Here is a 115,343-nt window from a genome sequence, read left to right on the forward strand (position 1 = left end):
GTAGTCGAAGGCATCCTGCTCGCCGGAGGCGACGTAGTGCGCGGTTCCCGACTTCGACTCATGGGTGTGGGCGCCGCCCAGCTCCTCCATGGTGACGTCCTCGCCGGTGACGGTCTTGATGACGTCAGGGCCGGTGATGAACATCTGGCTGGTCTGATCGACCATGACGATGAAGTCGGTCAGCGCGGGGGAGTAGACGTGGCCACCGGCCGCGGCGCCCATGATCAGCGAGATCTGGGGGATGACGCCCGAGGCGAGGATGTTGTTGCGGAAGATCTGGCTGTAGAGGCCCAGCGAGACCACACCCTCCTGGATGCGGGCGCCTGCGCCGTCGTTGATGCCGATCAGGGGACGGCCGGTCTTGATGGCCAGCTCCTGCACCTTGACGATCTTCTCGCCGTAGACCTCGCCGAGGCTGCCGCCGAACACCGAGGCGTCCTGGCTGAAGATGCAGACGTCGCGGCCGTCGATGGTGCCGTAGCCGGTCACCACGCCGTCGCCCAGCGGACGGTTGGCTTCGAGCCCGAAGTTCTTGCTGCGGTGGCGGGCGAGCGCGTCGAGTTCGACGAACGAACCCTCGTCGAGCAGCGCGTAGATCCGCTCGCGGGCGGTCAGCTTGCCTTTCGCGTGGACCTTCTCCACGGCGGCCTCGCCGACGGGATGCAGCGTCTCCTCGGCCCGCCTCTTGAGATCGGCCAGTTTGCCTGCAGTGGTGTGGATGTCCACCTGATGCTCGGCGGACGGCTCGGTAACGCTCGTCATGGGTGACGATGGTATCCGCATACATAAGACAGGTCTAAGAGAGGTGCGTGTCACCGGCGTGGTGACTTCACCGAAACCTGCGGTACCGGTACGGCGTATCCGACTAGTCTCAGCCGGTGGGCGCGGGTCTGATACGCATCTCGGAGCTCGCGTTCGACGCCGACTCGGTGCTGCGGATCGCCGCGGTGTTCGACGAACTGGTCGAATCACGCGCCAGCTCAGAGCGGGTCATCGAGGTGGCCGCCGCCGTCGCCGGATGCGGCGTCGGCGCGCGGTGGGCGTCCGGTTCGGTAGTTCGCTGCGGCCCGGCGGGCGGGTCGGTGCGAGGCTGCGAGGCCGCGGCAGTGGCGGTATTCGACGAACCCGAGGTCTGGCTGGATCGCCGGGGTGATGCGACGCCGCTGGACCGGGTACTGCTCGATCGGCTTCGGCATGCCCTGCGCGCCGGGACGATGCTCTCCGACGCGGCGTTTTCGTTGCGGATCGACGATCCCGCGTTGCTCGAGGTGGCGCTGTCGCCCACGGCTCAGCGGGAAGAGCGGGCTCGCGCCATCCGGCTGCTCGGCCTCGACGAGAACCGACCGGTACGGGTGCTCGCGGTGTCGGCGACGTCGCCGCCCGAGGCATTGCAGATCATCGCCACGCAACTTCCCGGCCAATCGATCCGTACCGCGCGCATCGGCAACACCACCGCCGTGGTGTGCCAGGGCGGGTGCGACACCCGCGAACTCGCCGACGGGCTGGAAGCCGAGATCGTCGCCGCGTTCCCGGCGCCGATGGCCGCGCAGGCCGACCGGGGTCCCTGGGTCGGCATCGGGTCGGGCTGCAATGTGTTCGCCGCTCCGGCGTCGTGGCAGCAGGCGTTGCGGGCCCTGCGGTTCGCATCCTCGACCGGCTACGGCAGACGCGCCGTGGCATACGAGCGGCTGAGCGCGCTGGAACTGCTGGCCGAGCTACCGCTCGACGGAGTGCGGGGTAACCGGGATGTCGCCCGGATCAACGAGATCGCTGCCACTCCGGCCGGGGCGCTCGAAGTGCAGACGGCAGAGGCGTTCTTCGTGTTCGGCTCACTGCGGCGCACTGCCGCCGAACTCCACGTGCACCACAGCACAGTCGCGGCCCGCCTCGCGCACCTGTCGGATCAAATGGACTGGGACCTCGACGATCCAATGGACCGCTTCCTGGCCACCTTGGTTCTCATGGTTCGGCGCATCGCGCTGTCGTCGGCCGAGCTCACCGAATGACCCGACAGGCGTCGGCTCGATCGGCGCCATCGCGCGACGCGCGGCGGGTGATCCGGCGACGGCATTCGGTGACGATTGCCGTGCAGCCCGAACCAATGCACAGACAGGGAGGCCGCCATGGCCGTCATCGATCCCACCCGCACGTGGCAACCGCTCGAAAAGCGGCTGGCCGCAACGACAAACGAGCGGCACCGGGTGGTCCTGAGCACCGTCATCGAACACATGAAGGCCGAGGCCGTGCCCGACCTGGGTCGGTTGATGGCCACCCTGGCACCCGCGCCCGAATAACACTTCTGGAGTTCAGGCACCGAGGACATCGGGCCCAAGACCAAGCCGGGTGTACGTCGTTATTACGAGGCTTTCGTCGCGGGCCGCACCAACATTCTGGAGTTCGAGATAACCCGGCTCGTCGTCGACGATCACTGCCTGGTCACCGAAGGCTTTCTCAAGCAGATATATCCCGGTGCCGCGGCGGCCGCGATCGGGGTTCCAGTCGACGACGAGACCGGTGATTATCTTGTGGTGTTTCGTCAATTGCTGTTGTGGCCGATCGACGCGGATGGTTTGGTGCTGGGTGAAGACTCGTACTGTCCTGGGGTGGTGAGTGTGACCAAGTTGTCTCGCGAGCAACTGCCGCAGGCCTATATCGACCTCGTGCACGCCACCGCCCGATGACCGATTCAATCGCCGAGATGCTGCTCGACCGGGTCGGTGACGAGCGGCTGGGTCTGCGCACGCGCGGGCAGGACTGGACGTGGGACGCGGTGGTGCACGAGTCGGCGGCCCGTGGCGCGTTGGCCCGATCGCTGCGCCGCGACGGCCCCTTCCACATCGGCGTGCTGTTGGAGAACGTCCCGGACTTCGTGTTCTGGCTGGGCGGTGCCGCACTCGTCGGCGCGACCGTGGTCGGTATCAACCCGACCCGGGGCGCGGGCGAGCTGACAGCCGAAATCCGCCATGCCGATTGCCAATTGATCGTCACCGACACCGCGGGCGCTGCCCGGCTGCGCGACCTCGACCTCGGGCTCGCCGCGGACCGGTTCCTGGTGGTCGACTCGCCCGAGTATGTGTCGCTGCTCGACGCGCACCGGGGTGCGCCGATGCTCGCGTCCGGGATCGGCGCGGACACCCTGATGCTGCTCCTGTTCACGTCCGGGACGACGGGTACGTCGAAGGCGGTCAAGTGCAGTCAGGGCCGGCTGGCCCGGATCGCGCACGCCGCCACCGAGAAGTTCGGTCATCGCCGACAGGACGTCGAGTACTGCTGCATGCCGCTGTTCCACGGCAACGCGATCATGGCGCTGTGGGCACCGGCCCTGTCGGTCGGCGCGACGGTGTGTCTGACCCCGTCGTTCTCGGCTTCGGGATTCCTGGACGACGTGCGGTACTTCGGCGCGACGTTCTTCACCTACGTGGGCAAGGCGCTCGCTTACCTGATGGCCACCCCGGAGCGGCCAGACGATGCGGACAATCCGCTCGAGCGTGGATTCGGCACCGAGGCCTCCCCAGAGGATCAGGCCGAGTTCCGCCGCCGGTTCGGCGCCGAACTGTACGAGGGGTACGGGTCGAGCGAGGGCGGTGGCGCGGTGGCGCTGGCGCCGGACGCACCGGCCGGAGCATTGGGGCGGCCGGCCCACGCCGGTGTCGCGATCGTGGATCCGGATACGTTGCGTGACTGTGCGCCAGCGGTTTTCGACGAGCATGGCCGGGTGCTCAACCCCGACGATGCGGTCGGGGAGATCGTCGACAAGTTCGGAACCCGCACCTTCGAGGGCTACTACAACAACGACGAGGCCAACGCCGAACGGATCCGCCATGGCTGGTACTGGACCGGTGATCTGGGCTACCTCGACGCCGACGGATTCATCTACTTCGCCGGCCGGCGCGGTGACTGGATCCGGGTGGACGGCGAGAACACCTCGGCGTTGACGATCGAGCGCGTGCTGCGCCGCCACCCCGCCGTGATCGCGGCCGGTGTGTATGCCGTTCCCGATCCCCGGTCGGGGGACCAGGTGATGGCGGCGATCGAGGTCGCCGACCCGGACGGCTTCGACGCCGGTGTGTTCGCCGCGTACCTGGCCGCCCAAGACGATCTCGGCGCCAAGGGAGTGCCGCGGTTCCTGCGGGTATCACGCAACTTGCCGGTCACCGGGTCCAACAAGGTGCTCAAACGCGAACTGCAGCAACAGCGTTGGCATACCGACGACCTCGTGTACCGGTGGGTGGGACGTGGGGCCCCGGTGTATCGGGCGATGGATGACGATGAGAAGCGTTCGTTGGACGAGGAGTTCGCCCACCATGGGAGGCAGCGCTACGTGATGACGTGGGCCAAATGAACTGGGATGAAGTATGTGACGTGCTGGTCGCCGGCTCGGGCGGTGGTGGCGTCACCGGCGCCTACACCGCGGCACGCGAAGGGCTGAACGTCGTCCTTGTCGAGGCGACCGACAAATTCGGCGGCACCACAGCGTATTCCGGCGGCGGCGGGATGTGGTTCCCCTGCAACCCCGTTCTGCTGCGGGCCGGTGCCGACGACACCATCGACGACGCGCTCGAGTACTACCACGCCGTGGTGGGCGACCGGACGCCACGCGAGTTGCAGGACACCTACGTGCGCGGCGGCGCCCCGCTCATCGAATACCTGGAGGCCGACGCCAACCTCAAATTCTCCGCGCTACCGTGGCCGGACTATTTCGGCAAGGCGCCCAAGGCCCGTGCCGACGGGCAGCGCCATATCGCCGCGCGGCCGCTGGCGGTGGCCAAGGCTCCACATCTGCGGGAGCTCGTGCGCGGCCCGCTGGACGCCGACCGGCTCGGCGCCGAACAACCCGGCGACTACTTCGTCGGTGGGCGGGCCTTGATCGCCCGGTTCCTCAAAGCCATCGAGCAGTACCCCGACGCCTCGCTGCAACTCGACACCGCCGTGGTCGAACTCGTGCGTGACGGCGCCCGGGTCACCGGTGCCGTCGTCGAGTCGAAGGGGCGCCGCAGGACCATCCAGGCGCGCCGTGGCGTGCTGCTGGCGACCGGTGGGTTCGAAGGCAATGCGGCGATGCGGCAACGCTATGGCGTGCCCGGCGATGTCGCAGACACGATGGGGCCGTGGGGCAACCTGGGGAAGGCGCACGAGGCCGCGATCGCCATTGGCGCCGACGTCGACCTCATGGACCAAGCCTGGTGGTCGCCGGGCCTCACCCACCCGGACGGGCGGTCGGCGTTCGCCCTGTGGTTCACCGGCGGCATCTTCGTCGACCAGAACGGGCAACGCTTCGTCAACGAGTCGGCCGCCTACGACCGGATCGGCCGCGCGATCCTGCCGCGGCTCGCCGACGGCTCGATGACGCTGCCGTACTGGATGATCTACGACGATCGTGACGGCCTGGTCCCGCCCGTCAAGGCCACCAACGTCTCGATGGTGGAGCCGCAGCGCTATGTCGATGCCGGCGTGTGGCACAGCGCCGACACCCTCGCCGAGCTCGCGGCCAAGATCGGCGTTCCCGCCGACAATCTGCACGAGACCGTGTCCAGGTTCAACGAATTCGCCGCCACCGGCGTCGACGCGGAGTTCGGCCGCGGTGACGAGGCCTACGATCGGGCGTTCTCGGGCGGCGCCTCACCGCTCGTCGCCATCGAGAAGGCGCCGTTCCATGCCGCCGCGTTCGGGATCTCCGATCTCGGCACCAAAGGCGGATTGCGCACCGACACGGCCGCCCGGGTGCTCGACACGTCGGGCACGGTGATCGACGGGCTGTACGCGGCGGGCAACACCATGGCCGCGCCGAGCGGAACCGCTTATCCGGGTGGCGGAAACCCGATCGGCACCAGCATGTTGTTCAGCCACCTCGCGGTGAAGGACATGCTGGCGCGATGAGGGGTGCGGTCAACATGGCCGCGAGCATCCCCACGATCTCCTCGGGATCCTCGGGAGTTCGGTCGGCATCCTGGGACTGGCGCTCGCGTTCGGCGATGAGCGCGAACATCGCGGTCGCGACCGCACTGACCCGGCGATGCTGAAGCCGGCGGTCGGACGTCGGCACGGCGTGCGACAGCGCGTCGAGCACCCGCGGCCACGCCGACTCGCCGGCACGCTGCGGTTCAGCGGGCAATCGGGGGCGCACGACGTCGAGAAACCGTGCGTAATGCGTTGCCTCGACGTTCACCAGCGGTAGCACCAGGACTCGTAGCAATGCGTGGACATCGGCGCTATCGCGGTCGCCGAGCTCGCTCAACATCTGTTCCCGCTCGATCTCCATCGGTAGCAGCCGGCGGGCCACGACCGCGTCGACGAGCTCTTGCCGATTGCGGAAGTGGTAGTTGACCGCGGAGTTGTTGCGTTGCCCTGCGGCAAGGGCGATCTCACGCAGCGGCACGTCGTATCCGTGCTCGGCGATGAGCCGCTCGGCCGCGTCGAGCAGCTCGGCCTTCGCGCGGGATCCACGGGTCACGGACAGCAATGATACGAGCCGGGTCTTCACATTTTTAAGCATCTGCGCTTAAATGGTGGGGTGCCGCCGGGGCGCGCTCGAGGAAAGGAATGCCGATGAGCGATATCCGGGAGATCGACGCGGGCACGGCGATGACCCGATTCGCCCGCGGCTGGCATTGCCTCGGTCTGGCCGATGACTTCCGTGACGGGCAGCCCCACGGCATTGAAGCGTTCGGGACCAAGCTCGTGGTGTACGCGGATTCGGCCGGGGCGCTGCACATACTCGATGCGTACTGCAGACACATGGGTGGCGACCTGTCTCGCGGATCCATCAAGGACGACAACCTGGCCTGCCCGTTCCACGACTGGCGCTGGGGCAGCGACGGGAAATGCAAACTCGTACCCTATGCCAAGCGCACCCCGCGCCTGGCCCGCACCCGGAAATGGCCGACGCACGAGGTCAACGGTCAGCTGCTGGTGTGGCACGACCCGGAGGGTTCCACGCCGCCACCGGAGCTCATCCCGCCGACCATCGAGGGTTACGCCGAAGACATATGGTCACCGTGGCAATGGAATTCGATTCTCATCGAGGGTTCGCACTGCCGTGAGATCGTCGACAACAACGTCGACATGGCCCACTTCTTCTACATCCACCACGCTTACCCGACGTACTTCAAGAACGTGATCGAGGGTCACACCGCCAGCCAGTACATGGAGTCCAAACCGCGGCCCGACTACACGGCCAATCCGGACAGGCTGTGGGACGGCACGTATCTTCGTTCCGAGGCAACGTATTTCGGCCCCGCCTACATGATCAACTGGCTACACAACGACCTCGGTCCCGGCTTCACCGTCGAGGTCGCGCTGATCAACTGCCACTACCCGGTCACGCACGACTCGTTCGTACTGCAGTGGGGCGTTGCCGTGCAGCAGATGCCGGGTCTGCCCGCCGAGAAGGCCGCCAAACTCGCTGCGGCGATGGGCCGTTCGTTCGGTGACGGCTTCCTCGAAGACGTCGAGATCTGGAAACACAAGACCCGCATCGACAATCCGCTGCTGACCGAGGAAGACGGCGCGGTGTATCAGCATCGCAGGTGGTATGAGCAGTTCTACGTCGACCTCGCCGACGTCACGCCCGACATGACCGACCGGTTCGAACTGGAGGTCGACACCACACACGCCTTCGAGCTCTGGCAACAGGAAGTGGAAGACAACCTTGCGCGGCGCGCGTCCGTCACCTAGTCCTGGCCGCGGTCCGGACCAACTCGTCGTCGAGGACGTCGATGGTCGGCCACGGCCTTGCGGGATCGTGCGCAACCGAATTCTGTGACGGCGCTTGCGGTGCCGGCCGAGTGGTGGGTTGCCGCCGGCTGGCGCGGCCGACGACCACCAGGCCGATGAGCGCCATCAGCCAGCACGACACCGCCAGCGCGGACGCCACGGCGACGAGCGTGCCGACGGCCAAAGCCGCCACCGCGGCCGCGCCCAGCTGCAGGGACACGTGCAGAGCCCGCAGCTGGAACAGCTTGCGTCCCATGCCTTGTGCCTGCAGCCACGAGTAGAGGCCGACGATCCAGCAGTTGGCGGCGCACTCCAGGCCGATGAACGGCACGGCGGTGATGGCCGATTCCCACGTCTGGCCGAGTATCCACCCACCGGGAGTGGGCACGGCCATCACGAGTGCCGTGGCTGCGATGGCCAGTGTCGAGGTGATCGACGAGGTCTTCACCAGAAGCCGCCACTGCGCGCGCGGCGAGGCCGAGGTTCGGCGTACGTGCGGGACGAACACCATGGGCACTGCCATGATGAGCATCATGATGGGGCCGAACAGACTGCTGGCCCCACGCAATCCACCCGCGACGTCGGCACCGGCGATCACGGTCACCAACCCCGCCGTGGCAGCGGTTGACAGCGCGACCGTCGCGTAGGTGGCGCCGAACCGAATTCGGGCCGGTGAGTACATCTTCCACCACGAGCCGATCCGATCGAGGTGTGGCCTGATCGGCGTGCCGGCCACTAGCACAGTGGCCGAGAGCAGACCGAGCGCGCCCCAGAGCAGAATCGCGGTCTCGACGGATACGCCTGCGCCCGCGATGTTGGCGGCGAACAACCCCGCCATCCCGAGTGCCCATGCGGCATCGGCCACGACGGCGACGAGTGGACGTCCAGATGCGATCGCCGGGTATCGAGCGACGTCCTGCGCCAGCACGACCGGGATGACGACCCCGAGAGCAACCGCCATCGCGACATCGCCCGCGGCCCATCCGACGGCGAGGATCGCCATGACCGCAGCGGTGCCCGAGAGGATCGAGAACGCGGTCGCGTAGCCGCCTTCGGCCAGTATTTCCCGCTTCGACAGATTGCTGACCAGTAGAACCGGGGTTCCCACCGCGCCTCGGTTGAATCCGATCCAGGCCATCACGATGGCAATCTGCAAAGACACCACGCCGAATTCGGACACGGTCGCCACCTGCGCCAGAACGAACAACAGCAGTGCGTTGCTGGTGCTCGACAGCAGCTGGTCGATGGTCGTCCACAGCGCCGCTGATCCGTCGGCGGGGCGGGTCATCACACGTCCAGACCCTGGTATATCGACTCCAGTCGGGCGGCGACGCTGTCACTGCTCAACTCGGCCTTGACAGCCGCGGCGCCGCGCTGACCCATCTCCTCGGCTTCGGTCGGATTCGCGAGCAGGTAGCTGACCGCCTCGTGGATCGACTCGGCCGTGCCGCTCACGCAGAGCCCGCAATTGTGGCGCCGAACGAAATTCGCGAGGCCGCCGTCGTCTCGAATCACGACGGGTGTCCCCACCGAGAGCGCCTCGGCGACGGTGAGGCCGAACGGTTCCCGTTCGGCGGGGAGAACGTAGACCGACGCGCGGCTGAGGCGTTCGTTGACGTCTTCCGGCGGTAACCCCGGTTCGCGGACCAACAGGTTCTCGCCGAAACCTTCTTCGCGCGCGACGTCGATGACGCGGTCGACGGCTGTTTCGGCGCCCTGGTTGATGCCGACGATGGCGAATCGGGCCTTCATGCCGCTGCGCAACATGTCCAGGGCCGCTTCGGCGAAGACCTCGGGATGCTTGCGCTTGTGCAGGCGCGACAGGAACAGCACCTCCGGGATGTCATCGCTTCGGCCGTTGCGGGCAGCGGCGTAGTCGGATGCCGGTGGGACACCGTTGGGCAGGAGTTCATAGTTGCAGTCCGGGCCGACGATCTCGATGAGGTCGGCGTGCTCGCGTTCGTCCAGACAGAGAATCTCAGCGGCGTCCCTGAGCAGTTTGTTCGTCCACACCCGATCTATGACGGGGGCCAGGCGATGGCTTCGCGCACGGATCATGCCGTGCGTCTGACAAACGTAGGGAATCCGCAGGCGCCGCAGTTGAAGCGCGGCGGGCAGTGTCACGAGGTCTCGGCCGAGATGGACGTGGGCGATGTCGAACTGGGAGGCGTTGGCGTTGATCCACGATCGCATCCTCGGCGCCCACGTCGAGGCGAAACCCAGACCCGGGACCGAGCCCATCGACGCGAACAGTTCCGCGGGCACCGAGCCGAGCTGCGTCGGCCGGTGCGGAAAGCCCGACGCTGCCGCGGCCACCTTGACGGTGTGGCCGCGTTGATGGAGGGCCGCAGTCTGGTTCATGGCGACCCGTACCGGGCCGCCGTACGCTCCGTCGGGAGTTACCAGAGCGACAATATGCAGGATCCTCACCAACGGGAACGCTTACCCGGATGAGCCCACTGGACCTCGCGGCGCGCAGTGAGCGAATCTTCCTGCCGCACGGCATCGTTGCCCGAAATCACGCGGTGGCTACCGGCAGGCGCCGGAACCGCGGCCTGACCGAGTCGGCCGGTACCCCGTGCGGCCACGGCGTGGCCCGCGTCCCGGTGCTCGGGTAGATCGGTCAATATCGTTGCACTCCAACGGTTGTTGATGAGCGTCCCCGGCGGCACCGACGAGCCGGACGGCGTCGGGCCGGGTGCGCGACGAACCCACCCGGTGCCTTCGCCCTGCCGATGCGCGCGCATGGCTACTTTGCCGTAGAGCCGACACATGGCGATACCGCAAATGCTGAGCGCTCATGCGCACAGACATATTTCGGCTGGATTCGATACGCTGTCGTCGCCAAAATAGCTTTGCTCCCCCTGAGCGCCCCGTACCTATGAATACGCCTCGACCTTGGCACATTCCCACCCTGTCCGCCAGTCAAACAGACTGCGGCGCGGTGTGTTCGCCAGGGGCAGCGGGTTTTCGGCGACCCATCGCCTGGAAGTTGCTACGATACGAAGCCGGATTGCTTCGCAGCAATCGAGGGGGCGGGGGACTGCAGTGAAGATCCGGCACGGTCGAGTTCGAGTTGGGCCGCTTGACATGGAATTCGCCGGTGCGCGGGTATGGGTACTGATCGGCCCCACGCCGGCCGATGCCGGTTCCTATCACGCGGTACTGTCGCGGATCGCCGAGGGCGGCCCGGCAAACCGCGTCGGTTTACAGCCGCAACGTGACCGGCGGGATTGGCGGTTCGAACCCCGATTGCCGCGGTCGGTCGTCGCCGGCGACATCGACCTCGATCCGACCGACGTCGACGCCACGATGACACAGTTGGCGAGCCGGACCGTCGACCAGCCGATCGTTGCCGGCAACATAGCCGGTCACCTGGCCCTGTGTATCGACCACGGGATCGGGGACGCTCACGCGATCGCCGAGATCGCTGCCGCTCTCACCCGGCCAGGTGCTCCGTTGCCGTCAGGATATCTTCCGCCGCAACAAGATCTGAACGTCACAAGACCGCTTGCCCGGGTGGCTTACCGAATGCTCGCGGCCGGCCCGGTAGGCATCGCCCGTGACGTCACCCACGAGTTGAACGCGGCGAAAACCCGCCGTGCTGCGAGCGAAACAGCTGGCCGGAGTGGGGGAGTGCCGTCCGTGTCACCGTCGTCGGGATACTCGACGATCTTTATCCGGAGCCAGCCCGGCTTCCTGCCCGCGGTGCGGGAACTACGCGACCGTCGGTATCGCGGTACCTCCGTCGCCACGTTGGTGTTCTACGCGCTCCGCAGAAGTCTCGCGCAATGCCTTGAGGATTGCGGTGCGCACCTGGCCCCGACGACCGGCCTGCTGACCGACCTGCGCCGGTATCTGCGTCCCGGGGAGGCCACGCTGGCGAACCTCTCGATGGTCGCCCAAGCGGTGACGCCGCGCGGCCAGACACTTGCCGACTTCGGCTCGAGCGTCACACGCGCGACCGGCGCACACTCCAGTTATCCAGCCACGAGAACGCTTGCGGTGTGTGCGATGAGGGCACTGCGCCCACCGGCGCGTGCACTCGGCCCTGGTGTTGCCGACGGGCGTGACGGCAACATCGAGGTCACATTCTCGGACGTGTCCCGGCTGCCTTCCCTGCGAAAGTTCCAGTACCGCAGTGACAGTCGTGACCGCATCACGGCGGTGGCATTGCCGCCAGGGGCCCGCAACCAATTGACCATCGCGCTCGTCACCGTGGGCGACGAACTGCAGCTGACCGCGACGTACTTTCCCGACGTCATCCCCGCCGAGCCCCTGCGGGCGGCATTGAATCAAGGACTGACGTTCGACGTGCTGGCGACCGTTTGAACACGGCGCGAGCTACGGCCCGAACTCGCAATCCTTGAGTGTGGTGGTGTCGTTGGCGCGAAAGATCGACATGGTCTGCGTTGCGCTCGGCAGTGCGACACAGTCCTCGATGAAAGCCCGCACCGAGGGATCGATACCGGAGTCTTTGAGGCCGCGGTCGAAGTTGTCGACGAGCTGGCAGCCCTTGATGTGCACGTCGACCGAACCCGCGTAGTCGATTCCACCGCTGGCAGTGCCGGATTGGCCGCTGTTCGCAACGCGCGCGCCGTCGATGCGATGGTCCCTGCCACGGACATTCACCCCGGCGTAACCGGCTTTCGCGAACTCACCGCCTTCGATCACGACATTGGCCGACGTGCTCTTGAGTGAGACGGCGTGCAAACCGTTGCCCTCGGCGCGACAGTTGTTCAACACGACATGTTGGGCACGCATCTGGTAGCCGCAGACTTTCGGGCCGCCACCGAGGGCGGTGCAATTGTTGAAGTGGATGTGTCTGCCGAACTCATGGGTGTCGAATACCGAGTAACTGTCGGACCCGCCCGTGCCGGTCGAGTCGTTCACCTCGACGTGCATCGGGCCGCCCCAGTACTCCTTGCCGGGGCGTTCATCGGCCAACGTCGTGAAGATGTGCCGAGTGCCTTGGCCGCTCAGGTGATTGGCCACCAGATGTGTGGTCGACCCCGCCGCGGCGAGCCCGTACCCGTACGAGTTCTCGACGCTCGGCAGGCCGTCGGCCAGCAAGCCGTCGACGCCCGCGTGGTACGCGTCGAGCAAGATCACCCCGCCGGTCATGTTGTGGAGTTCGATATCCCGTAGCTGCACGCCCAGCGATTTCTCGAGCTTGATCGCGTAGGTGTGGCTGACGCCCGGTCTGACACCCGGGCCGGATTCGAACCGCAGGCCTGTCAACACGATGTCGGTGACGGGCGTGACCCGGAAGAAGCGCGCGTTGTCCTCTGGCAGGTAGGTGTATTCGAGCGGGGTGTCCACGTGGACGACGTCCCCCTCGACGGTGCTGACCTGCCGGATCTCGCGGCAGAAACCGATGCCCAGACCGGGATCGCGGTAGCCGACGATCTCGACGGCTTGACGTGTCGATTCGAGGCCGATCAGGTCGCCGGTCTTGAACGCGTCGCGAAATTCGGGTGGCAACGTGATGAACTGGCTGCCCTCCGGTTGCGGGACGGTCAGAGCGCGCTTGGAGCCTTCGGTTCCGCTCGCATAGAAGACCGCGGTGCCGCGCTGCGCGTCGACGGCGTTGACTTCGAACACCGCTCCGGGATCGCATTCGATTCGGGTGCCGGAGGGCAGCACGATGCGGTTCGATCCGGACTGGCCGCTCTCGCCGATCCGGTAGCGGCCCTTGGGAAAGCGTATGGGGTGTTGCCCGCCGAACTCCTTCACCACGGCCTGGATCGCCGCGCGGACGTCGTCTGCTCCGGTGTTGGACACTCCATGTTCCACAACGTTGACTGTCGATCCGGCCTCTGCCGAACTCTCGGCGCTTGCGCCCGGAATCCCAAGGGCGTTCATCGCGTATGCACCGACAGCGCCGGTGACACCCAGGCGCAGCACACTGCGCCGGTCCAGATTCGGCATGACCCCATCATGGCACTCGTGCTGCGTGGACGCGGGTTCGGCGACATGCCGCCCCGGCCGTCGGCGCTACATGCCCGCGGCCCCAGCGCTTTCCGAAAACTGACGGTAGAGTCTGCGGAAGCGGCGGGGGCATACGTTATGCCGCATGGATAACGCTGCTTTCCAAAGATCAGTCATGAGCGGCAAACAGGGGGAGCTATGACGGCAGATGCCGTTGATCGGAGCTCGTCGGTCGGGCACGGCCTGGACAACGGTTGGCGCGTCGGATGATTCGTGCGGCCGTGATCACCGCGGGTTTTCCAGACTACCGACGCAACTTTCTCAGCGAACTGCGCGACGCCTTCGCCGAGAACGGCGACGAGCTAGTTCTGGTGGGCGGTGACGTGTACAGCGATCCGACAGTTCGCAGCGCGGAATTTGCCGGTGTTGTGAAACTGCGCAACCGTCACTGGCTTGGCCGTCGAATCCTTTGGCAGCCAGGCGCACTCAGATATCTCGACGGGCTGGACGTGGTCGTCGTCGACCTGAACCCCCGCTCCCTCACGGCGTGTCTCGTCCTGTTGATCAGCAAGGTCAAGCGCACCCGGACGCTGGTGTGGGGCCACATCCTTCCGAGGGCGGGCGCCTCGGCCAGAACGGTGCCGATTCGCCGCGCGATGCGCCGCTTTGCCGATGGCGTGATCAGTTACACGTGGACCGACGCTGAGCTGGTACGCACCGAGGATCCCGGCACCGATGTCTGGGTGGCCTCGAACGGTCTCTACCGGGCGTCCGATCTGGGGTGGGACCCGACGACCCCGCGCACGGACACCATCTACGTCGGCCGCCTCGAGCCCGCGAAGAAGCCGGAACTGTTGGTGCGTGCCTTCGCGCATGCGCGCGACCGCCTGCCCGCGGACGCGCGGTTGCGCATCGTCGGCGACGGCTCGCTTCGCGGCCGGCTCGAGGAGCTCTCGGGCGAACTCGGTATCGGTGCCGACGTGATCTTCCCGGGACACGTCTCGGATCTGGAGCGTCTGCGCGAGTTCTATTCGACCGCAGTGGTTTCCGCGTCGCCGGGCTATGTCGGGCTGAGTCTGACGCAAAGCCTGGGTTTCGGAGTGCCCATGGTCGTGGCCGATGACGAGCCGCACGCTCCCGAGGTCGAACTGCTGAACGACGTCACGGGTTTGTACTTCACGGCCGGCAGTGTCGAATCGCTGGCGGACAAGCTGGTCGAGGTCTACACCAAACCGGAGGCCTGGGACCACGAAGCGATCGTCCGCCAGGTGCAGAACACGTACTCATCGAGCGCGATGGCGGACGGGTTCCAGCGGGCACTGCGGGGAATCTCGCAAGATTCCCAGGTGTGACGAAGTGTGCCGCGCGCTTGCCGGCATGGTCAACGACGGCATGTTTGCCAAACTTGGCGCATCACGCGGATGTGTTGGAAATGGTTGTGCGGCTGGCGGTTAACGCATCTCTCCGACATGTGGAGAAGGGCCGGAGCCGGTAGTGTGTGACACGTCGTCGGCTCGGCTTCGACAGGGCGTTCGTGCGGTGAGGCCGGGACGCCACAGGGGATTCGTGGGGGGCAGGGGCATATGAGAATTGCGGTACTTGGCACGGGCTATCTGGGTGCGACCCACGCGGCCTGCATGGCCAGCCTGGGGCACGACGTGCTCGGTGTCGATGTGGACGAGGCGAAGCTGGCCAAGCTGCGCTCGGGGGAGATGCCGTTCTATGAACCCGGTCTGGACGAACTGACACAGGACATGCTGGCATCGGGCCGGTTGCAGTTCACCTCGTCGAACGCCGAAGCTGCCGCATTCGCCGACGCGTTCTTCATCGCAGTCGGTACGCCGCAGAAGCGCGGCGAGTTCAGCGCAGACGTATCGGCGATCGACAGCGTGGTGCGAACGCTCGCACCGATGATCGACCGGCCTGCGGTCATCTTCGGGAAGTCCACGGTCCCGGTCGGAACAGCCGAGCGGTTCCGGCGGCTCGCGCAGGAACTGTCGCCGGCCGGCGAAGACCTTGAATTGGCGTGGAACCCGGAATTCCTGCGCGAGGGTTATGCGATCAAGGACACCTTGGAGCCCGATCGCCTCGTTCTTGGCACCTACGCCGACGGCGACGGCCGTGCCGAGACGGTTGCGCGGGAGATCTACGCTCAACTGCTCGAGAACGGCGTGCCGTTCATCACGACGGACCTGGCCACCGCCGAGCTCGTCAAGACCTCGGCGAATGCCTTTCTGGCCACCAAGATCTCGTTCATCAACGCAGTCGCTGAGGTGTGTGAGGCGGCTGGGGCCGATGTGGTGGAGCTTGCCGACGCGATCGGTTACGACCATCGCATCGGCCGTGCGTTCCTGAACGCCGGGCTGGGATTCGGTGGCGGCTGCCTGCCCAAGGACATTCGTGCCTTCATGGCGCGGGCGGGGGAGCTCGGCGCCGATCAGGCGCTGACCTTTTTGCGCGAGGTCGACAACGTCAACATGCGCAGGCGGACGCAGATCGTCGAGATGACCCGCAACGTATGTGGTTCGCTGCTGGGTGCCCGGGTAGCCGTGCTCGGTGCGGCGTTCAAGCCGAATTCCGATGACGTGCGTGACTCGCCCGCGCTCAATGTGGCAGGGCAGCTGCAATTGCAGGGCGCCTCGGTGCTCGTGTACGACCCGAAGGCTATGGACAACTCCCGCAAGCTGTTTCCCACGCTGGACTATGCGACGTCGGCCAAGGATGCGTGTGACCGTGCCGATGTCGTGCTGGTGCTCACCGAGTGGTCCGAGTTCCGTGAGCTGGATCCCACGCGGCTGGCGTCGGTCGTACGTCATCCCCGGGTGATCGACGGCAGGAATTGCCTCGACCCCCAGGCGTGGGTGAACGCGGGTTGGCAGTACCGCGGATTCGGGCGCCGGAAGTGTGCCTGAGTCGCAGACACCGTTGAACCGGCGTTCGGCCCAGCGCCGGCCAGTACGTCTCGCGCTGCTGGGGGTCGCCGCCGCAGTGTTGCTTCCGGTCGGCGCGTGTAGCGCGGACGCTGTCACTCCCACTGCTCGCTGCACTGCTGGTGACTATTCGTCCGGGCCGCTCGCCGGCGCTCAGCAGAATCCTGTTGCCCCGGATGTCAAGGGGGTGGCGGTGATTGGAGACTCGTACACGAGCGGTGCCGGCGCCAAACCGTGGCCCGGCCTGGTGTGGCAGCGCCTGGCTGCCGAGGGCATCAAGGTCGACGCGCACGTGGGCGGCGAGGGCGGATCGGGCTATGTCACGCCAGGCAAGAAAGGCACAACCTTCGTCCAACGCGTCGCGGGCACCGTGACCGGAGACGACCAACTGGTGGTCTTCTGGGGTACCCGCAATGACCGTGGCACCGATCCCGATGTACTCGCAACGGCTGTACACGAGGCGCTGCAGCAGTCGATACAACGGGCACCGCACGCACGGCTCCTGGTGATCGGCCCGGTGTGGCCGAGCGCCCCCGCGCCGCAGGAAATCGTGCAGGTACGTGATGTGGTGTGCGAACAGGCGCGTCGGGCCGGCGCTACCTTCGTCGATCCGCTCGAACAGGGTTGGCTGGTAAGCCGCCCGGACCTCATCCAGGCCGACGGCGTCCATCCGAACGACGCCGGCCAGCAGGTCCTTGCCGACAAGATTGTGTCGTTGATCAAGGACCAGCTGGCCGGGCCGGTGTCGAACTAAATCCTCAGTGCGCGTTCACCTTGATGGGTGCGCGGCCGCTGCTGACGGTCTGGGATTCCCCGAAGACGAAACCGAGCAGCTTCGCCCGGACCGCTGTCAACCGCTTGCGGCATTCGGCGAGATCGGCGGTGGACGAAATGCTCGGACGAACCACGACGACGACGCCGTCGGCCAGGCCGACGATGGCGTCGGTGCCGGCATTTGCCAGCAATGCGGGGGAGTCGACGATCACGTAGTCGAACTGCTCTGCCAGCTCACGGATCAGTGCGCTGAAGGCCGTTGACACGAACAGGTCGTCGGGGTGGTCGACATCTTTCTGACCCGCCCCGAGCACGGCCAGTGTCTGCAGACCGGTGACGCCACGCTGAACCGCCTCACCGAGCGGAACCCGGCCGTGCAGCACATCGGTCAGGCCGGGATGTTCGGTGGCGCCGACCCGTTGGTCGACCTGGGGGTCGTCGATGTTCGTATCGACGACGACAACCGAGCTGTCGCCCTTGGCCAGCGTCGCCCCGACGTTGACCGCAACGGTCGTCTTGCCCTCGCCGGCTCGTGCACTCGTCACCGCCACAATGGGATTCGGCTTGTCGTGCAGTGCCAGCATCAGCTGTGAGCGCAAGCCGCGGAAGGCCGTGACGGCGGCGGTGGGCTCGCCGTCCAGGTCGACGAGACGCCCGTCCTGGAGCTCGTCGTCACCCGGCACGATCGCCAGTGGTTGCGATCCAAGCGCGATCTCCGCATCGGTGACGTTGCGGATCTTCTTGTTTCTGGCTTCTCGTGCCAGGACCAGAAGCGCACCGACAACAAGGCCGATCATCGCCGCTACGATCACGTTGACCTGGGTGGTGGGTACCACCGGTGTGCTCGCGACCGTCGCAGGCGTCACCACCGTGAGCTTGCCGGTCGGCTCGTAGCCGCTGCCGGGCACCTCGAGGGTGGACACCGCCTTGATCATGGAGTCGGCGATCGCGGCCGTGAACCGTTGGGCCACTTCGGGATTGTTGTCGCGGCCGTAGATGGTCATCAACACCACCTGCGGGTTGATGTCAACGCCGACCGCCTGGCGTGCTTGTTCGAGCGACCAGTCCAAGCCTGCCGATTCCACTGCGGGCGCGAGGATCGCATCCGAGTAGAGAAGCTGTGCGTAGCTTCCGACGCGTTCCTGGGATGCCTTGACGGTGTCGTAGGCGGTCGGGCTGACGGTACCGCCCGACGTGATGAACAGCGTTGTACTCGCTTCGTAGACGGGCTTCTGCAGCATCGAGATTCCGAGCCCGCCGAGTCCGAAAACAATGGCAGTGCCCAGTATTAGGACCCACCCTTTTGCGAGAACCGTAAGAATGTTGCGCGGAGTCGGGCCCGCAACGTTATTGAGCATTTCTTGTCGTCTCCCCCGGGATTTCCCACTTCAGACACTGTGATTGTCCGTGAATGCACTTTCCCGGCAATGACGATACAGCCTCCTGTGCTGTCGTGCTGGCCGAGGAGTGGCCTCCAAAACGGTGCCATCAACTGCGGCGTTGCCGTCGAACGGGGCCTTCGTGGGCGCGAAACCCGTTCTGCTGGGCCGGGAACCAGGCGGCGTGGAAATGTGGCCGACAAACTGTCATTCGTAGCCAGTGCGCCGTACGGAGAAGCAATATGCCGGTGAGCGCGATATCGGGGTGTTTGCATGCGGTTGCTGGTATTGCACGGCCTGATTCACACCCGACAAGGGCCCAGATCAGGTTGTATCTTTAGGCCACGCATCGATTTTCGAGCGGTACTTTGGGGGACGCTTCAAATGACTTCTGGTTCTCTGCGCGGCCGCTGGCTCGCGGGCTTGCTCATCGTCATCGGGGTGGTGGCGCTCGCCGGCGGGGTGGCGTGGGCGAGTGCCGGCAATCGGGTCGAAACATCGCCGCCGGCGCGTGTTCAACTCGAGCCACCGCCGCCGCCGGAACGCCCGGCGCTTGCGGTGCTGGGCGATTCGTTCTCGTCGGGTGCCGGTGCCGACTGGCAGACCGGCTGGGTTCAGCTCGTCGCGGATTCGATGTGCTGGACGGTGTTGCCGGCGTCGCGGCCGCGCGGGATCGGCGCGCAGGGCGGCACGGGCTACACCACCGCGGCCGCAGATATCGGAAAGCTCCGGTATGGCGATCGTGTCGACGCCGTCATGGCGGGCAACCCTCAGATCATCCTGGTGCAGGGCGGAATCAATGACCGCGCTGCGAGATCGGAGGCGATCACCGAGGCGGCGGCCGAGACGTTCCGCGCCGTGAAGGCGAAGGCGGGCGATGCGGAGTTCATCGTCATCGGCCCCGTGGCGCCGCCGGATCCGACCATCCCGCCCGAGGAATCCGCCCGAGTATCCGGTGCCATCGCTGCTGCTGCGCACAACGTGGGTGTGCCCTACATCGATCCGGTCGCCGAACGTTGGCTGACGAATCCGGCGATGTGGAGCCCCGACCATACGAACCCGAACCGTGAAGGTTACCGGGAATACGCCCAGCGGCTCGTCGACAAGTTCGTACAGGCCGGCGTGAAGCCGAGCTGCGGATAGGGCGGCGAGATGACGACGACACTCGAGCCGGCGGAGGCGCCGGCACCGCAGGAGGCGAAGCAACCGGTACCGCTCTCGCCGCTGTTGGTCCGTCTCGCCATCGCGCCGCTGCTTCTTGCGGCGTTCACGTCCACCATGGCGATCTTGAATCTCGCCGGGCCGGTTTCGTTCGGCGACTTCTTCGTCGGACTCTCACTGCTCACCCTGCTGCCACTGGTGATCATCGGCAGACGGGGTTTCACCATTCCGGCATGGATGTTCATCCCCGCCGTGGTGATTCCGATATGCGTGCTGGTACGTCAGATCGACCCGCCACCGTACTTCTGGCGAGTGTTGCGGCTGCAGGTTCAGCAGTACCACCCGGAGAGCTTCGGCAAGGCGATGCTGTGGCTGGCGGCGATCTACATCGTCCCCATCGCGGTCATCGCAGCGTCGAGGATCGAACCGAGAGTCGTGGAATGGGTGATGGGTGCCTACGCTGCCGGCGTCACGGTGTCCTGCGTCGTGGCCTTCACCGACCTCATCGGGCTCACGCACGTGAGAACCGAACTCGATTATGCGGCAATCACTTACAGCTGGTCCGACCGACGGTTCTCCGGGCTGTCCGATCACCCGAACAACCTCGGCTACACCATTCTGATCTCGCTGCCGTTCCTCATCTACTTCCTGAGCAAGATGCGACAGAAGTGGATACCGGGCCTGGCGCTCGTGATCATGGTCTGCGGGCTGCTCGCCACCGGATCCCGCAGCGCCCAGGGACTCGCGCCGTTGTGCGTCCTGGCGGCAGCCATGTGCCTGCCGAACAGGCGTGCGGCACTTCGGGTGGTCGCAACGGCGTTCGTGGGCATGGTGGGGGTCGGGGCGGTTCTGCTCTTCACCGTGCTGGCCGACAAGCAGGCCGACATCCTGAGATTCACCGGTGAGGGTGCCGGCGGCGCCGAACGCGCGAACGAAGCCCGGTTGACCCTCTTCCAGCAGGCGCTCAACGACTGGATGACATATCCGATCTTCGGTGCCGGGATCCGACACGTCACCGAGGCGCACAACATCACGCTGCAGCTGCTGGCTGCCGGAGGAATCGTGTTGGCGGCCGGGATGATCGCCTACTTCGCGTTCGTCTTCCGGGACTGCTGGCGGCTCATCAAGGGCGGCAACTATTACGCTCGGTTCCTGTTCATCTCGATCGCGACCTGGTTGATCGCGGGTCAAGCCGGGACATACCTGACGGGCCCGGAGATGTACTACACCGTCGGCTGTGTGGCCGCGCTCACCGTCGCGACCGTGCTGCGACCGGTGGATGACAACGCGGAACTGACGGCGGTACGCACATGACACAGGCGGAGAAGGGTGAAACGCCCGGCGTAACCGAAGAAGTCACCGAGGGCGCACCACGGAAATCTGCGCTCTGGGGTTGGGCGGTGCTTGCACTGATCGTGCTCGCGCTGCCGGTGCAGGCCGCGTGGTACACGTTCACGTCGTCCGAGCCGTACCCCGCGTTGACGCAACCACCGTTCAAAACCGTGCCCGGCGCCGACGGCACGCTGTCCGGACGCACCGAGACGCTCGCCGCGGTACTCGCGGATGGATCGTCGGTTCCACTCGACGCCGACGAGTTGTTCTCCGACAGCTGGAATCAAGGCTCGTTCGTGATCGACGCGATCGCGTCGCAATCCGAGATCGACAGCCGGTCGCGTGCGATGCTGCGCGACGAGATCGGCAGGCATGTGCCTGCGGGTGCCGACGTCGCATACCTGCGGGTGGTCACCCAGGAGCGGGAATACCGGCTGAGCGAGAACCGTGCGTACCCGATCTCGGACGCCAAGACGACGGATATTCCGCTGGGGGCGTCGAATGGTGCTCGGTAGACGGCAATTCGACGCATGGTTGATGGATTCGCCGGTCTCCGGACGGGATTTGTCCCTGTTCCGGATCGTCTACGCGTTCTTCGTCCTGTTGACGGTGTACCGGGCCGACTACGCGGCGTTCCTTCCGCCTGCGGCGTTCGATCCACCGGTTGGCCCTTTCGCGGTACTCGGCGGGGCGCCGCCGGCCGCGGTGATCTGGCTGGTTCAAGCGGCGCTGTGCATGTCACTGGCCACGCTCGCAATCGGTTGGCGCACAAGGTTCTCGGCATTGGCCGTGGGCGTCCTGCAGATCGTGCTGTACGGCATCGGCTACAGCTTCGGCAAGATCGACCACACGATCTTCTTGCCCTTCGTCGCACTGTTGCTGGCGTTCTCGGCGTGGGGGTCGAGTTATTCGGTTGATTCCCGGCGCGATGGCGCCGACCTGTCCGGAAGCTCCTGGGTTCCGCGTTGCCTCGCCGTCGCGCTCGGCGTCGGAATGCTCACGGCAGGACTGTCGAAGGTACACGGCGGTTGGCTCGACTGGAGTTCGCAGGCGACCTACGGCTACGCGATCATCCGGGAGGACGTGCTCAACACGCCGTTGGACGGTTCGGCCATGTGGTGGCCGATCAACCATCCCGTCCTGTGGGAGCTGATGGACTACGCGACGATCGTGATGGAGTGCGGTGTCATTCTCGCGGCCTTGAGCTGGCGCCTGTTCTATGTGGCGCTCGCCGGTCTGTCGGTCTTCCATGTGATCGCGCGGGTCGTACTGGGAATTCTGTTCCCGTACAACCTCATGGTGTACGCCGCGTTCGTACCGTGGTCGCGGTGGAGTGCCGTCCCGGTGGACCGACTCGACAAGCTCGCCGCTCGGCTTGCGTCCAGTCTGTGGCTGCGTGCGGCGGTATCCACAGTGATCGCGTCGGTGGGTCTGCTACTTGTTGCGCTGCGGCCGGAATGGTTCGTTCCCACTGTCTATCTCATCGCGATTCTGATCGCCGGCGCCATCGGCCTCGGCTATCTGGTGTCACTGATCGTCAGAGCACGGCCGCGTCTCGTTCGACAATGATCGCCGACTTGGAGAGGGGGAGGGGATACCGCATCCCCGACCATTGATGGACGGTATGGAACTGAAACGGAGATTCTTTCCGGAAGCGAACATCGGAGGCTTCAGCCATATCGACGGCCCGGTGGCGATGTTCAATCAAGTGGCCGCCGTGCTGCGGCCGACCGACCGGGTGCTGGACTTCGGGGCCGGCCGCGGTGAGCCCCTGCTGGACGACCCCGTGGATTATCGCCGCTCGATCAGCAATCTGCAGGGCAGATGCGCACATGTCGAGGGATGCGACATCGATGAATCAGTCTTGCAGAACCCGTTTCTCGACCACGCCGAGGTCATTCGTACCGACGCGCCGTTGCCGTACGACGACGACACCTTCGACGTCATCGTTGCCCGATATGTGTTCGAGCACGTGGCCGACCCGCAGTGGCTGGGGCGCGAACTCCTGCGGGTGCTCAAACCGGGCGGACTGATCGCGGCCATCACGCCCAACAAGTTCGGCTATATCGCGCTGGCCGCCCGCGCCGTGCCGAACCGATTGCACGTGCGTGCGCTGAATTCGATCCAGCCGGGCCGGAAAGCACAGGACGTGTTCCCGACGTGTTACGGCCTGAACACGCCGAGTGCACTGCGCCGCGCGTTCGGTCCGGGCGCCGAAGTGTTCGTCGCCCGCAGGTCGTCGGAGCCGGCCTATCACTTCGGCCACCCGTTCGTGTATCGAGTGACCAAGTGGTTCAACAAACATCTTCCCGAAGCCCTGCAGCCGCTGCTGTTGGTCTATGTGCGTAAGCGTGGCATGAGCTAGCAGAAAGGACGCGCCGGCATGGCGGGGCAGACAAAACGCATCAATTGGCAGGTCGTCTCGGGCCTGGGTCTGGCGGTGCTCGCGTTGCTGTGCGGGCTGTGGTGGCTGTCCGGCCGAGACCAGATCAAACCGCCTCCGGCCGAGGCCATTTCGCTCGACCGTACGTTCGCCGTACTCGGTGACTCTTACACCGAGGGGGCCGGTGCGGGCAGCTGGGACAACGGCTGGGTGACCCGCGTCAGCGACGACATGTGTTGGACCCTGGTCAAAGTGTCCGCACAAGGCGGCACCGGTTACGTCTCCGCATCCCGGCAGAGCCCCGGTTCTGCCGACTTTCCGCGTCGCGTCCAGAATGTCACCGCCGGCCGGCCCGAGATCGTGCTGGTCCAGGGCGGGCTGAACGATCTGGCCGCGTCGTCGGAAAGGATAACGAGTGCAGCCGTCGCGACCTTCAATGACATCAAGGCCGGAATCGGCGGCGGACAGATCATCGCGGTAGGGCCGGTGGTGACGCCGCGCACGGACCCGAACGAGGTCGCCCGGGTGTCGGCGGCGCTGGAGGACGCCGCCCGCGCGACCGGTGTGCGCTACATCGATGCCGCCAAGGCGCAATGGGTCCACGACCCGAAGTTCTTCGTCGACGACGGGTACCACCTCAACCCGTCGGGATACGAAGAGTACGCCCGGCGACTCATCGAGGAGCTCAGACTGGCTGGGCTGCAACCCAGTTGCCGCTAGCGCGCCGGAAGAGCCTCGCGGGTGGGTGATCCCAACAGATTCTGAAGTTCTTGCAGCGCCGGTTCGAGCGCCTCTGCGGCAGCGGCGAACTGTGCGCGCATGCGTTCCACCTCGGTTTCGGACACATCGATGGGTTGCTCGTCGGCAGAGCTGTGCAGCCACACCGATTGCGGCTTGAGCAGATCGTCGAGGGTCGCGTGCAACTTGCTCTCGTTGATCTCGTCGGCGATGATCGGGACGGCGCCGTAGCGCCCGCCGATCACCAGCGCGTGCAACCGGTTGCTGACAACCGCGATGCACCGTGAGTAGACGTCGATGACGGCCGATTCCTGGTCGAGATGGCTACGGGTGTGCGGCCAATCGACGTGGTCGATGCCGCACGCGTCGGCGAGTTTCTGGTTGATCGCGCGATCCTGCCGCACCTGGGTTACCATGACCACTTCGAATCCCTGTGCGCGAACGCGTTCGACGAACTTGACGACGAGTTCGGTGACCGGCGGACGGTCGTACCGCAGCGACAGCGCGACCAGAGTACGAGGACTGTTCGACGTCACGTCCGGTCGTGGCCGAGCCGCGATGTCGGCAAAACCCAAGTCGGGCTTGAACTGTGCGTTCGATCCCATCAGTTCGGCAGTCTGCGGATCACGCGCCAGATAGAGGGAACTGATCCGCGCCGTCATCCGCTCGGCCATCACGGCCAGACGTCCCGAGCCGCGCAGTGCCCGGCCCATCACCACCACCCGGTTGCCGCACAGGCGCGTGAGTGCGAGCAGGCAGGCGACACCGACCTGCTTGGCCAGATAGAAACCCTTGCGATCCAGGCGCGCCGGTGCGGGCGCCATGATGACCAGTGCTTCCCGCCGCAGGCAGGCCCGTAACAGCAGGGGCAGGAATCGGCGTGGGGAACCGGTGACGACCCAGGTGTCGGGTAGTTCGAAGGCCCCCACGTAGCTTTCGCCCATCGATCCCGTGTACACCACGGCGTGGTGATCGTTGGCCGCGATGTGCCGGGTGATCGCGCGTCGGATGAACACGTCACCCAGATTCATTTCGGCTGCAGCGACGCTGATGAAGGCTGTTCTGCCCATTGTCTCCCCTGTTTACGCAATATCGACCCGATGGTCACGGCCTGGATGGCCAGTTGAACGACATATCCGCCGGCGAGCGCGAAGCCCGCACCCAGCGCGCCCCAGTGCGCGGCGGCGATCGCGATGGCGATCAGGCTCAGCAGCGTCGATGCCGTCGAGATGATCGTCACCGCACGCAGGTATCCCCAGCCCTGCATGAGCGAGTTGAACTGTGAGGTGATCGCCGCGAAGATCAGTCCGACGCAGACGACCTGGATGACGGGAGCCGCGGGGTCGAAGCTCGGACCCAAGACCAGCGGGACGAGTATGGGCAGTGCGACGGCCAAACCGATGTACATGACAGTCGTGATGGCGATCAGCCCGCCAACGGCTTTCAGTAACGGCCGGGCGCCGCTTAGTTGTGCTTTGGCGGCCGCCGGGAAAAGCAATGTGGCGAACGAGGTCGGCACGATCCGCAACGGGGTGGTCAGGCGGCTTGCTGCGGCGTAGTAGCCGGCGGACTGCGCGCTCGCCATGGCTGCCACGACGGTCACGTCGAAGTTCATGGCCTGTACGGCAAGCGAATTGAACCAGTAGTGGCGGCCGCCGACCAGCAGGCTCTTTGCCCGTACGGTCCGGTCGGTGCGAACGTCGTCGGTGACGATCCGTACGTGCCACCACGCCAGTAGCGAGAACAGCGTCAACCCGACGAGGTAACTGGGAACCGGGTCGAGACCGGCCGCGTGCGCGACAAGCAACACGACCAACGCGCCCAGCCGCCGGAACACCAATGACGTTGCGTTGTGCCAGAGTTTGCCGTCGGCCAGCGACACTCCGAGCCAGGCTTCCACCTGCTTCTCCGAGGACATCCACAACGGCATGAGGCACAGGGCCATCACGGCTGGGATCTGAGTGCCCACTGCGACGAGCGCGACAGTTCCGACGACGGTGCTGACGATGCTGATGTTGCGCCCGAGGCGCAGCGCGGCACCGATGCCGCCATCTGACCGGTCCGACACCCGCAACTGGACGATGTACTTCGTCAGTCCGAGATCGGCAACGGTCTGAGTTACCAACGCGATTCCGTACGCCGCCGCGAAGAACCCGAACTCGGCAGGCCCGCTCCACCGGGCGACGAGCGTCAGACTGGCGGCTTGAACCGCGGCTCCGGTCAGCCGGCCCGCCAGAATCCACGAATATTGTTGCTTCAGGCCGATCGAAGTGTCTCCTCACGGTGTGATCCGACATCGGCAGGCGTGTTTCGCCGATGAAACCGGAGGAATGTTTCCCCATGCCCCCCTTTGATATTGCACCATGCTTCTGGGCCGCCTGCAGCCGTTGCCCGACGCTGCGAATTCAGCAACGTATCGTTGACCTCGACCGGCCGACTTTTGCTGTGTGAGCACCTATTCTGCTGTCCGGCAGCGAATCTGCGCGGCGTGACCGCGGAGACCGCTGGAGGCGGCTGCTCCGTGTAGGCGCGATGAGTGAAACATGTGCCCCTACACTGGCTCTGTGCGTGTTGCGGCAAATCCGGCGAGAAGCCGCCGGCGTCGCGCAGTGCGCGCCGGCATTGTGATCGTGGTGCTGCTGGTCGTCGTGACGACGTTGTACGCCAGTTGCTTTCGGCCGGCCGGGCGTGCGGCGATGGCGGAGGGGAACACGATCCTGTCGGCGGATCTGGGTGGTAGGGGTCCGGGCAGCCTTGTCGGCGCGGAGTCGATGCCGAATCTGGTCAGCTCGATCGACGACACCGGTGCACAGTCGGCACGAATCTCCTACCGATCCAGCGACGGTGACACGGGAACGGAGACGGTGGTGTCGGGGACCGTTTTCGTGCCTGGCGGAAAGCCTCCCGCGGGCGGTTGGCCCACCGTGGCCTACGGCCACGGTGCCACCGGCATCGACCCCTCCTGCGGCCCGTCCTCGTACAACGATCTGCTGGGCCAGTCAGCGCCGGTCGTCGAATTGCTCGAGCGTGGCTATGCCGTTGCGTTCCCGGATTACCAGGGGCTGGGTGCCGAAGGGATTCACCCGTTCACCGATGCGCGGACAGCGGGCCTGAACATGATCGATGCCGTTCGTGCGCTGCGCGCCACATTCCCTGGAGTTTCGAAGCGGTGGGCGGCCTATGGTGGCTCACTCGGTGGTGGTGCGGCGTGGGCCGCCAACGAGCAGGCTGCCGCTTATGCACCAGAACTGGAATTCGTTGGCAGTGTGGCGGTTTCACCGGCGGCCGATGTCACCGGCGTGGTTGCGAAAGCGGCGGACGGCGAGCTGACGCTGGAGCAGGCCGGCGTGCTGCAGTGGCTACTGGTGTCGTTGAACCGATTGCATGCGGAGGTGAACCTCGACGATTTCCGGCGGGGCACCGCATCGGCATCCTGGCAGTCGCTTTCGGCGTGTGCGTTCTCGGCGGACCGTTCCGATGCGTTGGACGCATTGAACCCCGACGATCTCGGGCCACACACCCCGGCGGCCGCCGCCCAACTACGTGAACTGTTGCAGCGGTGGGCATTGCCGCAGCGGCCGCTGAGCGGTCCGCTGTCGGTTGTGTACGGCGACAACGACGCATACCTCGACCACGAATGGACGACGCAAGCCGTCCAGCGCGCCTGCGCATCGGGCGGTATGGTGAATTCGCGCTTGGAAAGCGGTAAGGGACATCTCGACGTGGATGCATCCGACCAGGCGCAATGGCTGGAAGACCGTTTCGCGGGGAAGGCGGTCTCGCGTGATTGCTGAGCATTCGGCCACAGCGCAGCGGTGGGGGATATGGCAGTTCGACTACATGTTGACGATGGCGGATCGCTGATGCGACGCAAGGTGTTTGTCTTCGGCGGCGCGGTACTGGCGGTGATCCTGGTGCTGTCCGGTGTCAGCGGAGCTTTCCTGTACAGCAATGCGCGCGAGGACCAGCTCCGCAAGGCCGACGCGGTGATCGTGCTCGGCGGTGAACACGATGGGCGAGAGGACTATGGCCTGAGCCTGGTTCGTGATGGCGCCGCTCCCGTACTCGTGCTGTCGGATCCCTATCCGCCCACTGACCGGATCATGCGGCGCGTGTGTCAGGAGGCTGTCGCCAACGTCGAGATCCTCTGCCGGAAGCCGGAACTCTTGACGACACGTGGCGAGGCGATTCTGACCCGCCAGCTCGCCCAGGAGCGCGGCTGGAAGTCGGTGATCGTCGTCAGCTGGCGTTACCACCTTCCACGCGCGCGACGAATCTTCGAGCAGTGCTTCTCCCCGGATCCGGGCGCGCTCGTCATGCGCGCCGTTCCGAGGGACTACGACTTCTCCGTTGCGGAGTGGCAGTTCACGTACCTGTACCAGAACATCAGCACGGTCAAGAACGCGCTTCAGCCTGAATGCGCCGGGGAGCAGTGATGGCCGGCTTTCGGCGTGGCTCAAACGATGTCACCGCGCTCATCGTGGGTGGCGGAGTGGGTGCGGCAGTGCGATTTCAGGTGCACGAGTTGTGGCCGACGCCGCTCGCTCTGGTGACCGCGACCGTTGGCTGCATTCTGGCGGGCTGCGGAGTGCTGGGTTATGCGCTGGCCTCAACCGTCGGCGGCGTCGTGCGCGCATTTCTGGCCGGAGTGGCAGGCGGATTGGCGAGTATCAGTGGCTACATCGCGATCGGCGTCAGCGAAGCGCCGTGGCCCGTGGTGGCGCTGATCGTCGTCGCACCCGCTGCGGTGATCGCCGGATTGTGGGCCGGTGCGTCACTTGGCGTCGCGCTTCGTGCCCGGCGCCGTGAGCCGGTGGGGGAACGGTGAATGTCGCCTTCGCCGCATTGGGCGGCGCGATCGGTGCGGGCATCGCGCTGGTGTGGTTTGCGCGCGGGCAGTCGCTGTTCTTCGTGGTCGCCAGCACGAGTCTGGTCTGTGCGTTGATCGGTGGATTCACTGCGGCAGTGCCCCGGGCGACCGGCGGGTTCGCTGTCCTGGTCGGCTACGGGCTCCTGGTCACGTTGGCAACACCGCTGGCGGTTCTCGTCCCGTTGCCGACACTGCAGGACAGTGCCGAAGTACGGATGTTGATTCGCCGGACAACCGTGTCACTCACGGCGATAACGGTGTTCGGTGCCACGTTCGCGCTCGCAGGCAACCTGATGGTTCAGGCGGTGCTGCACGTGTTCATCAGAGCTGTATACGGATGAACGAGGATTACGGGGAGGAATCGAGACATGGGTCTGATCGCGCGCGGGACGCCCGGCGATGACTGAACTTCGAGAGCGTGGCACCCGGTTCGCTCTCGGTGAGTTCACCGGTGCCGGTTACGAGATCGGGCGGCCCGTTGCCGTCCAGGTGCTGTGGCTGCTGGTGTCGCGAAGTTTTCTGATGGCATGGTGGTGCCCGATCCGGGTCCGGTCGGCCATCCTTCGCATGTTCGGCGCGAAGATCGGTCCAGGAACCCGTATCCGGCATGACGTCAAGATCCACTGGCCGTGGAAACTCGAGATCGGTTCCGATACCTGGGTCGGGGAGGGGGCGTGGATCCTCAACCTCGAACACGTGACGATCGGATCGAATACCTGCGTGTCGCAGGACGCCTTGCTGTGCACGGGCAGCCACGACCGGCGCAGCCCGAGCTTCGAATTCGACAACGGTCCCATCGTGATCGGCGACGGTGTGTGGATCGCGGCGCGCGCGACGGTGTTGCGCGGCGTCACCATCGCCGATGGTGCGACGATCGGGGCGACCGCCCTCGTCACAAGTGATGTCCCGGCCGGGGCGACGATACTGGCGCCTCGCGCGCGGAACGGTGAACGACCGTGAGAATAACCATAATCGGCATCAACTACGCTCCCGAGGTCACGGGTATCGCCCCGTACACAACCGGTCTCGCCGAGGGCCTCGCCGCTCGCGGGCACGACATCACCGTCATCACCGGGCTTCCGCACTACCCGGAATGGCGTATCGCCGACGCGTACGCGAATGCGCCACATTCCTCGGTGGAGATGGTCAACGGCGTGACGATTCGCCGAGTGCGTCACGCCATGCCCGAGACGCCGAGTACGAAGGGCAGGGTGCGCATGGAGGCCAGCTTTGCGCTGGCCGCGGCGCGCAGCGCATGGAACCGTCCGGACGTCGTTCTCACGGTGAGCCCGCCGTTGCTGGCCTCGTGCGCCGTCGTGGGCCGCGCTCGGGCGCAGCGCATCCCGGTCGGCGTCGTCGTGCAGGATCTCTACGGCAAGGGTGTACTCGAAACCAGCGCCATGGGCGGCCGGGGCGCGGCCGCGACCACGAAACTCGAGGTCGGCATGCTGAGCCGCGCCACCGGTGTGTCGGTGATCCACGATCGATTCGCCGATGTGCTCAGCGAGCTGGGGGTCGACCGTGGGCGGATCACCGTCGTGCGGAACTGGACTCACATCGAGATCCCCACCGAGGATCCCGACTCGACGCAGAACGTGCGGGCCAAGTACGGCTGGGATCCCGACGAGGTCGTTGTGGTGCACGCCGGCAACATGGGCGCCAAGCAGGGGCTCGAGAACGTCGTGGCCGCAGCCAAACTCGTCGATCGATCCGAGTCCCCGGTCCGGTTCGTGTTACTCGGTGACGGCAATCAGCGCAGGAAGTTGGAAGAAGCCGCCGTCGGCGCCAAGAGCTTGCAGTTCATCAGACCGGTGCCCGCCGACGAGTTCACCAAAGTGCTCAAGGCAGCCGATGTGCTGTTGGTGAACGAGAAACCGGATGTCGCGGACATGGCCGTGCCGAGCAAGCTCACGTCGTACTTCGTCTCGGGGCGGCCGGTGGTGGCCGCGACATCGGACGGCAGTGCGACGGCCTACGAGGTGCGTTCGTCGGGTGCCGGTGTCATCGTTCCCGCCGACGATCCCGAGACACTGGTCTCTGCCGCACACCGGATCGGGGCTGACAAGGAGGCCGGACTGCAGATGGGGCAGTCCGGCCAGCGTTACGCCAAGAACGTTCTCGACGAGTCAGCGGCGATCGACCGCTACGAGCGGTGGTGCTCGGACCTCGTCGCGCGCAGCCGGTAAGCCGTCAACGGCTGCGCGTGGCTTCGGTTTCGAGGAACCACGCGTACATCTTCTTCAAACCCGCTTCGATGCTGTGCGTCGGGCGCCACCCGAGCGCGGTCAGCTTCGTGTTGTCCATGATCTTGCGCGGAGTTCCGTCGGGCCGGGCGGAGTCGAACTCGACGTCGCCGTCGAACGACACGATCGACTTCATGAGCAGTGCCAGGTCGCGGATCGAGATCTCTTCTCCCGAACCGACATTGATCATGTCGCCGGAGAAGTCGGAGCGCAGCAGGAAGACGCAGGCGTCGGCGAGGTCGTCGGCGTCGATCAACTCGCGCAGTGGTGATCCCGTGCCCCACACGACGACCTTGTCCGCTCCGGCAAGCTTGGCGGCGTGGAAACGGGCCATCATGCCTGCGACGACGTGAGAGTGTTCGGGGTGGAAGTTGTCGCCGACGCCGTACACGTTCGACGGCATCACCGTGAACGCGTCAAATCCGTACTGGGCGCGGTATGCGTCGCACATCGTCTTGCCCGCGATCTTGGCGACGGCGTAGGGCAGGTTGGTCTGCTCCAGCGGACCGGTCAGCAGCGCTTCCTCCACGATGGGCTGCTCGGCGTGTTTGGGGTAGATGCAGCTGGAACCCAGGAACAGCAACTTGCGGGCACCGTACCGGTAGGCCGCGTCGATCACATTCGTCTGGATCTTCAGGTTCTCCCGGATGAAATCGGCGCCCTGCGTGGAGTTCGCGACGATCCCGCCGACCTTCGCGGCGGCCAGCACGACGAAATCCGGTCGCTCGGCGGCGAAGAACCGTTCCACCGCGGCCGGGTCATCGAGCGGCAGGTCGTGATGGGTGCGGGTGACGACGTTCGAGTAGCCCTCGTCGAGCAGCCGGCGATGGATGGCCGAACCGACCATCCCCCGATGTCCGGCGACATAGATCCGTGAATCGATATCCATCTCCGACCTCACATCAATTCGTTGCCGGCAACGTCGTTTCGGTGCGCGACGTACCACTGGGTGGTCAACTCGAGTCCACGGCTGAGCGGGGTCTGTGGTTCGTAGCCCAACGACCGCATCTTGCCGATGTCGGGGCACCTGCGGGGCGTGCCGCCCTCGGCTGCCTCGCCCACCCGGATGTCCAGTTCGAGTCCGAGCAGCTTGCCGATCCGCTCGGCGACGTCACGTATCGTGACCTCTTCGTCGTTGCCGATGTGATAGATCTGGCGGTGCCCGCCGTTTTCGTACATCGTGAGCACGCCGCTGACGATGTCGTCGACGTAGCAGAACGCCCGCGTCTCGGTGCCGTCCCCCTGAATCTCGAACGGCACTGCACCGTCGGGGTTTTGGTCGCCGTTCCGGAGTGCCCGGAGAATGAACTGTGGCACGACGTGCTTGAAACCCATGTCCGGCCCATACACGTTGTGCGGACGGAACACCTGAACCTGACGGTAGTGCTCCTGCGCGTAGTTGAACGCGATCAGCTCGCTGACGATCTTGGACCCGCCGTACGAGTAGCGCGGGTTGAGGCTGTCGGGCAACGTCAATGCGACATCCTCGGGGGTCGGCACCGTCGCAGGAGTCTGATAGACCTCGGCGCTCGACGCGACGACGAGGTCGGGCACACCCGCCGTGCGGCCGGCGTTGACCACCGCGAGCGCGCCGCGCAGACCGACGTCGAGCACCAATTCCGGGCGCTTGTAGAAGTTCTCGGTGCCGTTGATCGCGGCCAGGTGCATGATCACGTCGGCGCCGGCGAATGCCGCCGAAAGTGCTTGCTCGTCGCGGACGTCGACGCTGAACAGCTCGACATCGTCGGCGACTTCGGCGAATCGGCTGGCATCGCCGCGCACCATGGTGTCGACCACCGCGACGTCCCAGCCGTCACGGACCAGTCTCTTCACCAGGTAGGCGCCGATGAAACCACCGCCGCCGGTAACCACTACGCGCTTAGGCATCGACCGGCACCAATCCACTCTTTCCCACTGCGAAATAGGAATCACCCAGCTCGGCCGACGGTAGATGGCTGAAGTGGTTCCAGTAGTCGAAGACGAACCCGTTGGGGGTGATGAACTCGCTGATCGTACGCGGTGAGATCGTCCCCAGCGCAGGATGGTTGTTGGCGATCACCACCACCGACGCGCCGCTCACCGCATCGCCGATCCGGCCGCACGTGTTGACATCCGGGAATGCGTTCGCGAGGTCGGACGGTTCGATGACCGGATCGTAGACGCTGATCTCGGCGTCGGGATGGCCCTTCTTCAGCGCATCGAGCACCTTGACCGACATCGATCCGCGCAGATCGTCGGTGGCCGGCACGCCCTTGAACGCCATGCCGAGGACCGAGATCTTGAGCGGCGAAGGGAGATTGCGGCGTTCGACCTCGCTGCTGATGAAGGCAACGGTCTCATAGGGCTGGCGCTCATTGACCAGCCGGCTCGCCGACGTGATCTCCAGGTCGATGCCCCGCCCCTTGGCGCTCTGCATCAGGATGTGTGGGTCCTTCTCCAGGCATGGCCCGCCGACCAGACCGGGCAGCGGGACGTTGGTGCGTGAGTAGCCGAGCTTGCCCGACGAGATCACCTCGTGTGCATTGACATTGAACGCGTCACAGACGCGTGCCACCTCGTTGGCGAAGGCGAAGTGAACGTCGCGATAGGTGTTGTCCACGAGTTTGACGATCTCGGCGCTCTCCGGGCTGGAGACCTGGACGATCGAACTCGTGAGCCGGCGGAACACCGCGGCCGCGCGATCGGCGACCGCCGGGTCGTCGGCACCGATGATCTGTGGCAGCTCCCGGAGTTCTTGGAGCGCCCGGCCTTCCAGCGTCCGCTCCGGGCACATCGCGATGTCGAACCGCTTGCCGGACTGGGCCAGGATCGGCGAGACGACGTCGCGGGTGGTGCCGACCTTCACCGTCGACCGCAGGATCACCAGCGCGCCGTCGGGCATGTTCTCGGCCACCTCGCGCGAAGCCGCCTCGATCATGTCGAGGCGTGCGACGCCGTCCGTCGACAGCGGTGTGCCGACGGTGATGATGTAGGTGTCACACGACGTGTTGTGGTCGAACTGCTGCATGGCCACCAGCCGACCGGACCGCGTGACCCGCGAAAGTGCCTCTGGCAGGCCTGATTCCGAGAAGTGCGGCACGCCATTGTTGGTCAGGTCGACGACCTCGGCCCGCCGTTCGACACCCACCACCTTGGTGCCCGCCTCGGCCAGGACGGTGCCGAGTGTCAGCCCGACATAGCCAAGGCCGACGATGCCGATGTCGAAAGTTGCACCGGTTGTTCCGTCTCCTGTGTTGATGCGCTCGACCACCCCGGGTCCCCTCCCTGAGTCCAGAATGCGGCAGTGAAGATCTCATCCACGTCATTGGGGCCGCTGTTCTAGCGGACATCTTGTCGGAAATTCAGCCGCTCTTCCACCGCTGGACGGCCCCCGACGCGCCGTATCGGCGCAGCTGAGCTTGTGCCGGTCGGCGGCGAATTTGTCGCTATACGACCGTAATCCGGAAGTTGTGCAGGTTAGCGACCCGGCCGCCCGTTCGAATGTCATTGCTGGAATGCCCATTCTGCTACGAGTTGCGAGTCGCGCCACGTCGAAAAAAATTCGTGATGATCCGTTCGTCGCTGGTGCATGGCACTATTGCGACAAAGTGGGGGACGATCTGGAGGGTGTCCGCCGCCCGGGGAATTAAGCCAATGATTACCCACTCGGCGAGCGAAACCGGCAATATCTTGACAGGATATGAGCCTGTCCGGTCCTGGGGGACTAAGAGGGGGACAAATTGAGTATTGCGAATGTGGAATCCGGCGCTGCAGCAAAAGCCGCGGAGCCGCGACTCCGGCCCGGCTTATGGCGCCATACTTACGCGCGCCGATTGGTAGCCGTCGACTTGTTCGGTGTGGTGGCCGCCGTGGGTATCGCGCAGTGGTTGCGCTTCGGCGGTTTGCCGGGAACGGCTGCCACCTACCGGGACTTCGACTACACCACGGTGTCGCTTGCGATCGCAGGCGTGTGGCTGTTGCTGCTGTCGATCTATCGGACGCGGTCGCCGCGGATCATCGGCGCGGGCGCCGAGGAGTACCGGCGGGTATGGCTGGCCACCATCTCGGTGTTCGGCGGCGTGGCCATCGTGTCGATGTTGTTCAAGCTCGACATCGCACGCGGTTACCTGATGATCGCGCTGCCCGCCGGCGTCGTGTTTCTGCTGCTCGGCCGATTCGCGGCCAGGCGCATCGTCGCCGCGCGCCGCAAGAAGCTCGGCAGCTGCATGACCAAGGTGCTCGTCGTCGGGAACGGACCTGCCGTCAAGGATCTCGTGCAGTCGATCGCGCGGGACCCCGAAGCCGGCTACCAGGTGGTCGGTGCGTGCGTGCCCGGGCTCTATCACCGCAGCAAGATCGATGTGCCCGGGGTCGGATTGGTGCCGGTGCACGGCGACGAGACGGACGTCGTCGACGCGTTGGCCGAGACCGGGTGTGACGCGGTTGCGCTGACGGCAACGGAACGCCTCGACGGGCGCGGCATCCGCGATCTGTCCTGGGAACTGGAGAACCTGGACATCGATCTCATGGTCGCGCCGGGCGTCGTCGACGTCGCGGGTCCGCGCCTGACCATGCGTCCGGTGGCGGGGTTCCCGCTCATCCACGTCGAGAAGCCGCAGTACAACGGGGCCAAGCGGTTCCAGAAGCGGGCGTTCGACGTCGTCTTCGCCAGCCTCGTCCTGTTGCTCGGGCTGCCGCTGCTGCTCGCGGTTGCCGCCGCGGTCAAATTCACCAGCCGGGGGCCGGTGTTCTACCGCTCCGAACGCATCGGCCTGGATGGTGAGCCGTTCGAGATGATCAAGTTCCGCACCATGGTCGACGGCGCCGACCAGATGGTCGATTCGCTCGCCGAGCTCAACGAGAGCGAGGGGGGCGTGCTGTTCAAGATCCGCAAGGATCCGCGCGTCACGACCGTCGGCCGCGTCCTGCGCAAGTACAGCATCGACGAGCTCCCGCAGTTCATCAACGTGCTCAAGCGGGACATGAGCGTCGTCGGTCCGCGACCGCCACTGGCGCGCGAGGTGAACACCTACGACGACTACGTGAAGCGGCGTTTGCTCGTGCTGCCGGGTATCACGGGGCTCTGGCAGGTCAGCGGACGCTCGGACCTGTCGTGGGAGGACTCGGTACGGCTGGATCTGTTCTATGTCGAGAACTGGTCGATGGTCGGTGACCTACTGATCGTCGTAAAGACCGTCAAAGCGATGGTCGCCGGTTCTGGCGCGTACTAATTTCGCAATTTCAGCAAACTTCAATGATGCACGGCTGAATTTGCGATATGCGCGTGTAACCTGCCCTTCATTTTTGGTCAATATCCACCCACGCGATTGCCTGAGTCGGCTATTTCGAGCCGAAATCGCACGTCGGGGAAGTGCTCGAGTGGCGACACGGCTTCGCTCGATCGTCGCGACGTCGCGCGTGCGATCGGATGCTGCAGTGCCTGTGTGAGAACCGGTTTCGGCTCACCGTGCATCCAGCATCCACATTGCTTGAGCGCCACAGGATTTGGCCGGGCAGGAGTGGTGCGCAGTGGAAAGCGTTGTGCTGCGGACGGTTTCGATACCGGGGCGCAGGGACCGGCTCGACGTAGGCCATCCACCCCCGACCGGGCGGCGGCGCGGCGATGTGCAGGTTCTATTGTGGCTGGTGACATGCGAACACCTCTGGATGTGAACCTGCTCCGCAGCCACCTGGGCGAGCCCTGGCGGCAACTGGACGTCGTGGAAGAAACCGGCTCGACCAACGCCGACCTGCTCGCCCGGGCCGCGGGTGGTGAAGACATCACGGGCACGGTGTTGTTCGCCGAATACCAGAACGCGGGCCGCGGCAGACACGGCAGGCAGTGGTCGGCGCCCGCCCGGTCCCAGCTGGCGTTCTCGTTCGGGGTCGACGCCACGGGAGTCCCGGCGGCCACGTGGGGCTGGTTGCCCCTGGCGACCGGCGTCGCGGTCGTCGACGCCGTCGACGAGGTCGCCGGCATCGGTGCCGGCCTCAAGTGGCCCAACGACGTACTCGTCGGCCCGCCCGAATCGGCGGGCAAGCTCGTCGGCATTCTCGCCGAGGTGGCGTCGCCGGCGCCGGTCGTCGTGGTCGGACTCGGGATCAACGTGACGATGACCGCCGATGAGGCGCCGGATCCGCGTGCGGTGTCACTGGCACAGCTCGGTGCCGCCGAGTCGGGCTTGGACCGCAACCGCTTGGCCCAGGCTCTGCTTGGCCACCTTGCGACGCGGATCGACAGCTGGCGCACCGGCGATCCGGCCCTGGCCGCCGACTATCGCGCGCGCAGCGTCACGATCGGTAGCCGTGTGCGGGCACTCCTGCCCGGCGACCGCACGGTGGACGGCGCCGCCGAGTCCGTCGACGAACTGGGCCGCTTGGTGATCGACACCGGCACCGACCGGGTCACGGTGTCGGCCGGTGATATCACGCACCTGCGTCGGCTGGAGTCGTAGAGTTCTGCCGTGGGGTACCCGGAGAACGTGCTGGCCAACGACGAGCAGGTGGTCCTGCATCGGCACCCGCACTGGAAACGCCTGATCGGCGCGGTGTTCGTGCTGGTCCTCGCGAGCGCGGCCGCGGCCTTCGTCGCCGCGGTGGTGAACACCATGGATTGGCAGGCAACCGCCAAGAACGTGCTGTTCATCGTGATCGGGGTGATCTGGCTCGTGGTGGTCGGCTGGCTGACGATCTGGCCGTTCCTGAACTGGTGGACGACGCACTTCGTCATCACCGACCGCCGGGTGATGTTTCGCCAAGGCGTCCTCACGCGCTCGGGCATCGACATCCCGCTGGCACGGATCAACAGCGTGGAGTTCCGGCACGGCCTGTCCGACAGGCTGCTTCGCACCGGAACCCTGATCATCGAATCGGCGTCGCAGGATCCCTTGGAATTCCACGACATACCGCGCGTGGAACAAGTGCATTCACTGCTGTATCACGAAGTTTTCGACACCCTGGGTTCTGAAGAGTCACCCAGCTGACGCGCCCGCGCGCGGCGGCTCGGCCTGCGCAGCGGCGTCACCGTCCCGGCATCACCGTCCGCTCGCTGCTGCTCGGCGTGATCCTCGAACGCCTCGGCGATTCCACCGCCCGTGAGCGTCGACTCCAGTGCCCGGTCGGGATCGCGGCCGAACTCGTCGGGGAAGACCCAACGGCGGAACGCCCAGAACCGGAACGCCATCTGCAGCAGGTTGCCCAGGATGTAGGCCGAGATGAAGTCGGCGATGTTCTCCACCGTGAGCGACACCTCGGGCACGCGCAGCCCCAGCACGTAGCTGGAGAAGTACAGCGGCGCCATCGACAGCAGCACCCCGACGCCACTGAACGCGAAGAACAGCAGGGCCTCGTGATGGCGCTCCCGGCCGCCGCGGTTCTGGAAGCTCCATTCCCGATTGAGGATGTAGGAGGCGATCACCGCGACGATGCCGGCGATGATCTTGGCGGTGACCGGCTTGGGCTCGAGCACGGTGAGCTTGAGTGTGTAGAAGATCACTGAGTCGATGACAAACGTCGTCGCGCCGACGATCGCGAACTTGATCAGTTCGTGATGCTGTTCGGCGTACGGACGGATGAATCGCGGCAGTCGCGCGATCGTCGCATCAGCGAAGGACACAGGTAGGCAGTGTACGTAAGCGCGCGTCGCGATGCCGCATCGCTGCGCAGCCCCACCTTAACCGCAGGTCAATGCGCCGGTCACGGTGAGGACACGATTGGCATGAGCGAGCGGCATGAAACGATGGACGGCGTGCCGACTACTCCCAAGCAACCACCGGTCGTGGCGATGATCGGTGGCGGTCAGCTCGCCAGGATGACTCATCAGGCGGCGATCGCACTCGGCCAGACTCTGCGGGTGCTGGCCACCGGACCGAACGAACCCGCTGCCCAGGTGACCCCCGACGTCGTCATCGGGCAGCACACCGACCTCGACGCGCTGCGCCGGGCGGCGTCGGGCGCCTCCGCGCTGACGTTCGACCACGAGCACGTCCCCACCGAGCACCTGGAGCAATTGGTGGCCGAGGGCGTCACGGTCGCGCCGCCTCCGCAGGCGCTCGTGCATGCCCAGGACAAGTTGCTGATGCGACGCAGGCTGCACGATCTCGGCGCGCCGGTTCCGCGGTTCGCCGACATTCGGTCGGTCGCCGACATCGAGGAGTTCGTGCGGCTCATCGACGGCCCGGTGGTGATCAAGACCGTCCGCGGCGGCTACGACGGCAAGGGCGTCATGATGGCCGACGACCTCGCGCAAGCCCGCGAGATCGTCGAGCGCTACCTCGCCGACGGCGTCGCGCTGCTGGCCGAGGAACGCGTCGCGATGCGTCGCGAACTCGCCGCGCTGGTGGCACGCTCGCCGTTCGGGCAAGGCGCGGCCTGGCCCGTGGTGGAAACCGTGCAGCGCGACGGGATCTGCGTCGAGGTTTATTCGCCCGCACCCGGACTGTCTGACGAATTGGGCTCAGCCGCACAGGAACTCGGGCTGCGCCTGGCCAACGAGTTGGGCGTGGTCGGGGTGCTCGCGGTCGAGTTGTTCGAGACCACGGGCGGCGACCTGCTGGTGAACGAATTGGCCATGCGACCGCACAATTCCGGGCACTGGACCATGGACGGGGCGGTGACGAGCCAGTTCGAGCAGCACCTGCGCGCCGTCCTCGACTACCCGTTGGGCGATACGGCGGCCATCGCGCCTGCCGCGGTGATGGCCAACGTGCTCGGCGCCCCCCAGACTCCCGAGATGTCGATGGACGAACGGCTACACCATCTGTTCGCGCGCATGCCCGAGGCCAAGGTACATCTCTATGGAAAAGGTGAGCGGCCCGGTCGCAAGATCGGACACGTCAACGTGATCGGGACGGACATGGCCGATCTGCGGGAGCGGGCAGTCCGTGCCGCACACTGGCTTTCGCATGCGGAGTGGACCGATGGATGGGATGAACATGGCGAGTAACGCGGCCGCGCGGGTCGGGTTGATCATGGGCAGCGACAGCGACTGGTCGGTGATGTCGGATGCCGCCGAGGCGCTTGCCGAGTTCGAGGTGCCGTTCGAGGTCGGCGTGATCTCGGCGCATCGGACACCCGGCCGGATGCTCGACTACGCGAAGACCGCGGCCGACCGCGGCATCGAGGTGATCATCGCAGGCGCGGGCGGCGCGGCACACTTGCCGGGCATGGTGGCCTCGGCGACACCGCTGCCGGTGATCGGCGTACCGGTGCCGCTGGCCCGGCTGGACGGTATGGACTCGCTGCTGTCGATCGTCCAGATGCCGGCGGGGGTGCCGGTGGCCACAGTTTCCATTGGCGGAGCACGCAATGCGGGCTTGCTGGCCGTGCGCATCCTTGGTTCCGCCGACGCCGGGCTGCGGGCGCGGATGGTGAAGTTCCAGGCCGACCTGGAAGCCATGGTGCTGGCCAAGGACGCGGCCCTGCGCGATCGCCTGTTGGGCGACGGCTAAGCGGCCTGCGGAGTCAATCCCCGATCAGCTCGCGAAGTCGGGGTGTCAGGGACTCGATCGGTTCATCGGTCGACATCACGACAACCGCGGTGCGGCCGCCGCCGCCGCGGTAGATCGGCCATGTCGCGGCCAGTGCCTCGGCCAGGTCCGACCGCGGGTTGGTCGCGTCGCCGCGCAGCCAGCGGCGCAGAACGTGGTTGTGTGCGGCGACGACGGCGTTGGCGAATAGTTCTGCGCGCAGATCCGCGGTCCAATCCTCGGTCTTCGCGGATCGCAGGTGTTTGGTGAACAGCCGGGCATATCGCGACACCACGGCCGTTTCGAAGTCGCGCAGGGCAGGTACGGACCGGGTGAGCCGGTACCGCGTCCTGGCACGTTCGCCCTCTGCGAGGTAGTGCTCGAACACCGAGGCTGCCACCGCGATGACTTCGGCAGGAAGCGCATCGGCGGGCACCGTCGACAGTCTCTCGTCGGCGCGACGCAGCAATGCCTCGTGATCGGGGAAGATCAAGGCTTCTTTCGATCCGAACTGGCGAAATGCGGTGGTGCGCCCCACTTGCGCCCGGGCCGCGATCTCATCGACGCTGGCCGCCTCGTATCCACGTTCTTCGAACAGGTCGAATGCCGCGGCCACCAGGCGCTCCCGGGTGCTTGGAAGGCTGGGCATACGTGCATTCTCCCTTGGGTACTGAGTGCCGATGCTATGGTACTGAGTACCAAAGGTAGCAGGGCATGTACTCGGTGTGCAGCCCGGGCAACGATGAACCAAGAGAGCCACGAGCGCTGAGGAGATGACCATGGCTGGTTGGGCCGGTAATCCGTCTTTCGATTTGTTCCAGTTGCCGGAGGAGCATGAGGAGCTGCGTGCGGCGATCCGGGCCTTGGCCGAGAAGGAGATCGCCCCGTATGCCGCTGAGGTCGACGAGCAGGCGCGGTTCCCTCAGGAGGCGTTGGATGCGCTGAATGCGTCGGGGTTCAACGCGGTGCACGTGCCCGAGGAGTACGGCGGCCAGGGCGCGGACTCGGTGGCGGCCTGCATCGTGATCGAAGAGGTCGCGCGCGTCGATGCGTCGGCGTCGCTGATCCCCGCGGTTAACAAGCTCGGCACGATGGGCCTGATCCTGCGCGGCTCGGACGATCTGAAGAAGAAGGTGCTGCCGTCGCTCGCGTCGGGTGAGGCGATGGCCTCCTACGCGCTGAGCGAGCGCGAGGCGGGCAGTGACGCGGCCGGTATGCGCACGCGCGCCAAGGCCGATGGCGATGCCTGGATTCTCAACGGCACCAAGGCCTGGATCACCAACGGCGGCAAGTCGTCGTGGTACACGGTGATGGCGGTGACCGACCCGGACAAGGGCGCCAACGGCATCTCGGCGTTCATGGTGCACATCGACGACGAGGGCTTCTCGGTCGGCCCGAAGGAGCGCAAGCTCGGTATCAAGGGCAGCCCCACCACCGAGCTGTATTTCGAGAACTGCCGCGTGCCGGGGGACCGGATGATCGGTGAGCCGGGCACCGGCTTCAAGACCGCACTGGCGACGTTGGATCACACGCGTCCGACGATCGGGGCGCAGGCGGTCGGTATCGCACAGGGCGCATTGGATGCGGCGATCGCCTACACCAAGGAGCGCAAGCAGTTCGGCACGGCGATCAGTGATTTCCAGGCCGTGCAGTTCATGCTCGCCGACATGGCGATGAAGCTCGAGGCCGCGCGGTTGATGGTCTATCACGCCGCGGCCCGCGCCGAGCGCGGCGAGGGCAATCTCGGGTTCATCTCGGCGGCGTCGAAGTGTTTTGCCTCCGATATCGCCATGGAGGTCACCACCGATGCCGTGCAGCTGTTCGGCGGGGCCGGCTACACGGCCGACTTCCCGGTCGAACGCATGATGCGCGACGCCAAGATCACCCAGATCTATGAGGGCACCAACCAGATCCAGCGCGTCGTCATGAGCCGCGCGCTGCTCAAGTAACTTCACGAGCAGACGCGCGGGTACCCGCGAAACGCGGTTTTTGGGTACCTGCGCGTCTGCTCGCCGGAGGGGTATCTAGTCGGGTCGCCGGGTCTGCGCGCCGTTGGTCTCGCGTGTCTTCTCGATGGACTCGATGGTGCGCGACGTCGTGTACTGCTGTGCGGTCGTCACGCTGAGTGCGTTGAACCCGCGCACGAACATCACCATCGCGGCGAACGCCCACACGTTGCCGATCACCCATTCCCAATCGGTTCCGGTGGTCGCCTTCGTCAACCAGAACACCGCGATGGCCACGAGCGGGTAGCCGCTGTAGATGTAGAACCGCGCATCGGAACTGACAGACCAGCTCGGGTGGCGGCGCGTTCGCAGGTGCCATCCGAGCAGTCCCAGTAACGTGATGATCGCGGCTAGGGTCGAGCCCATCGGGGTCCTGAGTCACTTGTGGTGATGTTGGCTGTGGTGAACCATCCGGTGCGAAAAACCGCATGGTTCGGTCTCGCGAACATGTCACGAACGTGACCAAAGGTACTGCAAAAACCTGAGAAGCGGGTGTGAACGACCAACTGCGCGGCGTCAGCCGCGGGTGACCTTCTCCATTTGCCGGCGCCGCTCCTGCGCGCCGGATTCGGGATTGGCGACCTGCACGAGGGATGCGCCCACGGCGAAGACCGCGAGCAGGTTGGCCACCAACGCGTCAGGGTCATCCCAGGCTGCCGTCGACAGCACGCGATCGGCGCCGGTGAATTCCTGTGCGGCTGCCGAAGTGTGGGCAGCGGACAGCACATCGGCGACCGACCGGCCGTCGAGGGCGGGCCCCGGCTGACGCTCGGGAACGATCTGATCGCCGTGCACCCGGACCGAGGTCGCGTAGTCGGTGACACCGATGGGCAGGTCGGCGGCCGGTTTACCGAACGGGTCCAGCGACAGCACCGCGACCTCGCCGCCGCTCACCGCGTCGTCGGCCTCGTCGAGTCGGTCACGCGTGCACAGGGCGATGTCGGCGGCACCGGACAGCACCACCTCGGCGCCGATCCACCACACGCCGAACACCACGGCCGCGGTCTGCCAGTGCGCAGGCAGCAGCACGGCCACCCGGGTCCCGGGGCCTGCGCCCATCTCGTCGCGCAACAGGTTGGCGGTCTTGGCCGCCCAGTTGGCCAGCGTCACGGCCGACAGCTCGATGCGTTCGCCGGTGGCGTCGTCGTAGTAGGTGATCCGCGGGCCCGCGGGGTCCGACGCCAACAGCGGGTCGAGCACTGCGGCGGAAACTGTCGTCGTCAGTTCACACACTCCGGGTCGTCGGATCCCGCGGTGAGCACCGGTGAGGGCGGTGGTGGGGCCTCGCCCGTATCGGTCGCACCGCCCGTGTCGGCGGCGGCCGGATCGACCGCTCCGAGCGTCACATCGCTGCCGTCGAGCCCGGAACCGGGACCGGTGTAGTCGTCGGCGAGGACCACCCGCACCGAGCCGGCCGGAATCGACGAATCCTCGTTGACCGGCAGGCCGCCGAGATCCTTCGAAACCGCCTGAGCGCCAAGGTCATCGGTTTTGGCGGCCAGCACCTGGCTGCCGGACAGCGGAGCACCCTCGTGGTTGCCGGTGCTGCCGGGCGTGAAGCCCTTGGTGGTCAGCACATGCGACACCGCGGCGGCCAGGCCGTTGATGTCGGTCGCGTTGACGACCTCAACGGTGGTCTTGTCCGGCGAGTACGAGATCTCGTCGGTCTTGCCCTCGTCCTGATCCTGCAGCAGGCTCGAAACCCATTCGTGGACCTCGGTGGGATCCACCCGCACGACGCTCTGCATGCCGTCGTCACTCCAGCCGTCCTCGCGCAGGATGGGGATGGTCGCGAACGCCACGTTGCCCGCCGCGAGCTTCTGCAGTTGATCGGCGAAATCCATGATGTCCCAACCGTCGGAGATCACCACCGACCGCTGGACCGCGTTCTGCAACCGTCCCAGCGTGGCCGGGCTCGACAGTGTCTTGCTCGAGATCACCTCGTGGGCCAGCGACGCCATCACGGCCTGCTGACGGGTGACGCGGTCGAGGTCGCCGCGGGGAAGGTTGTGGCGCTGCCGGACGAAGCTCAACGCCTGCGGGCCATTGAGTTTCTGCCAGCCCGCGGGGAAGTCGGCACCCGAAAGGGGTTCGTAGACGGCGTCTTTCAGGCAGACGTTGACGCCACCGAGGGCGTCGGTGATCAGCGCAAAGCCCAGGAGCCCGATTTCGGCGTAATGGTCGACGGTGACGCCGGTGAGGTTCGCGACGGTCTGGATGAGTTCCTCGCGGCCTGCCTCGACGGCCTTGGGTTCGGCGGTGGCGGGGTCTTCACCCTCGACCTCGACGAGTTGTTTCATCCGGTCGAGCTTCACGTCGCCGAACACGCCGTTGATCTTCATCTTTCCCCACCCCGGCGCCTCGACGTAGGAGTCACGGGGAATGGAGATGGCCGTGGCCGACTTCCCGTTGTTGGGGATGCGGATCAGGATGATCGTGTCGGTGTTGGTCGACACGTCGTCACCGGCTCGCAGCGTCGCGAGTTCTTCGGCGGACAGCGGGTTGCCGTGCGCATCGGTGCGGCTGTCCATCCCGACCAGCAGGATGTCGATCGCGCCGTCCTCGCCACCCTCGCCGAGGGCCGGCGAACTGATGTGGTTGATGCCTGATTCGAACGAGCGGATCTGGGTCCAGGCCACACCTGTCCCGAGCACCACGGCTGACGCTGCGGCCACAGCAATGGTTCGGAGTAGGTGGATCGGCACCTGCCCAGGCTACTTGCGGGGTGCACGTGAGCCGGGTAACGCGGACCGGCGTGCCAGACTCGGTCGCATGTCGCAACGGATTGTCATCACCGGGGCAGGCGGCTTGGTCGGGCGAGTATTGGCTGATCAGGCCCGTCAGCAGGGTCGCGACGTGCTGGCGCTGACCTCGGCGCAATGTGACATCACCGACGCGGGCGCGGTACGGCATTTCGTTGCTGCCGGCGACGTGGTGATCAACTGCGCGGCCTACACGCAGGTCGACGCCGCCGAGGCCGACGAGGCCAGGGCACACGCGGTCAACGCCGTCGGCCCCGGGAATGTGGCCGAGGCCTGTGCGGCGGTCGGAGCCGGGTTGGTGCACATCTCGACCGACTACGTATTCGGTGGCGACCGTCACACGCCCTACGAGGTCGACGACCCGACCGGACCGGTCAGTGTCTACGGCCGCACCAAGCTCGCGGGGGAGCGGGCCGTGCTGGCCGCCAAGCCCGATGCGCACATCGTGCGCACCGCGTGGGTGTACGAGGGGGCCGATGGTGGCGACTTCGTGGCAATCATGCGCCGGCTCGCGGCCGAGGACCGGCAGGTCGACGTCGTCGCCGACCAGATCGGGTCGCCCACGTACGTCGGTGACCTGGTCACGGCCTTGCTGCAGGTCGCCGACGGCGAGGTGGACGCGACCGTCGTGCATGCCGCCAACGCGGGTGCGGCGAGTCGCTTCGATCAAGCCCGGGCAACGTTCGAGGCGGTCGGCGCGGACCCGGACCGGGTCCGGCCGGTGGGTACCGACCGGCACCCGCGGCCGGCACCGCGGCCGTCGTACTCGGCACTGTCGACCCAGCGATCGGTGTCGGCCGGGCTCACCCCGCTACGGCCCTGGCGCGAGGCGTTGGTCGCGGCGGTCACGGCGGCGTCCGCTGACGGCCCGCTACCCTCTACGCCGTGACTGAGGAAGGCCTCCGCCCGCTCGTGGTGGTGACGGTGACGTACTCGCCTGGGCCGCACCTGGACCGGTTCCTGGCGTCGTTGTCGTTGGCGACGGAACGACCGGTGACGGTCATCATGGCCGACAACGGCTCCACCGACGGCGCGCCCGAAGAGGCCGAGCAGCGCTACCCGAACGTGCGTCTGCTGCGCACCGGCGCCAATCTCGGTTACGGCAGCGCGGTCAACCGCGCGGCGGCCGAGATCTCGCCCGACACCGACTGCGCAGAGTTCTTCGTGGTGGCCAACCCCGATGTGCAGTGGGGGCCCCATTCGATCGACCTGCTTTTGGAAGCCGCCGACCGCTGGCCGCAGGCGGGCGCATTCGGTCCGCTGATCCGCGACCCCGACGGTTCGGTCTACCCGTCCGCGCGGCATCAGCCGAGCCTCGTCCGGGGTGGCATGCACGCGGTGGTCGGCCCGTTCTGGAAATCCAATCCGTGGACCGCGGCCTACCGTCAGGAGCGCGAAGAGCCCAGCGAACGTCCGGTGGGCTGGCTGTCCGGCTCGTGTCTTTTGCTGCGCCGGGCGGCGTTCGATGCGATCGACGGATTCGACGAGCGCTACTTCATGTACATGGAAGACGTCGACCTCGGCGACCGGCTCGGCCGGGCGGGCTGGGCCAACATCTATGTGCCGTCCGCGGAGGTGCTGCACTACAAGGGCCACTCCACCGGTCGCGACCCGGCGCGAAACCTGGCCGCCCATCACCGCAGCACATACACTTTCCTGGCAGATCGGTACCCCGCGGTATGGCAAGCGCCGCTGCGGTGGACGATCCGGGGGGCGTTGGCCGTACGCGCGGGGCTGGTGGTCGGGAAGTCTCGGCGTATGCAGTCGAAGAGGGGGGCGTTGCAGTGACAAATCCGGGGATCAATCCTGGCGAAGTGGATGCCGTCGTACTGGTCGGCGGTCAAGGCACCCGGCTTCGGCCGCTGACACTCTCGGCACCGAAGCCGATGCTGCCCACCGCCGGGCTGCCGTTCCTGACGCATCTGCTGTCGCGGATCGCGGCGGCGGGCATCAAGCACGTGGTGATGGGCACGTCGTACAAGGCCGAGGTCTTCGAGGACGCGTTCGGTGACGGCTCCGAACTCGGGCTGGAGATCGAATACGTCACCGAGACCGAGCCGCTCGGCACGGGCGGGGCCATCGCCAACGTCGCCGACAAGCTGCGCTACGACACCGCGATGGTGTTCAACGGCGACGTGTTGTCGGGCGCCGACCTCGGCGCGCTGCTGGAAGCGCACGACGAGCATCGTGCCGATGTCACGCTGCACCTCGTCCGGGTCGGCGATCCGCGCGCGTTCGGCTGCGTGCCGACCGATCCCGACGGTCTCGTCACGGCGTTCCTGGAGAAGACGCAGGATCCGCCGACCGATCAGATCAACGCGGGCTGCTACGTGTTCAAGCGGGCGGTGATCGAGAAACTGCCAAGGGGGCGGGCGCTTTCGGTCGAACGCGAGGTGTTCCCCGGCCTGCTGGCCGACGGCTTGCGGGTCTGCGGATACGTCGACATGTCGTACTGGCGCGACATGGGTACCCCCGAGGACTTCGTGCGCGGTTCGGCCGATCTGGTGCGCGGCATCGCAACCTCGCCTGCACTCAACGGCCACCGCGGTGAGTCGCTCGTCCACGAGGGCGCGGCGGTCGCGCCGGGCGCGCTGCTCATCGGCGGCACCGTGATCGGTCGCGGCGCCGAGATCGGTGCCGGAGCCCGGCTCGACGGTGCGGTGATCTTCGACGGCGTGCGCGTCGAGGCCGGTGCGGTGATCGAACGCTCCATCATCGGCTTCGGCGCCAGGATCGGGCCGCGCGCACTGATCCGCGACGGCGTGATCGGCGACGGCGCCGACATCGGAGCCCGCTGCGAGCTGTTGCGCGGTGCCAGGGTGTGGCCCGGGGTGGCGATTCCCGACGGCGGCATCCGCTACTCGACGGACGTCTAGCGTCCGTCGGCGGCTCGCGCAAGCTGGGCCAGACCGAAGTCCGTGTCGGCGGGCAGCGCGTCAAGAGGCCACCACTGCAGGTCCAAAGACTCGTCACTGCGGGTGATTTCGGCGCCCTCCGGGGCCCGTACCAGGAACTGCAGGTCGAGGTGGCGGGTTGGTACACCCAGTGAGCACTTCACCGGATGCACGTGCAGTGCGGCCAGTTCCGGATCGATGGTCAACCCGCTGATCCCGGACTCCTCGGCGGCTTCGCGCAGTGCGGCGGCGTGCACATCGGCGTCGCCGGCCTCACAGTGCCCGCCGAGTTGCAGCCACCGGCCGAACCGCGGATGCAGCGTGAGCAAGGTCTGTGTTCCGGTGTGGTCGAGGACGAGTGCCGATGCGGTGATATGCCCGGGCGCGCATTCCCGAAAGCAGGCATCTGGCCGGGCGGCCAAAAACGACAACACGGCGTGGCGCAGCGAATCCTGCGCGGGATCGGTTGTCCGCCAATGGGTCAGCACATCGACGGCGGAGGTGTGCAAGCTCATCGGTACAGCAGCAGCCCATCCGTGGGTACCGGGTCGCGTGGCGGCTGTTGCTCATCCGGATAACCGATCGCGATGGCGCCCAACGGCTCCCAGTCGTCGGGCAGGTCCAACTCGGCACGGACCAGATCGCCGGCGAATATCGTCGAGCCGATCCAGCAGCTGCCGACGTCCCGCACCGCCAGGGCGACCAGCAGCGCCTGTACCGCCGCGCCGACCGCGACGGTGAACATCGTGTGTTCGGCCGCGGTGCGCGCCTCGTCGGGATAGCTGTGCACACCGTCCGGAACCAAGAACGGAATCACCAGTTCGGGTGCGTCGTAGAGTATTTGGCCGCGGCTGACTCGGCGCTCGACCGCCTCGGGCGCTCTGCCGTCACCCGCGAGGTCGGCGCGCCAGCGGTCCTTCATCCGGTCCAGCAGCCGGGTGCGCGTCGCGGTGTCGTGCACCCAGACGAAGCGCACCGGGCGGGTGTGATGGGGTGCCGGTGCGGTGAGCGCCTCGCCGACGGCGGCCTCGATGAGTTCGTGGGGCACCGGCTCGGCGCTGAACCTGCGTACCGACCGGCGCAGGAGCTGAGCTTGGCTGCGGCCCAATTGGATTGCCTCGGCCGTGCCGAGCCAGAACAGATCGTCCTCGCCCGCACGCACCAGCGTGTGCGCCGTCGATCCGTCGTCGGGCAGGTGCAGGCCGCGCACGACTGCCACCGGGATCGCGGTCAGCTTGCCCTTCACGAGGTCGGCGGCGGCGGCGATCTCGTCGGCCACCGCGACCTCGGTGACCAGAAGTTCGTTGCCGTGCCGGTCGCGGGCGCCGGCATAGCCGTGCAGAACCGTCAAACCGGCTGCGCCGATTGCGAAGTCGGTCTGGCCGTTACGCCATGCGCGACCCATGGTGTCGGTTATCACTACGCCCACCGTCACGCCGAGTCGGTCACGTAATCCGTCCCGCAGCGCCGCGGCGCTCCCATCGGGATCGACGGGCAGCAGGGCGAGTTCGGTGGAATCCACGTTCGAGCCGTCGACACCGGCGGCCGCCTGGACCAGGCCGATGGCATTCTCGGTGATCAGCGTGCGGCCCTTGCGGGCGAGCACTCGAACAGCCTCGTCGTCGATGAGCTTGCGCCGCAGCGTGTCCCGCTCTTCCGGATCGGAGGGGGCGACCACGATCCGCCCCTCGCACTTCGACACCACCTTGCTTGTGACAACAAGCACATCGCCGTCTTGCAACCACGGGGCCGCGGCGGCGAGGGCGCCGGCCAGATCGTCGCCGGGACGGAACTCCGGCAGGTCGGGAACCGGGAGGATCTCGACGCGGTCGGCCGAGCCGTGCTCGCCAGTCGCCGCGGCCGAGCCGTGCATGTTCACAGTGTCACTCCGGCGATGGCGAGCCCGGCCTGGACCATCTTGGCGGTGGTGGGGGGATCGGTCATCAACAGCGGTACGGCACGAACCTCGACGCCTTCGATCTCGGCATGGTCGCCTTCGTGTACCAGCCAGCCATCCAGTATCCCGGTGCCCGACTTCGCGCCGAACCAGCGGCCGACGCCTTCCGACGTGGACTCGACGCCGATGATCGACAAACACTCATCGGCCATGCCGCGCAACGGTTTTCCCGCGATGATGGGCGAGTAGCCGATGACGGGGGCCGCGGTCGAACGCAGCGCTCCGCGGATTCCGGGTATCTGCAGGATGGGGCCGACGCTGACGACCGGATTGGACGGCGCCAGCAACACGACGTCCGCTTCGGCGATGGCCTCGGTTACGCCGGGGCCCGCGGTTGCCTGCTCGGCCCCGACGAACGCGAAGCTGTGCGACGGCACCTTGGCGCGGTAGCGCACCCACCATTCCTGGAAGTGGATGGCCCTGCGCTCGCCGTCGGCCGGGTCGGTGATCACGACGTGTGTCTCGCTGCGGTCGTCGGTGACCGGCAGCAGTCGGGCCCCCGGTGACCAGCGCTTACACAGCGCCTCGGTCACCTGGGACAGGGGATAGCCGGCCCGCAGCATCTGACTGCGGACAAGGTGGGTGGCCAGGTCACGGTCACCGAGGCCGAACCAGTCCGGTTGGACCCCGTAGGCCGCGAGTTCCTCTTTGGCATGCCAGGTTTCGTTGCGATGCCCCCAGCCTCGTTCCGGATCGATGCCGCCGCCGAGGGTGTACATGCAGGTGTCGAGGTCGGGGCAGATACGGACGCCGTGCATCCAGGCGTCGTCGCCGACGTTCACGATCGCCGTGAGTTCGTGCTCGCCGGGGTTGCCGGGGTCGTCGGAGAAGCTTCCAAGCCGTAGCAGGTTCTGCACGCCCAGCAAAAACCGTGCGCCACCGACGCCGCCGACCAGAACGGTGATCTTCACAACGACCGACATTAGGCGTTGAGGGGCCGCGCACGGAAACGACGTCGTCACGGGCAGGACACGCCGAGGTTGCGACGCGCCGATTTGACATCACGGGATGGTATGAATTCCTGTTCCAGCGCTTGACCCCAGCAGCTAACACGTGTGTAATCACAGCAGTGTCATTTTTCGGTTGGTGACCGATTCCGGTGTCGCGGACCGAGATTCGATCATTTGTTCGAATGAAATGGCCGCACATCACAATAGTGGGCTCCACTGAGGGATCTACGAGACCGAGTGAGGAGGCGGGGGATATGTCTTATGAGAGCGGCGATTTCGATCGTGTGGTCCGGTTTGACGGCCGGCTACTCGGCTCGGTAGACAACGCACCGCACATCAACACCGGGCCGACACCGATGGGGGCAACCGGACGTCCCCAACTGAGTTTGGTTCCCGATGAAATTGATGTTGATCCGGCAACCGAAGATGACCAATGGCAGGAACGCGCCCTGTGCGCGCAGACTGACCCGGAGGCTTTCTTCCCGGAGAAGGGCGGGTCTACCCGCGAGGCCAAGCGCATCTGCCAGGGTTGCGAAGTTCGCGACGCCTGCCTGGAATACGCGCTTGCACACGATGAGCGCTTCGGAATCTGGGGAGGTTTGTCAGAGCGGGAACGCAGACGCCTCAAGCGCGGCATCATCTGAGCCGCAGCGTCACTCGTCGTCGATCGTTGGGTCGATGACCGAGGGTTCGACGCCAAGATAGGTGGCCACCTGGGCCACCAGGATTTCATGCAGTAGATCGGCCAGCTCATCGGATCCTTTGACCCGGCGCTCGATGGGCTTGCGGAACAACACAATTCGCGCCCGGGTCGAATTTCCCCTGACGTCCACGCCGGCGGGTATCAGCCGGGCGAGCGCAATGGGACCGTCGGCCACCACCTCCGGTGGCCACTGCACACTGTCCGGATCTTTCGGGGACATCCGCGGAATCTCGTCAACGGCGACGTCGAGCGCGTTGACCCGGGTGGCCCACCGACGCTCGATCGGCTCGTAGGCCTCCAGCACCGCCATGTCGAACCGCTCGGCCCGGCTGCGCCAGCCGGGGACCGACCGCGGCAGCAGCGGACCGCGGATGTCGCGGCCGCGCCGAGATCGCCAATGGTTCCGCTGGGCCACGGGCACGATCGTAACGGTTCGGGATCGGGCGCCCCGCGGCTGCGCGTGTCCGGCAGCGTGCGGCGATCGACCAAGATAATCTCTGGTGCGTGAATGTTCCCCGTCGCTGCTGCCGGCCCGGGTGCCCGCACTATGCCGTGGCGACGCTGACCTTCGTCTATTCGGACTCGACAGCTGTCGTCGGTCCACTGGCCACGGTCTCCGAACCGCATTCCTGGGACCTGTGCGTCGGGCATGCCAGCCGCATCACGGCACCGCGCGGGTGGGAGCTCGTGCGCCATGCCGGCCCGCTGCCGACGCACCCCGATGAAGACGATCTGGTGGCGCTCGCGGACGCGGTTCGGGAGGGCCAGGCCGGCACCGTACCGCGGGGCGGTGTGGTTGCCGGGTTCTCCGATCCCGCCACCGGAGTCAGCGGTGGCGCAGTCATGGCCCCGACGGCGCGGCCGCCGGAATCGAACGGGCGGCGACGTGGCCACCTGCGGGTGTTGCCCGACCTCAATGAGTAGAAGCCGGTCGGGCCAAGAGTAGTGAGCGTGTTGTTGCCGCAAGACGGTTAGGCTGGCGCCAACGATCCCGTTTCACAAGGAGTTCTATGTCTCGGCCAGCAGCGGCTGTTCACAGTGTCATCAAGGCCTATGACGTCCGCGGCTTGGTCGGCACGGAGCTCGACGACGCCTTCGTCGCTGATGTCGGCGGCGCGTTTGCCCGCTTGGTTCGCGCCGAGGGTGCCGAACAGGTCGTGATCGGACACGACATGCGATCCAGTTCGCCATCGCTGTCCGCGGCGTTTGCCGAAGGCGTCACTTCCCAGGGGCTCGACGTCATCCGGATCGGCCTCGCCTCCACCGATCAGCTCTATTTCGCCTCCGGCAAGTTGAACTGCCCGGGGGCGATGTTCACCGCGAGCCACAACCCGGCCGCCTACAACGGCATCAAGTTGTGCCGGGCCGGGGCCAAGCCCGTGGGCAAGGACACCGGCCTGTCGGTCATCGCCGACGAGGTGATCAACGGAGTGCCGGCCCATCACGGCGCGGCAGGCACCGTCACCGACCGCGACGTGCTGGCCGACTACGGCCAATTCCTCCGCTCGCTGGTCGATCTCAGTGAATTACGACCGCTGCGCATCGCGGTCGACGCGGGCAACGGCATGGCCGGCCACACCACGCCCGCGGTGCTGGGTCCGATCGCCGGCGCCACCGTGCTGCCGCTGTTCTTCGAGCTGGACGGGACGTTCCCCAACCATGAGGCCAACCCGCTGGATCCGGCCAACCTGGTCGACCTGCAGGCCTACGTCCTGGAGACGGGTGCCGACATCGGTCTGGCGTTCGACGGCGACGCCGACCGCTGTTTCGTGGTCGACGAACTCGGCAGGCCGGTGTCGCCCTCGGCGGTCACCGCGCTTGTGGCCGCGCGTGAACTGACCCGCGAGATTGGCGCGACGGTCATCCACAACCTGATCACGTCGCGCGCGGTTCCCGAGTTGGTGGTCGAGCGCGGCGGTACGCCGGTGCGGTCCCGAGTCGGGCATTCCTACATCAAGGGGCTGATGGCCGACACCGGTGCGATCTTCGGCGGGGAGCATTCGGCGCATTACTACTTCCGTGATTTCTGGGGTGCCGATTCCGGCATGCTGGCCGCCCTTCACGTACTGGCCGCGCTCGGCGAACAAGAGCGACCGCTGTCGGAGATCATGGCCGACTATCAGCGATACGAGGCCTCCGGCGAGATCAACTTCACCGTCGCCGATGCGGCGGCGTGTGTGGACGCGGTGCTCAAGTCGTTCGGCTCCGGCATCCACTCGATCGACCATCTCGACGGCGTGACCGTCGATCTGGGCGGCGGCAGCTGGTTCAACCTGCGTACCTCCAACACCGAACCGCTGCTGAGACTCAACGTCGAGGCACGCACCGCCGAGGACGTCGAGGCGATCGTGGACAAGGTCGCCACCCAGATCCGGACGGTGAGTGAGGTGGCGACGTGAACGCCGTCGACGCCGCAGTGGATCTCGACGACGGCGACGGACTTCTCGCCGCCGACCGTAACGGTCTGCTTCGCGCGGCGGCCATGGCCGGTGCGCAGGTTCGGGCGACTGCCGCCGCGTTTTCGGAGGGGACGCTCGAACCACTGCGGTCCGACCATCCACCGCGCACGGTGATCTGGGTGGCCGGCCGCGGAGTCGCCGAGACCGCGGGCGCGATGCTGGCCGCCGCGCTCGGTGGATCGGTCGCGACCCCGATTGTCGTCGCGGCCGAGACCCCGCCGTGGATCGGTGCGCTCGATGTGTTGGTCGTCGCAGGTGACGATCCGGGCGATCCGGCGCTGGTGAATGCCGCGGCCACCGGGGTCCGGCGTGGTGCCCGGGTGCTCGTGGTGGGTCCGTACGAGGGCCCGTTGCGCGATGTCACGGCCGGACGCGCGGTGGCATTGGCTCCGCGACTGTGGGTGCCCGACGATTTCGGTTTGACGCGATACCTGGCCGCCGGCCTGGCCGTCCTGCAGGTACTGGACGCGGGCATCCGTGTCGATCTGGCGGCGCTGGCAGATGAACTGGATGCCGAGGCGCTGCGCAACAGCGCGGGTCGAGAGTTGTTCACGAACCCCGCCAAGACGTTGGCAGACCGGATGTCCGGATATGACGTCGTCCTCGCCGGCGACACCGCGGCGACGCTCGCGCTGGCCCGGCACGGGGCGGCGACGATGTTGCGGGTGGCCGGGGAGGTGGTGGCCGCGGCCGGCCTGGCCGATGTGCTGGCGGCGGAGGGGAGCGGGGCGACCCGATCGGCCGGCTCAGGCGCTGAACGATCGCTGTTCCACGACGAACAGATCGACGGACCGCTGCCGCGCCGAATGCGCACGTTCGTGGTGAGCACCGATGTCGAACGACCCAATGTGGCGGCCCGGATCGGTGGTTTCGACGACATCTCCGTGATCGGCGCCGAAGACGTTCCCGAGCTTGCCGGAACGGCCCTTCCGATGGGGCGTCCCGAACAACAACTGGCGATCATGGCGGTTCGCTTGGAGATGGCCGCCGTCTATCTGAAACTGGTTCGAGGTTAACGAAGTGCATCTGCTACGGGGAGCGGTGCGAACCTATGCGTGGGGTTCGCGGACCGCGATTGCCGAGTTCACTGGAAGGCCAAGTCCCACAGTGCATCCGGAGGCCGAGCTGTGGTTCGGCGCGCATCCGGGGGATCCGGCCTGGCTGCAGAACGAGCACGGCGAACAGTCGCTGCTGGAGGCCGTGCACGACGATCCGGAGGGGCAGCTCGGCACCACCACCGTTGCTCGGTTCGGAGATGCGCTGCCGTTCCTCGTCAAGGTGTTGGCAGCCGACGAACCGTTGTCACTGCAGGCCCATCCGAGCGCACAGCAGGCGCAGGAGGGCTTCGAGCGCGAGGACCGCCTGGAGATACCCGTCTCCGCGCCGACGCGTAACTACCGCGATCGCAGCCACAAGCCTGAATTACTGGTTGCGCTAGGGCAATTCCACGCACTAGCCGGCTTCCGTCCGGTGGAGCGCACGGTCGAGTTGATGCGCGCGCTGGCCGTCTCGGACCTCGACCCCTTCATCAATCTGTTGTCCGGCCAGTCGGACGGTGACGGCCTGCGTGCGTTGTTCACCACGTGGATCACCGCGCCGCAGCCCGATCTGGATGTGCTGGTTCCCGCGGTGCTCGACGGCGCGATCGAATACATCCGCTCAGGCAAGAAGAAATTCGCCGCGGAAGCCAAGACGGTGCTCGAGCTCGGGGAGCGCTACCCCGGCGATGCCGGTGTGCTGGCGTCGTTGTTGCTCAACCGCATCAGCCTGCAGCCGGGCGAAGGCCTGTACCTGCCCGCAGGCAATCTGCACGCCTATCTGCACGGCGTGGGCGTCGAGGTCATGGCCAACTCCGACAACGTGTTGCGCGGCGGACTGACGCCCAAACACGTCGATGTGCCCGAACTCCTGCGGGTGCTCGATTTCACCCCAACCCCGGAAGATCGACTGCGTCCCGAAATCGTCAGGGACGGAACCGAACTCATCTACCAGACCCCGGCTCCGGAATTCGCGGTGTCGGTGCTGTGCGTCGACGGCGACCATCTCGGCCACGAGATCGACGCCCAGTCACGCCATGACGGACCCCAGCTGCTGCTGTGCACCGAGGGCGCGGCCGTCGTGCACAGCAAGGGCGGGCGGCTGACCCTCGAGCGGGGTGCGGCCGCGTGGGTGGCTGCTGACGACGGTCCCATCCGGCTGACCGCCGACGAGCCGACCAAGCTGTTCCGGGTGACCGTCGGAATCTAGCCCGGCAGCGGCTCAGAGCGTGGCGAGGATCTCCTCGTCCTGCTTGCCCGGCCCGCCCCGCTCGGCCAGGAACGCTCGCATGTTGGTCCGGATCGCCCGCCCGATGAGGCGCGGTGACGGTGCCAGGTACAGGCTGTCGAGCAGGCTGGTTCGCCGTAGGAACCATTCGGCCAGAACAGGATCCGTCTCGGCGGCGCCGAGGAACTGATCGAAGAGCCCGTACATCGGCCGGTACCACCGCGGCTTGTCGCCTTCGGCGCCGTGCGCGATGTGGTCGGCGACGGCGTTCATGAGCCACACCGGATACGTCGACCGCGCGGTGCTGTACGCGAGACGCCTGATGAGATTCTGGCGGCCGCTCGCCAGCACACTGCGCAGATTGCCGGCCTGCAGCGCCGTCATCGTCACGCCCTGGCCGTACGTGGGGTTGAGGCTGGCCACCGCGTCGCCGAACGGGAAGATGCCTGCCGGCATCCGGTGCAGTTTGTCGTAGCGCCGCCACTTGGCCACCGGGTAGCGGTGGAATGCCATCTCGCCCACGGGCTCACCGGCCCGCAGTGCCGCACTGATGTGCGGCGGCACGGTCGTGTCGGCCTGCGCGCAGATACCGGCGAAGTCTTGCGGTGGTTCGGCTTTGGCGACGCCGAACGCCGTCACGGTCCAGATGCCGTCTTCGTGGAACAGCATGCCCATGCCGAGGCCCTCGTCGTGCGAGGCGCTCACCAGAACCATCTTCTCCGCGATCATCCCGTCGGGGATCCGCACCCGGTGCGACGCGTACGTCACACCGATCTTCACCGAATCCTCGCGCGGACGCTCGTAGCCCCACTCCTCCAACCACACCGGCAGGCGGCTGCCCCGGCCGGACGCGTCGACCACGAGGTCGGCGGACACGGTTTCGCCGTTGTCGAGGAGCAGGCCCGTCACCCGTTCGGCGGCCGGATCGAACTGCGGTTGCACGACCCCGTTCTGCACGACGGTCACGTTGGGCAACGCGAGGGTGCGTTTGCGCACCTGCCATTCCAGCTGACCGCGACTCGGCACGTACGCGGTGAAATTGGACTCGAGGGTTCGGCCGGTGCCGAGCACGTGACCGGCGGCGGTGAAGTGAATCGACTCGGGGCGGTTCTCGACGACCGGTACGCCGGCCGCAGCCATCTCGTCGAGGAGCCCGGGAAAGATCTTCTCGAGTTCCTGGGCCCCTCGCGCCATCAGGAGGTGGACGTGCTGCCCCTGGGGGATCGCGCTGCGGTTGACGGGTTGATCGGGTAATTCATCGCGTTCGTAGAGCGTCACTTGGTCGAAGTGATCCGACAACACCCGGGCCGCGCACAGGCCGGCGATGCTGCCTCCGATGACGACGGCATGGTCGGAGGCGAGTTCTCGTGTCCTACTCATCGACCGCCACCGTAGTGGGAACATGACGTGAAGCGGGCACGAATGGAAGGCGACGTAAATTATGAACGGTAGATGGCGCACCAAGTCCGTCGAGCAGTCGATAGCTGACACCGATGAACCGTCGACGCGGCTGCGAAAAGATCTGAACTGGTGGGACCTGACCGTTTTCGGCGTATCTGTGGTGATCGGCGCGGGTATTTTCACGATCACCGCCTCGACCGCCGGCAACCTCACCGGACCCGCGATTTCGATCTCGTTCATCATTGCTGCGATTGCCTGCGGTCTCGCCGCGCTGTGTTACGCGGAATTCGCCTCGACCGTGCCGGTCGCCGGCAGCGCGTACACGTTCTCCTACGCGACCTTCGGTGAGTTCGTCGCCTGGATCATCGGCTGGGATCTGATCCTCGAGTTCGCGGTCGCCGCGGCGGTCGTGGCCAAGGGCTGGTCGAGCTATCTCGGCACGGTGTTCGGGTTCGGCGGCGGTACCGCCGAGTTCGGCGGCCTGACACTGGACTGGGGAGCGCTGCTGATCATCGCCTTCGTCACCTACCTGCTGGCGATGGGCACCAAGCTGTCGGCGCACTTCAGCCTGGCTATCACCATCATCAAGGTTTCGGTGGTGCTGCTCGTGGTCGTCGTCGGCGCGTTCTACATCAAGGCGGCCAATTACTCGCCGTTCATACCGCCCGGTGAGGGGGCCGGCGAAGGCGCCGGCGGCGCCGAGCAGTCGCTGTTCTCGCTGATGACGGGCGCCGAGGGCAGCCACTACGGCTGGTACGGCGTGCTGGCCGGGGCTTCCATCGTGTTCTTCGCGTTCATCGGGTTCGACATCGTCGCCACCACGGCTGAGGAGACGCAGAACCCGCAACGGGATGTGCCGCGCGGCATCCTCGGCTCGCTGGCGATCGTCACGGTGCTCTACGTCGCGGTGGCGGTCGTGCTGTCCGGCATGGTGTCCTACCTCGACCTCAAGAGCGGTGACGGTGCCTCGGCCAACCTCGCCACGGCATTCGAACTCAACGGCGTGCACTGGGCCGCCAAGGTCATCTCGATCGGCGCGCTGGCAGGGCTCACGACTGTCGTGATCGTGTTGATGCTGGGTCAGACGCGGGTGCTGTTCGCGATGTCGCGCGACGGACTGCTGCCGCGTCAGATGGCGACCACCGGCCGGCACGGGACGCCGGTACGTATCACGGTGATCGTCGGCGTTCTGGTCGCGGTCGCCGCATCGGTGTTCCCGATGGGCAAGCTCGAGGAGATGGTGAACATCGGCACGTTGTTCGCGTTCGTGCTGGTGTCGGCCGGCGTCATCGTGCTGCGCCGTACCCGCCCTGACCTGCCGCGTGGGTTCCGGGCACCGTGGGTGCCGCTGCTGCCGATCGCCGCGATCATCGCGTGCGTGTGGCTGATGCTCAACCTGACCGGGGTGACGTGGATCCGGTTCCTCATCTGGATGGCGATCGGCGTCGTCGTGTACGCGGTCTACGGTCGCCGGCACTCGGTGTTGGCCAACCGCGACGTCACGACGACGGTCTGACACTCGGGATCGCTCGGTTCTTTTTCGCCCGCCCGTGTGACCGTGCGCACATCGGTCGTTTACAAATACCGCCTTCGTGTCTAGACAGAAGACATATGCCGTCCTATAGTCAAGTCATTGCAGTGATGGCTCTCACATAAGGAGGCTTGACGTGGTGGCGGAACTTTCAGGCAACCCGGGCGCGTCGGAGGTCCGGCAATGGCGTGACAAGAAGCGGCACCTGTGGCTCATGGGCCTGATCGCCCCGACGGCGATGTTCGTGGTGCTGCCGCTCGTGTGGGCGTTCAATCAGCTTGGGTGGCACATCGCTGCGCAGATCCCGCTCTGGATCGGCCCGATCCTGCTCTACGTACTACTGCCGCTGCTGGACCTGCGGTTCGGCCCGGATGGCCAGAACCCGCCGGACGAGGTCATGGAGCAGCTGGAGAACGACAAGTACTACCGGTACTGCACGTACGTCTACATCCCGTTCCAATACGCCAGCGTGGTCCTGGGCGCCTATCTGTTCACGGCATCGGACCTGAGCTGGCTGGGATTCGAGGGCGGCCTGGGCTGGCCGGCCAAGATCGGTGTCGCGTTGTCGGTGGGGGTGCTCGGAGGGGTGGGCATCAACACCGCACACGAGATGGGCCACAAGCGAGATTCGCTCGAACGCTGGCTGTCGAAGATCACGCTCGCGCAGACCTGGTACGGCCACTTCTACATCGAGCACAACCGCGGGCACCACGTGCGGGTGGCCACTCCGGAGGATCCGGCATCGGCCCGGTTCGGTGAGACGTTCTGGGAGTTCTTGCCGCGCAGCGTGTTCGGCAGCCTGAAGTCGTCGTGGGAGTTGGAGGCGCAGCGGTTGCGCAGGCAGAACAAGTCGCCGTGGCATCCGTCGAACGACGTGCTGAACGCGTGGGCGATGTCGGTGGTGTTCTGGGGTGTGCTCATCGCGATCTTCGGCGTCGGCGTGATCCCGTTCATGCTCATCCAGGCCGTCTACGGGTTCAGCCTGCTGGAGTCGGTGAACTATCTGGAGCACTACGGTCTGCTGCGGCAGAAGACGCCGAGCGGTCGCTACGAGCGGTGCGCGCCCGTGCACAGCTGGAACTCCGACCACATCGTGACCAACCTGTTCCTGTATCACCTGCAGCGGCACAGCGATCATCACGCGAACCCGACACGCCGGTACCAGACTTTGCGCAGCATCGATGGCGCGCCCAACCTGCCCAGTGGCTATGCCTCGCTGATCGGGTTGACGTACCTGCCGCCGCTGTGGCGCAAGGTCATGGACCACCGGGTGCTCGAGCACTACGACGGCGACATCACGCGCGTCAACATCCAGCCCCGGCTGCGCGACAAGGTCCTGGCCCGCTACGGAGCGGCTGGAGCCGCGCAATGAGCGCCTATCGCTGCCCCGGCTGCGGTTACGTGTACGACGAAGCCAAAGGCGCACCGCGCGAAGGCTTTCCGGCCGGCACGCCGTGGGATGACGTGCCCGATGACTGGTGCTGCCCGGACTGCGCGGTGCGGGAGAAGGTTGATTTCGAGAGTGTGGAGGTTTCGCGATGAATGACTACAAGTTGTACGTGTGCGTGCAGTGCGGATTCGAGTACGACGAGGAGAAGGGCTGGCCGGAGGACGGCATCGCCCCGGGTACCCGTTGGGACGACATTCCCGACGATTGGAGCTGCCCGGACTGCGGTGCGGCCAAGTCCGATTTCGAGATGGTGGAGGTCGCCCGGCCGTGACAGCGGCCTGCTCTGTGGCGGGAAGCGATATTGTCGCGCGTGTGAGTCGTCCGCGTGACAAGCAACGCATCCCGTACGCAGAGGCGTCGAGGGTGCTGCTGCACGATTCGATTCTCGACGGGATGCGCGATCTGCTGCTGACCCGGGACTGGTCGGCGATCACGCTGTCGCACGTGGCCCAGGCCGCGGGCGTCAGCAGGCAGACGATCTACAACGAGTTCGGGTCACGTCAGGGCCTGGCCGAGGGATATGCCATGCGGCTGGCCGATCGGCTGGTCGACGCCGTCGACGACGCGATCAACCACAACGTCGGTGACGTGCATGCCGCGTTCCTGGAAGGCTTCCGCTCGTTCTTCGTGGACTCGGCCGCCGATCCGTTGGTGATCTCGCTGCTGACCGGAGCCTCGAAGCCCGATCTGCTGCAGATCATCACCACCGGAAGCGGTCCCATCATCAGCCGGTGCTCGGATCGGTTGACCGGCACGTTCCAGAACAGCTGGATGAAGGCCAGTGACGAGGATGCCGGCGTGCTCGCGCGCGCGATCGTGCGGCTGGCGATGAGCTACGTCTCCATGCCCCCCGAGGCGGATCACGATGTGGCCGGTGACCTGGCCCGACTGATGACACCGTTCGCCGAGCGCTACGGTGTGATCGAAGAGAATTAGAGCCGCCCACCCCGCGAAGCTAATGTGTAAATTAGCTAAGTAATTACGATGCGCGCAGAGTAAGGAATCACATGACGACGACTGAGCAGAAGCTCACGGCAGACGTACGCAATGGCATCGATTACAAGGTCGCAGACCTGTCGTTGGCCGACTTCGGCCGCAAGGAGATCCGGCTGGCCGAACACGAGATGCCTGGCCTGATGGCGCTGCGCCGCGAATATGCGGAGGTGGCCCCGCTCAAGGGTGCTCGCGTGTCCGGCTCGCTGCACATGACCGTGCAGACCGCGGTTCTCATCGAGACCTTGGTGGCGCTCGGCGCTGAGGTCCGCTGGGCGTCGTGCAACATCTTCTCCACCCAGGACCACGCTGCCGCCGCCGTCGTCGTCGGCCCGCACGGCACCGTCGACGAGCCCAAGGGTGTGCCGGTGTTCGCGTGGAAGGGCGAGACCCTCGAGGAGTACTGGTGGGCCGCCGAGCAGATGCTCACCTGGGAAGGCGAGCCCGCCAACATGATCCTCGATGACGGTGGCGACGCGACCATGATGGTGCTGCGCGGTGCGCAGTACGAGAAGGCCGGTGTGGTCCCGCCCGCCGAGGACGACGATCCGGCCGAGTGGAAGGTCTTCCTCTCGGTGCTGCGCGAGCGCTTCGAGACCGACAAGAACAAGTGGACCAAGATCGCCGAGTCGGTCAAGGGTGTCACCGAGGAGACCACCACCGGCGTGCTGCGGCTCTACCAGTTCGAGGCCGCGGGCGAACTGCCGTTCCCGGCCATCAACGTCAACGACTCGGTCACCAAGTCCAAGTTCGACAACAAGTACGGCACCCGCCACTCGCTGATCGACGGCATCAACCGCGGCACCGACGTGCTGATCGGCGGCAAGAAGGTGCTCATCTGCGGCTACGGTGACGTCGGCAAGGGCTGCGCGGAGTCGCTGGCCGGGCAGGGCGCCCGCGTGTCTGTCACCGAGATCGATCCGATCAACGCACTGCAGGCCCTGATGGACGGGTTCGACGTCCGCACCGTCGAGGACGCGATCGGCGAAGCCGACATCGTCATCACGGCGACCGGCAACAAGGACATCATCACGATCGAGCACATGAAGGCCATGAAGGACCAGGCCATCCTGGGCAACATCGGCCACTTCGACAACGAGATCGACATGGCGGCGCTTGAGCGTTCGGGCGCCACGCGGATCAACATCAAGCCGCAGGTCGACCAGTGGACGTTCGACAGCGGCAAGTCGATCATCGTGCTGTCCGAAGGTCGTCTGCTCAACCTGGGTAACGCCACCGGGCACCCCTCGTTCGTGATGAGCAACAGCTTCTCGAACCAGGTCATCGCCCAGATCGAGCTGTGGACCAAGAACGACGAGTACGACAACGCGGTCTACCGGCTGGCCAAGCACCTCGACGAGAAGGTCGCCCGCATCCACGTCGAGGCTCTCGGCGGGCAGCTGACCAAGCTCACCAAGGAGCAGGCCGAGTACATCAACGTCGACGTCGAAGGGCCCTACAAGCCCGAGCACTACCGCTACTGAGTTAGCACGCGAAGTCCCCGAAACCTGGAATTCCCCAGTGTTTCGGGGACTTTCGCGTTTGGGCCGACCGGTTCACCGGCTCCGGTCGTCGCCCCGGGCGGGCCTGCCCTCGTCAAGCCGCTTGCGTTGTGGCACAACGACATATTTGGGGTCCCGAGTGGACTCGACACCGGCTTCGAACACGCCGAACCGCTGCAGCGCGCTGCCCGCCAACAGCGCCGCGCCCGACGCTGCGACCGCCCATCGCCTGCGGCCCGACACCACCGCACCGACTGCGCCGCCGACGGTCAGGATCTCCGACCACTGCCGCAACCGGTGAGCTTTGCCGGTCGTGTACGCCTCGGCGACGAGACCCAGCCGATGCTCCATCGTCCGCGACGCCACGACCTCCAGCGCCGCGCCGGTCACCGCCATCCTCCGGGCCGGGCCGCTCTCCGATACGGGCGCGAGCAGCATTCCCAGACCGGCCCCACTTGCCGCGGCAGAGCCGGTGAAGACGAACGGCAGATACGGGTGTGCTTCCCGCCACGCCGGAACCGCCGTCTGCGACAACAACACTGCGGTGTACGACGCCACGCCGGGCGCGACCGCGGCGGCTTCCAGACCCGCCGGACGCGCCGCCCGATTCACCAACCGGCCCAGCCAGGTCCGGCGCAACCGCGCAGGCATCAGTTCCGCGACCGCCGCCAGGCCGGCGCCCGGCCCGTAGCCGCCGAGAAGCCAGGTTCCCATACTCATCGGCGAACTCGGCTTGGCCACGCGCAGCATGTGGTGGAACCGCTCGGGCCTGCCGAGGTCGCCGATGAGGAAATACATGCTGGCCAACAGACTCGCCAGGGCGCCGAGTCGGGACACCTTGCGCAGCCGCGGCCGACCGGTCAGGTCGGCACCGGCGGCCAGCAGCGCAGAACCCGCCGACAGGCCGCCACTGAACAAATAGGCCGCGATCATCCAGTTCCATACCGGCGTCTTGAGAATCTGGCGCCCGTAGTACGACCGGAAATCGGCCGGCGCCACGGCCATGTCGTCGTTGCCGCGGCGGCGGTGCCGCGTCTCTGCATGCATGTCCGATGCGTCGGTGTCGCTGAGCTTCTCCTTCACGAGCGCCCCAGAAACGCCGATACCGCGACACCCACCAGCGCCGAGGCCGCCATGCCCGCATACCGCCACATCGCGCCGGCGTCGCGCGTCGGCACCACCGGGTCGGGCGGCAACCCGTACACCTCTGGTTCATCGAGCAGCAGGAAGAACGCACCGTCACCGCCGACCCCGTCGTTCGGATCCTGCCCGTAGAGCCGTGCCTCGGTCACGCCACGCTCGTGCAATTCGGACAACCGGTGAGCGGCCCGCTCGCGCAACTCGTCGAGCACGCCGAACTGGATGGAGTCCGTCGGGCAGGCCTTGGCGCATGCGGGCTCCAGCCCGTCGTGCAGCCGGTCGTAGCACAGTGTGCACTTCCATGCCCGGCCGTCACCTTCCCGGCGTTCGATGACTCCATAGGGGCATCCCGACACGCAATAGCCGCACCCGTTGCAGATGTCTTGTTGCACAACAACAGTGGAGAACTCGGTACGGAACAGCGCTCCGGTGGGGCAGACATCCAGGCACCCGGCGTGCGTGCAGTGTTTGCACACGTCCGACGCCATCAACCAGCGGAAGTCCTGGCGTGTATCGGCGCCCATCGCATCGCCCGGCCGTTCGAAACCCGGCATGCCGAGCTCGACGGGCTCGCTTCGGTTGTCGCCCAAGCCATGTCGACCGTCCGCGGGCTGCTCGATGAACGCCACGTGCCGCCACGAGTTGGCACCCAGGTTGCCGGTGTTGTCGAACGACATGCCGAGGAGGTCGAACCCGTCCTCGGGCACGCCGTTCCACTCCTTGCACGCGACCTCGCAGGCTTTGCAGCCGATGCACACCGACGTGTCGGTGAAGAATCCCACGCGCTGCGGATGCTCGTCGTAGCCGGCGTCGGCCGCCGGGTCTGCCAGCGGACCGTAGAAGCTGTTGTCTCTCATGGTTTCTCCTCGGTGTGGCCGGGCGAGGGCTTCGTGGTGTCCAGGTGGGTACCCGTCTGCGGGGTGATGTGTGCGCGGTCGCGGTAGGCCGCGACGTACTCGAGCAGCTGTGGCCCACGGGGCCGGCGTCCCGGCTGGATGTCGCAGGTCGCGACCTTGCTCTCCTGGATGAACACGTTCGGGTCGGCGACGACACCGAGCAGGTCGTTGACGACGTCGCCGTCGATGAGGCCGACGTTGCCCCAGTGGTAGGGCATCCAGATCTGGTGCACCACCCGGTTCTCGATCCGCAGCGGTCGCATCCGGCTCGTCACGAACACCCGGGCATCGACCGCTGTTCGGCTCGTGACGACGTGCGCCCAGTCCATATGCGTCAGACCGCGAAGCTCCGCGAGCTCAGGCGACACCTCGACGAACAGGCCCGGTTGCAGTTCGGACAGGTACGGCAACTGCCGACTCATCCCGCCCGCCGTGTGATGTTCGGTCAGCCGGGCCGCGGTGAACACGAACGGGAACACGTCGCCATGTGCGTCGGGCCACGACGGGTTCGACGGATTGTCTTCGCGCCCATACACTTTGCGCGCCGGGTTGCCCTGCTGCCGATACAGCGCGTTGCGTACGGGGGATTCGTGCGGTTCGTAGTGCGTCGGCAGCGGGCCGTCGGCGAGCCCGCTCGGGGCGAAAAGCCATGCCTTGCCGTCGGCCTGCATCACGAACGGGTCGTCGCCGCGCAGCGCCTCGACGCCGACGGCACCGGCGGGCGGCCGGTAGTCGGGTGGTTTGGCCTTCTCGAAGTCGGGGACGTCGTAGCCCGTCCACTCGTGTCTGTCCGGATCCCACCAGACGAGCTTCTTGCGCTCGCTCCACGGCTTTCCGGCCAGATCGGCCGAAGCGCGGTTGTACAGCACACGACGGTTCATCGGCCACGTCCAGCCCCACTCGGCGTCGTATGGCCCCTGTTCGGTGTGCGGTTTGCGACGGGCGGCCTGATTGACGTCGTCGGCGTAGACACCGCTATAGATCCAGCACCCGCAGGCCGTGCTGCCGTCGGCCTTGAGCGACAGATAGTTGTCGACGGCTCGCCCGGTGGTCAGATCAACGCCGTTGATCCGGCGGAGCACATCCTCACCAGAAGGTTCATCACCGTCCAGCGCATAGTCCCACCACAGGTCGAGCAGCGGGCGGTCCCGCTCATCGGTGGAACCGGCCAGCTTTTCGCGCAGGATGCGGCCGAGGTGGTAGAAGAACCACAGCTCCGAGCGGGCATCGCCTGGCGCCTCGACGGCCTTCTCGCGCCACTGCAGCATGCGCTGGGTCTGGGTGAACGTGCCGGCTTTCTCCACATGCGACGCGGCCGGGAAGAGGAACACCTCGGTGCGGCACGTCTCCGCGCTGATCTCACCGGTCTCGGTTTCCGGACCGTCCTTCCAGAACGTCGCGCTCTCGATCTCGACGAGGTCGCGCACCACCAGCCAATCGAGGTTCGCCATGCCGAGTCGCTGCAGCCGTCCGTGGGCGGACCCGACGGCGGGGTTCTGGCCCAGCAGGAAATAGCCGAACACCTTGCCGTCGATCATGTCCATCACGGTGCGGTACGTGCCGTGGTCGCCGTTGATGCGCGGTAGGTAGTCGAAGCAGAAGTCGTTGTCGGCGGTGGCGTGTTCACCCCAGTACTCCTTGAGCAACGACACCATGTAGGCATCGGCGTTGTGCCAGAACCCTTTCTGGTTGCGGCTCTTGATGTCGTCGAGGTAGTCGGCGAGCGTCTCCTGACCGGCGTGTGCCATCGAGAGGTAGCCCGGCAGCAGGTTGAACAACGTCGGAACGTCGGTCGAGCCCTGGATGCTGGCGTGCCCGCGCAAGGCGAACACCCCGCCGCCGGGGCGGCCGATGTTGCCCAGCAGCAGCTGGATGATCGCCCCGGCGCGGATGAACTGTGCGCCCATCGTGTGCTGCGTCCAGCCAACGCTGTACACGAGCGCGGTCGTGCGTTCGCGGTTCGAGTTCTCCGTCCACTTGCGCGCGACTTCGAGGAACTGCTCGGCGGGCACGCCGCAGATCCGCTCGACCATCTCCGGGGTGTAGCGGGCGTAGTGCCGTTTGAGGATCTGGTACACGCACCGCGGGTGGCGCAGGGTCGGGTCGTTGGGGATGTCGCCGGCACCGCCCTCGATCGGCGGACCTCCCGAACCGGACCGCTCGGGCGCGCCGTGCTCTTTGGCCCTCGCGCCGCCCTCGTTGGCGTCGGTGCGCTCGTACTGCCAGGTCGACGGGTCGTAGGACGCCGTGGCGTCGTCGTAACCCGAGAACAGCCCGTCGAGATCCTCGGCATCGCGGAAGCGCTCGTCGACGATGAACGACGCGTTGGTGTACGCGGTGACGTATTCGCGGAAGTCCAGGTCATTGGACAGGATGTAGTTGATCACCCCGCCCAGGAACGCGATGTCACTGCCGGCGCGCAGCGGTACGTGCCGGTCGGCCAGCGCGCTCGTGCGGGTGAACCGCGGATCGATGTGGACCACCTGGGTGCCGCGCGCCTTGGCTTCCATCACCCACTGGAATCCGACCGGATGGGCTTCGGCCATGTTGCTGCCCATGATGACGATGAAGTCGGAGTTGACGAGGTCCTGCTGATAGTCCGTCGCCCCGCCGCGACCGAAGGAGGCCCCCAGACCGGGAACCGTTGCGCTGTGTCAAATACGCGCCTGGTTCTCGATCTGCAACGCCCCCAAAGCCGTGAACAGCTTTTTGATCAGGTAATTCTCTTCGTTGTCCAGCGTGGCTCCGCCGAGGCTCGCGATGCCCATGGTGCGGCGCAGCGTGTTGCGGTCGGCGTCGAACTGCTGCCAGCCCTTGTCGCGGGCGTCGAGAACGCGGTCGGCGACCATGTGCATCGCGGTGTCGAGGTCGAGCTCGCGCCACTGCGTGGCATACGGCGCGCGGTAGCGCACCTTCGTCAGCCGCTGTGGACCGGTGACGAGTTGCTTGCTCGCAGATCCCTTGGGGCACAAGCGTCCCCGCGAGATCGGGCTGTCCGGGTTGCCCTCGATCTGGGTGACCTTGCCGTCTTTGACGTAGACCTTCTGCGCGCATCCGACGGCGCAGAACGGGCAGACGGAATGCGCTATCTCGTCGGCGTCGGCCGTCCGTGGCGTCAGTGTCAGCGAGCGGTCCGACTGGGCGGCCTTGCCGCGGCCCAACTTGTCGGGGCCGGTGAGCTGCCGGTACACCGGCCACGACTCGATCAGCTTCCGGAAGTCCATGGCGTCCTCCTACCCACTTGTCGGCAATCAAACCATCGTCGGCTGGTTGTTGCCTGCAAGTTGGTGCGCGCTGTCAGAGCGTGTGGCGGGTGCCGTCGTCGCCGCGTCGGGTGCAGCCGCGGGCATCGAGCTGTTCGAGTAGTGGGACCGCGACCCGCCGCGTGGTGTTCAGCGCGCGTTTGGCTTCGGCGACGGTGAACGGCTGCGGGAGGGTCTTGAGAACTTCGACGGCGCGGTCGTATGCGTCCGGGCCGAGCACGATGCCGTCGGCGATCCTCGTCAACCGGCCGGCCCGCACCGCCGCCGCCAGTTCCCGGGTACCGAGCTTCAATTCCGCGAGCTCGTCGGCGTCCGGCGCCCGGAAAGGCTCTGCCGCCAGCCACTTCTGCACGGCCCGCACGGCCTCGTCCACCCGTGGTGGCAGCTGCGCGCCCGGCCGCTGTACGAGCCCGTCCCGCACCTGCAGGCCCGTGCCGGCGAGCAGCGCGGGCACCAGTTCCAGCGCGGGCAATCCCACCTGCGAGCGTACGGTTTCCAGCGGCATACCCGCTGCGACATCGTGTTCGGCGAACCATTGCGTCACCACCTCGAGCAGGTGCCCGCGGCGCTGTGCCCACCATCGCTCGTCGACCACCCAGTCGCCGATTCGCTCACCTTCGACCGGAAACCCCATGGCGTGCAGCTCTTTTGCCGTCGCACACACGGGCAGGGCGGCCCGCCCGCCGGCGAGTTCGGCAGCACGGGCCCTGGCGTCACCGCGTCGGCGTAACGGTGCGGGTCGCACGTCGAGCACCCGCACGCCCGCCGCGATCCGGTGCTCGCCGGGATCCCGCAGCAGCCCGACGTCGCCGATTCGTAACGGCAGCGGACGGGCCAGCCGCAGTCGCGCGGCCGCATCGCCGAGCGGGCGCACATGCACCGGTACCGCGGCCGACCCGATGTGCAGCATCAACCGTTGGTGCAGCTTGTCCGCCGACCGCAACCCGACGTCGATCGCTGAGGTGTCGAGCCATGCGCCCGGCGTTCGCACGGTATGCCCGCGGCCGATGAGGTCGCGGTCGACGCCGCGCAGGTTCACCGCAACTCGTGCGACCGCGCCGACCGTCGTCTCGGCCCGGCCCAGCGACTGCACGCCTCGCGCGGTGACCTGCCTGCCGTCATGTTCGAGTTCGTCGCCGACGCGGATCGTTCCCGCAGCGAGTGTTCCGGTCACCACCGTCCCGACACCCCGCACGGTGAACGAGCGATCGACCCACAGCCGCACATCGGCGTCGGGGTCGGGCACAGGCAGCCCGTCGACGAGCGACATCAGTTCGGTGCGCACCTGATCCAGGTCGGTGCCGATCACCACACGCGAATCGGGGAACCGCTCGCGCGCGTGCGCCACGGCAGGGGCCGGATCGGCGAGGTCGGCCTTGCTGATCACGACGAGCGTGTGCTCGACGCCGAGTGCCCGCACCGCGGCGAAATGCTCCTGGGACTGTGGCATCCAGCCCTCGGTCGCGGCGACGACGAACATGACCGCCGGGACCGGACCGACCCCGGCCAGCATGTTGGCGACGAACCGCTCGTGGCCCGGCACGTCGACGAACGCGATGTCGCGGCCGTCGATCGTCGTCCAGGCGAAGCCGAGATCGACCGTGAGACCGCGGCGCTGCTCCTCGGCGAGCCGGTCGGGCCACATGCCGGTGAGCCGGTGCACAAGGGTGGATTTGCCGTGATCGACGTGGCCGGCCGTTGCGACTACGTACATGCCAGCACCGCGTGCGCCAATGTGTCGTCGTCGGCTTCAGGCACTGTTCGCAGGTCGAGCAGGCAGCGGCCGTTCTCGAGTCGCCCGACCACCGCCGGGGTGCCCACGCGCAGCGGCGCCGCGTACCACTCGGGCAGGCTCACGGCGGCGCTCGGCAGCGCGACGCCGGGTGCGCCACCGCCGCCCACGGCGGCGATGCAGTCGACCGCGTCCGCATCCGGTAGCCGGGCCGCGAGCCGCGCGGCCCGCACCCGCAGTGATTCCACGTCGACGCGCAGCGCCTCGGCGACCGGCGGTGGTGGACCGGTCAGCGTGGCCTCCAGCGCGGCCAGCGTCATCTTGTCCACCCGCAGGGCTCGCGCCGCCGGATGACGACGTAACCGCTCGATCAGTTCGGCCCCGCCGAACAGCAGACCCGCCTGCGGGCCACCGAGCAGTTTGTCGCCCGAGGCGGTCACCAGGTCAGCTCCGTCGCCGAGCACCGTCGTCGCGTCCGGTTCGTCGGGCAGGAGCGGGTGCGGGGTCAGCAACCCCGAGCCGATGTCGACCACCAACGGCGCGTCGAGCGTTGCGAGTTCGGCGACCGGAACCGATGACGTGAAGCCGGTCATCGCATAGTTCGACGGATGCACCTTCAGGACGAAGCCGGTGTCGGGCCCGATCGCGTCGGCATAGTCGCGCAGATGCGTGCGGTTGGTGGTCCCGACGTCGCGGATACGCGAACCGGTTGATTCCATCAACGCCGGAAGGCGGAAACCGTCACCGATCTCGATGAGCTCGCCGCGGCTGACGATCATCTCCTTGCCGGGGGCCAGTGTCATCGCGGTCAGGAGCAGCGCGGCCGCGTTGTTGTTCACGACGTGGACGCCGCCCGCGGTGGGGACGGCCCGCGCCAGGGCGGCCATCGCACCGCGGCCCCGGCGGGCACGACGGCCGGTCTGGAGGTCGAACTCGACGTCGGTGGCGCCGCTCGCCGTCACCACAGCGTCGATCGCCGCGGTCGACAACGGTGCCCGACCGAGGTTGGTGTGCACGACGACACCCGTGGCGTTGATGACCGGACGCAGGCTCGAGGCGCTCGACGGCAGTGCCGCGACAGCGGCATCGGCTACTCGGTCGGGAGCGATCTCCCCGCTGCGCGCCTTCTGCTGTGCTTCGGCGATCACCGATTTCACCAATGCGCGCCCCAGTGTCCGCTCGGCTTCGGCGAGGCGCGGATCGGCCAACAGTGTGTCGGTGCGGGGCACCCGGCGGCGGGGGTCGGTCATGTGGTTGGTGGGGGGTGAGCAATTTGGCGGAGGCGGACGCGAGGAGCAATATGGCGGAGGCGGACGGGAATCGAACCCGCCAGCGGCAGAAACTGCCGCTCAGCGATTTTGAAGACCGTGCCGGTCACCAGACCGGATACGCCTCCCTGACCCATCGCCCCATCATGACAGGCAACATGGGGTTCATGGCCTACCGACTGACCCAATACGCCCACGGTGGCGGCTGCGCATGCAAGATCCCGCCCGGCGAATTGGAGGAGGTCGTTCGCGGGCTCACCCACGCGGAGCCAAAAGATCCGCTGGGTGAGCTGCTGGTCGGGCTCGATGCCGGTGACGACGCGGCGGCCGTGCGCATCGCGGGCGGGACTGCGCTGATCGCGACGACGGATTTCTTCACCCCTGTCGTGGACGACCCATACGAGTGGGGCCGGATCGCCGCCGCCAACGCTCTGTCGGACGTCTACGCCATGGGCGGGCGGCCTGTGGTCGCGGTGAATCTGCTCGGCTGGCCGCGTGAGGTGTTGCCGTTCGAACTGGCCGCCGAAACGTTGCGCGGTGGGCTCGACGTCTGCGGTGCCGCGGGCTGTCACCTTGCCGGCGGACACAGCGTCGATGATCCCGAACCCAAGTACGGCCTGGCTGTCACCGGCATCGCCGACCCGAACCGGTTGCTGCGCAATGACTTCGGCAAGGCTGGTGTCCCGTTGTCGCTCACCAAACCGCTCGGTGTCGGCGTGCTCAACAGCAGGCACAAGAGCACCGGCGAGGTCTTCCCGCAGGCGATCGAGGCGATGACGACGCTGAACGCCGACGCCTCCGCGGCGGCACTGGCGGCCGGCGTCGAATGTGCCACCGACATCACGGGTTTCGGGTTGCTGGGGCATCTACACAAGCTTGCCCGCGCGAGCGGCGTGAGCGCGGTCATCGACTCGACGGCAGTGCCCTATCTCGACGATGCGCGAGAAGCGTTGCGCGACGGCTACGTAAGCGGCGGTACCCGCCGTAACCTCGAGTGGGTGGCGCCGCATGTGGACCTGTCCGCCGTGAGCGAGGACGAGGCGCTGCTGCTGGCGGACGCGCAGACCTCCGGCGGGCTGTTGATCGCGGGGGAGATCCCGGGCGCACCGGTCATCGGCGAGCTCGTGTCGCGCGGTGAACACACCATCGTGGTGCGGTGACCGCCAGGATCGGTGAACGTGGTGGTGTCAAACCTACGATGACTGCGCACTGGTGGATCGGCGGACCGGTCGGCACCGTGGAGGCATGAAGTTCGGTGTCAGCACATTCGTAACCGACGAGGGGTTGTCGCCCGCGGATCTGGCGGTCGCGCTTGAGGATCGCGGGTTCGACTCACTGTTCGTGGCCGAGCACACGCACATCCCGGTCGACGGTCCGCAGCCGCCCGACGGCGACCTGCCGCCCCACGACTACTACCGCTCACTCGACCCGTTCGTCGCGCTCACGGCCGCGGCCGCCGTCACCGAAAGGCTGCTGCTCGGTACCGGAATCGCCCTTGTGGTTCAGCGTGATCCGATCACTCTCGCCAAAGAAGCGGCCAGCCTGGACCATCTGTCGAATGGGCGGTTCCAGCTCGGTGTCGGCGCGGGGTGGCTGCGCGAGGAAATGCGAAACCACGGTACCGAGCCGCGCACCCGCCTGGCGCTCATGCGTGAGCGAGTGCTGGCGATGAAGCAGATCTGGACCACCGAGCAAGCCGAGTTCCATGGTGAATTCGTGGATTTCGGCCCGATCTACTCCTGGCCGAAGCCGCGGCACGTGCCGGTCCTCGTGGGTGGTAACGGGCCGACAGTGCACGATCGGGTGCTCGAATACGGTGACGGTTGGGCGCCGAATCTGGTCGGGCCGCCCGAAGAACTGGCGGCGCGGGTCAAAGAGTTGCAGCGGCGCGCGGCCGACGCCGGACGCGATCCAATACCTGTCACACTGATCGGCGCCGACCAACGCGGATACCTCGGACCCGACCGGCAGGGCGCCATCACGCCACTGGGTGAGCGCGAGCTGGCGATCCTGGCCGACGGCGGCGTCGATCACTGCGTGTTCTTCCGCGACGCGGGCGCGCCCGAGGGGGAGGCGCTGCGTTATCTCGACGAGCTCGCCGAGCTGACAAGGCCGTTGCGCGACTGAGTCATCAGATGGTCGAGCCGGTCAGCGGTGCCGGTTCCCGGGCGTGGGTTGTAGAGAACAAGGTGCCAGCCCGGATGGTCGGTGACGGCCAGGGTGGTCTTGTCGAACACCAGCTCGCCGGCGTCGGGGTGACGCACCGCCTTGACCGCCTGCAGATGCGGACCGACGTCGTGCTGCTGCCACAGCTTTTCGAACTCCGGGCTGATGACGCTCAGATCGTTCACGATCTCGCCGAACGCGGCGTCGTCCGGGTAGAGCGCGGCGTCGGCGCGGAACGCGGCAACGACACCCGGCGCGGCCGACGCCCAGTGAACGTACATGTCGCGATAGCGGCTGTTGGTGAAAAACGTGACGAGACAGTTGCGGTCGGTGTCGCGGTAGCCGAACGCCTGCCGCGTCGCGTCGTTGACCGCGAGCAGGTTCCAGTACCGGTCCTGCAGCATCGCGGGCCGCGGCGACCACGCATCGATCAGGTGCCGTAGCTCCGGTGTCACCGGGCTGTCGCGCAACCCGGCAGCAGGCGGCGGGTTCGTCCCTGCCAGCGAGTACAGGTGCGCCCGCTCGGGCTCGGTGAGTCGCAGCGCCGTGCTGATGGCGTCGAGCACGCTCGACGAAACGGTGATCTCGCGGCCCTGTTCGAGCCACGTGTACCACGACGTCCCCACCCCGGCCAGCAGTGCGACCTCCTCGCGCCGCAGTCCCGGGGTGCGGCGCCGTCCGCCGTCGACCAGGCCGACGTCGGCCGGCTTGAGCCGGGCCCGGCGGGTACGCAGGAAATCACTGAGCTGCTCGCGCCTCATATGGCGATGGTAGGAGCGCGTCGCGCGTGCTCGGCCACCCCAGCCTGGTGGTGTGAGTCCCCGGATCAGGCGTCGGGACAGGCGCGCGGGGGCGGATAGGATTCTGCTGAGCGATCGACGGGGGTGCGAATGGCTGAGGACGCGGTCATCGAAGAGCTGGCTGCCGCCGTCGAGCGCAGCCCCGAACTCGCCGAGCTACGCCTGCACTTGGCCACCCTGCTGGTGGAGCGCAGGCGCTATGCCGAAGCGCTCACGCATTGCAGCGCGGTGCTGGCACAAGACGCGGCCAACGCCCGCGCGGTCGCACTGCTGCAACAGTGCACTGCGGGCCTGGCGGGGGCACCCGCACCGGCCGCTCCAGCAGCGCCTGCGGATGCCGCCCGGACGTTCGACTGGTCGGCAGCCGAGGAACAAGTCGCCGACATCGTCAAGCCCGCGTTCGTCGAGGAACCGGCCGAGGCGGTCAACGACTACGACTTCGATGCGGTCCGATCCAGCGCCGTCCGGCTGTCGGACATCGCCGGCATGACGGATGTGAAGACCCAGCTGGACCTGTCACTGCTGGGGCCGATCCGCAACCCCGAGTTGATGAAGGCCTACAAGGTTTCGGCGCGCGGCGGTCTGCTGCTCTACGGCCCGCCCGGGTGCGGCAAGACTTTCATCGCCAAGGCGGTTTCGGGTGAGTTGGGTGCCAGCTTCTATCAGGTCGGCATCGCCGACGTGCTCAGCCGCTGGCTCGGCGAGAGCGAGCGCGCCATCCGCTCGGTGTTCGACACCGCCCGCCGCAAGGCGCCCTGCGTGCTGTTCTTCGACGAGGTCGACGCGCTCGGGCACCGCCGGTCGGCCCTCGGTGGAAGTTCGGGTCTGCGGTCGGTCGTGAACGCGCTGCTCGAAGAGATGGACTCCGCGACGTCGACCAATGACGGCGTCTATGTCCTCGGCGCCACGAACGCGCCGTGGGACGTCGACCCGGCGCTGCGGAGGCCGGGACGATTCGACCGGATGATCTTCGTCCCGCTGCCGGACGCCGACGCGCGCGCGGCGATCGTCCGATTGCACTTGCAGGACCGCCCCGTCGAGGGCATCAACCTGGCGACGGTCGTCAAACGCACCGACGGTTTCTCGGGTGCCGATCTGGCCCATATGTGCGACAGTGCAACGCAATTGGCCATGGCGGACTCGATGCGGACCGGGCAGGTACGGCCGGTCCAGATGCGTGACGTCGACGCCGCGCTCAGCCAGATTCGCCCGTCGGCCGGCGCCTGGTTCGACACCGCACGCAACGTCGTGGATTTCGGCAACCGGGACGGCTCCTACGACGATCTCGCAAAATACCTGCGGCACAGAAAGATCCGGTGACCTCCACAACCGATGGTGCCGGGTTCGTCGCGCAGGCCTACCTGGACTCCGGCAACTACGCACGCGCCGAGGAGGTGCTGCGGTCGGCGCTGGCCGCAGACCCCAACAATGCCGACCTGCTCGCCGGCCTGGCGCGCGCCAAGATCGGGCAGAAGGACTACTACGCCGCGGCTTTGGCCGCCCATTCCGCATTGGCGGCCGCACCCGACAGTGAGTACACCAAGCGCCTGTATGCGTTGGCGCTGCAAGGGCAGGGCAGGCTTCCCGAGGCGCTGTGGATGGCGTGGAAGACCGTCACCGAACACCCCGACGTCTATCTCGCCCACTATGTCTACGCGAGCATGCTGTACTCCGCGGGCCACGCCCAGCAGGCACTCGTGGCGGTCAACGAGGCGCTGCGTTTGAACCCGGCATCGGCCGACTCCTGGGTGCTGCGCGGCGACATCTACCGGTCGTTCTGGGGGTTCGCGGCGGCCGAAGCCGACTATCACGAGGCAATCCGCTTGGAACCCGACCATGCGTCCGCGGTGAACAACTTGGCGGTCAGCCGATTACGGCGCGGGAAGACGGGTATGGCGCTGCACGGATTTCTCGGCGCAGGCCGGCTCGACCCTGGACTGGGGGAGTTGGCCCGCCGCAATGTCGGTGTCGCACTCACCGGGGTGCTGCGCTGGACGACGGCGTCGGTGGTGTTCATGGCGGTCGCGTTGATCGTCGTGGCGGCCATGCACGAGGAAGGCCGCGCCACCGTTGTCCCCAGGCTGTTCGCCGCGGCGCTGACAGCCGGATTCGTGGCCGTGATCGTGTGGGTGTTTCGCCGGGTGCCGTGGCCCGCGCTGCGTGCGGTGCTGCGAGAACGGTTCCTGCTCGCCCTCCGGCTTCTGTTCGTGGGGTTCGCGGTGCTCGCCGGGTTGGCTGTGACGGTGGTGGGCTCGACTCCGCTCACCGATGTCCTGGGTCCGTTGCTGTTGATGGGCGTCGTGGGTCTCACGGTGCTCGGATGGCTGACCGGACAATAGCGATGCCGTCAACACGAGGGGGTTGCCGAGGTTGAAGACCGTCACCATCGCGTTCGACGTCGACGGAACGCTGCGCGACAACACCATCACCGATGCCTATGTCGCCAACGAGCGCATCCGCACGCTGCTGATCACGCTGGCCGGCATGAAGAACACCAGGATCATGGTCTGGTCGGGCGGTGGCGAGGGATATGCCCGGCGGGCCGCCGACGCGATGGGCATCGTGAAGTACGTCGACGTCTACGCCGACAAGGGCTACGGCGGTTACGACGCCGAAGGCAGGCCGATCTTCCACACCGATCTGTTGCCCGACATCGCGTTCGACGACATCGAGGAATGTGAGCTCGGTGCGCTCAATCTGATCGTCGACGAGAGAGGCTTCACGCCCGGCTACGTGCCGCCGGGCGAGCGTTCGAGTCGAACGTGAAGAAGATCGCGAGATCTGGCGAGAATCTCGCGATCTTCTTCACGCTCGGCACCCGCCCGTGCGCACCAATTACGCTGCCCGTGTGCTCATCGCGATCGAGGGTGTCGACGGCGCAGGCAAACGCACATTGACCAACGGACTGCGGGCCGCGTTCGAGTCCGCGCACAAGTCGGTCGGCAGCCTGGCGTTCCCGCGCTACCACCATTCGGTGCCCGCCGACCTGGCCGCCGAGGCGCTGCACGGCGCCCATGGGGACCTTGCCGAGTCGGTGCACGCGATGGCGGTCCTGTTCGCGCTCGACCGTGCCGGTGCGCGCGAGGAGATCGAACACCTGCAGGCCGCCTATGACGTCGTCATCCTGGACCGCTACGTCGCGTCCAACGCCGCCTACAGCGCCGCGCGGCTGCATCAGGGCGCCGACGGTGAGGTCGTCGCGTGGGTCCGCGAACTCGAATTCGACCGGCTGAAGCTGCCCGCACCCGACTGGCAGGTGCTGCTCGACGTGCCGACCGAGCTCGCCGCGAAGCGGGCCGAACACCGCGCCAACACCGAAGCCGACCGCGCCAAGGACGCCTACGAGCGCGACGGGGGTCTGCAGCGGCGAACCGGGGAGGTCTATGCCGCCCTTGCGGCCGCCGATTGGTGCGGGCGATGGGCCGTCGCGGGCCCCGATGTCGATCCGGCGGCGCTGGCAGGTCAGTTAAGCAGCGGATAAAGGCGAGACACCCCGCGTGTGGTAGCCCAGTTTTATCGCGAACTGGTGACACCATGGACACCATGAGGCAAAGGATCCTTGTCGTCGATGACGACCCATCGCTGGCCGAGATGCTCACCATCGTGCTGCGCGGTGAGGGGTTCGACACGGCGGTCATCGGCGACGGCAGCCAGGCGCTCACCGCGGTCCGCGAGCTGCGGCCCGATCTGGTGTTGCTGGACCTGATGCTGCCCGGCATGAACGGCATCGATGTGTGCCGCGTGCTCCGCGCCGATTCGGGTGTGCCGATCGTCATGCTCACCGCCAAGACCGACACCGTCGACGTGGTGCTCGGCCTCGAGTCCGGTGCCGACGACTACGTGATGAAGCCGTTCAAGCCGAAGGAGCTCGTCGCGCGGGTGCGCGCCCGGCTGCGCCGCAACGAGGACGAGCCCGCCGAGCTGCTGTCGATCAGCGACGTCGAGATCGACGTGCCCGCCCACAAGGTGACCCGGCAGGGCGAGCAGATTTCGCTGACACCGCTCGAGTTCGACCTGTTGGTGGCGCTGGCACGCAAACCCCGGCAGGTGTTTACTCGTGATGTGCTGCTCGAACAGGTGTGGGGATATCGCCACCCCGCCGACACCCGTTTGGTGAACGTGCATGTCCAGCGGTTGCGGGCGAAGGTTGAGAAAGACCCGGAGAACCCGCAGGTGGTACTGACCGTTCGAGGAGTGGGATACAAGGCCGGACCCCCGTGATCTCACCGCTCGCGGTGGCCGTGACATTCACCGCTCGGCGGTGGCCGTGATCTTCGGCCCCAGACGGCGCCGCTGGGGAGGCTCCGGCCCACTTTTGCGCGGATTGGGGACACTGGGCAGAGCCCTCAGTCTCGTGTGGCGTCGCTCGCTGCAACTACGCGTGGTGACGCTGACGCTCGGGCTTTCCCTTGCGGTCATCATGGTCCTCGGTTTCGTGCTGACCAGCCAGATCACCGACCGGATCCTCGAGGTCAAGGTACGGGCCGCCACCGAGGAGGTCGAGCGCGCCCGCAACACCGTCAGCGGCATCGTCGGCGGCGAAGAATCCCGGTCCCTCGACAGCAGCCTGCAGCTCGCGCGCAACACGCTCATCGACCGCAAGGCCGACGCACGCGCGGATCTGGCCGGTGCGTTCGACGCCGTGCTCGTGGTGCCCGGGGACGGTCCGCGCGCGGCGACCGCCGCTGGACCCATCCAGCAGGTGCCCAACGCGCTGCGCGACTTCGTCAAGGCAGGGCAGGTCAGCTACCAGTACGCCACGGTGCACACCGACGGGTTCTCCGGTCCGGCATTGATCGTCGGCAGCCCGACGTCGTCGTCGGTGCCCAATCTTGAGCTCTACCTGATCTTCCCGCTCAACAACGAGGAGAGCACCATCTCGCTGGTGCGCGGCACGATGCTCACCGGTGGTGTGGTGCTGCTGGGTCTGCTCGCGGCGATCGCGCTCGTGGTGGCACGCCAGATCGTGCAGCCGGTCCGCTCGGCGTCGCGGATCGCCGAGCGGTTCGCCGAGGGTCACCTGACCGAACGCATGCCGGTCCGCGGTGAAGACGACATGGCGCGCCTGGCGGTGTCGTTCAACGACATGGCCGAAAGCCTGTCGCGCCAGATCCAGCAGCTCGAAGAGTTCGGAAACCTGCAGCGCCGCTTCACCTCTGACGTCAGCCACGAACTCCGCACGCCGCTCACCACGGTGCGCATGGCCGCCGACCTCATCCACGACCACAGCGAGGATCTCGATCCCGCGCTGCGCCGCTCGACCGAGTTGATGGTCAACGAACTCGACCGGTTCGAGACCCTGCTGGCCGACCTGCTGGAGATCTCGCGCCACGACGCCGGTGTCGCCGAGCTGTCGGTCGAGTCGGTGGATCTGCGTTCGACCGTCCAGAGCGCACTGGACAACGTCGGTCATCTGGCCGCCGACGCCGAGGTCGAACTCGACGTCGACATGCCCGCCCACGAGGTGATCGCCGAAGTCGATCCGCGCCGGGTGGAACGGATTCTGCGCAATCTCATCGCCAACGCGATCGACCATGCCGAGCGCAAACCGGTGCGGATCCGGATGGCTGCCGACGAGGACACCGTCGCCGTCACCGTCCGCGACTTCGGAGTCGGATTGCGCCCCGGCGAGGAGAAGCTGGTGTTCAGCCGGTTCTGGCGCTCCGACCCGTCGCGGGTACGGCGTTCCGGTGGCACCGGCCTCGGCCTGGCCATCAGCATCGAGGACGCCCGCCTGCACCAGGGCCGGCTCGAGGCCTGGGGCGAACCGGGCAAGGGCGCCTGCTTCCGGCTCACCCTGCCGCTGGTCCGCGGCCACAAGGTCACCACCAGCCCCCTGCCACTCAAACCGGTTGCGCCGCAGCGGGGTACCCGGCGACGTGCCACCAGGGACCGGGAGCCAGCGGAGGAGAGCGTGTGAAGCGCCTGCTGACGGTGTTGATCGTCGGCCTGGTTGTACTGACGTCCGGTTGCGCGGGGATTCCCAGCTCGTCCTCGCCGCAGGCGATCGGCACGGTCGACCGGCCCGCGCCGCCGAGCCTGCCGAAGCCCTCGCCGGAGATGGACCCCGACGTGCTGCTGCGCGAATTCCTGAAAGCCACCGCCGATCCCGCCAACCGGCATCTGGCAGCGCGCCAGTTTCTCACCGAATCGGCCTCGAGCACGTGGGACGACGCGGGCAGCGCGTTGTTGATCGACCGCGTGGTGTTCGTCGAAACCCGGAGTTCGGACCGGGTTTCGGTGAGCATGCGCGCCGACATCCTCGGCTCGCTTTCGGACATGGGCGTGTTCGAGACGGGGGAGGGCGCGCTGCCCGACCCCGGTCCCATCGAACTCGTCAAGACGTCGGGCGGCTGGCGCATCGATCGGCTGCCCAACGGTGTTTTCCTTGACTGGCAACAGTTTCAGGCCACCTACAAACGCAACACGCTCTACTTCGTCGACCCGACCGGCACCACCGTCGTCCCCGATCCGCGGTACGTGGCGGTGTCCGATCCCGACCAGTTGGCCACCGAGCTGATCTCGAAACTGGTCGCAGGCCCGCGACCGGAGATGGCCAAATCCGTCCGCAATCTGCTCGACGCGCCGTTGAAGATGCGCGGGCCGGTCACCCGGGCCGACGGCGGCAAGACCGGCGTGGGCCGCGGTTACGGCGGGGCCCGCATCGACCTCGAAAACCTGTCGACCACCGATCCGCACAGCCGGCAATTGCTTGCCGCGCAGATCATTTGGACGCTGTCGCGGGCCGGCATCGCCGGGCCGTACGTGATCAACGCCGACGGCGCCCCGCTCGACGACCGGTTCGCCGAAGGCTGGGAGACCTCCGATGTGGCGGCCACCGATCCGGGTGCGGCGCCGGGCGCGGCGGCCGGACTGCACGCACTCGTCAACGGCTCGCTGGTATCGCTCGACGGGCAGCGGGCACCGCGGGTGCCCGGTTCGTTCGGGCAGGCGCCGCACCAGGTTTCGGCCGCGGTGTCACGCAACGGGCAGGACGCGGCCTCGGTGGTGGTGCTACCGCCCGGCGCGCCGGACGCCACCGCCACGCTGTGGATCGGGCCGTTGGGCGGTAGCGCGGTCCAGGCCATGGAGGGGCGCACGCTGTCGCGACCGAGCTGGTCGCTCGACCAGGCAGTATGGGTCGTCGTCGACGGGATCAACGTCGTCCGCGCGATCCGTGACGCCTCCGGCGCGCCGGCCCGCATCCCGGTGGACGCGGCCGCGGTGTCGACGCGCTATCCGGGCCCGATCACCGAACTGCAGCTGTCGCGCGACGGCACCCGCGCCGCGATGGTGATCGGCGGTCAGGTGATCCTGGCCGGCATCGAGCAGACCCAGGACGGCCGGTTCCTGTTGACCTATCCACGCCGCCTCGGCTTCGGCCTCGGCGACACCGCGGTGTCACTGTCGTGGCGCACCGGCGACGACATCGTCGTCAGCCGCACCGATCCGCAACACCCGGTGTCCTACGTCAACCTCGACGGCGTGAACTCCGATGGGCCGAGCCGCAATCTGCTGATGCCGGTGACCACCGTGGCCGCCAACCCGTCGACGGTGTACGTGGCCGATCAGCGCGGCGTGCTCCAGCTGTCGGCGTCGGCCGCCGAGGACAATCCGGGCTGGGTCGAGGTGCGTCCGCTCATGGTGGCCGGGTCACTTCCGGTGCTGCCTGGCTGACCCGCGAAAAAGGGGGAGAGGTTGTCACCCCTGACGACGACACTGCGGGCATGCTCGACCTCATCCTTCCGCTCGAATGCGGTGGTTGTGGCGCGCCGTCGACGCGGTGGTGTGCCACCTGTGCCAAAGAGCTGACCGTGCGTGACGACGAACCGCACCTGATCACCCCGCGCCTTGATCCGGGGGTGCCGGTGTTCGCACTCGGTCGTCATGCCGGTGCGCGGCGCAGCGCGATCGTCGCGGTCAAGGAGAAGGGCCGAGCTGATCTCGTGTCGCCGCTCGCGAGCGTGTTGCGCACCGGGCTGGACCGGCTCGTCACCTGGGGAGTCGTCGGGGCGCCGCTGACCGTCGTCCCGGCGCCCACCCGCCGGACGGCCGCGCGGCGCCGCGGTGGCGACCCGGTGACCAGGATCGCGGCGAGTGCCGCGACCGGACTGCCCGGCGTCGGCGTGGTGCCTGCGCTGCGGTTGCGGCCGTGGGTGCGCGACTCGGTCGGGCTCTCGGGGGTCGACCGTCAGCGCAACATCGCCGGGCGGGTCCGGATCGTCAAGCACCTGACGGGCGAGGTGTTGCTCGTCGACGACATCGTCACGACGGGAGCCACCGCGGCCGAATCGGTCCGCACGTTGCGAACCGCCGGGATCTACGTGTCGGCCGTCCTCGCGATCGCGCATGCTTGACGGCCGCGACGATTACCCGCGCATCAAACGCAAGTGAAGAACTGAAAACACGTCGCCGAAATTACTGGCACGATCCGGTGAACACGGACTACCGTCGGCAGCAACCACCCGTGAACACCTCACGGCGGCGCTCAGACCGCAGCGCCACTTCACCGCACACCGGTAGGAGGTGAGTACTCGACACCTTGCGCCGATGGGCGGAGTGACAATTCTGGGCCCATCGCCGCGATTCGTTAAAGCCCGGCACGCTGAGCGTGCGACGTGTGAGAGAAACGAGTTGCCAAGTATGTCAACCCATTCGCTGGATTCAAGCCGCACCATGGTTGTCGAGGACGACCAGGAGAGCACCGCCGAGCCTCGCGCCGAGGTGGTGGTCAAGGGACGCAATGTCGAGGTCCCCGATCACTTCCGCATCTACGTCTCCGAAAAGTTGTCGCGCCTGGAGCGCTTCGACAAGACCATCTACCTTTTCGACGTCGAACTTGACCACGAACGCAACCGCAGGCAACGGAAGAACTGTCAGCACGTCGAGATCACCGCCCGTGGCCGAGGACCGGTCGTGCGGGGCGAGGCTTGCGCCGACAGCTTCTATGCCGCCCTCGAATCGGCGGCAGGCAAACTCGAAAGCAGGCTGCGCCGCAGCAAGGACCGGCGCAAGATCCACTACGGCGACAAGACCCCGGTATCGCTCGCGGAGGCCACCGCGCAGGACCCGCTGCCCGGCCTCGCACCGCCGGTGCGGGACGAGACCCCGGAGTTCACCGACGGCGTCGCCACCCACGAACCCGGCCGCATCGTGCGGACCAAGGAGCACCCGGCCAAACCCATGACAGTCGACGACGCGCTCTACGAGATGGAACTCGTCGGCCACGACTTCTTCCTGTTCCACGACAAGGAGAGTGACAAGCCGTCAGTGGTGTACCGCCGGCACGCCTACGACTACGGGTTGATACGCCTGGCCTGAGCCGGCCGCCCGACAAAATCGCACCCCGGAGCCTTCCGGGGTGCGATTTTGCTTTTGGGTATGCCCGACGGGTGCCACGCCCGCGAACTCGGCGCGGACTGAGACCGGTCACCGGCGCGTGTCACCTACGATGGATCTCGACTGAAACCCGTGCGATCCCGCCCACGGGATCCATCGAAACCCACAGGGGAAATAGCGTGCTGTCGAAGTTGCTCCGTCTCGGTGAAGGCCGCATGGTCAAGCGCCTCAAGAAGGTGGCTGACTATGTCAACACCTTGTCCGACGACGTCGAGAAGCTCTCTGACGCCGAGTTGCGAGCCAAGACCGACGAGTTCAAGAAGCGGATCGCCGACGGGGAGGACCTCGACGACCTGCTGCCCGAGGCCTTCGCGGTGGCCCGCGAGGCCGCTTGGCGGGTCCTCAACCAGCGTCATTTCGATGTCCAGGTGATGGGTGGCGCGGCGCTGCACTTCGGCAACGTCGCCGAGATGAAGACCGGTGAGGGCAAGACCCTGACCGCGGTGCTGCCGTCCTACCTCAACGCGCTGTCCGGCGACGGTGTGCACGTCGTCACCGTCAACGACTACCTGGCCAAACGCGACAGCGAGTGGATGGGCCGGGTGCACCGGTTCCTGGGCCTCGACGTCGGCGTCATCCTGTCGGGCCTGACCCCTGAGGAGCGCCGGGCCGCCTATGCCGCCGACATCACGTACGGCACCAACAACGAATTCGGCTTCGACTATCTGCGCGACAACATGGCGCACTCGGTCGACGACATGGTGCAGCGCGGCCACAACTTCGCGATCGTCGACGAGGTCGACTCGATCCTGATCGACGAGGCCCGTACCCCGCTCATCATCTCCGGCCCCGCCGACGGCGCATCGAACTGGTACACCGAGTTCGCGCGACTGGCCCCGCTGATGGAGAAGGACGTCCACTACGAGGTCGACCTGCGTAAACGCACGGTCGGCGTGCATGAGCTGGGCGTTGAGTTCGTCGAAGACCAGCTCGGCATCGACAACCTGTACGAGGCGGCCAACTCGCCGCTCGTCAGCTACCTCAACAACGCGCTCAAGGCCAAGGAGCTGTTCCAGCGCGACAAGGACTACATCGTCCGCAACGGCGAAGTCGTCATCGTCGACGAGTTCACCGGCCGCGTGCTGGTGGGCCGGCGCTACAACGAGGGCATGCACCAGGCCATCGAGGCCAAGGAGCACGTCGAGATCAAGGCCGAGAACCAGACGCTGGCCACGATCACGCTGCAGAACTACTTCCGCCTCTACAACAAGCTGTCCGGCATGACCGGTACCGCCGAGACCGAGGCCGCCGAGCTCCACGAGATCTACAAGCTGGGCGTCGTCCCGATCCCGACCAACCGGCCGATGGTCCGCCAGGATCAGTCCGACCTGATCTACAAGACCGAGGAAGCCAAGTACATCGCCGTCGTCGACGACGTCGCCGAGCGCTACGAGAAGGGCCAGCCGGTTCTGATCGGCACCACGAGCGTCGAGCGCTCGGAGTACCTGTCGCGGCAGTTCACCAAGCGCAAGATCCCGCACAACGTGCTGAACGCGAAGTACCACGAGCAGGAGGCCAACATCATCGCCGAGGCCGGCCGGCTCGGCGCGATCACGGTCGCCACGAACATGGCCGGCCGCGGCACCGACATCGTGCTCGGCGGCAACGTCGACTTCCTGGCCGACAAGCGGCTGCGCGAGCGCGGCCTCGACCCGGTCGAGACGCCCGATGAGTACGAAGCGGCCTGGGAGGACACGCTCAACACCATCAAGGAAGAGGCCAGCAAGGAAGCCAAGAAGGTCGTCGAGGCCGGCGGTCTGTACGTGCTCGGCACCGAGCGCCACGAATCCCGCCGTATCGACAACCAGCTGCGTGGCCGCTCCGGCCGTCAGGGTGACCCCGGTGAATCGCGGTTCTACCTGTCGCTCGGTGACGAGTTGATGCGGCGATTCAACGGCGCGACGCTGGAGTCGCTGCTGACGCGTTTGAACCTGCCCGACGACGTCCCGATCGAGGCCAAGATGGTCACGCGCGCGATCAAGAGCGCGCAGACCCAGGTCGAACAGCAGAACTTCGAGGTCCGCAAGAACGTCCTCAAGTACGACGAGGTGATGAACCAGCAGCGCAAGGTCATCTATGAAGAGCGCAGGCTGATCCTCGAGGGCGAGAACCTGCAGGAGCAGGCCCACAAGATGCTGATCGACGTGGTGACCGCCTACGTCGACGGCGCGACCGCCGAGGGCTACGCCGAGGACTGGGACCTCGAAACCCTGTGGACCGCGCTCAAGACCCTCTACCCGGTCGGCGTCGACCATCACGACCTGATCGACTCCAACGCCGTCGGCGAGGCGGGTGAGCTCACCCGCGAAGAGCTGCTCGAAACCCTCATCAAGGACGCCGAGCGGGCCTACGCCGAGCGCGAGAAGCAGATCGAGGAAATCGCCGGCGAGGGCGCGATGCGCCAGCTCGAACGCAACGTTCTGCTCAACGTGATCGACCGCAAGTGGCGCGAGCATCTCTACGAGATGGACTACCTCAAGGAGGGCATCGGTCTGCGCGCGATGGCGCAGCGTGACCCGCTCGTCGAGTACCAGCGCGAGGGCTACGACATGTTCGTCGGCATGCTCGACGCGCTCAAGGAGGAGTCCGTCGGGTTCTTGTTCAACGTCCAGGTCGAAGCCACGCCTGCACCCGCGGTCGCCCCGGTCGCCGCACCGCAGGGCCTTGCCGAGTTCGCTGCCGCGGCCGCGGCAAAGGCGTCCGACAAAGCGCAGCCATCGGATTCCGAGCCGGCCGCGGTGGCGACCAAGGAACGCCGCGACGCCGCAGCGCCGGCTCAACCGGCACCGGCCTTGCGGGCCAAGGGAATCGACAACGACGCGCCGCCGCTGACCTACACCGGGCCGTCCGAGGACGGTTCGGCCCAGGTCCAGCGGACCAGCGGCGGTGGGCGGCATGCCGCGCCTTCCGGTGGCACCAGACGTGAGCGTCGTGAGGCCGCGCGCCGGCAGGCCAAGACCGGCCGGCCGGCGAAATCGCACCGCAAGCCCTAGCCGATCTGCAGGGCCGTGAATTGCCAACGGCCATTGCGGAATTCGATCCGGCCGGCGATCGCGCGCACGCGGGTTCCCCGGGTGTAGGTGGCGAACACCTCGGCCGCGGCCGGATCGGTCACCGCGCGTAGGCGCACCCGGCGCAATGTGGCCGCGGTGCCGTGCCGCGACCGGGTGAGTGCGACGACGGCATCGAGCAGCAACGGGTTCATCAGCGTCCTTAGTTGGGCCGGTGGTCTGCGCCGGTCGACGACCTCGAGTACGCGGCGCAACGCCAGGTCGGCGAATTCGACGGCGCCGGCGTGCGGTTGGCGCTCCTGCGGCGGCTCGACCAACCGCAATCGACGCGCCGTGTGCCGGCGCAGTGCGGTGGGCGCCGGGCACACCGGCGTCGGTGGTGCCTGCGCGTGCAACGGCAACGCCGGCGGTTCGCAGTCGATCACCGACGAGGTCAACGACGGCAACTCGGTGGTGGGCCCGGATGTGGCTTCAGGGGTGGTCAATGCAGTCTCCAGCGGTCGGCAGTACAGGGCGACATCTGCTGGAGAGGTGCAGACCTACATATGATCTCACGCGTCGAGCGGGCTCGAAGCACCCATGATGCGCGGTCGCAGAACCGCCGGTTACCGTGACGGAGTTCGACGCGAGTTTCATGGGAGTTGATATGGAGGTTGGCGCCGCATGGTGACCAGGCTGTCGGCGTCCGACGCAACGTTCTACCACCTTGAGAACACCTCGACCCCCATGTACGTGGGGTCGCTGTCGATCCTGCGCAAACCCCGTGCGGGCCTGAGCTACGAGACGCTGCTGGCCACCGTCGAGCAGCGGCTGCCGCAGATCCCGCGGTACCGCCAGAAGGTGCGCGAGGTGGCGCTGGCCCTGGCCCGGCCGGTGTGGGTCGACGACCGCGACTTCGACATCACCTATCACATCCGGCGTTCGGCGCTGCCGTCCCCGGGCAGCGACGCCCAGCTGCACGATCTGGTGGCCCGGCTCGGGTCGCGTCCCCTCGACAAGACCCGTCCGTTATGGGAGATGTACCTGGTCGAAGGGCTGACCAAGAACCGCATCGCCATCTACACCAAGAGCCACCAGGCGCTCGTCAACGGCATGACGGCGCTGGAGATCGGGCATGTCATCGCCGACCGGACGCAGAAGCCGCCCGAATTCGGTGAGGACATCTGGATCCCGGCCCGCGAGCCCAGCGACCGCCAGTTGGTGATGGGCGCGATCGGCGAGTGGATCACCCGGCCGACGAGCCAGCTGGCGGCTCTGCGGGACACCGTCACCGAGGTGGCCACCAACGCCGGGGAACTGGCGGCGGTGGGACGCCGCGTCGCCGACGTGGCCCGCACCGTCGCGCGGGGCACGGCGCCGAGCAGTCCGCTCAACACCAGGGTGTCGCGCAACCGCAGATTCTCGGTCGCCGAACACCGGCTCGACGATTACCGCATGGTGCGCGCCCGCTACGACTGCGATGTCAACGACGTGGTGCTCGCGGTGGTCGCCGGGGCCCTGCGCAACTGGCTGTTGTCACGCGGCGAACCGGTGACGCCCAGCACCACCGTGCGCGCCATGGCGCCGATGTCGGTCTATCCCGATGCCGAACTCGACACCGCCGGACCCGGGCAGGCGATCAGCGAAGTATCGCCGTTTCTCGTCGATCTGCCGGTGGGGGAGGGTAACGCCGTGGTCCGGCTGTCGCAGATCGCGCATGCCACCGAATCGCATTCGATCGCGGCCAGCCTGGTCGATGCGCGTACCATCGTCACGTTGTCGGGATTCGCCCCACCGACGTTGCACGCCATGGGAATTCGGGTGGCGACGGGTTTCTCGGCCCGCCTGTTCAACCTCTTGATCACCAACGTGCCCGGGGCCCAGAAGCAGATGTATGTCGCGGGCACCAAACTGCTGGAGACCTATGCGGTGCCGCCGTTGCTGCACAACCAGGTGCTGGCGATCGGGGTCACCTCCTACAACGGCATGCTGTACTTCGGCATCAACGCCGACCGCGACGCCATGAGCGACGTCGACGTGTTGCCGAGCTTGCTGCGGGAGTCTCTTGAGGAACTGTTGGAGGCGGCCAAATAGAAGTTGGCAAACCAGCGAAGCATTTGACCTGAGTCGCGGTTCGCGGTCTGATGAATTCACCATGACCGCTGAGATACGAAAAAGTAGATCCGACAAGCACACGCAAGAAGCCAAGAAAACAGAAAAAGCACTCAAGTCACCTACCGGCGAGGTGGTACCCCACCACCCTGTTCTCGACATCCCGGTCGAGGAGAAGGCCTATACCCGCAGGGAGGGACTTGACTGGGTGGTCTTCGGCGTCACCGCCGTGATCGCCCTCGGATTCCTGGTGTGGGGATTTCTCAGCACCGACTCGCTCGCCACCGCCTCGACCAGCGCACTCGGCTGGGTGATGAACAACACCGGCTGGCTGTTCGTGCTGACCGCGTCCGGGTTCGTGGTGTTCGTCGTGTGGCTGGCGATCAGCCGTTACGGCAACATCCCGCTGGGCCGCGACGACGAGGAGCCCGAGTTCCGCACCGTGTCCTGGGTGGCGATGATGTTCTCCGCCGGTATGGGCATCGGCCTGATGTTCTTCGGGGTCTCCGAGCCGCTCTCGCACTTCGTGACGCCCCCGCCCGGCACCGGTGAGCCGGGCAACCCCGAAGCTGTGCAGACGGCGATGGCCACCACGCTGTTCCACTGGACGCTGCATCCGTGGGCGATCTACGCCGTCGTCGGCCTGGCCATCAGCTACGGCGTCTACCGCAAAGGCCGGCTGCAGTTGATCAGTGCGGCGTTCGAGCCGTTGCTGGGCGAGCGGGCCAACGGGCCGTGGGGCAAGGTCATCGACATGCTGGCGATCTTCGCCACGCTGTTCGGTTCGGCGGCGTCGTTGGGCTTGGGCGCGTTGCAGATTCGCAGCGGACTGCAGATCGTCGGCGGACTGGGGCAGACCGGCAACGCGATCCTTATCGGCATCATCGTCGTACTCACCATCGCCTTCGTGCTGTCGGCGGTATCGGGCATCGCCAAGGGCATCCAGTGGCTGTCCAACATCAACATGGTGCTGGCGGTCGTGCTCGCATTCTTCTTGTTCGTCGTGGGCCCGACGGTGTTCATGCTCAACCTCATTCCCACCTCGATCGGCAGCTACATGCAGGACCTGGCGATGATGTCGGCCCGCACGGGAGCCGAGGGCGCCGAGGTGAAGACCTGGCTGCAGGCCTGGACGGTCTTCTACTGGGCGTGGTGGATCTCCTGGACCCCGTTCGTCGGGATGTTCATCGCGCGGATTTCGCGCGGCCGCACGATCCGGCAGTTCGTCGCAGGCGTGCTGTTCGTCCCGAGTGTGGTGTCGCTCGTGTGGTTCTGCGTGTTCGGCGGGGCCGCGATGCGGGCGCAGCAAGAGGGCGCAAACCTGGTCGGCGACGACATCGGTATCGAGCAGCAGTTGTTCGGCGTGCTCGACCAGTACCCGATCGCCACCGTGGCGAGCGTTCTGGTGATGATCCTGGTCGCCATCTTCTTCGTATCGGGTGCCGACGCGGCGTCGATCGTGATGGGTTCGCTGTCCGAGCGGGGCACGATCAAACCGACCCGGCCCACCGTCATCTTCTGGGGTGTGGCCACCGGTGCGGTGGCGGCGGTCATGCTGCTGGTGGGCGGCGAGGATGCGCTGAACGGCCTGCAGAAGATCACGATCATCGCGGCGTTGCCGTTCGTCGTCGTGATGGTGGGCCTGGCGGTCGCGCTCGTGCGCGACCTGCGCAACGACCCGTTGGTGGTGCGCCGCAAGTACGCCGTGGAGGCGATGAACGACGCGGTGGTCGCCGGTGTCACCCAACACGGCGACGACTTTGTCATCGCGGTGGAGAAAGATCCCGCGGCGGACGGCTAACCTCGCGGGGTGCGCGTCTACATCCCGACGACCCTGGCCGCTCTGCAGCAACTCGTCGCCGACCGGTCGTTGCGCGTCGTCAACGGGACGGCATTCGCGGTGACCCCGACACTGCGTGAGGCCTACGCCGAGGGCGACGACGACGAGCTCGCCGAGGTAGCCCTGCGCGAAGCCGCGCTGGCGTCGATTCGGCTGCTCGCCACCGGGGGCACCTCGGAGCTGCCCACGCGCCGCGCGGTCGTCGTAGCCGAAGTGCCCGAGGCGACCGGACGTCCCGACCTCGACGACGCGGTGGTCCGGTTGAGCGGGCCCGTCGACCTCGACGCCGTGATCGCCGTGTACGTCGACAACGCCGACGCCGAACCGGCGGTGCTTGCCGCGGTGGACGTCATCGACGAGGCTGATCTCGGCGACGAGGACGCCGAACTGACCGTCGGCGACGCACAGGATCACGATCTGGCCTGGTATGCCCCGCAGGAGCTTCCGTTCCTGCTCGAGCTGTTGTGACCTACTGAGTCTGTGACGTCGCTGTCAGATTCCGACGTAGGGCTGGCTACGACACCGTAGGTTACGGTACCGTAGGTTGCATGGCCAAGAACTACATCAAGATCTCGGCCAATGTTGCCGATACGGTCCGCCCCACCATCGCGGGAGCCAAGGAAAACCCTGGCTGGCATGCGGTGCGCAACATCGTCGGGCGGATCACGACGCCGTTGTTGCCGGACGACTATCTGAAGCTGGCCAACCCGTTGTGGTCGGCTCGGGAACTGCGCGGCCGGGTGCTGGAAGTGCGGCGCGAAACCGTCGACTCGGCCACGTTGGTCATCAAACCCGGATGGGGCTTTTCGTTCGACTATCAACCCGGTCAGTACATCGGCATCGGTGTGCTCATCGACGGGCGCTGGCGGTGGCGGTCTTACTCGCTCACGTCGAGCCCGGTGACCGGTGCACGCACCATCACCATCACGGTCAAGGCGATGCCCGAGGGGTTCCTCTCGACCCACCTGGTCGGAGGGCTGGCACCCGGGACCGTGGTGCGGCTGGCCGCGCCGCAGGGCAACTTCGTCATGCCCGATCCGGCGCCGGCCTCGGTGCTGTTCCTGACCGCCGGTTCCGGCATCACCCCGGTGATGTCGATGCTGCGCACGCTGGTGCGCCGCGACCAGATCACCGACATCGTCCACTTGCATTCCGCGCCAACGGAATCCGATGTGATGTTCGGCGGGGAACTGGCGGCCCTGCAAGAGGCGCATCCCGGCTACCGGCTGCAATTGCGCCGCACCAGGACCGAGGGCAGGCTGGATCTGCATCGGCTCGGTGACGAGGTGCCCGACTGGCAGGACCGTCAGGCCTGGGCGTGTGGACCCGAAGCCATGCTCAACGACGCCGAAAAGGTGTGGGCGGCGGCCGGGGTGCCCGAGAATTTGCATCTCGAACGCTTCGCGGTGAGCCGCGCCGCCCCGCACGGTGCCGGTGGCACCGTCACCTTCGAGCGCAGCGGCAAGGAGATCGAGGTCGACGGCGCGACGCCGCTCATGGATGCCGGCGAAAAAGTCGGGATCCGGATGCCGTTCGGCTGCCGGATGGGTATCTGTCAGTCGTGCGTGGTGGGCTTGGTCGACGGGCATGTCCGTGACTTGCGGACCGGCGTGGAACACGATCCGGGCACCCGGATTCAGACGTGTGTTTCGGCCGCCTCCGGCGACTGTGTGCTCGACGTTTAGACTTTACTGACTGGTAACCTACGGATTCGTAGGTTACGGTAGCGTAGGTAGGCGAAAGGAGGCTGACGATGGCTGTTACCGACGTTCCCGCGTTCGCGCATCTCACCGATGCCGACATCGAGAATCTGGGCATCGAGCTCGATGCAATCCGTCAGGACATCGAAGACTCCCGCGGCGAGCGCGACGCGCGCTACATCCGCCGGACCATTGCGGCACAGCGTGCCCTTGAGCTCGCGGGCCGGCTCATGCTGGCGGCCAGCTCGCGCCGCTCGGCATGGTGGGCAGGTACCGCGACCCTGGGCGTGGCCAAGATCATCGAGAACATGGAGATCGGCCACAACGTCATGCATGGCCAGTGGGATTGGATGAACGATCCCGAGATTCACTCCTCGACGTGGGAGTGGGACATGAGTGGGGCGTCCAAGCACTGGCGGTTCACCCACAACTTCATGCATCACAAGTACACCAACATCCTCGGCATGGACGACGATGTGGGCTATGGCCTCATCCGGGTGACGCGCGACCAGCGCTGGAAGCCGATGAACCTGCTCAACCTGTTCTACAACACCATGTTGTGCACCTTGTTCGAGTGGGGCGTTGGGTTGCAGCACCTGGAGCTCGGCAAGATCTTCAAGGGCCGCGACGACCGCAAGGCCACGCTGGTCCGCGTGCGTGAGTTCGGCGTCAAAGCCGGCGCGCAGGTGTTCAAGGACTACGTGGCATGGCCGGCGGTGACCTCGCTGTCGCCGGGTGCGACCTACAAGTCCACCTTGAAGGCCAACGCGATGGCCAACATCATCCGCAACGTGTGGGCCAACGCGGTGATCTTCTGCGGCCATTTCCCCGATGGCGCAGAGAAATTCACCAAGACGGACATGGTCGGCGAAACCAAGGGCCAGTGGTACCTCCGGCAGATGCTGGGCAGTGCCAATTTCGACAACGGCCCGGTGCTGCGGTTCATGAGCGGCAACCTGTGCCACCAGATCGAACACCACCTGTATCCCGATCTGCCGAGCAACCGGCTCTACGAGATCTCGATCCGGGTCAGGGCACTGTGCGAGAAGTACGACCTGCCCTACACCACGGGCTCGTTCCTCGTGCAATACGGCAAGTCCTGGCGCACGATCGCCAAGCTGTCATTGCCGGATCGGTTCCTCCGCGACACCGCTGACAATGCACCGGAGACCCGCAGTGAGCGGATGTTCACCGAGCTCGAGGGATTCGGGGTCACCGATCCCCACACCGGTCGCCGCCGCGGTTTGAAGACCGCGATCGAGACCGTCCGCGGCTGGCGCCGCACCAAGCGCGCCGCGTAGTTTTCGTCCGACCGTGGGCTGTGCCGAATTTCGGTGCAGCCCACGGTTGTTTCTGTGGACGGCTTCGTTGCCGATTGCCGTTTTGCCCGAGTGCCGACTGCTTGGCTGCCGATTGTCACGCTGGAGTGGCAGTAGGCGTCGTTTGTCACGCTAGCGTGGCTGGCGGTGCTGAGGGTCGCGGCCGCTGGGTGTTTCGCTGCCGATTGTCACGCTGGAGTGGCAGTAGGCGGCGAATGCCACGCTAGCGTGACAACGGGCAGGCATCGCCCATCAAAGGCACGCGCCAGCGCCGGGTGAAGTGGACCGGACTGTTCGGTTTACAGTTGAGGCGTGCCGTCGGAACAGGAACCCGCTTCGCGGCCTCGGCTGACGTCTCGGGGCGTGGCGACCCGCAATCGCATCGTGGCGGCCGCTGCCGAGCTGATGCACGTCAAGGGTGTGGCTGCGACGACGATCGACGAGGTGCTGGCTGCGGGCGCGGCCAGTAAATCGCAGTTCTACCAGCATTTCGACGACAAGTCCGAGCTGGTCTATGAGGTGATCAACCTCCGCGCCGACGAGATTCTGTCGTGGCAGCGGCTGCGGCTCGAGAAGGTTGACAGCTTTCGGGGCTTGGACCAGTGGAGAGACGCCATGGTCCAACGGTGTGCGCTGCGCCGTGGCTTGTGGGGATGTGAACTCGGCTCGCTCGCCGCCGAGCTGTCCGACTCTGACGACAAAGCACGCGTATCGCTGGCCGAGCACTTCGCGCAGTGGCGCGATCTGCTGGCGGCCGCACTGCAGCGCATCCGTGACAGCGGAGCCCTTCGCGCCGACATCGACGCGAAGGGTCTCGCGACCGGGTTACTCGCCGCGGTCGAGGGCGGTTACCTGCTGTCTCAGACTGCGCATGATCCGCGTCTGATGCAGTCGGCGCTCAATATGGCGATCGACCACATCAAGTCGTATCAGGCTGCCTGACAACGGTTTTAGTGGCCGCCCTTGCCGCCGCCGGTGGGCGGTGCCGGGGTGACGATGTGCGTGGGCGTGAACTTGTTCCCGCCGTCGGGGTTCAGTCCCTTCTCGGTGGGCGCCACGCTCGGGGCGGTGGTCGTCGTGGTTGTGGTCGTCGTGGTCGTCGGAGTGCTGGGAGCTTCCTCGCCACCGGTGCCGCAGGCCACGGCGAAACCGCCCATGCCGATGAGGGCGGCCAGGCCGGCGGTGGCGGCAAGGCGGCGGGGTAAACGACGTGAAGTCATCACGAATGTCCTGTCTGTGAGCCGCAAATATCCGAACTGAACTGTATCGTCCAGTTCTGCGACGGTCAATTGCGGTTAGCTGGTATTGACATGTCTACTGCGACACTTTTTCGGACGTGAAAGTCCAAATCGCATCCGATTCCAAGTATTCACCGGCTGTTCTCCCAGGGCCCTCGCAGACACCGCTCCTAACCTCTGGCTCTCAACACGTCGGGTTGACCGGAGGTCGAAATGAAAAAGCTGCTCGCGAAGGCCGCGGTCGCGGTCGCATTGTCCGGCGTTCCCGTGGGGTTGTTGGCCACCGGTGTCGCGGCCGCGGATGACTATGCCGGCCAAACGTATGCCGATGCCCAGTCCGCGCTTGCCGACGCCGGTATGAAAGGTGTTGTCTCGACTCGGTCGGGTGACTCGTTATCGGACGACGACTGTGTCGTCACAAGTTCTGAGCAGGCGCCGTGGCTCAAGGGTGACGACTTCGCACCGGTCACCGACACCGTGCTGCTGAACCTGAACTGCAACGCCGGGGTGGCGACGGCCAAGGCGCCGGGGAACTCCGCCGCCAGCCCGGAAGGACGGGCGGCGCTCAAGAAGGCGAAGGACGAAGCCGAACAGGAGCAGGAGCAGGCGGCGGCCGACCAGGCCAAGGCCAAGCGTTGACCCCGCTACCGCCTGACCGCGGTGCTGTAGTAGTTGTCGCTCAGCGAATGCCTGCCGTCGATACGTGGGGGCACGTCCAGCCCGGTATCGGCGAGCAGGGCGGTGAGCTGCGTACGAACCGTCGTCCAGCCGCGGGCGCCGAGGTAGTCGTCGACGTCGTTGCGCGGGCCCGGGTAGCCGAGCTCGCCGAGTTCGACGTCGAAACCGTGTTCCTGCCAGCGTGCGGTGATCGGATCCAGCTCCTGGGTGCTCGCACCGTCCGGGTCGCTTCCGATCAGCGAAACCTCGCAGGCCAGTCTGCTTCCCGACGCACTCAGTGCGGTGATGTTGTCGAGCAACCGGTCCTGGGCGTCGGCAGGCAGGAACGGCAACAGGCCTTCGGCGCTCCACGCCGAAGGAGCAGTCGGGTCAAAACCGCTCGCACGCAAGGCAGTCGGCCAGTCGTCGCGCAGATCGATAGGCACCTCCCGGATGTCGGCGGTCGGTGCGGCCCCGAGCTGGGCCAGCGTGCGCGCCTTGAAGGTCAACACGTCGGGAACGTCGATCTCGAACACCACGGTTCCGGCGGGCCACGCCAGCCGGTAGCCGCGCGCATCGAGGCCCGAGGCCAGGATCACCGCCTGCCGGATGCCCGCTTGCGCGGCATCGGTGAAGAACGCGTCGAAATACCTGGTGCGCGCGGCCAGCAGGTCGGTCATCTGCTGCATGCCCCACGGCGCACCGGGGATGTCGACAGTCGCGGCATCGAGATCACCGCTGCCCCAACGGGTGAAGAAGTCGATGCCGACGGCGCGCACCAGCGGTTCGGCGAAGGGATCGTCGATGAGGGCAGGTTCGGCTCGGGTGGCGCGAGCCCGCCCCGCCGCGACCATCGTCGCCGTGGCGCCGACGCTGGTGGCCAGGTCCCAGGTGTCGTTATCGGTGCGTTCCATGCCATCGATTTAACGCTTAGCCGAGCTAACCAGCAAGGTCGGTGGGGGAACTGTCAGCTTTCTTTCAGCGCTGCCAAGAGTCGTCGCGCGGCAGCCACCCGGTCGGCCGCCGCGCCGGAGAGCGTGTCGAGCGCACATTCCGGATCGGCAGGCGGACCCATGTGCCCACATCCGCGTGGGCAGTCGTCGATGGTGTCGGCCAGATCGGAGAACGCCAGTATCACGTCGTCTGGCTCGATGTGGGCAAGGCCGAACGAGCGCACGCCGGGGGTATCGATCACCCAGCCGTCGCCGTCGATCGGCAACGCGATCGACTGCGTCGACGTGTGCTTGCCCTTGCCGACGCCAGAGACTTCACCGGTAGCCCGATCTGCCTCTGGCACAAGGCGGTTCACGAGTGTCGACTTGCCGACCCCGGAGTGGCCGAGGAACACGGTGACCTGGCCGGTCAGCAGTGGGGCGACGGCGTCGAGCGGGTCGTCACGGCCCGCGTTCACGATCGTCAAATCGAGCCCGTCGAACTGCGCCGCGAAGGGCTCGGGTGGCGCCAGATCCGATTTGGTCAGACACAGGATCGGTTGCAGGCCACCGGCATACGCGGCGATCAGCGCACGTTCGACGAATCCGGTGCGTGGTGGCGGATCGGCCAGCGCCACGACGATGAGCAGCTGATCGGCATTGGCGACCACCACCCGCTCGGTGGGATCGGTGTCATCGGCCGTGCGGCGCAAGACCGTTCGGCGTTCACCGCGCCGCACGATGCGGGCCAGGGTGTCAGGGCGGCCCGACAGGTCTCCGACGACGTCGACGTCGTCGCCCACGACGATCGGGGTGCGGCCGAGTTCGCGGGCCCGCATGGCGGTCACGCGATGGTGCGGATCGCGGGCGAGCGCACAGCCCCAGCGGCCACGATCCACGGTCACCACCATCGCGGACCGGGCGTCGGCATGGTCGGGCCTGGTCTTGGTGCGCGGGCGGGTACCCCGACCCGGTCTGATGCGGACGTCGGATTCGTCGTATTCCCGCGCGCTCAACGGCTGTCAATCCCCAGGCGAATCCGCCAGCATGTTCACCCACATCAGCGGAAAGTCGGGCAGCGTCTTGGCCGTCGTCTCGATGTTCTCCACCTCGACACCGGGCACCCGCAGGCCGATGATCGCGCCGGCCGTGGCCATCCGGTGATCGGCGTAGGACCGCCACGTCCCGCCGTGCAGTGGCCGTGCGGTGATGAGCAGGCCGTCCTCGGTCTCGGCGCAGTCCCCGCCGAGGCCGTTGATCTCGGCGGTGAGTGCGGCGAGGCGATCGGTCTCGTGCCCGCGCAGGTGGGCGATCCCGCGCAACCGTGACGTGGCGCCCTCCCGGGCCAGGGCCGCCAGCGCCGCCACGGTAGGTGCGAGTTCGCCGACGTCGTGCAAGTCGGCGTCAAAGCCGTCGTACTCCTCGGCGCCCGTGACCTCGAGGTGTGAATCCATCTGTCGGACAGACGCATTCACCTTCGTCAGCAGATCGAGGATGGTGTCGGCGGGCTGGATGCTGACCGTGGGCCAACCGGCGATCCGCACGGTCCCCCCGGTGACGAGTGCCGCGGCCAGGAACGGGGTGGCGTTGGACAGATCCGGTTCGATGTTCCAGGCCCGCGCGGCGATCGGGCCCGGATGGACGTGCCAGCGGTTGGCCACCGAGTCGTCGACGTCCACTCCGGCATCGCGCAGCATCGCCACCGTCATGGCCACGTGCGGGGCCGACGGCACCGACTCGCCGGTGTGCACGATCGTCAGTCCGTCGGTGAACGACGCACCCGACAGCAGCAGACCGGAGACGAACTGCGAGGACCCCGACGCGTCGATCTCGACCGTCCCACCGCTGACCGCGCCACTGCCGCGCACGACGAACGGCAGGCCGTCACCGTCCACGTCGACGCCGAGGTTGCGCAGCCCGTCCAGAAGCGGCGCGATCGGACGCGCCCTCGCCTGCTCGTCACCGTCGAACGTGACCGACGCCGTGCTCAGCGCGGCGACCGATGGCACGAACCGCAGTACCGTGCCGGCCAGACCACAGTCGACGCGGGCGTCCGGGGCGGGGGCGATGGCGCCGCCGACGGTCAGTTCACTGCCGTCGCCGGTCACGGTCACACCCAGCGCGCGGACGGCTTCGATCATGAGGTCGGTGTCCCGGCTGCGCAGTGCCCCGCTGATCGTCGAGGTGCCCTGCGGGGTGGCCAGCGCGGCGAGGATCAGCGCACGGTTGGTCAGTGACTTCGATCCGGGCACCGTCACCGTCGCATCGACAGGCGTGGTGGTCGACGGGGCAGCCCAGGCTGCTTTCTGCTCGTCGTGTCCGCTCACGGCCTATATCCTGCCTTGTCGCCCGATTCTGCAACCATGGGCTCTATGTGTGGACGTTTCGCGGTCACCACCGACCCGGCGCTGCTGGCGCAGAAGATCCAGGCCATCGACGAGACCACCTCGGCCTCCGGTGACAAAGACGTCGCGGGCGCCAATTACAACGTCGCTCCGACCACGACCATCAGCAGCGTGGTCAAACGCCACACCGAGCCCGATGACGAGTCCACCCGGCGGGTGCGGTCGATGCGTTGGGGTCTGATCCCACCGTGGGTCAAGACGGCAGAGGACGGCACGCCGGACAACAAGGGCCCGCTGCTGATCAACGCACGGGCCGACAAGGTGACCAGCTCGCCGGCGTTCCGCAACTCCGCCAAGAACAAGCGCTGCCTCGTGCCGATGGACGGCTGGTACGAGTGGAAGGGCCAGAAAGGCGAGAAGACGCCCTTCTACATGTACGGCGCGAACGGTGAGCCCCTATTCATGGCGGGGCTGTGGACGACGTGGCGACCGGCCGGCGCGCCAAAAGATGCACCGCCGCTGCTGAGTTGCACGATCATCACGACCGACGCGGCCGGGCCCCTCGCCGACATCCACGACCGCATGCCGTTGACCATCAGCGCCCCGGACTGGGATCGCTGGCTCGATCCCGATTCCCCGATCGACGAGGGGCTGCTGCGAGGGCATGGCGACCTCGATCGGATCGCGATCCGTGAGGTGTCCCGGTTGGTCAACAGTGTGCGGAACAACGGCCCGGAGCTGATCGAGCCGGCTGAGCCGGAAGCATCCCTGTTTTGATCATCGAGCCTGGCGTCGTCGACGCGATCGGCACGGATCTGCGCGCAGCGCAGTACACGGTCGACGGGGTGGCCGACCTGCTGGGGGCGGACGTGAACGCGGCGCTCGGCCGCGGAGTGTGGTGGCCGGCCCTGCGCGCCACGAACGCCGCACCCGTTGATCGGCAGCGGTTGGCCGTCCTCGTGCGGCTGTTTCTGCTGGGCAGCGACGAGTTCCGGGAACAGGTCGAGACGGCGCTGCCGTCCGTGTCCGTGGAGGCCCTGGCCGCCAACGGTGTGGTCGAGGTGTCCGACGGTGCGGTGCGCGCGGCTCTCGATATCCGCCCGCACAGCGACGGAGCCCACGATCTGATCGTCGTGTCGGACCAGGATGCGGCGCTACGCAGTGGCCCACTCCGGCACGACCACGTGCTCGGCATCGGTGGGGCGTCGATTTCTTTGGCCCGTGCCGTGATTCGCACACCCGTGAATCGCGCACTGGATCTGGGCACCGGCTGCGGCATCCAGGCGCTGCACCTCGACGCGCACTGCGCCGAAGTCGTGGCGACCGATACCAATGAGCGCGCGCTGGCGCTCGCCGCTGCGACGGCGCGTCTCAACGGCATGTCGTGGGATCTGCGCCACGGCAGCTTGTTCGAGCCCGTCGCGGGGGAGCGCTTCGACCTGATCGTGTCCAACCCGCCGTTCGTGGTGGGGTCCGGTGCACGGGACTACATCTACCGGGATTCCGGGATCGCCGGAGACCTGTTGTGCCAGAGCCTGATCGAACAAGTCGGCGACCATCTGCTGCCGGGCGGCACAGCGCACATCATGGCCAACTGGATCGTCTGCTCGGAAAGCTCCGACTGGCGGGATCGCGTGCGCGGCTGGCTGGCCGGCACCGGCCTGCACGCCTGGGTCGTGCAGCGTGAGCTCGCCGACCCCATCAGCTACGTCTCGCTGTGGCTGGCCGATGCCGGTGAGACACCCGAACAGATGGCCGACCGCGGCGGGCAGTGGCTGGACTGGTTCGCCGAACAAGACATCGCCGGTATCGGGATGGGTCTGATCTCGCTGCGGGCACCGCGTCATGGTGAACGCCCCGAGCAGATTCTCGAAGAGATCACGGCCGCCGACGAGTTGGTCACCGGATCGGAAGTCGACGCGTTCTTCGCTCGCCGCGCGTACCTGCGCGACACCTCCGATGACCAGCTGCTGGCCGCCCGGCTCTCGACGGCACCGGTGTTCCTGGAAGAGCAATCCCTGCCCGGCCCGGACGGGTGGCAGCAAGTCGGGGCAGCGGTCCGCCGCCCGGGCGGTCCGGCCGCGGTCATCGGTGTCGACGAAGTGTTGCGGGCTCTACTCGCCGGATGCCGCGGCGAAGTCCCGCTCGGCACGCTCATCGAACTGCTCGCGACACATCATGGCGTCGACACCGATGCGCTCGCCGAGGCCGCGCTGCCGGAGGTCCGCGAGGCCATCGGCCGCGGGATCCTCTATCAGGCGCGGTAATTGAGCCTTCAGGACGCGGCTAGCTCACCGGCGGCGTGCGGTCGCAACCAGGTAGGGACTGGTGAACGACACCTGCCCCGCGTCGTCAGCGCATTCGGTCAGCGCGGTCTCGAATGCCGTCAGCAGCTGACCACGCTGCGGCTCGTCGAGCCGCCCCAGCAGATCGACGTGCATGGGCGACTCCCGGCCGATGAAATGCATCGCGCTCGACACCGATCCGAATTGCCAAGTGTGCAACCGCTTTTCGATCGCGAGGTCGTCGAAGTCGGCGGCCAGCCGTGTCGCCACGATGTCCGGATCGCCCCAGTCGTCGGGGGAGTGGCCGGATGCCGGCGGCTGCCCGAGCGTCTGGACGATCGGGTTGTAGAACGGGCTGCCCGCCCCGTCGCGGATCCATGAGGAGAACCCGAACACGCCGCCGGGCCGCAACAGCCGCGCGACCTCGGCCACCAGACTGTTCGGTTCGACGAAGATGATGCCCATGTTCGACGTCACCGCGTCGAAGCCGGAATCGGGCAGTCCGGTATTGGCGGCGTCGGCCACCACCCAGTTGACTTCGGCGCCGCCCGGCCGGTTGGAGGCGATCTCGATCAACTCGGGCGTGAGGTCGACGCCCGTCACGCCGGCACCGGCGGCCGCGGCTGCCAACGCGGCGCTGCCGGTACCGCACGCAAGGTCGAGCACCGTGGCGCCGCGGATCGGACGACGGCTGTCGACGGCGGCGACGACTTCACCCGCGATGGCTGCGATACGTTCGGCGACGGCTTCATAACGCCCGCCGGCCCAGTTGGTGGGTTTGGCTTCAGTCACAGATCGAGTATGCCTATCGGCTTTCGCACCACCGTCGCCCTCGCCGGGCGGGGCGGGGTCGTGCAGGAGTTCGTCGGGGTGGTGGACGTGGTTGGTCTGGAGTGCAGTCGTGCCGTCGGTCCAGCCGAGGCGACCGTTGGGCATGACTTCGGTGATGAGTTCGCCGCGGGTGACGCGGGCATGGTCGGGCCCGCATGCGAAGAACAGTTTGTCGGCATCGGTGGCGCCGTCGGGATCCCAATCCGGACTGTGGTGGACCTCGGAGTGATAGTCGGGTTCTGAGCAGTTCGGCCGCGTGCATCCGCCGTCGCGGGCATAGCAGATGATGCGTTGGTCGGCGGTGGCGATGCGGGCCTGGCGGGCGAGGTAGAGGGGACGCTCGGAGTGGTCGTCGAAGATCACCAGATAGTGGATGGCATCAGCGGCCATGCGGATCAGATCCCGCATCGGCAGTGCGGTATCGCCGCCGGTGCGGGCGGGAGTCGGCATCGGAATGCCGGGGTCATGGACGGCATGCGCGGCCTGATTGAGTTCGGCCAGTGTGGTGCGGGCGATTACGGTGACCGGATGGCCGCGGTGTGAGCCCATGCCGCCGGACGCGATGCCCAGTTTGAGGCCGAGCTTGATGCCGTCGTGGCAGCGCTGATCGGGGGTGCGGTCGTCCTCGACCTTGGCAAGCGTGCCGTCGGGCAGATGGCGGCCGGGGCGAACCGCGGCGGTGGACGCTTCCACAAAGCTGCGGGCTTCGGGGTCGATCCAGCCGTCCAGTCGCGACATGCCGTCGGGGCCTTGCGGGCCGAGGTGCAGGCCGCGGCGGCGCGCCCGGTCTTCTTCGTTGTAATGGCCGTCAGGGTTGAAGATCTCATCGATGCGCCGCCCCGCGGTTTTGACGATCTCGGCGTCGTTCTTTCGGGCTTCGCGCACGAGGCTGCGTTCGACTTCGGCGCGGTCGTCATCGGACACTCCGGACGGCAGAGTGTCGACGGCCCGGCAGATGGCGCGTAGATGATCTTCACCGATGGCGCCCTCCTCCAATGCTGCTGCCACCAGTGGGAGTTCGGGCGGCGCCGGCGGGCCCGTCAGCCGGCGGCGCGGACGAAGCCGGGCGGCAGCCTTCATGCGGCGCTTGATCTCTTTCGGCGGAATGCGCAGACGTGCCCACAGGCTGTCGGCAACCGCCGGTTCCATCCCGGCTTCGTCCGGCGGATCGGCGATCTCGCCGAAGATCCGGTACATCAGGCCTCGGTTCGTGCGCTCTTGAGTCTCCAGTCGCTCGGCCATCTCGACGCGAAACTCATTGCCCACCCCATCCGAGGACAGGCTTGCCATCTCGGCGTAGGCGGCGTCCACTTGGTCGGCCAGGGCACGAAGGTGCTCGCGTGCTGCCTCTGCGGTGGTGAACTGAGCCATGACCCGAACGTATCGAACACACGTGCGAAACGCTGTGCGTCTTCGACCTGCCAGGCCGAATCTGTGGACGAAAACGAAACTGGGGATAAAAGCGGGCTTCTGGCGGTCCGTGCGCGGAAGGTGTCAGTGGCACATGGTAGGCGGCGGACCGACCCGCGCGTTCTACGGCAACCGGCCGGCGAAACCGGGCTCGACGTCGGGTTGGACGAAGCGGAAATGGGAGTTGGACTTCTGGAGGAATCGGCGTTCGAATTGCCCTTCGATCCGCTTGCCGTCGAGCATGCCGGTGAGCATGAGCCGATCCGGCGCGTCCTGGCGGTAGTAGAGGACGATCGGCTCGGTTCGCTCGGGATGCTTGAGTTCGATGCGGTCGTCGTGGATTTCGTAATCGTAGGACGTGACGTAGCCGGCGGCGTTCTGGGTGACGATGCTCCTGTAATCGCTGGCCCGGTACGTGATCGCGACGTTGATCCAGGGCTCCGGTGCGGTGTCCTGCAGTGTCGCCTGCCGCCCGTCGATGGTGAATGACGTTGTCCGCCAGACCCCGTCGATCTCCGACTCCCGCTCGTGCATGTAGTGGAGCGCCACGATGCTGAAGGTCGTGGTGAGCGCGATGAATGCGCCCGCGAGCACCCACTTCGTCACCGTGCCGGTGCGGCGCACCCACCGTGTGCCCGAGCCGAGCGGTGCCCACAGCGTCACGGGTTCAACCGGTCCACGCTGCAACAGCATCGCCGCCAGGCTGCGCCAGTACGGTGCGGTGATGCCGATGGCGATGAGCAGAAGCTGTCCGGAAATCTGCTTGACCGGCACGTCGTAGAACAGGTTCAGCAGGAAAACCTGGCCCATCGCGACGATGGCGAGCAACGCACCCATCAACCATGTGCGACGCCACAGGAGCAATACTCCGGACACGAATTCGACCAGACCCGCCGCAATGGAGTATGGAGCGGAGGCGCCCATGAACCCCCACAGGGTGTTCATCAGGCTGACGTCGCCGACGAGCTGAATCTGGTAGGCGGGCAACACCATGTAGCCCATCTGGGCCGGGATGACTTTGGCCAGCCCGTACAGCAACATGGACACCGCGAGCGCGAATCGCGCGACGACCAGCAACAGCGCCGCAAGGCTGCGGTAGTTCGGCCGTTGCCTGTCGAGCGCGGTCCAGACGGCGGTGATCGCAAGGGCCACAAGGATCCAGCCCAGGTGGAAGTACCAGGTGGCAAGCGAATCACCGGAGCCCGAGAGGGTCAGGGTCGCGCCCGAACCGCCGGCGACGCGCTCGCCCAGGTGTGCGAGCGCGTCCAACAGCGGCTTCCACAACACGCCGAGGCCGAGATTGCCGTAGACGGAGAGAACGACGATGCCTCCGCCGATCGTGAACAACAGTCGAAAGGCGAGCTTCTGCAATGGCGTCCAGGCCGGGACGGGCGGCGTGGATTCTTCGGCTATCTGGTTGTCTGAGAGACCGGCTGCGCTGCTCACGCCAGAACGCTATCTGAGCGCGACGGGTACGTCGCGGGGGTTATCCTCCAAAATCGTCTGGTGCTAGGCGATTTGGCTGCGCTCAGAACTGCTTGACGAGACTCACCGAACGGTCCACCGTGGTGAAACCCAGCTTCTCGTACAACGCCAAAGCGCCTGTGGGACTTTCGAAGTCGACATCGAGGACCGCACGGTCGAGCCCATCAGCCCGGTAGGCACGCATGGTGTGGGTGAGGAGCGCCTGGGCGAGTTTGCGGCCGCGCCATTCGCGCGCGACACCCACCGAGTTGATGTATCCGAATGAGTGGCCGACGAGCGCCCATTCTTCCTTGTTGACCTCGCTGAGCACGTAGGCGACCACCTGGTCGTTGCCGTCGGCATCGGTGGCGACCGCCAGGAAGGACAGGTCGGGCCGCGTGGTGCTGAGCCGGTCGCCGATCTGCCAGTCCTCTTCGGTGATGGGCTGGCTGCCCCAGTGGTCGCGGAACGCGTCGTTGTGCGCGTGGCGGGTCGGCTCCGACCACTCGGGACCGTAGTTGACGATACGCACCGAGTTATCCGGGGCGACATCGGGAATCGGCTCGGCGAGGTTGCGTTCCAACTCGTGCCACCATCTGACCGACTCGTAGCCGTTGCGGTGCAGCAAGCGCACTTTCGCCGTGGCGATCTCGTTCGCCCCCGACCCCAACCATCCGGGCAGGCACTTGTCCGAGCCGGCGAGGTGCTGCAAGCCACGCTGTTCCTGCCAGCGCAGGAGCGCGGTTCCGATGCCCTCGCCACGACGGTCGGGGTGGACCGCGCCGTCGAGGGCCACCTGCACGAGTGATTCCTGACTCGAGTTCAGGGTCGAGGTCCCGTACGCGACAGCCTGTCCGGACGAGTCGAACGCGATGATGGTGTCGGCTGCGGGATCGAAGTCGGATCGCGTGAATTCCTCGGTGATTTCTTCCTTCGTGACCAGATACCGCGGGTGGTCGACCGTGCCCGCGGCGCCCAGGAGCGCCCAGATGGCCACGATGTCGTCCTTCGTCGCCGCGCGCCACGTCAGGTCGTCGCCGACGGCCGGAATGTCAACCGTCGCAGGGGCAGTGACTCTGGCGCTGAGGGGCAGATCGGGGGCCGGGGTATGGCCGGATGTCATCGTGGTCCTTTCGCCATCGTCGTGACATCGCCGACCATACCGACGGCACGCGCAGCGATCGACTGAATTTTCCACGCCCGCCGACCGCTCGCGGAGGGCTGTCCTCAGTTCCTTTGGCCGCCAAAGCCATTCAGCGGGTGGTGCTAGGGCTGCACGTACCCCGGCGGGTTGGGGGTGTCGACCCACAGATCCACACCGAGGTCCGAGCCCGGCACGCAGTCGTAGACCGACAGATCGGTGACGCCGTTGTCGAGCAGCACGTCCTCACACAGCAGGCTGTGACCCGTGTACTCACGAGCCGGTTTGTTGAAGATCGCGTATGCGGCGTCGGCGTACACCGCGGGCTTGCGGGCCCGCGCCATCGCCTCGTCGCCGCCGAGCAGGTTCTGCACGGCGGCGGTGGCCACCAGGGTGCGCGGCCACAACGTGTTCGACGCGATACCCGCCTCACGCATCTCTTCGGCAATGCCCAACGCGCACAACGTCATCCCGAATTTCGCCATCATGTACGCGGTCGGCTTGAGCCACTCCGATTCCAGCCGGATCGGCGGCGACAGCGTCAGAATGTGCGGATTCTCCCGGCCTTTCATGTGCGGGATACAGGCCTGCGACACGGCGTACGTACCGCGGATCTGGATACCGTTCATCAGGTCGAACCGCTTGAGCGGCACCTCTTCGATCGAGCCGAGGTTGATCGCCGACGCGTTGTTGACGCAGATGTCGATGCCGCCGAAGTGCTCGACGGCCTTGGCCACCGCACCGGCGACCGAATCGCCGTCACGCACGTCACCCACGATCGGCAGGGCCTGCCCGCCGGCCTCCTCGATCTCCTTGGCGGCGGTGTAGATCGTCCCCTCGAGTTTGGGGTGCGGTTCGGCGGTCTTGGCGACCAGCGCGATATTGGCGCCGTCGGCGGCCGCCCGCTTGGCGATCTCGAGACCGATACCGCGGCTGGCACCGGAGATGAACATGGTCTTTCCGGACAGTGTCATGAGGTCACCCTATTCCGTGAGCTCGCGCAACACTCCCAACACATTGGCGATGACGGCCGAATCCTGAGTCCGGGCGGCGACCAGGTCGACGCCCAACGACGCAGGCGCCAACGGCACGTAACGCACCCCGGCGATGTCGAGCGCGGCCGTGGGGGCGGGGACGATCGCGACGCCGATCCCGGCCGCGACGAGCGTCACGAGGGTCGAGGTTTCGGAGACCTCCTGACGGATCCGCGGCACGTACCCGGCATCGGCGCATATCGCCGCGACCAGGTTGCTCATGACCGAGCGGCCATGGCCGGCGTGAACGACGAAATCCTCGTCGCGCAGATCGTCGACGGTCACCTCGGCGCGGCCGGCCAGGCGATGGTCGGCGGGCAGCGCGGCCAGCAACCGGTCGCGGCGCACTGTCTCGGTCACGACGCCGTCGTGCATCACCGGCGGACGCAGCAGCGCGAGATCGATGCCGCCCGAGACGAGGGCCTCGAGCTGGGCGGGCGCCAGCATCTCGCCACGCACACTGACCTCGACACCGGGCAACGATTCGCCGAGCGCCCGGACCAGCTGCGGAAGCAGTGAATACGTGGCCGAACCGACGCATCCAATCGCCACCCGTCCCTCGATACCCGCGGCGATCCGCCGGGCCTGGCCGGCCGCCTCCTCGACGGCGTCGAGAATCTCGACAGTGCGCTGCAGGTAAGCGCGGCCGGCCGGGGTCAGCTCGACCGTGCGGGTGGTGCGGATCAGCAGCTCGACACCGAGCTCACGTTCGAGCTGTCGGATCTGCTGGGACAATGGCGGCTGGGCGATGTGCAGGCGTTCCGCCGCGCGGCCGAAGTGCAGTTCCTCGCCGACGGCCCGGAAGTAGCGCAGGTGACGCAGTTCCACTATTAGGACTCCGTGCATATCAATGGGGCAGATCTGAGTATTTCAGAATATGTGTCCGGTTGCCTAACGTCGAAGGCATGACTTCGGCTTCATCCGCGTCCCAAGTGGTGATATGCAGCCCGATCCGAACCCCGGTCGGCCGGATGGGCGGCGCGCTGGCAGCCCTGACGGCGACGGATCTGGCCACGATCACCCTGCGTGAACTCGTCACCCGCACCGGCTTGGGTGAGAACGACATCGACGACGTCGTGCTCGGCAATGGATACGCCAGTGGTGAGGCCCCCGCGATCGGCCGGATCGCCGCACTCGATGCCGGCCTCGGCACCGGCGTGCCGGGCCTGCAGATCGACCGCCGCTGCGGGTCGGGATTGCAGGCGGTGCTCTACGCGGCCGGACAGGTCGCGACTGGTGCGGCCCGCACCGTGGTCGCCGGCGGCGCCGAATCGATGTCGAACGTCGAGCACTACGCGCTCGGGCTGCGCACCGGTGTGCGGCAGGGCGGCATCGCCCTACAGGACCGACTGGATCGGGCGCGCGAAACCGCCGGTGGCGCAAGCCATCCCATTTCAGGCGGAATGATCGAGACCGCTGAGAACCTGCGCCGCGAATACGCCATCTCGCGCGAGGAGCAAGACGCACTGGCGCTGCGCTCGCATCAGCGCGCGGTCGCCGCGCACAAGGCCGGCCGGTTCGCCGATGAACTCGTGCCGGTGACCGTGCCGGGTAAACGCAAGCCTGACATCGTCGTCGACCGCGACGAGCATCCCCGCGCCGACATCAGCATCGAGCAGCTGGCGTCGTTGCGCCCGATCCGCGGCAAGGTCGACGCCGAGGCCACGGTGACGGCCGGCAACGCCTCTGGCCAGAACGACGGCGCCGCGATGTGCGTCGTCACCACCCGTGCCGAAGCCGAAAAGCACGGTCTCACACCGCTTCTGATGGTTAAGTCGTGGGCGGTCACCGGATGTGCACCGGAAGCGATGGGCATCGGGCCCGTCGGCGCGACGGCCGCGGCGCTGGACCGGGCCGGCCTGGTGCTCGACGAGATCGACCTCATCGAGCTCAACGAGGCGTTCGCCGCTCAGGTGCTCGCGGTCCTGGACCGGTGGAAGGTCGACCCGCTCGACGACCGGGTGAATCCCAACGGTTCTGGGATCTCGCTGGGCCATCCGATCGGCGCCACCGGCGCGCGCATCCTGGCGACCGCGGCCCACGAAGCCGTCCGCCGAGACGCCCGCTACGTGCTCGAAACCATGTGTATCGGTGGGGGACAGGGCCTCGCGGCAATTTTCGAGGCGGTGCGATGAGCGTCCATCACATCGTCAGCGGGCGGCCCGATGCGCCGGTCGTCGTGTTCTCGAATTCTCTGGGCTCGACCCACCGCATGTGGGATGCCCAGTTGGCCGCGTTCGAGGAACGGTTCCGCGTGGTGCGTTACGACACGCGCGGGCACGGCCAGTCACCGGTGCCCGACGGCCCCTACTCGATCGACGACCTCGCCGATGACGTCGTCACGCTGATGGACGCCCTCGACGTGGAACGCGCGCACGTGGTCGGGCTGTCGCTGGGCGGCATGACCGCCATGCGGCTCGCCGCGCGCAACCCCGAACGCGTCGACCGGTTGGCCGTGCTGTGCACGGGAGCGCAATTGCCGCCTGCCTCGGCGTGGACCGACCGAGCCGCCACCGTGCGGGCCGACGGCACCAAGGCTGTCGCCGAAGCCGTCGTGGCGCGGTGGTTCACGCCCCAATTCCTCGCCGAGCGGCCCGACCTCAAAACTGAGCACGAAGCCATGGTCGCCGCGACGCCGGCCGAAGGCTACGCGGGCTGCTGCGAGGCCATCGCGGCACTCGACCTTCGTGCCGACCTGCCGAACATCACGGCACCGACGTTGGCGATCGCCGGAACCGACGACCCGGCAACCCCGCCCGCGAAACTGGCCGAGATCGCCGACACCGTGCGCAACGGCCGCCTGGTCGAGGTGGCGCATGCGGCCCACCTCGCCAACGCCGAGCAACCCGGCATCATCACGCCCGCCCTCATTGATTTCTTGGAGCGATCATGACCCTCAACAAGGTGGTCGAATCGGCGGCCGTCGCCGTCGCCGACGTCCCCAGCGGCGCCAGCCTCGCCGTCGGCGGATTCGGCCTGGCCGGTATCCCGTGGTTTTTGATCGAGGCACTGTTGGAACAGGGCGCGGACGATCTGACGATCGTCTCCAACAACTGTGGCGTCGACGGCGCCGGGCTCGGCCTGCTGCTGGAGGCGGGCCGCATCAGCCGGGTCATCGCCTCCTACGTCGGCGAGAACAAAGAGTTCGCGCGTCAGTACCTCGCAGGCGAACTCACCGTCGAACTCACCCCGCAGGGCACCCTCGCGGAGCGGATGCGGGCCGGCGGCAGCGGGATCGGCGCGTTCTTCACGCCGACGGGCGTGGGCACGCTCGTCGCCGAGGGCGGCCTGCCGTGGCGCTATCACCCGGACGGCACCGTCGCGCTGGCCTCGCCCGCCAAGGAGGTTCGCACCTTCGGCGGCAAGGAAATGGTGCTCGAGGAATCCATCGTCACCGACTACGCGCTCGTGCGGGCCGCCGTCGTCGACAAGGCCGGCAACTGCAAATTCCACGCCGCCGCACGCAACTTCAACCCGCCGGCCGCGATGTCCGGGCGGGTCACCGTGGTCGAGGCCGAGCAGGTCGTCGAGGTCGGCGAGCTGCATCCCGACGAGATCCACCTGCCTGGCATCTTCGTCAAGCGGATCGTCGCGCTGACGCCGGAACAGGCCGCGCACAAGGACATCGAGAAACGCACGACCCGGGCCCGCCCGGGCTCCGAGGAGGCAGCACGATGAGCTGGACCCGCGAACAGATGGCAGCACGAGCCGCGGCCGAACTGCACGATGGCGACTACGTGAACCTCGGCATCGGGTTGCCCACCCTCATTCCGGACTACCTGCCGGAGGGCTCGGACGTCACACTGCACGCCGAGAACGGCATCCTCGGCGTCGGGCCGTTTCCGTATGACGACGAGGTCGACCCGGATCTCATCAACGCGGGCAAGCAGACCGTGTCCGTGGTCGCCGGTGCCTCTTTCTTCGACTCGGCAACGAGTTTCGCGATGATCCGCGGCGGGCACGTCGACGTCGCGGTGCTGGGCGGTATGCAGGTCGCGGCCAACGGTGACCTGGCCAACTGGATGGTGCCCGGATCGATGGTCAAGGGCATGGGTGGCGCGATGGATCTCGTCAGCGGAGCCGGCCGCGTCATCGTGCTGATGGATCACGTCGCCAAATCCGGTGCTGCCAAACTCGTTTCGTCATGCAACCTGCCGCTCACCGGCAAGGCCGTGGTGAGCCGGGTGATCACCGACCTCGGCGTCTTCGATGTCACGGGTGACGGCTTCCGCGTCGTCGAGCTCGCGCCCGGCGTTGACTACGACGACGTGGTGGCCAAGACCGGCGCGACGGTCATCGACGGCCGCGTTCCCGCGGGCGTCTAGGGTCCGTCAGCGAGTAGATCAGCCCGCCGCGTTGGGCAGCAGTGGTGGGCAGTGGCCCCCCGGGTCGGCGACCAGTTCGAAGTGCCACAGTTCGTTGGCGTAGATCTGGCACAGCCCGAACCGGGAACCGTTGGCGATCAGCCATTGATCGGCGCCCGCGCCGCCGATGTCGACGGCCTCGCCGGTCACGTGCCGGGACGCCGCCGGAGTCTGCACGTACTCGCGCGCGGCGGCCAGGCTGCCGTACGTCTGCACCGCGTCGTCGAGCAGGCTCTGCTGGAACTCCGCGGACCGCCACCCCGAGGTGACGGTCATCGTGATGCCCTCCGCCGCCGCGGCGGTGGCAGCGTTCTGGATGGCGGTCAGAAGCCGCGGGTCGAGCCGGTTGATGGCCGGATTCTGCACGTCGAACGGGGTCAGGGTCTGACCGTTCGCGAGGGACCCGTCACCGGGATCGATTGCAATCGTGTTGTCGGCGAGCTCGATCTGCGGGGTTGCGGTCGGTGTGCCGAGCGCCGCGACCACCACACCTGCGACCAGCGACGCGACCGCACCGGCCCCAGAAACCTCCCCATCATCGTGCCCACATTACGCACCGCCGGGTCATCTGCGAAGTGCAGCTAACTCTGCGCGGGACCGAACGCCCAACTTCGCGTACACCCGGGTCAGGTGGTACTGCACGGTCTTGGGGGAGACGAACAGTTCGGCAGCTACTTCACGGTTCGACAGGCCCTGCGCCACGAGTGAGGTCACCGCGTCTTCCTGCGGGGTCAGTTCGACGCTGTCGCGCGAGCCGCGCAGTTGGTGCAGGCCGCCGGCCTTGAGTTCGCGCTCGCAGCGGGCGACGACGGCGTGCGCGCCGAGCGACAAGTACAGGTCGCGGGCCGTGCTGATGACGGCGTCGGCCTCACGGCGCTTCCCGGCCCGGCGCAGGGTCTGACCGTAGGCGAAGTTGATGCGTGCCCGGTCATAGCGCAGTGGCAGCCCGTCGATCAGGGCCAGGGACTCCTCGAACTTCACGCGTGCCGCCGCGAGGTCTCCCTGGGCACCCAGGAGCCTGCCGCGCGCGTATCCGAGACGTGCCATGGCCGAGCGATGCCCACGTTCCTCGGCCTGCTCTTCGTGCGGACGCAGGAATACGTCTGCGGCCTCCAACTTGCCGTCGATGACCAGAGCGTTGGCCATCAGGTCGGGCCACGGCCAGTAGCCGGGTTCGGCGAGTGAGGTGCCCGCCGCCATCGCGGCGAGTGGCTCCACGACGCGCAGTACCTTCGCGTAGTCCGCTTCGGCCTCCGCGACCTGCGCCCGCGCGAGAATGGTGGGTATCCGCATCATCTCGTAGTCCTGTGTGACCACGTCGGCCGCGCGTACCGCGGATTCCGCTGCGGCCCAGTCGCCGCGTAACGCATTTATCTGTGCGGCAGTCCATTCCAGGAGCGGTGTGACGATCACGATGCCGCTGGAGTCGGCCAGGTCGAGACCGGATTCGACGGTGGCCAGGGCGGCATCCCAGTCCCCGCTGACGAATTGCACGCGGGCCAGCCAACCTTTCGTCCACAATGTGATTCGCGTCGATCCCCCCAAACCTGCTGTGGCCACCGCGCTTTCCAAGTTGCTGCGGGCCGCGTCGACGTCGTCGCGAATGAGTTGCAGCCAGCCCCGGCCCATCGTGATGCGCTGCGCCTGCGCACCGTGCCGAAGCCGGCCCGCCAGTGCGTCGTAGGACGCGGTTGCTTCATCCGGACGTCCTGCGGCGGCCAGTCCGAGTCCGCGGATCGCGGCGGACTCGATCCCGGTGGGGGAGTCCCGATCGGCCAGGCGCAATGCGGTATCGGCCCAGGCGACCAGTTCGTCGCCGCGGCAGCGGATGAGGGAGTGCAGCACGTAGCGCTGCGCGATGAGCGCGGCGATCTCCGGATCGCGCTTGCTGTTGACGATGTCCCAGGCTCGGCGCAGCCGGACCTCAGCTTCGGTCGCGCGGCCCCGCAGTATCGCGAGATACGCCAGAACGGCGTTGCGCAAGGGAGTTTCGCGGAGAACCTCGACCGAAGGCACGAGGGATGCGGCAGCCGAACAGTCGCCCGCGGCCACGAGCGCGTCGACCGAGCGCGTGAGGCGTTCGTCGCGCAGCAATGGATCCGGTGTCAGCCGACTCGAGTCGCGAAACAAGATCGCGGCTTGCGCCCACGCTCCCTCGTTGCCGCGCGTGTGGGCCAGTGCGTTGACCTCGTCGGCGAGCGTTTCGTCCGGCAGGGGTGCGGCGGCGACCCGGTGCCGAAGCTGCCGCGCCTGGTCGGTGACGATCTCGGCAGCACGGCGATGCGATTCGGCAACGGCGCGTACCCCCATGAGCTGCAGCACCGCGGTCCGGCAGAGTGGATCGGGTAGGCTGGGCTCGAACTGCGTTGTCTGCAACAGTAATCCGGCCGACACGCCGGCGTCGAGGCCGACCAGTGGGTCATCGGCGCCCGCCAGCGCGGCGGCCTCGGCGAGGGATGCGCCAGCACCCAATACGGCGAAGGCCTCCACCAGGGCGCGGCCATCGGTTCCGCAGTGCAACAGCGCGGCCTCGACGGAAGCCAGGACGTGCGAAGGCGCAGGCAGGGTCGCATCCGGGCGGGACCACACCGCCGCAGGCGCCTCGTCGAGCAGGGCCAGCGCGTGCCGCGGGTTGCCCCGAGTATGGCGGGTCAGTGCGTCGACCATCGCGGGATGCAGTGTGACACCATGCCTGCGGGCGATCTCACCGATCGCGTTCGGAAGCAGCCCGGCCAACCGGATCTGGTGCGCGGCGATGTCGGCGGACACGTCGTCGAGGGTCTCCATGCCGAGTGCGATCAGCACGGGGATCTCACTCTGATGTCGCACCAGGGTCGAAATAGCCTGCAATGAAACAGGATCAGCATTGTGGGCATCGTCGATCACCAGCAGTAGCGTGCCGCGACCGGTCAAATGGTCGACCAGGTGCGCCGCGGCGTCGAGCGGATCCGCGGGCATCTCGTCCTGGAGCAGTTGGGCGAGCACGCCGGCGGGCAGATCGGACTCCCATGCGGTGGCCTGTGCCCACCGGCCGGACCGTTGTGCCGCGAGTTCCCTCAGCACGGCGGTCTTGCCGATGCCGGGTTCGCCGGTCACTGCGACCACGACCGCGCCGTGCTCGGCCTCGGCGAGCAGGTCTGACAGTTCAGCCAGTTCGCGCTCCCGGCCGATGCATCCTGTCGAACCGACCACGTCCACATCGTACGGCGCACGTCCGGGCCGTCAGGCCGAGGAAATTCGATTG

At 66.8% G+C, this 115,343-nt stretch carries 105 protein-coding genes, 1 tRNA gene and 2 pseudogenes (1 of these 108 cut by a window edge); 67 read left to right on the forward strand and 41 right to left on the reverse strand.

Annotated features, from left to right (window positions below; all coding sequences use genetic code 11):
* Positions 1-762: the start of an acyl-CoA carboxylase subunit beta gene (locus AWC31_RS26725; RefSeq protein WP_085147060.1), read on the reverse strand. Its footprint begins 867 nt before the window's first position; the window shows 762 of its 1,629 coding nt (coding positions 1-762); it begins with the start codon at positions 760-762; the stop codon falls past the left edge of the window.
* A gap of 116 nt (positions 763-878) precedes the next feature.
* Between AWC31_RS26725 and AWC31_RS26730 the strand changes: the two genes are divergently transcribed.
* The 4 genes and pseudogenes from AWC31_RS26730 (at position 879) to AWC31_RS26745 (ending at position 5,877) form a co-directional block, all read left to right on the forward strand.
* Entirely contained in the window at positions 879-2,006 is a 1,128-nt protein-coding gene (locus AWC31_RS26730; protein ID WP_234817004.1) for a PucR family transcriptional regulator, read from the forward strand.
* A gap of 117 nt (positions 2,007-2,123) precedes the next feature.
* Positions 2,124-2,681 (forward strand): annotated as a pseudogene (locus tag AWC31_RS26735) (nuclear transport factor 2 family protein).
* Entirely contained in the window at positions 2,678-4,342 is a 1,665-nt protein-coding gene (gene casI / locus AWC31_RS26740; protein WP_085147062.1) for a steroid-22-oyl-CoA synthetase, read from the forward strand. The pseudogene AWC31_RS26735 and the gene casI overlap by 4 nt, the downstream one beginning before the upstream one ends.
* Positions 4,339-5,877, forward strand: a complete 1,539-nt coding sequence (locus AWC31_RS26745; protein WP_085147064.1) for an FAD-binding protein — start codon at positions 4,339-4,341, stop codon at positions 5,875-5,877. Before casI ends, AWC31_RS26745 begins: the two co-directional genes overlap by 4 nt.
* Here AWC31_RS26745 and AWC31_RS26750 read toward each other — a convergent pair.
* Complete coding sequence (locus AWC31_RS26750; protein ID WP_085147357.1) at positions 5,840-6,451, reverse strand: TetR/AcrR family transcriptional regulator; 612 nt, start codon at positions 6,449-6,451, stop codon at positions 5,840-5,842. The genes AWC31_RS26745 and AWC31_RS26750 overlap by 38 nt on opposite strands.
* A gap of 95 nt (positions 6,452-6,546) precedes the next feature.
* Here AWC31_RS26750 and AWC31_RS26755 point away from each other — a divergent pair, with 95 nt between their 5' ends.
* The gene (locus tag AWC31_RS26755; protein ID WP_085147358.1) at positions 6,547-7,674 is read left to right on the forward strand and encodes a 3-ketosteroid-9-alpha-monooxygenase, oxygenase component; all 1,128 of its coding nucleotides are present in this window, start codon (positions 6,547-6,549) and stop codon (positions 7,672-7,674) included.
* Here the strand turns inward: AWC31_RS26755 and AWC31_RS26760 are convergent.
* The gene (locus tag AWC31_RS26760) at positions 7,667-9,001 is read right to left on the reverse strand and encodes an MATE family efflux transporter (RefSeq protein ID WP_085147066.1); all 1,335 of its coding nucleotides are present in this window, start codon (positions 8,999-9,001) and stop codon (positions 7,667-7,669) included. The two genes, AWC31_RS26755 and AWC31_RS26760, sit on opposite strands and share 8 nt — an antisense overlap.
* Positions 9,001-10,143 carry a glycosyltransferase gene (locus AWC31_RS26765; protein WP_264051906.1) on the reverse strand — a complete coding sequence of 381 codons (1,143 nt, stop codon included), beginning with the start codon at positions 10,141-10,143 and terminating at the stop codon, positions 9,001-9,003. Before AWC31_RS26765 ends, AWC31_RS26760 begins: the two co-directional genes overlap by 1 nt.
* A 20-nt stretch (positions 10,144-10,163) precedes the next feature.
* Between AWC31_RS26765 and AWC31_RS37545 the strand changes: the two genes are divergently transcribed.
* Positions 10,164-10,331, forward strand: a complete 168-nt coding sequence (locus AWC31_RS37545; RefSeq protein ID WP_165766060.1) for a hypothetical protein — start codon at positions 10,164-10,166, stop codon at positions 10,329-10,331.
* Between the two features lie 472 nt (positions 10,332-10,803).
* Positions 10,804-12,045, forward strand: coding sequence for a hypothetical protein (locus tag AWC31_RS26775; protein ID WP_085147072.1), 1,242 nt, complete (start codon positions 10,804-10,806; stop codon positions 12,043-12,045).
* A gap of 12 nt (positions 12,046-12,057) precedes the next feature.
* On the opposite strand, the gene AWC31_RS26780 is transcribed toward AWC31_RS26775, so the two are convergent.
* A complete protein-coding gene (locus AWC31_RS26780; protein WP_085147074.1) occupies positions 12,058-13,644 on the reverse strand; it encodes a right-handed parallel beta-helix repeat-containing protein in 1,587 nt (528 codons plus the stop codon).
* Positions 13,645-13,910: 266 nt separating this feature from the next.
* Between AWC31_RS26780 and AWC31_RS26785 the strand changes: the two genes are divergently transcribed.
* The 3 genes from AWC31_RS26785 (at position 13,911) to AWC31_RS26795 (ending at position 17,328) form a co-directional block, all read left to right on the forward strand.
* Positions 13,911-14,996, forward strand: a complete 1,086-nt coding sequence (locus tag AWC31_RS26785; protein ID WP_085147076.1) for a glycosyltransferase — start codon at positions 13,911-13,913, stop codon at positions 14,994-14,996.
* Between the two features lie 231 nt (positions 14,997-15,227).
* Positions 15,228-16,556 (forward strand): UDP-glucose dehydrogenase family protein, encoded by a 1,329-nt coding sequence (locus tag AWC31_RS26790; RefSeq protein ID WP_067843463.1) that lies wholly within the window; start codon positions 15,228-15,230, stop codon positions 16,554-16,556.
* A gap of 211 nt (positions 16,557-16,767) precedes the next feature.
* A complete protein-coding gene (locus tag AWC31_RS26795) occupies positions 16,768-17,328 on the forward strand; it encodes an SGNH/GDSL hydrolase family protein (protein WP_165766061.1) in 561 nt (186 codons plus the stop codon).
* A gap of 4 nt (positions 17,329-17,332) precedes the next feature.
* Here the strand turns inward: AWC31_RS26795 and AWC31_RS26800 are convergent, their stop codons facing one another.
* On the reverse strand, positions 17,333-18,706 hold the full coding sequence (locus AWC31_RS26800; RefSeq protein ID WP_085147080.1) for a tyrosine-protein kinase domain-containing protein: 1,374 nt from the start codon (positions 18,704-18,706) through the stop codon (positions 17,333-17,335).
* A gap of 405 nt (positions 18,707-19,111) precedes the next feature.
* On the opposite strand from AWC31_RS26800, the gene AWC31_RS26805 reads away from it, so the two are divergent.
* Genes AWC31_RS26805 through AWC31_RS26830 form a run of 6 tightly spaced genes read left to right on the forward strand, consistent with a single transcriptional unit; the run spans position 19,112 to position 24,323 of the window.
* The gene (locus AWC31_RS26805; RefSeq protein ID WP_165766062.1) at positions 19,112-19,870 is read left to right on the forward strand and encodes an SGNH/GDSL hydrolase family protein; all 759 of its coding nucleotides are present in this window, start codon (positions 19,112-19,114) and stop codon (positions 19,868-19,870) included.
* Between the two features lie 9 nt (positions 19,871-19,879).
* Entirely contained in the window at positions 19,880-21,202 is a 1,323-nt protein-coding gene (locus tag AWC31_RS26810) for an O-antigen ligase family protein (protein ID WP_085147084.1), read from the forward strand.
* Positions 21,199-21,735, forward strand: a complete 537-nt coding sequence (locus tag AWC31_RS26815) for a hypothetical protein (RefSeq protein WP_085147086.1) — start codon at positions 21,199-21,201, stop codon at positions 21,733-21,735. Before AWC31_RS26810 ends, AWC31_RS26815 begins: the two co-directional genes overlap by 4 nt.
* A 22-nt stretch (positions 21,736-21,757) precedes the next feature.
* Positions 21,758-22,789 (forward strand): HTTM domain-containing protein, encoded by a 1,032-nt coding sequence (locus AWC31_RS26820; RefSeq protein WP_165766063.1) that lies wholly within the window; start codon positions 21,758-21,760, stop codon positions 22,787-22,789.
* Between the two features lie 55 nt (positions 22,790-22,844).
* The gene (locus tag AWC31_RS26825; protein WP_234817005.1) at positions 22,845-23,585 is read left to right on the forward strand and encodes a class I SAM-dependent methyltransferase; all 741 of its coding nucleotides are present in this window, start codon (positions 22,845-22,847) and stop codon (positions 23,583-23,585) included.
* A gap of 18 nt (positions 23,586-23,603) precedes the next feature.
* Positions 23,604-24,323 (forward strand): SGNH/GDSL hydrolase family protein, encoded by a 720-nt coding sequence (locus tag AWC31_RS26830; protein ID WP_085147092.1) that lies wholly within the window; start codon positions 23,604-23,606, stop codon positions 24,321-24,323.
* Here the strand turns inward: AWC31_RS26830 and AWC31_RS26835 are convergent.
* The gene (locus AWC31_RS26835; RefSeq protein ID WP_067843491.1) at positions 24,320-25,372 is read right to left on the reverse strand and encodes a polysaccharide pyruvyl transferase family protein; all 1,053 of its coding nucleotides are present in this window, start codon (positions 25,370-25,372) and stop codon (positions 24,320-24,322) included. The genes AWC31_RS26830 and AWC31_RS26835 overlap by 4 nt on opposite strands.
* Positions 25,369-26,607: an oligosaccharide flippase family protein gene (locus tag AWC31_RS26840; RefSeq protein WP_110775265.1), complete on the reverse strand. Its 1,239-nt coding sequence runs from the start codon at positions 26,605-26,607 to the stop codon at positions 25,369-25,371. The genes AWC31_RS26835 and AWC31_RS26840 overlap by 4 nt, the downstream gene beginning before the upstream one ends.
* A 298-nt stretch (positions 26,608-26,905) precedes the next feature.
* Here AWC31_RS26840 and AWC31_RS26845 point away from each other — a divergent pair, with 298 nt between their 5' ends.
* The 6 genes from AWC31_RS26845 (at position 26,906) to AWC31_RS26870 (ending at position 31,397) form a co-directional block, all read left to right on the forward strand.
* Complete coding sequence (locus AWC31_RS26845) at positions 26,906-28,135, forward strand: lipase family protein (protein WP_234817007.1); 1,230 nt, start codon at positions 26,906-26,908, stop codon at positions 28,133-28,135.
* A gap of 69 nt (positions 28,136-28,204) precedes the next feature.
* A complete protein-coding gene (locus AWC31_RS26850; protein WP_067843495.1) occupies positions 28,205-28,777 on the forward strand; it encodes a YdcF family protein in 573 nt (190 codons plus the stop codon).
* Positions 28,777-29,169, forward strand: coding sequence for a hypothetical protein (locus tag AWC31_RS26855; RefSeq protein WP_085147096.1), 393 nt, complete (start codon positions 28,777-28,779; stop codon positions 29,167-29,169). Before AWC31_RS26850 ends, AWC31_RS26855 begins: the two co-directional genes overlap by 1 nt.
* Positions 29,166-29,552 (forward strand): hypothetical protein, encoded by a 387-nt coding sequence (locus tag AWC31_RS26860; protein ID WP_085147098.1) that lies wholly within the window; start codon positions 29,166-29,168, stop codon positions 29,550-29,552. The genes AWC31_RS26855 and AWC31_RS26860 overlap by 4 nt, the downstream gene beginning before the upstream one ends.
* Positions 29,553-29,610: 58 nt before the next feature.
* Complete coding sequence (locus AWC31_RS26865) at positions 29,611-30,171, forward strand: LbetaH domain-containing protein (RefSeq protein ID WP_085147100.1); 561 nt, start codon at positions 29,611-29,613, stop codon at positions 30,169-30,171.
* Entirely contained in the window at positions 30,168-31,397 is a 1,230-nt protein-coding gene (locus tag AWC31_RS26870) for a glycosyltransferase family 4 protein (protein ID WP_085147102.1), read from the forward strand. The genes AWC31_RS26865 and AWC31_RS26870 overlap by 4 nt, the downstream gene beginning before the upstream one ends.
* Before the next feature lie 4 nt (positions 31,398-31,401).
* Here the strand turns inward: AWC31_RS26870 and AWC31_RS26875 are convergent, their stop codons facing one another.
* The 3 genes from AWC31_RS26875 to AWC31_RS26885 are packed head-to-tail and all read right to left on the reverse strand — an operon-like array spanning position 31,402 to position 34,704.
* Complete coding sequence (locus tag AWC31_RS26875) at positions 31,402-32,343, reverse strand: NAD-dependent epimerase/dehydratase family protein (RefSeq protein WP_085147104.1); 942 nt, start codon at positions 32,341-32,343, stop codon at positions 31,402-31,404.
* An 8-nt stretch (positions 32,344-32,351) separates the two neighbouring features.
* Complete coding sequence (locus tag AWC31_RS26880) at positions 32,352-33,341, reverse strand: NAD-dependent epimerase/dehydratase family protein (protein WP_085147106.1); 990 nt, start codon at positions 33,339-33,341, stop codon at positions 32,352-32,354.
* The gene (locus tag AWC31_RS26885) at positions 33,334-34,704 is read right to left on the reverse strand and encodes a nucleotide sugar dehydrogenase (protein WP_234790703.1); all 1,371 of its coding nucleotides are present in this window, start codon (positions 34,702-34,704) and stop codon (positions 33,334-33,336) included. The genes AWC31_RS26880 and AWC31_RS26885 overlap by 8 nt, the downstream gene beginning before the upstream one ends.
* A gap of 469 nt (positions 34,705-35,173) precedes the next feature.
* On the opposite strand from AWC31_RS26885, the gene AWC31_RS26890 reads away from it, so the two are divergent.
* The 3 genes from AWC31_RS26890 (at position 35,174) to AWC31_RS26900 (ending at position 38,416) form a co-directional block, all read left to right on the forward strand.
* On the forward strand, positions 35,174-36,664 hold the full coding sequence (locus AWC31_RS26890; protein WP_085147108.1) for a sugar transferase: 1,491 nt from the start codon (positions 35,174-35,176) through the stop codon (positions 36,662-36,664).
* Positions 36,665-37,084: 420 nt separating this feature from the next.
* Complete coding sequence (locus AWC31_RS26895) at positions 37,085-37,888, forward strand: biotin--[acetyl-CoA-carboxylase] ligase (protein ID WP_085147110.1); 804 nt, start codon at positions 37,085-37,087, stop codon at positions 37,886-37,888.
* 9 nt (positions 37,889-37,897) lie between these two features.
* On the forward strand, positions 37,898-38,416 hold the full coding sequence (locus AWC31_RS26900) for a PH domain-containing protein (protein WP_067843520.1): 519 nt from the start codon (positions 37,898-37,900) through the stop codon (positions 38,414-38,416).
* Here AWC31_RS26900 and AWC31_RS26905 read toward each other — a convergent pair.
* Positions 38,371-39,048, reverse strand: coding sequence for a GtrA family protein (locus tag AWC31_RS26905; RefSeq protein ID WP_067843523.1), 678 nt, complete (start codon positions 39,046-39,048; stop codon positions 38,371-38,373). The two genes, AWC31_RS26900 and AWC31_RS26905, sit on opposite strands and share 46 nt — an antisense overlap.
* A 123-nt stretch (positions 39,049-39,171) precedes the next feature.
* Here AWC31_RS26905 and AWC31_RS26910 point away from each other — a divergent pair, with 123 nt between their 5' ends.
* Both AWC31_RS26910 and purE read left to right on the forward strand, forming a co-directional pair.
* The gene (locus tag AWC31_RS26910; RefSeq protein WP_085147360.1) at positions 39,172-40,377 is read left to right on the forward strand and encodes a 5-(carboxyamino)imidazole ribonucleotide synthase; all 1,206 of its coding nucleotides are present in this window, start codon (positions 39,172-39,174) and stop codon (positions 40,375-40,377) included.
* Entirely contained in the window at positions 40,367-40,882 is a 516-nt protein-coding gene (gene purE / locus AWC31_RS26915; protein ID WP_207626430.1) for a 5-(carboxyamino)imidazole ribonucleotide mutase, read from the forward strand. The genes AWC31_RS26910 and purE overlap by 11 nt, the downstream gene beginning before the upstream one ends.
* 13 nt (positions 40,883-40,895) lie before the next feature.
* On the opposite strand, the gene AWC31_RS26920 is transcribed toward purE, so the two are convergent.
* A complete protein-coding gene (locus AWC31_RS26920; RefSeq protein WP_085147114.1) occupies positions 40,896-41,549 on the reverse strand; it encodes a TetR/AcrR family transcriptional regulator in 654 nt (217 codons plus the stop codon).
* Positions 41,550-41,679: 130 nt separating this feature from the next.
* On the opposite strand from AWC31_RS26920, the gene AWC31_RS26925 reads away from it, so the two are divergent.
* A complete protein-coding gene (locus tag AWC31_RS26925; RefSeq protein WP_085147362.1) occupies positions 41,680-42,849 on the forward strand; it encodes an acyl-CoA dehydrogenase in 1,170 nt (389 codons plus the stop codon).
* A gap of 75 nt (positions 42,850-42,924) precedes the next feature.
* Here AWC31_RS26925 and AWC31_RS26930 read toward each other — a convergent pair whose 3' ends face one another.
* From AWC31_RS26930 to AWC31_RS26940, 3 genes are all read right to left on the reverse strand, one after another.
* On the reverse strand, positions 42,925-43,272 hold the full coding sequence (locus tag AWC31_RS26930; RefSeq protein WP_067854699.1) for a hypothetical protein: 348 nt from the start codon (positions 43,270-43,272) through the stop codon (positions 42,925-42,927).
* Between the two features lie 150 nt (positions 43,273-43,422).
* Positions 43,423-44,139 carry a TIGR03089 family protein gene (locus AWC31_RS26935; protein ID WP_234817009.1) on the reverse strand — a complete coding sequence of 239 codons (717 nt, stop codon included), beginning with the start codon at positions 44,137-44,139 and terminating at the stop codon, positions 43,423-43,425.
* The gene (locus AWC31_RS26940) at positions 44,127-45,611 is read right to left on the reverse strand and encodes an LCP family protein (RefSeq protein WP_085147116.1); all 1,485 of its coding nucleotides are present in this window, start codon (positions 45,609-45,611) and stop codon (positions 44,127-44,129) included. The genes AWC31_RS26935 and AWC31_RS26940 overlap by 13 nt, the downstream gene beginning before the upstream one ends.
* A 67-nt stretch (positions 45,612-45,678) precedes the next feature.
* On the opposite strand from AWC31_RS26940, the gene rfbD reads away from it, so the two are divergent.
* The 3 genes from rfbD to manB are packed head-to-tail and all read left to right on the forward strand — an operon-like array spanning position 45,679 to position 48,544.
* Entirely contained in the window at positions 45,679-46,557 is an 879-nt protein-coding gene (gene rfbD, locus AWC31_RS26945) for a dTDP-4-dehydrorhamnose reductase (RefSeq protein WP_085147118.1), read from the forward strand.
* Positions 46,554-47,456, forward strand: coding sequence for a glycosyltransferase family 2 protein (locus AWC31_RS26950; protein ID WP_085147120.1), 903 nt, complete (start codon positions 46,554-46,556; stop codon positions 47,454-47,456). Before rfbD ends, AWC31_RS26950 begins: the two co-directional genes overlap by 4 nt.
* 11 nt (positions 47,457-47,467) lie before the next feature.
* Entirely contained in the window at positions 47,468-48,544 is a 1,077-nt protein-coding gene (gene manB, locus AWC31_RS26955) for a mannose-1-phosphate guanylyltransferase ManB (protein WP_207626442.1), read from the forward strand.
* Here the strand turns inward: manB and AWC31_RS26960 are convergent.
* From AWC31_RS26960 to cofD, 3 genes are read right to left on the reverse strand one after another with little or no spacing between them, the layout of a single operon-like run.
* Positions 48,541-49,077 (reverse strand): NUDIX hydrolase, encoded by a 537-nt coding sequence (locus AWC31_RS26960; RefSeq protein WP_085147122.1) that lies wholly within the window; start codon positions 49,075-49,077, stop codon positions 48,541-48,543. The genes manB and AWC31_RS26960 overlap by 4 nt on opposite strands.
* Complete coding sequence (locus tag AWC31_RS26965; protein ID WP_085147124.1) at positions 49,074-50,435, reverse strand: coenzyme F420-0:L-glutamate ligase; 1,362 nt, start codon at positions 50,433-50,435, stop codon at positions 49,074-49,076. Before AWC31_RS26965 ends, AWC31_RS26960 begins: the two co-directional genes overlap by 4 nt.
* Before the next feature lie 2 nt (positions 50,436-50,437).
* Positions 50,438-51,430: a 2-phospho-L-lactate transferase gene (cofD, locus tag AWC31_RS26970; protein ID WP_085147366.1), complete on the reverse strand. Its 993-nt coding sequence runs from the start codon at positions 51,428-51,430 to the stop codon at positions 50,438-50,440.
* Positions 51,431-51,723: 293 nt separating this feature from the next.
* On the opposite strand from cofD, the gene AWC31_RS26975 reads away from it, so the two are divergent.
* On the forward strand, positions 51,724-52,113 hold the full coding sequence (locus tag AWC31_RS26975; RefSeq protein ID WP_067854759.1) for a WhiB family transcriptional regulator: 390 nt from the start codon (positions 51,724-51,726) through the stop codon (positions 52,111-52,113).
* Positions 52,114-52,122: 9 nt separating this feature from the next.
* Here AWC31_RS26975 and AWC31_RS26980 read toward each other — a convergent pair whose 3' ends face one another.
* The gene (locus AWC31_RS26980) at positions 52,123-52,545 is read right to left on the reverse strand and encodes a metallopeptidase family protein (protein ID WP_067854757.1); all 423 of its coding nucleotides are present in this window, start codon (positions 52,543-52,545) and stop codon (positions 52,123-52,125) included.
* 131 nt (positions 52,546-52,676) lie between these two features.
* On the opposite strand from AWC31_RS26980, the gene AWC31_RS26985 reads away from it, so the two are divergent.
* The 4 genes from AWC31_RS26985 to manA all read left to right on the forward strand — a co-directional run bounded on the left by AWC31_RS26985 (position 52,677) and on the right by manA (position 56,878).
* Positions 52,677-53,096: a DUF3499 domain-containing protein gene (locus tag AWC31_RS26985; RefSeq protein WP_067854682.1), complete on the forward strand. Its 420-nt coding sequence runs from the start codon at positions 52,677-52,679 to the stop codon at positions 53,094-53,096.
* Positions 53,097-53,182: 86 nt separating this feature from the next.
* Positions 53,183-54,571 carry a phosphomannomutase/phosphoglucomutase gene (locus tag AWC31_RS26990; RefSeq protein WP_085147126.1) on the forward strand — a complete coding sequence of 463 codons (1,389 nt, stop codon included), beginning with the start codon at positions 53,183-53,185 and terminating at the stop codon, positions 54,569-54,571.
* Positions 54,568-55,647: a TobH protein gene (locus tag AWC31_RS26995; RefSeq protein WP_085147128.1), complete on the forward strand. Its 1,080-nt coding sequence runs from the start codon at positions 54,568-54,570 to the stop codon at positions 55,645-55,647. Before AWC31_RS26990 ends, AWC31_RS26995 begins: the two co-directional genes overlap by 4 nt.
* A gap of 4 nt (positions 55,648-55,651) precedes the next feature.
* Complete coding sequence (gene manA / locus AWC31_RS27000; protein WP_085147130.1) at positions 55,652-56,878, forward strand: mannose-6-phosphate isomerase, class I; 1,227 nt, start codon at positions 55,652-55,654, stop codon at positions 56,876-56,878.
* A gap of 12 nt (positions 56,879-56,890) precedes the next feature.
* Here the strand turns inward: manA and AWC31_RS27005 are convergent, their stop codons facing one another.
* On the reverse strand, positions 56,891-58,276 hold the full coding sequence (locus AWC31_RS27005) for an FAD-dependent oxidoreductase (protein WP_085147132.1): 1,386 nt from the start codon (positions 58,274-58,276) through the stop codon (positions 56,891-56,893).
* A gap of 61 nt (positions 58,277-58,337) precedes the next feature.
* On the opposite strand from AWC31_RS27005, the gene AWC31_RS27010 reads away from it, so the two are divergent.
* From AWC31_RS27010 to ahcY, 6 genes are all read left to right on the forward strand, one after another.
* A complete protein-coding gene (locus AWC31_RS27010; protein WP_085147134.1) occupies positions 58,338-59,813 on the forward strand; it encodes an amino acid permease in 1,476 nt (491 codons plus the stop codon).
* Between the two features lie 229 nt (positions 59,814-60,042).
* On the forward strand, positions 60,043-61,200 hold the full coding sequence (locus AWC31_RS27015) for an alkane 1-monooxygenase (protein ID WP_267312683.1): 1,158 nt from the start codon (positions 60,043-60,045) through the stop codon (positions 61,198-61,200).
* Positions 61,197-61,370, forward strand: a complete 174-nt coding sequence (locus AWC31_RS27020; protein WP_085147138.1) for a rubredoxin — start codon at positions 61,197-61,199, stop codon at positions 61,368-61,370. Before AWC31_RS27015 ends, AWC31_RS27020 begins: the two co-directional genes overlap by 4 nt.
* Positions 61,367-61,549: a rubredoxin gene (locus AWC31_RS27025; RefSeq protein ID WP_067854649.1), complete on the forward strand. Its 183-nt coding sequence runs from the start codon at positions 61,367-61,369 to the stop codon at positions 61,547-61,549. Before AWC31_RS27020 ends, AWC31_RS27025 begins: the two co-directional genes overlap by 4 nt.
* 41 nt (positions 61,550-61,590) lie before the next feature.
* Positions 61,591-62,214 (forward strand): TetR family transcriptional regulator AlkX, encoded by a 624-nt coding sequence (gene alkX, locus AWC31_RS27030; RefSeq protein ID WP_085147140.1) that lies wholly within the window; start codon positions 61,591-61,593, stop codon positions 62,212-62,214.
* Positions 62,215-62,285: 71 nt separating this feature from the next.
* A complete protein-coding gene (gene ahcY / locus AWC31_RS27035; RefSeq protein WP_067854643.1) occupies positions 62,286-63,755 on the forward strand; it encodes an adenosylhomocysteinase in 1,470 nt (489 codons plus the stop codon).
* Between the two features lie 72 nt (positions 63,756-63,827).
* On the opposite strand, the gene nrfD is transcribed toward ahcY, so the two are convergent.
* The 6 genes from nrfD to AWC31_RS27070 all read right to left on the reverse strand — a co-directional run bounded on the left by nrfD (position 63,828) and on the right by AWC31_RS27070 (position 72,200).
* Entirely contained in the window at positions 63,828-64,820 is a 993-nt protein-coding gene (nrfD, locus tag AWC31_RS27040) for an NrfD/PsrC family molybdoenzyme membrane anchor subunit (protein ID WP_085147372.1), read from the reverse strand.
* Positions 64,821-64,852: 32 nt separating this feature from the next.
* Entirely contained in the window at positions 64,853-65,770 is a 918-nt protein-coding gene (locus tag AWC31_RS27045; RefSeq protein ID WP_085147142.1) for a 4Fe-4S dicluster domain-containing protein, read from the reverse strand.
* A complete protein-coding gene (gene fdh / locus AWC31_RS27050; protein WP_110775268.1) occupies positions 65,767-69,033 on the reverse strand; it encodes a formate dehydrogenase in 3,267 nt (1,088 codons plus the stop codon). The genes AWC31_RS27045 and fdh overlap by 4 nt, the downstream gene beginning before the upstream one ends.
* Positions 69,034-69,106: 73 nt before the next feature.
* A complete protein-coding gene (locus AWC31_RS27060; RefSeq protein ID WP_085147150.1) occupies positions 69,107-70,786 on the reverse strand; it encodes a SelB domain-containing protein in 1,680 nt (559 codons plus the stop codon).
* The gene (gene selA, locus AWC31_RS27065) at positions 70,777-72,054 is read right to left on the reverse strand and encodes an L-seryl-tRNA(Sec) selenium transferase (RefSeq protein WP_085147152.1); all 1,278 of its coding nucleotides are present in this window, start codon (positions 72,052-72,054) and stop codon (positions 70,777-70,779) included. Before selA ends, AWC31_RS27060 begins: the two co-directional genes overlap by 10 nt.
* 51 nt (positions 72,055-72,105) lie before the next feature.
* Positions 72,106-72,200, reverse strand: a tRNA-Sec gene (locus tag AWC31_RS27070).
* A 39-nt stretch (positions 72,201-72,239) separates the two neighbouring features.
* Here AWC31_RS27070 and selD point away from each other — a divergent pair.
* Together selD and AWC31_RS27080 are read left to right on the forward strand one after the other, a co-directional pair.
* Entirely contained in the window at positions 72,240-73,232 is a 993-nt protein-coding gene (gene selD / locus AWC31_RS27075; RefSeq protein WP_085147374.1) for a selenide, water dikinase SelD, read from the forward strand.
* Between the two features lie 85 nt (positions 73,233-73,317).
* A complete protein-coding gene (locus tag AWC31_RS27080; RefSeq protein ID WP_085147154.1) occupies positions 73,318-74,199 on the forward strand; it encodes an LLM class F420-dependent oxidoreductase in 882 nt (293 codons plus the stop codon).
* Here AWC31_RS27080 and AWC31_RS27085 read toward each other — a convergent pair.
* On the reverse strand, positions 74,154-74,999 hold the full coding sequence (locus AWC31_RS27085) for a helix-turn-helix transcriptional regulator (protein ID WP_067854625.1): 846 nt from the start codon (positions 74,997-74,999) through the stop codon (positions 74,154-74,156). The genes AWC31_RS27080 and AWC31_RS27085 overlap by 46 nt on opposite strands.
* A gap of 129 nt (positions 75,000-75,128) precedes the next feature.
* Between AWC31_RS27085 and AWC31_RS27090 the strand changes: the two genes are divergently transcribed.
* The 10 genes from AWC31_RS27090 to secA all read left to right on the forward strand — a co-directional run bounded on the left by AWC31_RS27090 (position 75,129) and on the right by secA (position 87,430).
* Entirely contained in the window at positions 75,129-76,358 is a 1,230-nt protein-coding gene (locus tag AWC31_RS27090; protein WP_085147156.1) for an AAA family ATPase, read from the forward strand.
* Positions 76,355-77,377, forward strand: coding sequence for a tetratricopeptide repeat protein (locus AWC31_RS27095; protein ID WP_085147158.1), 1,023 nt, complete (start codon positions 76,355-76,357; stop codon positions 77,375-77,377). Before AWC31_RS27090 ends, AWC31_RS27095 begins: the two co-directional genes overlap by 4 nt.
* Before the next feature lie 31 nt (positions 77,378-77,408).
* Entirely contained in the window at positions 77,409-77,804 is a 396-nt protein-coding gene (locus AWC31_RS27100; protein ID WP_085147159.1) for a hypothetical protein, read from the forward strand.
* Between the two features lie 82 nt (positions 77,805-77,886).
* Positions 77,887-78,519, forward strand: coding sequence for a dTMP kinase (locus AWC31_RS27105; RefSeq protein WP_067854747.1), 633 nt, complete (start codon positions 77,887-77,889; stop codon positions 78,517-78,519).
* A gap of 53 nt (positions 78,520-78,572) precedes the next feature.
* The gene (gene mtrA, locus AWC31_RS27110) at positions 78,573-79,259 is read left to right on the forward strand and encodes a two-component system response regulator MtrA (protein ID WP_018601429.1); all 687 of its coding nucleotides are present in this window, start codon (positions 78,573-78,575) and stop codon (positions 79,257-79,259) included.
* A gap of 46 nt (positions 79,260-79,305) precedes the next feature.
* A complete protein-coding gene (mtrB, locus tag AWC31_RS27115; protein ID WP_067854744.1) occupies positions 79,306-80,958 on the forward strand; it encodes an MtrAB system histidine kinase MtrB in 1,653 nt (550 codons plus the stop codon).
* The gene (gene lpqB, locus AWC31_RS27120) at positions 80,955-82,715 is read left to right on the forward strand and encodes an MtrAB system accessory lipoprotein LpqB (protein WP_085147160.1); all 1,761 of its coding nucleotides are present in this window, start codon (positions 80,955-80,957) and stop codon (positions 82,713-82,715) included. The genes mtrB and lpqB overlap by 4 nt, the downstream gene beginning before the upstream one ends.
* A gap of 50 nt (positions 82,716-82,765) precedes the next feature.
* Positions 82,766-83,395, forward strand: a complete 630-nt coding sequence (locus tag AWC31_RS27125; protein WP_085147162.1) for a ComF family protein — start codon at positions 82,766-82,768, stop codon at positions 83,393-83,395.
* 286 nt (positions 83,396-83,681) lie between these two features.
* On the forward strand, positions 83,682-84,359 hold the full coding sequence (hpf, locus tag AWC31_RS27130) for a ribosome hibernation-promoting factor, HPF/YfiA family (protein WP_067854607.1): 678 nt from the start codon (positions 83,682-83,684) through the stop codon (positions 84,357-84,359).
* Between the two features lie 197 nt (positions 84,360-84,556).
* The gene (gene secA, locus AWC31_RS27135) at positions 84,557-87,430 is read left to right on the forward strand and encodes a preprotein translocase subunit SecA (protein WP_085147164.1); all 2,874 of its coding nucleotides are present in this window, start codon (positions 84,557-84,559) and stop codon (positions 87,428-87,430) included.
* Here the strand turns inward: secA and AWC31_RS27140 are convergent.
* Complete coding sequence (locus AWC31_RS27140) at positions 87,427-87,933, reverse strand: Rv3235 family protein (RefSeq protein ID WP_085147166.1); 507 nt, start codon at positions 87,931-87,933, stop codon at positions 87,427-87,429. The two genes, secA and AWC31_RS27140, sit on opposite strands and share 4 nt — an antisense overlap.
* Before the next feature lie 178 nt (positions 87,934-88,111).
* Here AWC31_RS27140 and AWC31_RS27145 point away from each other — a divergent pair, with 178 nt between their 5' ends.
* The 6 genes from AWC31_RS27145 (at position 88,112) to AWC31_RS27170 (ending at position 95,340) form a co-directional block, all read left to right on the forward strand.
* Positions 88,112-89,521 carry a WS/DGAT/MGAT family O-acyltransferase gene (locus tag AWC31_RS27145; protein ID WP_067854597.1) on the forward strand — a complete coding sequence of 470 codons (1,410 nt, stop codon included), beginning with the start codon at positions 88,112-88,114 and terminating at the stop codon, positions 89,519-89,521.
* Between the two features lie 61 nt (positions 89,522-89,582).
* Entirely contained in the window at positions 89,583-91,340 is a 1,758-nt protein-coding gene (locus AWC31_RS27150; RefSeq protein ID WP_067854594.1) for a BCCT family transporter, read from the forward strand.
* Between the two features lie 9 nt (positions 91,341-91,349).
* Positions 91,350-91,847, forward strand: a complete 498-nt coding sequence (locus tag AWC31_RS27155; RefSeq protein ID WP_067854591.1) for a DUF6912 family protein — start codon at positions 91,350-91,352, stop codon at positions 91,845-91,847.
* Positions 91,848-91,927: 80 nt separating this feature from the next.
* Complete coding sequence (locus AWC31_RS27160) at positions 91,928-93,064, forward strand: ferredoxin reductase (protein ID WP_085147168.1); 1,137 nt, start codon at positions 91,928-91,930, stop codon at positions 93,062-93,064.
* Between the two features lie 68 nt (positions 93,065-93,132).
* Positions 93,133-94,380: a fatty acid desaturase family protein gene (locus AWC31_RS27165; RefSeq protein ID WP_085147170.1), complete on the forward strand. Its 1,248-nt coding sequence runs from the start codon at positions 93,133-93,135 to the stop codon at positions 94,378-94,380.
* A gap of 330 nt (positions 94,381-94,710) precedes the next feature.
* Positions 94,711-95,340: a TetR/AcrR family transcriptional regulator gene (locus AWC31_RS27170; RefSeq protein ID WP_067854578.1), complete on the forward strand. Its 630-nt coding sequence runs from the start codon at positions 94,711-94,713 to the stop codon at positions 95,338-95,340.
* An 8-nt stretch (positions 95,341-95,348) separates the two neighbouring features.
* Here AWC31_RS27170 and AWC31_RS27175 read toward each other — a convergent pair whose 3' ends face one another.
* Positions 95,349-95,618 carry a hypothetical protein gene (locus AWC31_RS27175; RefSeq protein WP_067854742.1) on the reverse strand — a complete coding sequence of 90 codons (270 nt, stop codon included), beginning with the start codon at positions 95,616-95,618 and terminating at the stop codon, positions 95,349-95,351.
* Positions 95,619-95,849: 231 nt separating this feature from the next.
* Between AWC31_RS27175 and AWC31_RS27180 the strand changes: the two genes are divergently transcribed.
* Positions 95,850-96,275 carry a PASTA domain-containing protein gene (locus AWC31_RS27180; protein ID WP_085147172.1) on the forward strand — a complete coding sequence of 142 codons (426 nt, stop codon included), beginning with the start codon at positions 95,850-95,852 and terminating at the stop codon, positions 96,273-96,275.
* 5 nt (positions 96,276-96,280) lie between these two features.
* On the opposite strand, the gene AWC31_RS27185 is transcribed toward AWC31_RS27180, so the two are convergent.
* Genes AWC31_RS27185 through aroA form a run of 3 tightly spaced genes read right to left on the reverse strand, consistent with a single transcriptional unit; the run spans position 96,281 to position 99,552 of the window.
* Positions 96,281-97,207 (reverse strand): class I SAM-dependent methyltransferase, encoded by a 927-nt coding sequence (locus AWC31_RS27185; protein WP_085147174.1) that lies wholly within the window; start codon positions 97,205-97,207, stop codon positions 96,281-96,283.
* 53 nt (positions 97,208-97,260) lie between these two features.
* Positions 97,261-98,241, reverse strand: coding sequence for a ribosome small subunit-dependent GTPase A (gene rsgA, locus AWC31_RS27190; RefSeq protein ID WP_085147176.1), 981 nt, complete (start codon positions 98,239-98,241; stop codon positions 97,261-97,263).
* A 6-nt stretch (positions 98,242-98,247) separates the two neighbouring features.
* Complete coding sequence (gene aroA, locus AWC31_RS27195; RefSeq protein ID WP_085147178.1) at positions 98,248-99,552, reverse strand: 3-phosphoshikimate 1-carboxyvinyltransferase; 1,305 nt, start codon at positions 99,550-99,552, stop codon at positions 98,248-98,250.
* A 45-nt stretch (positions 99,553-99,597) separates the two neighbouring features.
* On the opposite strand from aroA, the gene AWC31_RS27200 reads away from it, so the two are divergent.
* Together AWC31_RS27200 and AWC31_RS27205 are read left to right on the forward strand one after the other, a co-directional pair.
* Positions 99,598-100,347, forward strand: a complete 750-nt coding sequence (locus AWC31_RS27200) for an SOS response-associated peptidase (protein WP_207626431.1) — start codon at positions 99,598-99,600, stop codon at positions 100,345-100,347.
* Positions 100,347-101,837 carry a DUF7782 domain-containing protein gene (locus AWC31_RS27205; RefSeq protein ID WP_085147376.1) on the forward strand — a complete coding sequence of 497 codons (1,491 nt, stop codon included), beginning with the start codon at positions 100,347-100,349 and terminating at the stop codon, positions 101,835-101,837. Before AWC31_RS27200 ends, AWC31_RS27205 begins: the two co-directional genes overlap by 1 nt.
* A 24-nt stretch (positions 101,838-101,861) precedes the next feature.
* On the opposite strand, the gene AWC31_RS37675 is transcribed toward AWC31_RS27205, so the two are convergent.
* From AWC31_RS37675 to AWC31_RS27235, 6 genes and pseudogenes are all read right to left on the reverse strand, one after another.
* Complete coding sequence (locus AWC31_RS37675; protein ID WP_084356878.1) at positions 101,862-102,647, reverse strand: class I SAM-dependent methyltransferase; 786 nt, start codon at positions 102,645-102,647, stop codon at positions 101,862-101,864.
* 45 nt (positions 102,648-102,692) lie between these two features.
* Positions 102,693-104,057, reverse strand: a pseudogene (locus AWC31_RS27215) (13E12 repeat family protein); the annotation flags it as partial.
* Positions 104,058-104,219: 162 nt separating this feature from the next.
* Positions 104,220-105,542 carry a DUF2339 domain-containing protein gene (locus tag AWC31_RS27220; protein WP_133060231.1) on the reverse strand — a complete coding sequence of 441 codons (1,323 nt, stop codon included), beginning with the start codon at positions 105,540-105,542 and terminating at the stop codon, positions 104,220-104,222.
* An 82-nt stretch (positions 105,543-105,624) separates the two neighbouring features.
* Positions 105,625-106,683, reverse strand: a complete 1,059-nt coding sequence (locus AWC31_RS27225; RefSeq protein ID WP_085147184.1) for a GNAT family N-acetyltransferase — start codon at positions 106,681-106,683, stop codon at positions 105,625-105,627.
* A 143-nt stretch (positions 106,684-106,826) separates the two neighbouring features.
* Positions 106,827-107,675, reverse strand: a complete 849-nt coding sequence (locus tag AWC31_RS27230) for an SDR family oxidoreductase (protein WP_085147186.1) — start codon at positions 107,673-107,675, stop codon at positions 106,827-106,829.
* A gap of 9 nt (positions 107,676-107,684) precedes the next feature.
* The gene (locus AWC31_RS27235; RefSeq protein WP_085147188.1) at positions 107,685-108,563 is read right to left on the reverse strand and encodes a LysR substrate-binding domain-containing protein; all 879 of its coding nucleotides are present in this window, start codon (positions 108,561-108,563) and stop codon (positions 107,685-107,687) included.
* Positions 108,564-108,640: 77 nt separating this feature from the next.
* Between AWC31_RS27235 and AWC31_RS27240 the strand changes: the two genes are divergently transcribed.
* Genes AWC31_RS27240 through AWC31_RS27255 form a run of 4 tightly spaced genes read left to right on the forward strand, consistent with a single transcriptional unit; the run spans position 108,641 to position 112,060 of the window.
* Positions 108,641-109,870: an acetyl-CoA C-acetyltransferase gene (locus AWC31_RS27240; protein WP_085147190.1), complete on the forward strand. Its 1,230-nt coding sequence runs from the start codon at positions 108,641-108,643 to the stop codon at positions 109,868-109,870.
* Entirely contained in the window at positions 109,867-110,628 is a 762-nt protein-coding gene (gene pcaD, locus AWC31_RS27245) for a 3-oxoadipate enol-lactonase (protein ID WP_085147192.1), read from the forward strand. Before AWC31_RS27240 ends, pcaD begins: the two co-directional genes overlap by 4 nt.
* Complete coding sequence (locus AWC31_RS27250; RefSeq protein WP_085147194.1) at positions 110,625-111,413, forward strand: CoA transferase subunit A; 789 nt, start codon at positions 110,625-110,627, stop codon at positions 111,411-111,413. The genes pcaD and AWC31_RS27250 overlap by 4 nt, the downstream gene beginning before the upstream one ends.
* Positions 111,410-112,060 (forward strand): CoA transferase subunit B, encoded by a 651-nt coding sequence (locus tag AWC31_RS27255; protein WP_085147196.1) that lies wholly within the window; start codon positions 111,410-111,412, stop codon positions 112,058-112,060. Before AWC31_RS27250 ends, AWC31_RS27255 begins: the two co-directional genes overlap by 4 nt.
* 18 nt (positions 112,061-112,078) lie before the next feature.
* Here the strand turns inward: AWC31_RS27255 and AWC31_RS27260 are convergent, their stop codons facing one another.
* Complete coding sequence (locus AWC31_RS27260) at positions 112,079-112,588, reverse strand: M15 family metallopeptidase (protein ID WP_374214042.1); 510 nt, start codon at positions 112,586-112,588, stop codon at positions 112,079-112,081.
* 75 nt (positions 112,589-112,663) lie between these two features.
* Complete coding sequence (locus AWC31_RS27265) at positions 112,664-115,291, reverse strand: helix-turn-helix transcriptional regulator (RefSeq protein ID WP_085147378.1); 2,628 nt, start codon at positions 115,289-115,291, stop codon at positions 112,664-112,666.
* Between the last annotated feature and the right edge of the window lie 52 nt (positions 115,292-115,343).

The sequence above is a fragment of the Mycolicibacterium wolinskyi genome (assembly GCF_002101965.1).
Taxonomy (GTDB): Bacteria; Actinomycetota; Actinomycetes; order Mycobacteriales; family Mycobacteriaceae; genus Mycobacterium; species Mycobacterium wolinskyi.

Excerpts from the sequence above, each read along its gene's own strand:
- casI (WP_085147062.1), top strand. The coding sequence starts at position 2,678 with ATGACCGATTCAATCGCCGAGATGCTGCTCGACCGGGTCGGTGACGAG.
- AWC31_RS26745 (WP_085147064.1), top strand. The coding sequence starts at position 4,339 with ATGAACTGGGATGAAGTATGTGACGTGCTGGTCGCCGGCTCGGGCGGT.
- AWC31_RS26755 (WP_085147358.1), top strand. The coding sequence starts at position 6,547 with ATGAGCGATATCCGGGAGATCGACGCGGGCACGGCGATGACCCGATTC.
- AWC31_RS26760 (WP_085147066.1), bottom strand. The coding sequence starts at position 9,001 with ATGACCCGCCCCGCCGACGGATCAGCGGCGCTGTGGACGACCATCGAC.
- AWC31_RS37545 (WP_165766060.1), top strand. The coding sequence starts at position 10,164 with ATGAGCCCACTGGACCTCGCGGCGCGCAGTGAGCGAATCTTCCTGCCG.
- AWC31_RS26775 (WP_085147072.1), top strand. The coding sequence starts at position 10,804 with ATGGAATTCGCCGGTGCGCGGGTATGGGTACTGATCGGCCCCACGCCG.
- AWC31_RS26780 (WP_085147074.1), bottom strand. The coding sequence starts at position 13,644 with ATGCCGAATCTGGACCGGCGCAGTGTGCTGCGCCTGGGTGTCACCGGC.
- AWC31_RS26785 (WP_085147076.1), top strand. The coding sequence starts at position 13,911 with ATGATTCGTGCGGCCGTGATCACCGCGGGTTTTCCAGACTACCGACGC.
- AWC31_RS26790 (WP_067843463.1), top strand. The coding sequence starts at position 15,228 with ATGAGAATTGCGGTACTTGGCACGGGCTATCTGGGTGCGACCCACGCG.
- AWC31_RS26800 (WP_085147080.1), bottom strand. The coding sequence starts at position 18,706 with ATGCTCAATAACGTTGCGGGCCCGACTCCGCGCAACATTCTTACGGTT.
- AWC31_RS26805 (WP_165766062.1), top strand. The coding sequence starts at position 19,112 with ATGACTTCTGGTTCTCTGCGCGGCCGCTGGCTCGCGGGCTTGCTCATC.
- AWC31_RS26810 (WP_085147084.1), top strand. The coding sequence starts at position 19,880 with ATGACGACGACACTCGAGCCGGCGGAGGCGCCGGCACCGCAGGAGGCG.
- AWC31_RS26815 (WP_085147086.1), top strand. The coding sequence starts at position 21,199 with ATGACACAGGCGGAGAAGGGTGAAACGCCCGGCGTAACCGAAGAAGTC.
- AWC31_RS26820 (WP_165766063.1), top strand. The coding sequence starts at position 21,758 with ATGGATTCGCCGGTCTCCGGACGGGATTTGTCCCTGTTCCGGATCGTC.
- AWC31_RS26825 (WP_234817005.1), top strand. The coding sequence starts at position 22,845 with ATGGAACTGAAACGGAGATTCTTTCCGGAAGCGAACATCGGAGGCTTC.
- AWC31_RS26830 (WP_085147092.1), top strand. The coding sequence starts at position 23,604 with ATGGCGGGGCAGACAAAACGCATCAATTGGCAGGTCGTCTCGGGCCTG.
- AWC31_RS26835 (WP_067843491.1), bottom strand. The coding sequence starts at position 25,372 with ATGAATCTGGGTGACGTGTTCATCCGACGCGCGATCACCCGGCACATC.
- AWC31_RS26850 (WP_067843495.1), top strand. The coding sequence starts at position 28,205 with ATGCGACGCAAGGTGTTTGTCTTCGGCGGCGCGGTACTGGCGGTGATC.
- AWC31_RS26855 (WP_085147096.1), top strand. The coding sequence starts at position 28,777 with ATGGCCGGCTTTCGGCGTGGCTCAAACGATGTCACCGCGCTCATCGTG.
- AWC31_RS26865 (WP_085147100.1), top strand. The coding sequence starts at position 29,611 with ATGACTGAACTTCGAGAGCGTGGCACCCGGTTCGCTCTCGGTGAGTTC.
- AWC31_RS26875 (WP_085147104.1), bottom strand. The coding sequence starts at position 32,343 with ATGGATATCGATTCACGGATCTATGTCGCCGGACATCGGGGGATGGTC.
- AWC31_RS26880 (WP_085147106.1), bottom strand. The coding sequence starts at position 33,341 with ATGCCTAAGCGCGTAGTGGTTACCGGCGGCGGTGGTTTCATCGGCGCC.
- AWC31_RS26895 (WP_085147110.1), top strand. The coding sequence starts at position 37,085 with ATGCGAACACCTCTGGATGTGAACCTGCTCCGCAGCCACCTGGGCGAG.
- AWC31_RS26910 (WP_085147360.1), top strand. The coding sequence starts at position 39,172 with ATGGACGGCGTGCCGACTACTCCCAAGCAACCACCGGTCGTGGCGATG.
- purE (WP_207626430.1), top strand. The coding sequence starts at position 40,367 with ATGGCGAGTAACGCGGCCGCGCGGGTCGGGTTGATCATGGGCAGCGAC.
- AWC31_RS26920 (WP_085147114.1), bottom strand. The coding sequence starts at position 41,549 with ATGCCCAGCCTTCCAAGCACCCGGGAGCGCCTGGTGGCCGCGGCATTC.
- AWC31_RS26925 (WP_085147362.1), top strand. The coding sequence starts at position 41,680 with ATGGCTGGTTGGGCCGGTAATCCGTCTTTCGATTTGTTCCAGTTGCCG.
- AWC31_RS26930 (WP_067854699.1), bottom strand. The coding sequence starts at position 43,272 with ATGGGCTCGACCCTAGCCGCGATCATCACGTTACTGGGACTGCTCGGA.
- rfbD (WP_085147118.1), top strand. The coding sequence starts at position 45,679 with ATGTCGCAACGGATTGTCATCACCGGGGCAGGCGGCTTGGTCGGGCGA.
- AWC31_RS26960 (WP_085147122.1), bottom strand. The coding sequence starts at position 49,077 with ATGAGCTTGCACACCTCCGCCGTCGATGTGCTGACCCATTGGCGGACA.
- AWC31_RS26965 (WP_085147124.1), bottom strand. The coding sequence starts at position 50,435 with ATGCACGGCTCGGCCGCGGCGACTGGCGAGCACGGCTCGGCCGACCGC.
- AWC31_RS26975 (WP_067854759.1), top strand. The coding sequence starts at position 51,724 with ATGTCTTATGAGAGCGGCGATTTCGATCGTGTGGTCCGGTTTGACGGC.
- AWC31_RS26990 (WP_085147126.1), top strand. The coding sequence starts at position 53,183 with ATGTCTCGGCCAGCAGCGGCTGTTCACAGTGTCATCAAGGCCTATGAC.
- AWC31_RS27005 (WP_085147132.1), bottom strand. The coding sequence starts at position 58,276 with ATGAGTAGGACACGAGAACTCGCCTCCGACCATGCCGTCGTCATCGGA.
- AWC31_RS27010 (WP_085147134.1), top strand. The coding sequence starts at position 58,338 with ATGAACGGTAGATGGCGCACCAAGTCCGTCGAGCAGTCGATAGCTGAC.
- AWC31_RS27015 (WP_267312683.1), top strand. The coding sequence starts at position 60,043 with ATGGGCCTGATCGCCCCGACGGCGATGTTCGTGGTGCTGCCGCTCGTG.
- AWC31_RS27020 (WP_085147138.1), top strand. The coding sequence starts at position 61,197 with ATGAGCGCCTATCGCTGCCCCGGCTGCGGTTACGTGTACGACGAAGCC.
- AWC31_RS27025 (WP_067854649.1), top strand. The coding sequence starts at position 61,367 with ATGAATGACTACAAGTTGTACGTGTGCGTGCAGTGCGGATTCGAGTAC.
- ahcY (WP_067854643.1), top strand. The coding sequence starts at position 62,286 with ATGACGACGACTGAGCAGAAGCTCACGGCAGACGTACGCAATGGCATC.
- nrfD (WP_085147372.1), bottom strand. The coding sequence starts at position 64,820 with ATGCATGCAGAGACGCGGCACCGCCGCCGCGGCAACGACGACATGGCC.
- AWC31_RS27045 (WP_085147142.1), bottom strand. The coding sequence starts at position 65,770 with ATGAGAGACAACAGCTTCTACGGTCCGCTGGCAGACCCGGCGGCCGAC.
- AWC31_RS27060 (WP_085147150.1), bottom strand. The coding sequence starts at position 70,786 with ATGTACGTAGTCGCAACGGCCGGCCACGTCGATCACGGCAAATCCACC.
- selA (WP_085147152.1), bottom strand. The coding sequence starts at position 72,054 with ATGACCGACCCCCGCCGCCGGGTGCCCCGCACCGACACACTGTTGGCC.
- selD (WP_085147374.1), top strand. The coding sequence starts at position 72,240 with ATGGCCTACCGACTGACCCAATACGCCCACGGTGGCGGCTGCGCATGC.
- AWC31_RS27080 (WP_085147154.1), top strand. The coding sequence starts at position 73,318 with ATGAAGTTCGGTGTCAGCACATTCGTAACCGACGAGGGGTTGTCGCCC.
- AWC31_RS27085 (WP_067854625.1), bottom strand. The coding sequence starts at position 74,999 with ATGAGGCGCGAGCAGCTCAGTGATTTCCTGCGTACCCGCCGGGCCCGG.
- AWC31_RS27090 (WP_085147156.1), top strand. The coding sequence starts at position 75,129 with ATGGCTGAGGACGCGGTCATCGAAGAGCTGGCTGCCGCCGTCGAGCGC.
- mtrA (WP_018601429.1), top strand. The coding sequence starts at position 78,573 with ATGGACACCATGAGGCAAAGGATCCTTGTCGTCGATGACGACCCATCG.
- AWC31_RS27125 (WP_085147162.1), top strand. The coding sequence starts at position 82,766 with ATGCTCGACCTCATCCTTCCGCTCGAATGCGGTGGTTGTGGCGCGCCG.
- hpf (WP_067854607.1), top strand. The coding sequence starts at position 83,682 with ATGTCAACCCATTCGCTGGATTCAAGCCGCACCATGGTTGTCGAGGAC.
- AWC31_RS27145 (WP_067854597.1), top strand. The coding sequence starts at position 88,112 with ATGGTGACCAGGCTGTCGGCGTCCGACGCAACGTTCTACCACCTTGAG.
- AWC31_RS27150 (WP_067854594.1), top strand. The coding sequence starts at position 89,583 with ATGACCGCTGAGATACGAAAAAGTAGATCCGACAAGCACACGCAAGAA.
- AWC31_RS27160 (WP_085147168.1), top strand. The coding sequence starts at position 91,928 with ATGGCCAAGAACTACATCAAGATCTCGGCCAATGTTGCCGATACGGTC.
- AWC31_RS27165 (WP_085147170.1), top strand. The coding sequence starts at position 93,133 with ATGGCTGTTACCGACGTTCCCGCGTTCGCGCATCTCACCGATGCCGAC.
- AWC31_RS27175 (WP_067854742.1), bottom strand. The coding sequence starts at position 95,618 with ATGACTTCACGTCGTTTACCCCGCCGCCTTGCCGCCACCGCCGGCCTG.
- AWC31_RS27180 (WP_085147172.1), top strand. The coding sequence starts at position 95,850 with ATGAAAAAGCTGCTCGCGAAGGCCGCGGTCGCGGTCGCATTGTCCGGC.
- AWC31_RS27185 (WP_085147174.1), bottom strand. The coding sequence starts at position 97,207 with ATGGAACGCACCGATAACGACACCTGGGACCTGGCCACCAGCGTCGGC.
- AWC31_RS27200 (WP_207626431.1), top strand. The coding sequence starts at position 99,598 with ATGTGTGGACGTTTCGCGGTCACCACCGACCCGGCGCTGCTGGCGCAG.
- AWC31_RS27225 (WP_085147184.1), bottom strand. The coding sequence starts at position 106,683 with ATGACATCCGGCCATACCCCGGCCCCCGATCTGCCCCTCAGCGCCAGA.
- AWC31_RS27230 (WP_085147186.1), bottom strand. The coding sequence starts at position 107,675 with ATGACACTGTCCGGAAAGACCATGTTCATCTCCGGTGCCAGCCGCGGT.
- AWC31_RS27240 (WP_085147190.1), top strand. The coding sequence starts at position 108,641 with ATGACTTCGGCTTCATCCGCGTCCCAAGTGGTGATATGCAGCCCGATC.
- pcaD (WP_085147192.1), top strand. The coding sequence starts at position 109,867 with ATGAGCGTCCATCACATCGTCAGCGGGCGGCCCGATGCGCCGGTCGTC.
- AWC31_RS27250 (WP_085147194.1), top strand. The coding sequence starts at position 110,625 with ATGACCCTCAACAAGGTGGTCGAATCGGCGGCCGTCGCCGTCGCCGAC.
- AWC31_RS27255 (WP_085147196.1), top strand. The coding sequence starts at position 111,410 with ATGAGCTGGACCCGCGAACAGATGGCAGCACGAGCCGCGGCCGAACTG.